Annotated in this window: 115 protein-coding genes, 1 tRNA gene and 1 riboswitch (2 of these 117 only partly in view); of the genes, 60 read left to right on the top strand and 56 right to left on the bottom strand. The window is 71.1% G+C overall.

What is annotated here, in order from left to right; all coding sequences use genetic code 11:
• On the bottom strand, positions 1–550 hold the 5' portion of the coding sequence (gene mshD / locus AC07FK_RS17935) for a mycothiol synthase (protein WP_479105821.1). Its footprint begins 377 nt before the window's first position; the window shows 550 of its 927 coding nt (coding positions 1–550); the start codon lies at positions 548–550; its stop codon lies beyond the left edge, outside the window.
• Between the two features lie 117 nt (positions 551–667).
• Here mshD and AC07FK_RS17930 point away from each other — a divergent pair, with 117 nt between their 5' ends.
• Complete coding sequence (locus AC07FK_RS17930) at positions 668–2,509, top strand: bifunctional metallophosphatase/5'-nucleotidase (protein ID WP_479105820.1); 1,842 nt, start codon at positions 668–670, stop codon at positions 2,507–2,509.
• Positions 2,510–2,561: 52 nt separating this feature from the next.
• On the opposite strand, the gene AC07FK_RS17925 is transcribed toward AC07FK_RS17930, so the two are convergent.
• From AC07FK_RS17925 to AC07FK_RS17905, 5 genes are all read right to left on the bottom strand, one after another.
• Positions 2,562–3,989, bottom strand: a complete 1,428-nt coding sequence (locus AC07FK_RS17925) for a sensor histidine kinase (protein WP_479105819.1) — start codon at positions 3,987–3,989, stop codon at positions 2,562–2,564.
• Positions 3,986–4,705, bottom strand: a complete 720-nt coding sequence (locus AC07FK_RS17920; RefSeq protein ID WP_479105818.1) for a response regulator transcription factor — start codon at positions 4,703–4,705, stop codon at positions 3,986–3,988. Before AC07FK_RS17920 ends, AC07FK_RS17925 begins: the two co-directional genes overlap by 4 nt.
• 83 nt (positions 4,706–4,788) lie before the next feature.
• Positions 4,789–5,790 carry a S1C family serine protease gene (locus AC07FK_RS17915; RefSeq protein ID WP_479105817.1) on the bottom strand — a complete coding sequence of 334 codons (1,002 nt, stop codon included), beginning with the start codon at positions 5,788–5,790 and terminating at the stop codon, positions 4,789–4,791.
• A 108-nt stretch (positions 5,791–5,898) separates the two neighbouring features.
• Positions 5,899–6,927, bottom strand: a complete 1,029-nt coding sequence (locus AC07FK_RS17910; protein WP_453407446.1) for a LacI family DNA-binding transcriptional regulator — start codon at positions 6,925–6,927, stop codon at positions 5,899–5,901.
• A 24-nt stretch (positions 6,928–6,951) separates the two neighbouring features.
• The gene (locus tag AC07FK_RS17905; protein ID WP_479105816.1) at positions 6,952–7,749 is read right to left on the bottom strand and encodes a response regulator transcription factor; all 798 of its coding nucleotides are present in this window, start codon (positions 7,747–7,749) and stop codon (positions 6,952–6,954) included.
• 220 nt (positions 7,750–7,969) lie between these two features.
• Here AC07FK_RS17905 and AC07FK_RS17900 point away from each other — a divergent pair, with 220 nt between their 5' ends.
• The 8 genes from AC07FK_RS17900 (at position 7,970) to AC07FK_RS17865 (ending at position 13,274) form a co-directional block, all read left to right on the top strand.
• Positions 7,970–8,971, top strand: a complete 1,002-nt coding sequence (locus AC07FK_RS17900; RefSeq protein ID WP_479105815.1) for an alpha/beta hydrolase family protein — start codon at positions 7,970–7,972, stop codon at positions 8,969–8,971.
• 33 nt (positions 8,972–9,004) lie between these two features.
• Complete coding sequence (locus AC07FK_RS17895) at positions 9,005–9,259, top strand: MoaD/ThiS family protein (RefSeq protein WP_069928149.1); 255 nt, start codon at positions 9,005–9,007, stop codon at positions 9,257–9,259.
• Positions 9,260–9,269: 10 nt separating this feature from the next.
• Complete coding sequence (locus AC07FK_RS17890; RefSeq protein ID WP_479105814.1) at positions 9,270–10,532, top strand: hypothetical protein; 1,263 nt, start codon at positions 9,270–9,272, stop codon at positions 10,530–10,532.
• 101 nt (positions 10,533–10,633) lie between these two features.
• Positions 10,634–11,332: an LmeA family phospholipid-binding protein gene (locus AC07FK_RS17885; RefSeq protein WP_479105813.1), complete on the top strand. Its 699-nt coding sequence runs from the start codon at positions 10,634–10,636 to the stop codon at positions 11,330–11,332.
• Positions 11,333–11,496: 164 nt separating this feature from the next.
• Complete coding sequence (locus AC07FK_RS17880) at positions 11,497–11,580, top strand: putative leader peptide (protein WP_355254274.1); 84 nt, start codon at positions 11,497–11,499, stop codon at positions 11,578–11,580.
• Between the two features lie 184 nt (positions 11,581–11,764).
• The gene (locus tag AC07FK_RS17875) at positions 11,765–12,604 is read left to right on the top strand and encodes a sulfurtransferase (protein ID WP_479105812.1); all 840 of its coding nucleotides are present in this window, start codon (positions 11,765–11,767) and stop codon (positions 12,602–12,604) included.
• A gap of 35 nt (positions 12,605–12,639) precedes the next feature.
• Positions 12,640–12,927 (top strand): DUF1416 domain-containing protein, encoded by a 288-nt coding sequence (locus AC07FK_RS17870; protein WP_018101653.1) that lies wholly within the window; start codon positions 12,640–12,642, stop codon positions 12,925–12,927.
• Between the two features lie 86 nt (positions 12,928–13,013).
• Entirely contained in the window at positions 13,014–13,274 is a 261-nt protein-coding gene (locus AC07FK_RS17865; RefSeq protein ID WP_479105811.1) for a DUF3099 domain-containing protein, read from the top strand.
• Positions 13,275–13,286: 12 nt separating this feature from the next.
• On the opposite strand, the gene AC07FK_RS17860 is transcribed toward AC07FK_RS17865, so the two are convergent.
• Positions 13,287–13,649, bottom strand: coding sequence for a DsrE family protein (locus AC07FK_RS17860; RefSeq protein WP_479105810.1), 363 nt, complete (start codon positions 13,647–13,649; stop codon positions 13,287–13,289).
• A gap of 103 nt (positions 13,650–13,752) precedes the next feature.
• Between AC07FK_RS17860 and AC07FK_RS17855 the strand changes: the two genes are divergently transcribed.
• The 6 genes from AC07FK_RS17855 (at position 13,753) to ygfZ (ending at position 18,424) form a co-directional block, all read left to right on the top strand.
• Positions 13,753–14,541 carry a hypothetical protein gene (locus AC07FK_RS17855; protein WP_479105809.1) on the top strand — a complete coding sequence of 263 codons (789 nt, stop codon included), beginning with the start codon at positions 13,753–13,755 and terminating at the stop codon, positions 14,539–14,541.
• The gene (locus AC07FK_RS17850) at positions 14,538–15,302 is read left to right on the top strand and encodes a hypothetical protein (protein WP_479105808.1); all 765 of its coding nucleotides are present in this window, start codon (positions 14,538–14,540) and stop codon (positions 15,300–15,302) included. The genes AC07FK_RS17855 and AC07FK_RS17850 overlap by 4 nt, the downstream gene beginning before the upstream one ends.
• The gene (locus tag AC07FK_RS17845) at positions 15,299–16,141 is read left to right on the top strand and encodes a hypothetical protein (protein ID WP_479105807.1); all 843 of its coding nucleotides are present in this window, start codon (positions 15,299–15,301) and stop codon (positions 16,139–16,141) included. Before AC07FK_RS17850 ends, AC07FK_RS17845 begins: the two co-directional genes overlap by 4 nt.
• A 223-nt stretch (positions 16,142–16,364) precedes the next feature.
• Positions 16,365–16,928 carry a heme-binding beta-barrel domain-containing protein gene (locus AC07FK_RS17840; protein WP_069928154.1) on the top strand — a complete coding sequence of 188 codons (564 nt, stop codon included), beginning with the start codon at positions 16,365–16,367 and terminating at the stop codon, positions 16,926–16,928.
• Between the two features lie 46 nt (positions 16,929–16,974).
• Positions 16,975–17,448: a Fur family transcriptional regulator gene (locus tag AC07FK_RS17835; protein ID WP_479105806.1), complete on the top strand. Its 474-nt coding sequence runs from the start codon at positions 16,975–16,977 to the stop codon at positions 17,446–17,448.
• A 10-nt stretch (positions 17,449–17,458) separates the two neighbouring features.
• The gene (ygfZ, locus tag AC07FK_RS17830) at positions 17,459–18,424 is read left to right on the top strand and encodes a CAF17-like 4Fe-4S cluster assembly/insertion protein YgfZ (RefSeq protein WP_479105805.1); all 966 of its coding nucleotides are present in this window, start codon (positions 17,459–17,461) and stop codon (positions 18,422–18,424) included.
• Between the two features lie 108 nt (positions 18,425–18,532).
• On the opposite strand, the gene dtd is transcribed toward ygfZ, so the two are convergent.
• Positions 18,533–18,958 carry a D-aminoacyl-tRNA deacylase gene (dtd, locus tag AC07FK_RS17825; RefSeq protein ID WP_479105804.1) on the bottom strand — a complete coding sequence of 142 codons (426 nt, stop codon included), beginning with the start codon at positions 18,956–18,958 and terminating at the stop codon, positions 18,533–18,535.
• 119 nt (positions 18,959–19,077) lie between these two features.
• Here dtd and AC07FK_RS17820 point away from each other — a divergent pair, with 119 nt between their 5' ends.
• The 3 genes from AC07FK_RS17820 to AC07FK_RS17810 all read left to right on the top strand — a co-directional run bounded on the left by AC07FK_RS17820 (position 19,078) and on the right by AC07FK_RS17810 (position 22,144).
• On the top strand, positions 19,078–19,701 hold the full coding sequence (locus tag AC07FK_RS17820) for an RsiG family protein (protein WP_479105803.1): 624 nt from the start codon (positions 19,078–19,080) through the stop codon (positions 19,699–19,701).
• A gap of 56 nt (positions 19,702–19,757) precedes the next feature.
• Positions 19,758–20,732 (top strand): asparaginase, encoded by a 975-nt coding sequence (locus AC07FK_RS17815; protein WP_479105802.1) that lies wholly within the window; start codon positions 19,758–19,760, stop codon positions 20,730–20,732.
• A gap of 167 nt (positions 20,733–20,899) precedes the next feature.
• Positions 20,900–22,144, top strand: coding sequence for a GNAT family N-acetyltransferase (locus tag AC07FK_RS17810; protein ID WP_479105801.1), 1,245 nt, complete (start codon positions 20,900–20,902; stop codon positions 22,142–22,144).
• A gap of 296 nt (positions 22,145–22,440) precedes the next feature.
• Here the strand turns inward: AC07FK_RS17810 and AC07FK_RS17805 are convergent, their stop codons facing one another.
• Together AC07FK_RS17805 and AC07FK_RS17800 are read right to left on the bottom strand one after the other, a co-directional pair.
• Positions 22,441–23,421, bottom strand: coding sequence for a zinc-binding dehydrogenase (locus tag AC07FK_RS17805; protein WP_479105800.1), 981 nt, complete (start codon positions 23,419–23,421; stop codon positions 22,441–22,443).
• 155 nt (positions 23,422–23,576) lie between these two features.
• Positions 23,577–24,038, bottom strand: coding sequence for a nitroreductase family deazaflavin-dependent oxidoreductase (locus AC07FK_RS17800; protein WP_479105880.1), 462 nt, complete (start codon positions 24,036–24,038; stop codon positions 23,577–23,579).
• 189 nt (positions 24,039–24,227) lie between these two features.
• Here AC07FK_RS17800 and AC07FK_RS17795 point away from each other — a divergent pair, with 189 nt between their 5' ends.
• From AC07FK_RS17795 to AC07FK_RS17775, 5 genes are all read left to right on the top strand, one after another.
• Positions 24,228–24,731, top strand: coding sequence for a DinB family protein (locus AC07FK_RS17795; protein WP_479105799.1), 504 nt, complete (start codon positions 24,228–24,230; stop codon positions 24,729–24,731).
• A gap of 149 nt (positions 24,732–24,880) precedes the next feature.
• Complete coding sequence (locus AC07FK_RS17790; RefSeq protein WP_479105798.1) at positions 24,881–25,528, top strand: hypothetical protein; 648 nt, start codon at positions 24,881–24,883, stop codon at positions 25,526–25,528.
• Between the two features lie 63 nt (positions 25,529–25,591).
• Positions 25,592–26,065, top strand: coding sequence for a helix-turn-helix domain-containing protein (locus AC07FK_RS17785; protein ID WP_479105797.1), 474 nt, complete (start codon positions 25,592–25,594; stop codon positions 26,063–26,065).
• A gap of 25 nt (positions 26,066–26,090) precedes the next feature.
• Positions 26,091–26,660: a hypothetical protein gene (locus AC07FK_RS17780; protein ID WP_479105796.1), complete on the top strand. Its 570-nt coding sequence runs from the start codon at positions 26,091–26,093 to the stop codon at positions 26,658–26,660.
• A 115-nt stretch (positions 26,661–26,775) separates the two neighbouring features.
• Positions 26,776–27,120, top strand: coding sequence for a DUF2516 family protein (locus tag AC07FK_RS17775; RefSeq protein WP_479105795.1), 345 nt, complete (start codon positions 26,776–26,778; stop codon positions 27,118–27,120).
• A gap of 68 nt (positions 27,121–27,188) precedes the next feature.
• Here AC07FK_RS17775 and AC07FK_RS17770 read toward each other — a convergent pair whose 3' ends face one another.
• The 3 genes from AC07FK_RS17770 to AC07FK_RS17760 all read right to left on the bottom strand — a co-directional run bounded on the left by AC07FK_RS17770 (position 27,189) and on the right by AC07FK_RS17760 (position 30,815).
• The gene (locus AC07FK_RS17770) at positions 27,189–28,535 is read right to left on the bottom strand and encodes a PP2C family protein-serine/threonine phosphatase (RefSeq protein ID WP_479105794.1); all 1,347 of its coding nucleotides are present in this window, start codon (positions 28,533–28,535) and stop codon (positions 27,189–27,191) included.
• Positions 28,536–28,783: 248 nt separating this feature from the next.
• On the bottom strand, positions 28,784–29,860 hold the full coding sequence (locus tag AC07FK_RS17765; protein ID WP_479105793.1) for a C40 family peptidase: 1,077 nt from the start codon (positions 29,858–29,860) through the stop codon (positions 28,784–28,786).
• 148 nt (positions 29,861–30,008) lie between these two features.
• On the bottom strand, positions 30,009–30,815 hold the full coding sequence (locus AC07FK_RS17760; RefSeq protein WP_479105792.1) for a class I SAM-dependent methyltransferase: 807 nt from the start codon (positions 30,813–30,815) through the stop codon (positions 30,009–30,011).
• 164 nt (positions 30,816–30,979) lie between these two features.
• Here AC07FK_RS17760 and mshA point away from each other — a divergent pair, with 164 nt between their 5' ends.
• The gene (gene mshA / locus AC07FK_RS17755) at positions 30,980–32,326 is read left to right on the top strand and encodes a D-inositol-3-phosphate glycosyltransferase (RefSeq protein WP_479105790.1); all 1,347 of its coding nucleotides are present in this window, start codon (positions 30,980–30,982) and stop codon (positions 32,324–32,326) included.
• Positions 32,319–32,804 (top strand): type III secretion system chaperone family protein, encoded by a 486-nt coding sequence (locus AC07FK_RS17750; RefSeq protein WP_479105789.1) that lies wholly within the window; start codon positions 32,319–32,321, stop codon positions 32,802–32,804. The genes mshA and AC07FK_RS17750 overlap by 8 nt, the downstream gene beginning before the upstream one ends.
• A gap of 51 nt (positions 32,805–32,855) precedes the next feature.
• On the opposite strand, the gene AC07FK_RS17745 is transcribed toward AC07FK_RS17750, so the two are convergent.
• Positions 32,856–33,200, bottom strand: a complete 345-nt coding sequence (locus tag AC07FK_RS17745; RefSeq protein WP_479105788.1) for a hypothetical protein — start codon at positions 33,198–33,200, stop codon at positions 32,856–32,858.
• Positions 33,201–33,490: 290 nt separating this feature from the next.
• On the bottom strand, positions 33,491–34,843 hold the full coding sequence (locus tag AC07FK_RS17740) for an MDR family MFS transporter (RefSeq protein ID WP_479105787.1): 1,353 nt from the start codon (positions 34,841–34,843) through the stop codon (positions 33,491–33,493).
• Between the two features lie 155 nt (positions 34,844–34,998).
• Here AC07FK_RS17740 and AC07FK_RS17735 point away from each other — a divergent pair, with 155 nt between their 5' ends.
• Both AC07FK_RS17735 and AC07FK_RS17730 read left to right on the top strand, forming a co-directional pair.
• Positions 34,999–35,760 (top strand): phosphoglyceromutase, encoded by a 762-nt coding sequence (locus AC07FK_RS17735; RefSeq protein ID WP_479105786.1) that lies wholly within the window; start codon positions 34,999–35,001, stop codon positions 35,758–35,760.
• Positions 35,761–35,910: 150 nt separating this feature from the next.
• Positions 35,911–36,762: a hypothetical protein gene (locus tag AC07FK_RS17730; protein ID WP_479105785.1), complete on the top strand. Its 852-nt coding sequence runs from the start codon at positions 35,911–35,913 to the stop codon at positions 36,760–36,762.
• 98 nt (positions 36,763–36,860) lie between these two features.
• Here the strand turns inward: AC07FK_RS17730 and AC07FK_RS17725 are convergent, their stop codons facing one another.
• The 3 genes from AC07FK_RS17725 to phoU all read right to left on the bottom strand — a co-directional run bounded on the left by AC07FK_RS17725 (position 36,861) and on the right by phoU (position 38,824).
• Positions 36,861–37,412, bottom strand: coding sequence for an HAD domain-containing protein (locus AC07FK_RS17725; RefSeq protein WP_479105784.1), 552 nt, complete (start codon positions 37,410–37,412; stop codon positions 36,861–36,863).
• A 310-nt stretch (positions 37,413–37,722) separates the two neighbouring features.
• Positions 37,723–37,884, bottom strand: a complete 162-nt coding sequence (locus AC07FK_RS17720) for a hypothetical protein (protein ID WP_479105783.1) — start codon at positions 37,882–37,884, stop codon at positions 37,723–37,725.
• A 247-nt stretch (positions 37,885–38,131) separates the two neighbouring features.
• A complete protein-coding gene (gene phoU / locus AC07FK_RS17715) occupies positions 38,132–38,824 on the bottom strand; it encodes a phosphate signaling complex protein PhoU (RefSeq protein ID WP_479105782.1) in 693 nt (230 codons plus the stop codon).
• 188 nt (positions 38,825–39,012) lie between these two features.
• On the opposite strand from phoU, the gene phoR reads away from it, so the two are divergent.
• Both phoR and phoP read left to right on the top strand, forming a co-directional pair.
• Positions 39,013–40,290, top strand: coding sequence for a two-component system sensor histidine kinase PhoR (gene phoR / locus AC07FK_RS17710; RefSeq protein WP_479105781.1), 1,278 nt, complete (start codon positions 39,013–39,015; stop codon positions 40,288–40,290).
• Positions 40,287–40,967 carry a two-component system response regulator PhoP gene (gene phoP / locus AC07FK_RS17705; protein ID WP_028814608.1) on the top strand — a complete coding sequence of 227 codons (681 nt, stop codon included), beginning with the start codon at positions 40,287–40,289 and terminating at the stop codon, positions 40,965–40,967. Before phoR ends, phoP begins: the two co-directional genes overlap by 4 nt.
• 88 nt (positions 40,968–41,055) lie before the next feature.
• On the opposite strand, the gene AC07FK_RS17700 is transcribed toward phoP, so the two are convergent.
• Complete coding sequence (locus AC07FK_RS17700) at positions 41,056–41,742, bottom strand: DUF461 domain-containing protein (RefSeq protein WP_479105780.1); 687 nt, start codon at positions 41,740–41,742, stop codon at positions 41,056–41,058.
• Between the two features lie 563 nt (positions 41,743–42,305).
• On the opposite strand from AC07FK_RS17700, the gene AC07FK_RS17695 reads away from it, so the two are divergent.
• The 6 genes from AC07FK_RS17695 to AC07FK_RS17670 all read left to right on the top strand — a co-directional run bounded on the left by AC07FK_RS17695 (position 42,306) and on the right by AC07FK_RS17670 (position 48,790).
• Positions 42,306–42,788 (top strand): CarD family transcriptional regulator, encoded by a 483-nt coding sequence (locus AC07FK_RS17695; protein WP_006380568.1) that lies wholly within the window; start codon positions 42,306–42,308, stop codon positions 42,786–42,788.
• A 346-nt stretch (positions 42,789–43,134) separates the two neighbouring features.
• Positions 43,135–43,890 (top strand): 2-C-methyl-D-erythritol 4-phosphate cytidylyltransferase, encoded by a 756-nt coding sequence (ispD, locus tag AC07FK_RS17690; protein ID WP_479105779.1) that lies wholly within the window; start codon positions 43,135–43,137, stop codon positions 43,888–43,890.
• Positions 43,880–44,395, top strand: a complete 516-nt coding sequence (gene ispF / locus AC07FK_RS17685) for a 2-C-methyl-D-erythritol 2,4-cyclodiphosphate synthase (protein WP_479105778.1) — start codon at positions 43,880–43,882, stop codon at positions 44,393–44,395. Before ispD ends, ispF begins: the two co-directional genes overlap by 11 nt.
• A gap of 141 nt (positions 44,396–44,536) precedes the next feature.
• Positions 44,537–45,940 carry a cysteine--tRNA ligase gene (gene cysS, locus AC07FK_RS17680; RefSeq protein WP_479105777.1) on the top strand — a complete coding sequence of 468 codons (1,404 nt, stop codon included), beginning with the start codon at positions 44,537–44,539 and terminating at the stop codon, positions 45,938–45,940.
• A 91-nt stretch (positions 45,941–46,031) separates the two neighbouring features.
• Positions 46,032–46,988: a 23S rRNA (guanosine(2251)-2'-O)-methyltransferase RlmB gene (gene rlmB, locus AC07FK_RS17675; RefSeq protein WP_138904892.1), complete on the top strand. Its 957-nt coding sequence runs from the start codon at positions 46,032–46,034 to the stop codon at positions 46,986–46,988.
• A 107-nt stretch (positions 46,989–47,095) separates the two neighbouring features.
• Positions 47,096–48,790, top strand: coding sequence for a DoxX family membrane protein (locus tag AC07FK_RS17670; RefSeq protein WP_479105776.1), 1,695 nt, complete (start codon positions 47,096–47,098; stop codon positions 48,788–48,790).
• Between the two features lie 119 nt (positions 48,791–48,909).
• Here the strand turns inward: AC07FK_RS17670 and AC07FK_RS17665 are convergent, their stop codons facing one another.
• From AC07FK_RS17665 to AC07FK_RS17655, 3 genes are all read right to left on the bottom strand, one after another.
• Positions 48,910–49,635: a nucleotidyltransferase family protein gene (locus tag AC07FK_RS17665; protein WP_479105775.1), complete on the bottom strand. Its 726-nt coding sequence runs from the start codon at positions 49,633–49,635 to the stop codon at positions 48,910–48,912.
• Positions 49,636–49,674: 39 nt separating this feature from the next.
• Positions 49,675–50,094 carry a hypothetical protein gene (locus AC07FK_RS17660; RefSeq protein WP_479105774.1) on the bottom strand — a complete coding sequence of 140 codons (420 nt, stop codon included), beginning with the start codon at positions 50,092–50,094 and terminating at the stop codon, positions 49,675–49,677.
• Positions 50,095–50,308: 214 nt separating this feature from the next.
• Positions 50,309–51,445, bottom strand: a complete 1,137-nt coding sequence (locus tag AC07FK_RS17655; protein ID WP_479105773.1) for an ABC transporter ATP-binding protein — start codon at positions 51,443–51,445, stop codon at positions 50,309–50,311.
• Positions 51,446–51,687: 242 nt separating this feature from the next.
• Between AC07FK_RS17655 and AC07FK_RS17650 the strand changes: the two genes are divergently transcribed.
• A tRNA-Thr gene (locus tag AC07FK_RS17650) sits at positions 51,688–51,765 on the top strand.
• Positions 51,766–51,810: 45 nt separating this feature from the next.
• On the opposite strand, the gene AC07FK_RS17645 is transcribed toward AC07FK_RS17650, so the two are convergent.
• The 11 genes from AC07FK_RS17645 to AC07FK_RS17595 form a co-directional block, all read right to left on the bottom strand.
• Positions 51,811–53,208: a tyrosine-type recombinase/integrase gene (locus AC07FK_RS17645; protein WP_479105772.1), complete on the bottom strand. Its 1,398-nt coding sequence runs from the start codon at positions 53,206–53,208 to the stop codon at positions 51,811–51,813.
• Positions 53,209–53,270: 62 nt separating this feature from the next.
• Positions 53,271–53,474 (bottom strand): helix-turn-helix domain-containing protein, encoded by a 204-nt coding sequence (locus AC07FK_RS17640; RefSeq protein ID WP_479105771.1) that lies wholly within the window; start codon positions 53,472–53,474, stop codon positions 53,271–53,273.
• Between the two features lie 464 nt (positions 53,475–53,938).
• On the bottom strand, positions 53,939–55,414 hold the full coding sequence (locus AC07FK_RS17635; RefSeq protein WP_479105879.1) for an ATP-binding protein: 1,476 nt from the start codon (positions 55,412–55,414) through the stop codon (positions 53,939–53,941).
• 2 nt (positions 55,415–55,416) lie between these two features.
• Positions 55,417–56,256, bottom strand: a complete 840-nt coding sequence (locus AC07FK_RS17630; RefSeq protein ID WP_479105770.1) for a bifunctional DNA primase/polymerase — start codon at positions 56,254–56,256, stop codon at positions 55,417–55,419.
• Entirely contained in the window at positions 56,253–56,948 is a 696-nt protein-coding gene (locus AC07FK_RS17625; protein ID WP_479105769.1) for a class I SAM-dependent methyltransferase, read from the bottom strand. The genes AC07FK_RS17630 and AC07FK_RS17625 overlap by 4 nt, the downstream gene beginning before the upstream one ends.
• A 94-nt stretch (positions 56,949–57,042) precedes the next feature.
• Complete coding sequence (locus AC07FK_RS17620; protein ID WP_479105768.1) at positions 57,043–58,887, bottom strand: P-loop NTPase family protein; 1,845 nt, start codon at positions 58,885–58,887, stop codon at positions 57,043–57,045.
• A gap of 375 nt (positions 58,888–59,262) precedes the next feature.
• Positions 59,263–59,571, bottom strand: a complete 309-nt coding sequence (locus AC07FK_RS17615; RefSeq protein WP_479105767.1) for a hypothetical protein — start codon at positions 59,569–59,571, stop codon at positions 59,263–59,265.
• 17 nt (positions 59,572–59,588) lie between these two features.
• The gene (locus AC07FK_RS17610; RefSeq protein ID WP_479105766.1) at positions 59,589–59,912 is read right to left on the bottom strand and encodes an RRQRL motif-containing zinc-binding protein; all 324 of its coding nucleotides are present in this window, start codon (positions 59,910–59,912) and stop codon (positions 59,589–59,591) included.
• Entirely contained in the window at positions 59,912–60,811 is a 900-nt protein-coding gene (locus AC07FK_RS17605; RefSeq protein ID WP_479105765.1) for a DUF2637 domain-containing protein, read from the bottom strand. The genes AC07FK_RS17610 and AC07FK_RS17605 overlap by 1 nt, the downstream gene beginning before the upstream one ends.
• On the bottom strand, positions 60,808–61,254 hold the full coding sequence (locus tag AC07FK_RS17600) for a Pycsar system effector family protein (RefSeq protein WP_479105764.1): 447 nt from the start codon (positions 61,252–61,254) through the stop codon (positions 60,808–60,810). The genes AC07FK_RS17605 and AC07FK_RS17600 overlap by 4 nt, the downstream gene beginning before the upstream one ends.
• Positions 61,251–61,520 carry a DUF6284 family protein gene (locus tag AC07FK_RS17595; RefSeq protein WP_479105763.1) on the bottom strand — a complete coding sequence of 90 codons (270 nt, stop codon included), beginning with the start codon at positions 61,518–61,520 and terminating at the stop codon, positions 61,251–61,253. Before AC07FK_RS17595 ends, AC07FK_RS17600 begins: the two co-directional genes overlap by 4 nt.
• Positions 61,521–61,976: 456 nt before the next feature.
• Between AC07FK_RS17595 and AC07FK_RS17590 the strand changes: the two genes are divergently transcribed.
• Both AC07FK_RS17590 and AC07FK_RS17585 read left to right on the top strand, forming a co-directional pair.
• Positions 61,977–62,771: a GntR family transcriptional regulator gene (locus AC07FK_RS17590; protein ID WP_479105762.1), complete on the top strand. Its 795-nt coding sequence runs from the start codon at positions 61,977–61,979 to the stop codon at positions 62,769–62,771.
• Positions 62,768–63,433, top strand: coding sequence for a YdcF family protein (locus AC07FK_RS17585; RefSeq protein WP_479105761.1), 666 nt, complete (start codon positions 62,768–62,770; stop codon positions 63,431–63,433). Before AC07FK_RS17590 ends, AC07FK_RS17585 begins: the two co-directional genes overlap by 4 nt.
• A 360-nt stretch (positions 63,434–63,793) precedes the next feature.
• On the opposite strand, the gene AC07FK_RS17580 is transcribed toward AC07FK_RS17585, so the two are convergent.
• Both AC07FK_RS17580 and AC07FK_RS17575 read right to left on the bottom strand, forming a co-directional pair.
• Positions 63,794–64,258: a hypothetical protein gene (locus AC07FK_RS17580; protein WP_479105760.1), complete on the bottom strand. Its 465-nt coding sequence runs from the start codon at positions 64,256–64,258 to the stop codon at positions 63,794–63,796.
• A gap of 129 nt (positions 64,259–64,387) precedes the next feature.
• A complete protein-coding gene (locus tag AC07FK_RS17575) occupies positions 64,388–65,596 on the bottom strand; it encodes a DNA cytosine methyltransferase (protein WP_479105759.1) in 1,209 nt (402 codons plus the stop codon).
• A 102-nt stretch (positions 65,597–65,698) separates the two neighbouring features.
• On the opposite strand from AC07FK_RS17575, the gene AC07FK_RS17570 reads away from it, so the two are divergent.
• Together AC07FK_RS17570 and AC07FK_RS17565 are read left to right on the top strand one after the other, a co-directional pair.
• Positions 65,699–66,904, top strand: coding sequence for a restriction endonuclease (locus AC07FK_RS17570; protein WP_479105758.1), 1,206 nt, complete (start codon positions 65,699–65,701; stop codon positions 66,902–66,904).
• Between the two features lie 193 nt (positions 66,905–67,097).
• Complete coding sequence (locus tag AC07FK_RS17565) at positions 67,098–67,328, top strand: hypothetical protein (protein ID WP_479105757.1); 231 nt, start codon at positions 67,098–67,100, stop codon at positions 67,326–67,328.
• 293 nt (positions 67,329–67,621) lie between these two features.
• On the opposite strand, the gene AC07FK_RS17560 is transcribed toward AC07FK_RS17565, so the two are convergent.
• The gene (locus AC07FK_RS17560) at positions 67,622–68,737 is read right to left on the bottom strand and encodes a hypothetical protein (protein ID WP_479105756.1); all 1,116 of its coding nucleotides are present in this window, start codon (positions 68,735–68,737) and stop codon (positions 67,622–67,624) included.
• A 918-nt stretch (positions 68,738–69,655) separates the two neighbouring features.
• Here AC07FK_RS17560 and AC07FK_RS17555 point away from each other — a divergent pair.
• Positions 69,656–71,098: an FG-GAP-like repeat-containing protein gene (locus AC07FK_RS17555; protein ID WP_479105755.1), complete on the top strand. Its 1,443-nt coding sequence runs from the start codon at positions 69,656–69,658 to the stop codon at positions 71,096–71,098.
• 78 nt (positions 71,099–71,176) lie between these two features.
• Here AC07FK_RS17555 and AC07FK_RS17550 read toward each other — a convergent pair whose 3' ends face one another.
• Positions 71,177–72,577: an NAD(P)/FAD-dependent oxidoreductase gene (locus AC07FK_RS17550; protein ID WP_479105753.1), complete on the bottom strand. Its 1,401-nt coding sequence runs from the start codon at positions 72,575–72,577 to the stop codon at positions 71,177–71,179.
• A gap of 155 nt (positions 72,578–72,732) precedes the next feature.
• On the opposite strand from AC07FK_RS17550, the gene AC07FK_RS17545 reads away from it, so the two are divergent.
• Positions 72,733–73,209, top strand: a complete 477-nt coding sequence (locus AC07FK_RS17545; protein WP_479105752.1) for an N-acetyltransferase family protein — start codon at positions 72,733–72,735, stop codon at positions 73,207–73,209.
• Between the two features lie 116 nt (positions 73,210–73,325).
• On the opposite strand, the gene AC07FK_RS17540 is transcribed toward AC07FK_RS17545, so the two are convergent.
• Both AC07FK_RS17540 and AC07FK_RS17535 read right to left on the bottom strand, forming a co-directional pair.
• Entirely contained in the window at positions 73,326–74,330 is a 1,005-nt protein-coding gene (locus tag AC07FK_RS17540) for a zinc-binding dehydrogenase (protein ID WP_479105751.1), read from the bottom strand.
• Between the two features lie 60 nt (positions 74,331–74,390).
• Complete coding sequence (locus AC07FK_RS17535; protein ID WP_479105750.1) at positions 74,391–75,671, bottom strand: NAD(P)-binding protein; 1,281 nt, start codon at positions 75,669–75,671, stop codon at positions 74,391–74,393.
• Between the two features lie 125 nt (positions 75,672–75,796).
• Between AC07FK_RS17535 and AC07FK_RS17530 the strand changes: the two genes are divergently transcribed.
• The gene (locus AC07FK_RS17530) at positions 75,797–76,510 is read left to right on the top strand and encodes a pentapeptide repeat-containing protein (protein WP_479105749.1); all 714 of its coding nucleotides are present in this window, start codon (positions 75,797–75,799) and stop codon (positions 76,508–76,510) included.
• 15 nt (positions 76,511–76,525) lie between these two features.
• On the opposite strand, the gene AC07FK_RS17525 is transcribed toward AC07FK_RS17530, so the two are convergent.
• The 3 genes from AC07FK_RS17525 to AC07FK_RS17515 form a co-directional block, all read right to left on the bottom strand.
• Positions 76,526–77,029 carry a hypothetical protein gene (locus AC07FK_RS17525; protein ID WP_479105747.1) on the bottom strand — a complete coding sequence of 168 codons (504 nt, stop codon included), beginning with the start codon at positions 77,027–77,029 and terminating at the stop codon, positions 76,526–76,528.
• A gap of 85 nt (positions 77,030–77,114) precedes the next feature.
• Positions 77,115–77,738 carry a response regulator gene (locus tag AC07FK_RS17520; protein WP_479105746.1) on the bottom strand — a complete coding sequence of 208 codons (624 nt, stop codon included), beginning with the start codon at positions 77,736–77,738 and terminating at the stop codon, positions 77,115–77,117.
• Complete coding sequence (locus tag AC07FK_RS17515) at positions 77,735–78,877, bottom strand: sensor histidine kinase (protein ID WP_479105878.1); 1,143 nt, start codon at positions 78,875–78,877, stop codon at positions 77,735–77,737. Before AC07FK_RS17515 ends, AC07FK_RS17520 begins: the two co-directional genes overlap by 4 nt.
• A gap of 342 nt (positions 78,878–79,219) precedes the next feature.
• Here AC07FK_RS17515 and AC07FK_RS17510 point away from each other — a divergent pair, with 342 nt between their 5' ends.
• Both AC07FK_RS17510 and AC07FK_RS17505 read left to right on the top strand, forming a co-directional pair.
• Entirely contained in the window at positions 79,220–79,777 is a 558-nt protein-coding gene (locus AC07FK_RS17510) for a GlcG/HbpS family heme-binding protein (RefSeq protein WP_479105745.1), read from the top strand.
• A gap of 107 nt (positions 79,778–79,884) precedes the next feature.
• The gene (locus AC07FK_RS17505) at positions 79,885–81,366 is read left to right on the top strand and encodes a M1 family metallopeptidase (protein WP_479105744.1); all 1,482 of its coding nucleotides are present in this window, start codon (positions 79,885–79,887) and stop codon (positions 81,364–81,366) included.
• Positions 81,367–81,682: 316 nt separating this feature from the next.
• On the opposite strand, the gene AC07FK_RS17500 is transcribed toward AC07FK_RS17505, so the two are convergent.
• The gene (locus tag AC07FK_RS17500) at positions 81,683–82,258 is read right to left on the bottom strand and encodes a TerD family protein (protein WP_479105743.1); all 576 of its coding nucleotides are present in this window, start codon (positions 82,256–82,258) and stop codon (positions 81,683–81,685) included.
• Between the two features lie 154 nt (positions 82,259–82,412).
• On the opposite strand from AC07FK_RS17500, the gene arfB reads away from it, so the two are divergent.
• A complete protein-coding gene (gene arfB / locus AC07FK_RS17495; RefSeq protein ID WP_479105742.1) occupies positions 82,413–82,841 on the top strand; it encodes an alternative ribosome rescue aminoacyl-tRNA hydrolase ArfB in 429 nt (142 codons plus the stop codon).
• 123 nt (positions 82,842–82,964) lie between these two features.
• Here the strand turns inward: arfB and AC07FK_RS17490 are convergent, their stop codons facing one another.
• Positions 82,965–83,465: a flavin reductase family protein gene (locus tag AC07FK_RS17490; RefSeq protein WP_479105741.1), complete on the bottom strand. Its 501-nt coding sequence runs from the start codon at positions 83,463–83,465 to the stop codon at positions 82,965–82,967.
• Positions 83,466–83,818: 353 nt separating this feature from the next.
• On the opposite strand from AC07FK_RS17490, the gene cdgB reads away from it, so the two are divergent.
• Entirely contained in the window at positions 83,819–85,486 is a 1,668-nt protein-coding gene (gene cdgB / locus AC07FK_RS17485) for a diguanylate cyclase CdgB (protein ID WP_479105740.1), read from the top strand.
• 110 nt (positions 85,487–85,596) lie between these two features.
• Positions 85,597–86,586 (top strand): carbohydrate-binding protein, encoded by a 990-nt coding sequence (locus AC07FK_RS17480; RefSeq protein ID WP_479105739.1) that lies wholly within the window; start codon positions 85,597–85,599, stop codon positions 86,584–86,586.
• A gap of 18 nt (positions 86,587–86,604) precedes the next feature.
• On the opposite strand, the gene AC07FK_RS17475 is transcribed toward AC07FK_RS17480, so the two are convergent.
• The 4 genes from AC07FK_RS17475 to AC07FK_RS17460 form a co-directional block, all read right to left on the bottom strand.
• A complete protein-coding gene (locus AC07FK_RS17475; RefSeq protein WP_479105738.1) occupies positions 86,605–87,456 on the bottom strand; it encodes a class II fructose-bisphosphate aldolase in 852 nt (283 codons plus the stop codon).
• Between the two features lie 34 nt (positions 87,457–87,490).
• Complete coding sequence (locus AC07FK_RS17470) at positions 87,491–88,417, bottom strand: 1-phosphofructokinase family hexose kinase (RefSeq protein ID WP_479105876.1); 927 nt, start codon at positions 88,415–88,417, stop codon at positions 87,491–87,493.
• Between the two features lie 157 nt (positions 88,418–88,574).
• A complete protein-coding gene (gene nagA, locus AC07FK_RS17465; protein WP_479105737.1) occupies positions 88,575–89,720 on the bottom strand; it encodes an N-acetylglucosamine-6-phosphate deacetylase in 1,146 nt (381 codons plus the stop codon).
• Entirely contained in the window at positions 89,720–90,688 is a 969-nt protein-coding gene (locus tag AC07FK_RS17460; RefSeq protein ID WP_479105736.1) for an ROK family protein, read from the bottom strand. Before AC07FK_RS17460 ends, nagA begins: the two co-directional genes overlap by 1 nt.
• A gap of 239 nt (positions 90,689–90,927) precedes the next feature.
• Here AC07FK_RS17460 and AC07FK_RS17455 point away from each other — a divergent pair, with 239 nt between their 5' ends.
• The 3 genes from AC07FK_RS17455 (at position 90,928) to otsB (ending at position 93,399) form a co-directional block, all read left to right on the top strand.
• Positions 90,928–92,142, top strand: a complete 1,215-nt coding sequence (locus AC07FK_RS17455) for an ABC transporter substrate-binding protein (RefSeq protein ID WP_479105875.1) — start codon at positions 90,928–90,930, stop codon at positions 92,140–92,142.
• 47 nt (positions 92,143–92,189) lie between these two features.
• Positions 92,190–92,465 carry a DUF3263 domain-containing protein gene (locus AC07FK_RS17450; RefSeq protein WP_479105735.1) on the top strand — a complete coding sequence of 92 codons (276 nt, stop codon included), beginning with the start codon at positions 92,190–92,192 and terminating at the stop codon, positions 92,463–92,465.
• Positions 92,466–92,529: 64 nt separating this feature from the next.
• Complete coding sequence (otsB, locus tag AC07FK_RS17445) at positions 92,530–93,399, top strand: trehalose-phosphatase (RefSeq protein WP_479105734.1); 870 nt, start codon at positions 92,530–92,532, stop codon at positions 93,397–93,399.
• 249 nt (positions 93,400–93,648) lie between these two features.
• Here the strand turns inward: otsB and AC07FK_RS17440 are convergent, their stop codons facing one another.
• Together AC07FK_RS17440 and AC07FK_RS17435 are read right to left on the bottom strand one after the other, a co-directional pair.
• Entirely contained in the window at positions 93,649–95,043 is a 1,395-nt protein-coding gene (locus tag AC07FK_RS17440; protein WP_479105733.1) for an alpha,alpha-trehalose-phosphate synthase (UDP-forming), read from the bottom strand.
• A 67-nt stretch (positions 95,044–95,110) separates the two neighbouring features.
• Positions 95,111–96,061, bottom strand: a complete 951-nt coding sequence (locus tag AC07FK_RS17435) for a glucosyl-3-phosphoglycerate synthase (protein WP_479105732.1) — start codon at positions 96,059–96,061, stop codon at positions 95,111–95,113.
• Between the two features lie 176 nt (positions 96,062–96,237).
• Positions 96,238–96,365, top strand: a riboswitch (SAM riboswitch).
• Here AC07FK_RS17435 and thrC point away from each other — a divergent pair.
• From thrC to AC07FK_RS17410, 5 genes are all read left to right on the top strand, one after another.
• The gene (gene thrC, locus AC07FK_RS17430) at positions 96,359–97,681 is read left to right on the top strand and encodes a threonine synthase (RefSeq protein ID WP_479105731.1); all 1,323 of its coding nucleotides are present in this window, start codon (positions 96,359–96,361) and stop codon (positions 97,679–97,681) included. Its footprint overlaps the riboswitch before it by 7 nt.
• Positions 97,678–97,953 (top strand): MoaD/ThiS family protein, encoded by a 276-nt coding sequence (locus AC07FK_RS17425; protein ID WP_453403211.1) that lies wholly within the window; start codon positions 97,678–97,680, stop codon positions 97,951–97,953. The genes thrC and AC07FK_RS17425 overlap by 4 nt, the downstream gene beginning before the upstream one ends.
• Before the next feature lie 448 nt (positions 97,954–98,401).
• On the top strand, positions 98,402–98,605 hold the full coding sequence (locus AC07FK_RS17420) for a cold-shock protein (protein WP_005315736.1): 204 nt from the start codon (positions 98,402–98,404) through the stop codon (positions 98,603–98,605).
• Between the two features lie 315 nt (positions 98,606–98,920).
• Positions 98,921–100,543, top strand: coding sequence for a chaperonin GroEL (groL, locus tag AC07FK_RS17415; protein WP_479105730.1), 1,623 nt, complete (start codon positions 98,921–98,923; stop codon positions 100,541–100,543).
• 194 nt (positions 100,544–100,737) lie between these two features.
• Positions 100,738–101,901 carry a S8 family peptidase gene (locus AC07FK_RS17410; RefSeq protein WP_479105874.1) on the top strand — a complete coding sequence of 388 codons (1,164 nt, stop codon included), beginning with the start codon at positions 100,738–100,740 and terminating at the stop codon, positions 101,899–101,901.
• Between the two features lie 71 nt (positions 101,902–101,972).
• On the opposite strand, the gene AC07FK_RS17405 is transcribed toward AC07FK_RS17410, so the two are convergent.
• Entirely contained in the window at positions 101,973–102,179 is a 207-nt protein-coding gene (locus AC07FK_RS17405; protein WP_479105729.1) for a DUF397 domain-containing protein, read from the bottom strand.
• A complete protein-coding gene (locus AC07FK_RS17400; protein WP_479105728.1) occupies positions 102,163–103,002 on the bottom strand; it encodes a helix-turn-helix domain-containing protein in 840 nt (279 codons plus the stop codon). Before AC07FK_RS17400 ends, AC07FK_RS17405 begins: the two co-directional genes overlap by 17 nt.
• A 115-nt stretch (positions 103,003–103,117) precedes the next feature.
• On the opposite strand from AC07FK_RS17400, the gene AC07FK_RS17395 reads away from it, so the two are divergent.
• Together AC07FK_RS17395 and AC07FK_RS17390 are read left to right on the top strand one after the other, a co-directional pair.
• On the top strand, positions 103,118–103,333 hold the full coding sequence (locus AC07FK_RS17395) for a hypothetical protein (RefSeq protein ID WP_479105727.1): 216 nt from the start codon (positions 103,118–103,120) through the stop codon (positions 103,331–103,333).
• On the top strand, positions 103,330–103,551 hold the full coding sequence (locus tag AC07FK_RS17390; RefSeq protein ID WP_453403206.1) for a hypothetical protein: 222 nt from the start codon (positions 103,330–103,332) through the stop codon (positions 103,549–103,551). Before AC07FK_RS17395 ends, AC07FK_RS17390 begins: the two co-directional genes overlap by 4 nt.
• A gap of 80 nt (positions 103,552–103,631) precedes the next feature.
• On the opposite strand, the gene AC07FK_RS17385 is transcribed toward AC07FK_RS17390, so the two are convergent.
• The 3 genes from AC07FK_RS17385 to AC07FK_RS17375 are packed head-to-tail and all read right to left on the bottom strand — an operon-like array spanning position 103,632 to position 107,115.
• On the bottom strand, positions 103,632–105,140 hold the full coding sequence (locus AC07FK_RS17385) for a PTS transporter subunit EIIC (RefSeq protein ID WP_479105726.1): 1,509 nt from the start codon (positions 105,138–105,140) through the stop codon (positions 103,632–103,634).
• Positions 105,141–105,180: 40 nt separating this feature from the next.
• Positions 105,181–106,128, bottom strand: coding sequence for an N-acetylmuramic acid 6-phosphate etherase (murQ, locus tag AC07FK_RS17380; RefSeq protein WP_479105725.1), 948 nt, complete (start codon positions 106,126–106,128; stop codon positions 105,181–105,183).
• Positions 106,129–106,188: 60 nt separating this feature from the next.
• Positions 106,189–107,115: a MurR/RpiR family transcriptional regulator gene (locus AC07FK_RS17375; protein ID WP_479105724.1), complete on the bottom strand. Its 927-nt coding sequence runs from the start codon at positions 107,113–107,115 to the stop codon at positions 106,189–106,191.
• A gap of 104 nt (positions 107,116–107,219) precedes the next feature.
• Between AC07FK_RS17375 and AC07FK_RS17370 the strand changes: the two genes are divergently transcribed.
• Both AC07FK_RS17370 and AC07FK_RS17365 read left to right on the top strand, forming a co-directional pair.
• The gene (locus AC07FK_RS17370) at positions 107,220–107,579 is read left to right on the top strand and encodes a hypothetical protein (RefSeq protein WP_479105723.1); all 360 of its coding nucleotides are present in this window, start codon (positions 107,220–107,222) and stop codon (positions 107,577–107,579) included.
• Positions 107,576–107,845, top strand: coding sequence for a DUF4031 domain-containing protein (locus AC07FK_RS17365; protein WP_479105722.1), 270 nt, complete (start codon positions 107,576–107,578; stop codon positions 107,843–107,845). Before AC07FK_RS17370 ends, AC07FK_RS17365 begins: the two co-directional genes overlap by 4 nt.
• Before the next feature lie 193 nt (positions 107,846–108,038).
• On the opposite strand, the gene AC07FK_RS17360 is transcribed toward AC07FK_RS17365, so the two are convergent.
• Positions 108,039–109,078, bottom strand: partial view of a Cmx/CmrA family chloramphenicol efflux MFS transporter gene (locus AC07FK_RS17360; RefSeq protein WP_479105873.1) — the 3' portion only. The gene runs 208 nt beyond the window's last position; 1,040 of the gene's 1,248 nt are visible here — the last part of the coding sequence; its start codon lies beyond the right edge, outside the window — the gene reads right to left on this strand; it ends in the stop codon at positions 108,039–108,041.

The raw sequence follows: 109,078 nt of genomic DNA, 5'->3' as shown, positions 1-109,078 counted from the left end.
CGTTCACCGCCAGCCAGGCCGCGTCGTCCTGCCCCGGCACGAAGGCGCGGACGCTCACGCCGGCCGGGTACACCGGCTCCGGGATGTCCAGCGGGCTCAACGGCCGGCGCATCTGCCGCAGTTCGCGGAAGAGCGTCAGCCCGAGGACCTGGGCGAGGTGCCGGGCCGCCGACTTCCCGCCGTGCGCCCACACCCGCAGCCGCTTGCCCGACGCGTCCAGCACGGTCGTGCCGAGCGTGCGCCCGTGCCCGTGACCGCGGTGCGAGGGATGTACGACCAGCTCGGCGGCCGGCGCCTCGACGGGGTCGGTGTCCTCCAGCTGCGCGTATCCGAGGAGCGGCCCGTCGCCGACGTACAGCAGGAAGTGCCGGATCCCTTCCCGGTGTCCGCCGCGCAGCTGGAGCCGGCCCTGCTCGGACACGGCCTGCATTCCGTCCACACGGGCTGCCTCGTCGAGGAGTGTCAGGACCTCCTGGGCCTGCCCGGCGTCGAGCGCGTCGAGGGTCTGGATCTTCCTGAGGAAGGCGGGGGTCGCGGGGTCAGTCGTCATGAGTACGAGCGTACGGCCGCCGTACGGCAACCAGCTTGTAACCCGTCACCCCCTGTTGCGCTACGCGCGTTGACTTTAGGCTGCGTTCGTCATCACGCTGCACTCACAAGGGGACAGATGTCAGCGAACCCTCGTACCAACCGCAAGCACCGTGCGGCCCGGCGCATACTCGCCTCCGCCGCCGGTCTCGCCACCCTCGGCGCCCTCGTCGCCGCGATGCCGGCCTCCGGTGCCGAGGACGCCGGCGGCGCCGACGCGCGGCACACGTCGAAGCCCTCGCGGACCGTGGACGTGCAGCTGCTCTCCTTCAACGACCTGCACGGAAACCTGGAGCCCCCGGCGGGCTCGGCCGGCACGGTCAACGAGACGCAGCCCGACGGCACGGTGAAGGCGATCCCGGCCGGTGGCGTCGAGCACCTGGCGACCTCGCTGCGCAAGGCGCGCCAGGGCGAGCGGTACTCCGTCACCGCCGCCGGCGGCGACATGATCGGGGCCAGCCCGCTCATGTCCGGCCTCTTCCACGACGAGCCGACGATCGAGGCGCTGAACAAGCTCGACCTCGACGTGTCGGCCGTGGGCAACCACGAGTTCGACGAGGGCGCCACCGAGCTGGCCCGCATGCAGAACGGCGGCTGCCACCCGGTCGAGGGCTGCTTCGAGAAGGGCAAGGAGTTCCCGGGCGCGGACTTCCCCTATCTCGCCGCGAACGTCACGAACGAGAAGACCGGCAAGCCGATCCTCAAGCCGTACACGGTGTGGAAGAAGAACGGCGTCAAGATCGGCTTCATCGGCGTGACCCTCGAAGGCACCCCGAACATCGTCACCGAGAACGGCATCAAGGGCCTCAAGTTCCACGACGAGATCGAGACGGTCAACAAGTACGCCAAGGAGCTCGACCGCCGGGGCGTCAAGTCGATCGTCGCGCTCATCCACGAGGGCGGCTCGCCGGCCTCCTCGTCGTACAACTACGACTGCGACTCGCCCGGCGCCGGCGACGGCATCTCCGGCCCGATCGTCGACATCGCCAAGGGCATCACGCCCAAGGTCGACGCGCTGGTCACCGGCCACACCCACCAGGCGTACGTGTGCACCGTCCCCGACCCGGCGGGCAAGCCGCGCATGGTCACCTCGGCGTCCTCGTACGGCAAGCTCTACACGGACACCACGCTCACCTACGACCGCCGCACCAAGGACATCGTGCGCACGGGCGTCAAGAGCGCGAACCACATCGTCGTCCGCGACCAGGAGCAGGCCAGGATCTGGGCGCCGGACATGACCTCGCTCATCGGCCGCTGGAACGCGCTGGCCGCCCCGATCGCGGGCAAGCCGCAGGGCTTCATCGCCGCCGACATCAACGGACGCGGCTCGACGGCCCCCGAGAAGCCGCTCGGCGACCTGATCGCGGACGCGCAGCTGGAGGGTCTCGCCCCGGCCGACAAGGGCGGCGCGCAGATCGCCTTCATGAACCCGGGCGGCATCCGCTCCGACCTCGTCTTCAAGGCGAGCGGCAGTGAGGGCGACGGCGTGGTGACGTACGGCGAGGCGTTCACCGTCCAGCCGTTCACCAACATGATGAACGTCGTCGACCTGACCGGCGCTCAGCTGATCACCGCGCTCCAGCAGCAGGTCAGCGGCGGCAACGAGGCATCGCCGAAGATCCTCCAGGTCTCGAAGGGCTTCACCTACACCCTGGACATGACGAAGACGGGCGCCGCCCGCGTCGACGTGGCCTCGGTGAAGCTCAACGGCACCCCGCTCGACCCGGCGAAGACGTACCGCGTCGCGATGAACGAGTTCCTCGCGGGCGGCGGCGACGGCTTCCCGGTCTTCAAGGAGCACAAGAACAAGCTGGTCGGCGCCTCCGACCTGGACGTCTTCAACGCCTACCTGGCGAAGAACTCCAGCGCGGCCGCCCCGATCACGCCCCCGGCGGCCGACCGCATCACGGTCGTGAAGTAACGGGCAGGCAGCAGGGCAGCGGGGCGGCGTCCGGTCCGGGCGCCGCCCCGCTTCATGCCGTCGCCGGCGGTGGCGTCGCAGCGCCCGGCAGCCTGATCACGGCCTCCGTGCCGGCGGTGCCGTCCTGCGGGCGGCGCAGGGTCACGGTGCCGCCCGCCTGCTGGACCGTGCGGGCCACGATCGACAGGCCGAGGCCCGACCCCGGCAGGGCGCGGGCGGACGGGGAGCGCCAGAAGCGTTCGAAGACGTGGGGGAGTTCGCTCTCCGGGATGCCGGGCCCGCGGTCGCGTACCGTCAGGGTCCCCTCCCGCAGGGTCACGTCGACCGTGCCGCCCGGCGGGCTGAACTTCACCGCGTTGTCGAGCACGTTGACCAGCGCCCGCTCCAGCGCGGCCGGCTCGGCCCGTACGTACCACGGCGAGAGGTCCGCGCCGATCGTCAGCTCCGGGCCGCGCAGCCGCGCGCGCTCCAGCGCCGTGGCGGCGATCTCGTGCAGCGCGACGACCCGCGGCGGGCCGCCCTGGTCGGCGGTGTCGGGCCGGGCGAGTTCCTGGAGGTCCCCGATGAGGGACGCCAGTTCGGTCATCTGGGCCTTGACGGAGGTCATGAGCGCGGCCCGGTCGGCGGGCGGGATCGCCCGGCCGGTCTCGTCGCTGCGGGCGAGCAGCTCCACATTCGTCCGCAGGGAGGTCAGCGGGGTGCGCAGTTCGTGGCCCGCGTCCGCGATCAGCTGGGCCTGGCGGTCCCGTGACGACGCGAGGGCGCCGGTCATCGCGTTGAAGGAGCGTGAGAGGCGGGCGATCTCGTCCTCGCCCTCGACGGGGATGCGTACGGTCAGGTCCTCCGTGCGCGCCACGTGCTCGACGGTGTCGGCGAGCCGGTCGACGGGGCGCAGCCCGGCCCGGGCGACCAGAAGCCCGGTGGCGCCGGCGCCGAGGACGCCGATGCCGGAGAGCGCCAGCAGCACCCAGGCGAGGGAGCCCAGCGGATCGTCGATCTCGCTCATGGGTCGGGCGATGGAGACCGCGAACGGGGGGCCGGGCGTGAGGTTCTGCCGCGACTCGCGGAACGGGTAGGTGTAGACCCGCATGTCCTTGCCGTCGACGTCCTGCGTGGTGTGCAGCGCGCTGTCCAGCTGACCGGCGGCCACGGCGACGTCGCCGTCCTGCACGGGGATGCGTGAGGCGCCGGGGAGGGTGCAGGGGTCGCCGGAGACCGGGACGAGCTGCACGACGTACGTGCCGATCGGCTGTACGGCGGCCGTGCCGCCCGCGCACCCCAGGCTCAGGTTCCGCACCACGTCCGCGTCGACCTTGACGCTCTCCAGCGACCCGTCCAGCTGGTTCTCCAACTGAACCCGCGTCACGAACCAGCAGGCCGCCGCCACTGCCGCCACCGCGACGGCCACGGCCGTGGCCGTCAGCAGCGCGAGACGCGACCGCAGCGGCAGCGCCCGGAACCTGCGCAGCGCACCGCTCACGCCTCGCCGCCCCGCAGCGCGTACCCCACACCCCGCACGGTGTGCACCAGGCGTGGCTCGCCGCCCGCCTCCGTCTTGCGGCGCAGGTACATCACGTACACGTCGAGGGAGTTGGAGCTCGGCTCGAAGTCGAAGCCCCAGACCGCCTTGAGGATCTGTTCGCGCGTCAGCACCTGGCGCGGGTGCGCGAGGAACATCTCCAGGAGCGTGAACTCCGTGCGGGTCAGCTCCACCGGCCGGCCGCCCCGTGTCACCTCGCGCGTCGCCAGGTCCATCCGCAGGTCGGCGAAGGACAGCAGGTGCCCCGGGCCCTCCTGGCCGGCCGCCGGCCCCGCGGCGTACGCACTGCGCCTGAGCAGCGCCCTGATGCGCGCGAAGAGCTCGTCGAGCTCGAACGGCTTCACCAGGTAGTCGTCGGCGCCTGCGTCGAGCCCGGTGACGCGGTCGCCGACGGTGTCGCGCGCGGTCAGCATCAGGATGGGGAGGGTGTCGCCGGACGAGCGGATGCGGCGGGCCGCCGTCAGGCCGTCCATGCGCGGCATCTGGATGTCGAGCACGATCAGGTCCGGTGCGTACGACGCGGCCTTGGCGAGCGCGTCGATGCCGTCGACGGCGACCTCCGTCCCGTACCCCTCGAAGGCGAGACTGCGCTGGAGGGCCTCGCGCACGGCGGGCTCGTCGTCGACGATCAGGATGCGCTCGGCGGGGGTGTTCATCGGGGCTTCCTCTGCCTGCCTCTGGTCGGTGCGGATGGCCGCGGTGGGTGCTCGGCCGCTTTCAGCCTCGCACGGCGGAAAGGTCAGCCGTCTCCCCCGGCGCGGAGCTTCGCCAGGTCCGCCTTGACCGTGTCGACCGGGATGGCGAAGCCGAGACCGACGCTGCCGGCCGTGGAGCCGCCGGCTCCGCTCGGGGCGTACATCGCGGAGTTGATGCCGATGATCTCGCCGTCCATGTTGATCAGGGCGCCGCCGGAGTTCCCCGGGTTGAGGGAGGCGTCGGTCTGGATCGCCTTGTACGTCGTCTTCGACGCACCGGTGTCGCCGTTGAACTGCTGTCCGCCGAACTCGAACGGCCACTCGCCGCTCTGCCCGCCCTGCTGCCCCTGTCCCGGGTCCTCGTCCTTCGAGACGGTGACGTCCCGGTCGAGCGCGGAGACGATGCCGCTGGTCACGGTCCCGGTCAGGCCCTCGGGCGAGCCGATCGCCACCACCTCGTCGCCGACCTCCACGCCGTCGGAGTCCCCGAGCGCCGCCGCCTTCAGGCCGTCGGTGCCCCGCACCTTGACGAGGGCGAGGTCCTTGTCGGGGTCCGTGCCGACGACGTCGGCGGTGTACGTCCTGCCGTCGTTCAGCCGGACCTTGACGGAGGAGGCGCCGGAGACGACGTGGTTGTTCGTGACGATCTCCCCGTCGGCGGTGACGATCACGCCGGAGCCGGTGGAGTCGCCGGACGCGGACGTGGCGCTGATCTCCACGATGCTCGGGCTCACGGCCCGCGCCACCCCGGAGACCGTGCCCCTGCTGCTCTGCGACACGTTCGTACCGGTGACGCCCCCGCCGCCCCCGGCGGTGTCCGGTCCGGTCAGGCGCTCCGCGAAGGCCGCCGTTCCGCCGCCGATCGCGGCGGCGACGATGGCGACCGCGGCGATGAGCGCGACCGGCCGCCGGGCCCGCCGGTGCCCCGGCGCCTGCGGCGAGGGCGCGTACGCGGGCGGCGGGGGATACGCGCCGCCGTACGAGAACGCGGTGGTCTGCTGCTCGGGCTCGGGATACTCGCCGCTGCGGCGGGGGCTCTCGGTCATGACTCGAGCCTGGGCGGCGGTCATGAGAACCGTCTGAGGAGCCGCTGAGAAGCCCGACAGAAGTGTGTATGCCCCATATAAGGGCGGGGGTGCTGCGCGGACCGGCCGTTATGTCGCCGGGCAGCCGCAGGACTGGCGTACCACCAGCGCCGACGGGAACTGCTTCAGCCGCTCGCGGCGCGAGCCCGCCACCCGCAGCGAGTCGTCCAGCACCAGGTCCACCGCCGCCCGCGCCATCGCGGGGCGGTCGGAGTACACCGTCGTCAGCGGCGGATCGGTGAGCGCCGCTTCCTTCACGTCGTCGAACGCCGCCACCGCAAGCTCGCCCGGCACGTCGATGCGCAGCTCGCGCGCGGCCCGCAGGACGCCGATCGCCTGGTCGTCCGTGGAGCAGAAGATCGCCGGCGGCCGGTCCGGCCCGGCCAGCAGCTCCAGGGCCACCTTGTAGGCGTCGTACCGGTTGTAGAGGGCGTGGAAGAGGCGGCCCTCGGTGGACCGGCCGGCCTCCTGCATCGCCCGGCGCCAGCCCACGACGTGGTCGGCCACGGGGTCGCCGATCAGCGGCGTCGACTCCATGCCGCCGAGGCAGGCGACGTACGGGTGGCCGTGCTCCAGGAGGTGGCGGGTCGCGAGCTGCGCCCCGCCGATGTTGTCCGTGACGACCGCCACGTCGTCGATCGTCTCCGGCCGCTCGTGCAGCAGGACCACCCGGGCGTCCCATGCCTCGATCTCGGCGGCCGCCCACTCGCTCGGGCCCTGGCTGACCAGGATCAGGCCGGAGACGCGCATGCCCAGAAAGGCCCGCAGGTAGTGGACCTCGCGCTCGTCGCGGTAGTCGGAGTTGCCGACGAGGACCATCTTCCCGCGGTCGGCGGCGGCCTGTTCGACCGCGTGCGCCATCTCGGCGAAGAAGGGCTGCCGCGCGTCGGGAACGATCATGCCTATGAGATCGGTACGGCGGGACGCCATGGCCTGCGCGACCCGGTCCGGCCGGTAGCCGAGTTCCTTGATCGCGGCGAGGACACGCTCGCGCGTGGCCGGGGCGACCGGCCGGGGTCCGTTGTTGATGACGTAACTGACGACCGCGGTCGAAGTCCCCGCCAGTCGCGCCACATCGTCCCGCGTCACCTTGGCCACGCGCGGCAGTCTACGCGGGGTGACCTACCGCTGGGCAGGCCGTACGGCCTCTTCCTCCCGGGAGGCCGTGTCCGCCGTCCGGGTGACGGCCGCCGGCTTCGCCTTCTGCGCCGCCTTGGCCCTGGCTTCCTCGGCCGCCGCCCGCTCGACCTTCTCCGGCGTCACGAAGCGGTAACCCACATTGCGCACGGTGCCGATGAGCGACTCGTGCTCGGGGCCGAGCTTCGCGCGCAGCCGCCGTACGTGCACGTCGACCGTCCGGGTGCCGCCGAAGTAGTCGTAGCCCCAGACCTCCTGGAGGAGCTGGGCGCGCGTGAAGACGCGGCCGGGGTGCTGCGCCAGGTACTTCAGCAGCTCGAACTCCTTGAAGGTCAGGTCCAGGACCCGCCCCTTCAGCTTCGCGCTGTACGTCGCCTCGTCGACCGACAGGTCGCCGTTGCGGATCTCCATCGGGCTGTCGTCCGAGGAGATCTGCCGGCGGCCGGTCGCCAGGCGCAGCCGCGCCTCGACCTCGGCCGGACCAGCCGTGTCCAGCAGTACGTCGTCGATGCCCCAGTCGGCGGTGACGGCCGCGAGACCGCCCTCCGTGACGACCAGGATCAGCGGGCAGCCGGGTCCGGTGGACCGCAGCAGCTGGCACAGCGACCTGACCTGCGGGAGGTCGCGGCGGCCGTCGATCAGGATGACGTCGGCACCAGGGGTGTCGACGAGGGCCGGGCCTTCGGCGGGAGCCACCCGCACGCTGTGCAGCAGCAGGCCGAGGGCGGGGAGCACCTCCGTCGACGGCTGAAGGGCATTGGTCAGGAGCAGCAGAGAACTCATCGTCGGCCACCTGCCCGGGTCGTCCGGTCGTGCACGGTTCGCTTGCCCATTACGTCGGTTCCTCCTCGGTCCCTGCGAGGACGTATGCGGCACTGCTCGTAACGGATCGGCCCCGCGCCCTGGGACCGCGCCGCGTCATCTGTCCGTAACAACGGTCAGAAAACACAAAAGGACCCGGGGGCAACGTTGCCCAGGTCCTATGCCCAGCAGAATAGCCCACATGAGTCCCGTACCGGAGGGTCACGTCCGCAGAACGCGTGTTCCGTCGATCACGCACGGCTCCGGGCGCACGGCGCCGGGGCAGGCCGCGGGGGCGGCCCGGCGGACGGTCCTGCGGGCGGAGGACGGAGTCCGGATCGAGGCGCTGTACGAGCCGGCGGACGGCGGCGGGGACGGCCCGGCGATCGTCGTGGCGCACGGGTTCACGGGGTCGGTGGACCGCCCGGCGGTGCGGCGGGCGGCCCGGGTCTTCCGGCGGTACGCCGCCGTCATCACCTTCTCCTTCCGGGGGCACGGCGGCTCCGGCGGCCGTTCCACGGTCGGCGACCGGGAGGTCCTCGACGTGGCGGCGGCGGTCCGCTGGGCCCGCTCGATCGGGCACGAACGGGTGCTGACGGTCGGCTTCTCGATGGGCGGCTCGGTCGTCGTCCGCCACGCCGCGCTGTACCGGGACCCGGCCGGCGACGGCGCCCCGGGCGGCGGCGTACCGCGCCGGGGGCGCACCGATGCGCGCCCGGCGGACGGCGCACCGCAGAGCGCCGGCCGCGACCCCGTGCGCGCCGCCGGAGCATCGGCGCACCCCCGACACGACCCCGCGCGCTCCGCCGGTCAGGTGTCGGCCCGCGCCGACGCCGTCGTCGCGGTCAGTGCTCCCGCCCGCTGGTACTACCGGGGCACGGCGCCGATGCGGCGGCTGCACTGGGTGGTCACCCGGCCCGCCGGGCGGCTCGTCGGGCGCTTCGGGCTGCGGACCCGGATCCACGACCGGGACTGGGACCCCGTGCCGCTCTCGCCCGTCGAGGCGGCGGCCCGGCTCGGCGAGATCCCGTTTCTCGTGGTGCACGGCGACCGTGACCCGTACTTCCCCCTGGACCACCCGCGGATGCTCGCCGCGGCGGCCGGCCGGAGCGAACTGTGGATCGTCCCCGGCATGGGCCACGCCGAGAACGCGGCCGAGGAGACACTGCTCACCCGCATCGGCGCCTGGCTCACGGCGGCATAGCCCATCATGGAAGCCGACGAAAGGAGCGCCGCTATGGCAGTGGGCACCATCCGCTTCTGGGCGGCGGCCAAGGCCGCCGCCGGCACCGCAGAGGAGCCGTACACGGCCGGGACGCTCGCCGAGGCGCTCGACGCGGTGCGCGAACGGCACCCCGGGGAGCTGACCCGCGTACTCCAGCGGTGTTCGTTCCTCATCGACGGCGACCCCGTCGGGACCCGCGGTCATGAGACCGTACGGCTGGCCGAGGGCGGCACGGTCGAGGTGCTCCCGCCGTTCGCAGGAGGATGACCACCACACCATGAGCAACCAGCAGCCCTACCCGTCGTACGACGGACACGACCCGCACGAGGGCCTTCGCCCGCCGGCCGCGCAGGAGCCCCCCACCCAGACCTGGGAGGGAGAGACCTGGGACACCCAGTTCCAGCCGGTGCAGCAGCCGTACCGGCCGCAGGAGCCCGCGCCGGGCGCCGCCGGCCCGCCGCACCCGCCGGCCGGCAACGGCGGGTACCCGCCGTTGCCCGAGGCGCAGGGGACGCCGTACGCCCCGTACCAGGCCGGCTCCGCGCCGTACCAGCCCCACGCGGCGGCCTACGAAGGCGCCGCCCACCAGCCGGCCCCGGCCGGCTACGAACCGACGTACGAACCCGCCCCCGAGGCGTACGGGGCCGCGCCGGGCCGGGCGTCCGCCCACGCGTCCGCGCCGGGCCCCCACACGCCCGCCCCCGCGGCGTACGAGCCCGCGCCCGCCGCGGCGGCCCCCGGCTCCGCGGCGTACGGCGCGCCCACGACCGGCGGCAACGTCCGGCTCACCGACGCCCAGCGCGCCCGCGCCGAGGGCCGGTCGCCGATCATCGCGCCCGGGATGCAGCCTGCCGCGCTGACCGCCGTGCTCGCGCTGCTGCTCGCCGGCGCCGCGGCCGTCGGCCCGTACGCGCTGCTCGTGCCGCTCGTGCTGCTCCAGGCGGTCACCGCCGCCGGCTGGTTCCGGCTCAACGGCATGTGGCCCGCCCGCCAGGGCATCGCGCTCGCCTTCCTCGGCGGCGTCACCGCCGACGTCGCGCTGCTCGCCGTCGACGCCGCGCACGCGCCCGCCGCGATCATCGGCACGCTCGGCGTCTGGGTGCTGCTGACGCTCGTGCTCCAGCTGCGCAACCGCGCCTCCGCCGACGAGCGGATGTACGGCCTGACCGCCACCGTCACCTCGGCCGCACTGGCCGTCGTGGCCGCCGGCCACCTGGCGGCGGCCTCCGAGGCGGTGACCGTCGGCGGCGTGGCCGTCGCCGTCGCCGTACTGGCCCGCGCCCTGCCGCTGTCCGGCATCCCCTCCGTGGTCGTCGCGCTGCTCGCCGCCGCCGGCGCCGGGATCGCCGCCGGCGGTGTGACGGACGTGGGCTCCGAGGGCGCGGTGCTGGGTCTCGCGGCCGGGGTGTGCGCGCTGGTGGGCCTGCGCGTGGCCAGCTACGACTACCCCTCCCGGTTCGTCCACATGACGGCCGGGGTGGCGCTGCCGCTGACCGCCGCCGCGCCCGCCGTGTATCTGATCGGCCGGGCCGTCGCCTGACGCCCCTGCCTACCTGGCAGTAGGCTCGTGATCACCGGGGGGCTCGGGCGAGGCTCGGGCGAGTGCGACGGAACCGATCAGTTGTGGGGGACCTTCAAGCCATGCGTGCACTGCGAATACTGCTGGTCGTCGCCGTGATCCTCGGCGGCGTGTTCGTCGTCCTGGACCGCCTCGCGCTCAACTACGCCGAGTCCGAGGTCGCGAAGCGGGTCCAGAGCCGGCAGGGACTGACCGGCGCCGTCGACGTCTCGATCAAGGGGTTCCCCTTCCTGACGCAGGTCGCCTCCAAGCACCTCGACCAGGTCGACGTCACCGTCGAGGGCGTCGAGGCGAGCGCGGAGGGCCGTACGGTCCGGATCAGCGAGCTGACCGCCGCGCTGCACGACGTGCGCGTGCGCGGCAGCTTCAGCGGTTTCTCCGACGCGACGGCGGACCGCGCCGCGGGCACGGCGCGCATCTCGTACGAGGACCTGTCCGCGGCCTCGGAGAACGGCTTCCCGGTCTCCTACGGGGGCGACGGCAAGGTGAAGGTCACCGGCTCGGTGCAGCTTCTCGGGCGCGAGATCACCCGCAGTGTGCTGTCCAGCGTGAGCGTCGTCGACGGCAGCACGATCCGGGTGCGGGCGGACGAGGTACCGGGCGAGGGGCTGCCCGGCATCGAGGAGAAGGTCCGCGAGAAGACCGACTTCGACCGGCGCATCAGCGGGTTGCCCGAGGGCCTGAAGCTGGAGAAGGCCGAGCCGACGAAGGACGGGCTGGAGATCTCCGTGACCGGCACGGACGTCGGCCTCGCCGGATAGTGAGACAGCGGCGTCCGCCCCTCAGGAAGAGGGCGGGCGCCGACCGCGCACGGGCCGGTTCCCGGGGCCCGGCTCCGGCACCGCGTCCCGTATCGCGGACGATCGCGTCTCAGTATCCGACACGCCGGTGACATGCCGGTCGTGACCTCCCTACGATCGGTCCCATGCAGCAGCGACAGGCGGACCTCACGAAGCGGCGGGCAGTAGACCTGTGCCGCGTCGCCGCCATGCTCTGTCGTACTGCCTGAGCGGGCTCTGACCGGCACAGTCCGGCGCCCGCCTTCCCCGGCCCTCCGACCGACCGACCGAACTGGTGCAGTCGACGTCAGGGCCACCCCCCGTGCGGTCGTCCACCGTCGCGCCTTCGCGCGTCGGCGTACCCGCACAGCCCCTCGCGCATAACCGCCGCACACTGCCCCGGAGGAGAACAGCATGAGCCGCAGCGACGTCCTGGTCGACGCAGACTGGGTCGAGGCCCACATCGAGGACCCGAAGGTCGCCATCGTCGAGGTCGACGAGGACACCTCGGCGTACGAGAAGAACCACATCCGCAACGCGATCCGGATCGACTGGACCAAGGACCTCCAGGACCCCGTCCGCCGCGACTTCGTCGACCAGGCCGGCTTCGAGAAGCTCCTGTCCGAGAAGGGCATCGCGAACGACACCACGGTCGTCCTCTACGGCGGCAACAACAACTGGTTCGCCTCGTACGCCTTCTGGTACTTCAAGCTCTACGGCCACCAGGACGTCCGCCTCCTCGACGGCGGCCGCAAGAAGTGGGAGCTCGACTCCCGCGACCTGGTCGCCGAGGTCCCCGAGCGCCCGGCCACCCAGTACAAGGCCCAGCCGCAGGACACCTCGATCCGCGCCTTCCGCGACGACGTCGTGGCCGCGATCAACAGCCAGAACCTCGTCGACGTGCGGTCCCCCGACGAGTTCAGCGGCAAGCTGCTCGCCCCGGCCCACCTCCCGCAGGAGCAGTCGCAGCGTCCGGGCCACGTCCCGTCCGCCCGCAACATCCCGTGGTCGAAGAACGCCAACGACGACGGCACCTTCAAGTCGGACGAAGAGCTCAAGGCGCTGTACGAGGCCGAGCAGGTCGACCTGGCGAAGGACACCATCGCGTACTGCCGCATCGGTGAGCGCTCGGCCCTGACGTGGTTCGTCCTGCACGAGCTGCTCGGTGTCGACAACGTCAAGAACTACGACGGCTCGTGGACCGAGTACGGCTCGCTGGTCGGCGTGCCGATCGAGCTCGGCGCCAACAAGTAACCCCTCTCGCCTGCGACTTGAAGGACGGAAACACCATGTGTGGAGCAAAGGCCGGCGGCCCCGACGCCTCGACGATCAAGCCCGGTGAGACCACCATCCAGGGCAGCGTGACCCGCGACGGCGAGCCCGTCACCGGTTACGTCCGCCTCCTGGACTCGACCGGCGAGTTCACCGCCGAGGTCCCGACCTCGGCCACGGGCCAGTTCCGCTTCTACGCGGCCGAGGGCACGTGGACCGTGCGCGCGCTCGTACCCGGCGGCACGGCGGACCGTACGGTCGTCGCGCAGACCGGTGGCCTCGCGGAGGTCGCGATCGCCGTCTGACGACGCTCTCTACTGGCCGGAGGGCCGCACCCCAGGGGTTGGACGCCACTGGACGGGGTGCGGCCCTCCGGTCGTACGGTGGAGGTATGTACGCGCGGCGGCGGCACGCCTACTTCCTGCTGATGGGCGGATGCGTCTTCCTCTTCGTCTCGGCCTGGGCCGTGGTGCGCCTGTGGTCCGTGCCGGCGGCGGTGGGCATGTGCTTCGTCGCGATGGTCATCCCGCCCGTCGCCGCGATGGTCGCGAACCGGCGGGGGCCGGACGACCGCTGGTGGGACGACCCGTCCGGCGACCCGAAGTCCGACGACTGGTGGGACGAGCTGGACGGCAAGAAGCGTCCCCAGTAGGCCCCGGGCAGGTCAGTAGACGAGGGCCTGCACGCCGTCCGCCATGATCTCGCTGACGAAGACCTGGGCGCCCGCGATCCGTACGCCCTCGATCACGTCCTTCTCGGTGATCTCGCGCCGCGCCGCGCACTGGGTGCACAGGGTGATCTGCCCCGCCGCCGTGATCGACTCGATCAGGTCCGGCAGCGGCGCCGCGTGCGGCAGCTCGAACTCGGCCGCGCGGCCGGGCAGCGCGAACCACGAGGACTCGCCGGTCAGCCAGAGCGAGACCTCCACCCCACTGGCCGCGGCCACGGCCGCCACCGTGAACGCCTGCGAACACCGCTCGGGAGCGTCGGCCCCGGCAGTCACCTTGATCACGAGCTTCTTCGCCATGACCGAACTGTAATCCGCCGCCGTACAACCGCCTCCGCCCCTCACTGGTCTGTAGTGCGCCGCAGGTAACGGAACCTGCGCCTCAGGTCTCGTGGGGGCCCCTTTGGAAGCTCAGGAAGACGTTCCTGATCGGCAGGAACGTGAACGAGAAGAAGCACCGGCCGTCCGGTCGCGCGCCCGTACGCCCCTGATCATCGCTGCCGCCGCGGCACTGGGCGTCGTCGGCGGGCTGGCCGCGGGTTACACCGTCCAGGCGGACCGCCCGCCCACGCCCCTGCCCGCCCTCGCGCAGCCCGGACTGGTGCACCCCGCGAAGGCCCTGTCCGAGGGCAAGGGGCCGGAGCCGTTGTCCGCCAAGGTCGACCACCGCGTCAGGACGGACGGTGACCTGCGCAAGCTGCTCGTGCCCAAGCCCGGCGGGGCGCGTGACGCGGCCATGGCCGGTCTGGACGACGGCTGGAAGGACATCGGGTCCTACGCCCTGGAGTTCGACAGTCCGGACTACATGTTCGGCGAGCTCGCGGACGGCGACTTCCGCCGGATGGCGGTGGCCGCCTGGGAGCTTTCCGCGCACCGGGAGGCGTACGTCCGGCTCGTCCAGTACCAGCCTGGACCCGTGCACGGGGCCGCCGAGCATGCCGAGGGCCAGCAGGGTTACATGGGCGGGTACGAGGACGGGGCCGGCAACTCCGGCGACGCCCTCAAGGGCAGTGGTAACGGCCGCTACTGGCTCTTCCCGGTGAAGAACAAGGCCGGATACCTGCCGCAGTACCGTGCCCGCGCGGTGTTTCATCGCGGCGACGTCATGGTCGACATCAACATCCTCGACACCAAGCGGATCAGCAAGCGCGACATCCGCGTGCTGGCCGAGCGGCAGCTGGAGCGCTTGTGAACAAGAACCTGACGCGTCGGCTGTTCGGCACGGCGCTGCCCGCCGTGCTGGTGGCGGGCGCCCTCGTCGGCGGAGCGGCGTACACCGTGAACACGGCCGGCTCCGCCGACGTGACCGCTCCCACCACGGTGTGGAAGGAGCCCGAGGGCAGGCCCGCCAAGGACCCGGCGGGCGACGTCGCCAGGGGCAGGGACTCGACCGAGCTCAGCGCACTCCTGCTGCCCGTCCCCGAGACGTATCGCCTCGGCCCCGACATCGGCGCGTACGGCAATGACGATGAGCTCAGCAGCGCGCAGGCGGTCGCTCTCCTCAAGGAGCAGGGGCGCGGGGTCTACGGGAAGAAGCGCCGGGAGTACGAGCGGGAAGTCGACAAGCTGGGCGTGCGGGGGGTCGCCGTGCGGTCGTACGCGTCGAACGCCGGCGATCTCGTCGTCCAGACCCAGATCGTCCGGATAGAGGACAGGAAGCAGGTGCACGACCTGTACCAGTTCCGGATGGAGCTGCTCCGCCTCCTGGGCGTCCCCAAGGGCCCGAAAGTCGAGGGACACAAGAAGGCGTCCTGCGTCATGGTCGCGCCCGCAGGGCTCTGGTCCGGCACCGGCAAGAAGCCGGGGCTCGACGGAATGTTCTGCATGGCGTACGACGGCGAGCTGATGGTCAACATCACGGCCTCCGGCACCGAACCGTTCTCGAAGTCCGAGGTCACCAGGCTGGTCAAGGACCAACTCGACCACATCGTGTCCCCGGGGGAGTACATATGACCGAGCAGCTCACATCGTCGACGGAGGCGCCCGCCGAAGCCGCGCCCGCCCGGCATGCCGTCGAAGTCCCCGCCGCGCCCAAGCCGCGGCGCAAGGCGCTGCGGGCCGTCGCCCGGTGGACCGCAGCCCTGGTCGTATGCGGCGGGATCGGGACCGGCACCGCCTTCGGGGTCGCGTCGATGGAGCGTACCGACGTGCCCGGTCTGACCACGCGCAGCGATGGTCGCTGGGACTACCCGGCGCTCTCCCTGCCCGCCCTGCCGGCCGACTCCCCGCGCCCCTTCAACGACGGCAACCGGGGAGAGATCCACCATGCCGACCTGCGCGAGCTGTTGCTGCCTCTCCCGGCCGGCGCCACGCGGGACAAGGAGCTCGACGGCGGCTGGGTGGCCCCCGAGCGGTTCACGGAGGTGTACGAGGAGGACAGGCGGAGGGAGCTGCGGCTCGCGCTGTCCGACTACGCCGTACGCCATGTCGCCGCTCGCGGCTGGACCATGCCGGACGGCACCGCTTCCCGGGTGTACCTGCTCCGGTTCAACTCGGTCGGCATCGCCGAGCGCTTCAAGGACCACGTGCTCGTCGTCGGCGCCGACAGCGGCGCACCGCTCGCCGGGTCGCCCACCCTGGAGCTCGACCCGGACTGGTCGAGCTCGGGCCTGGTCGAGAACACCATGGCGTACCTCTTCGCCGAGGAGAAGCCGTACGACGGCGATCAGTCCCGGCTGGCCTACGTGCAGGCCGGCGACACGATCGCGCTGCTCACGCACTCCAGGAAGGGCGGCGCCCCCCGCGTGCCCTTCCACCAGTCGGTGATTCTCCAGAACCAGCTGCTCGGCTGAAGCCCCGGGACGGCCGTGCCGGGCCCCGCCGACTAAGCTGGGGCCCGGCCCCCGTACTGCCCACCGCTCATGCAAGGAGCAACCCCGTGCTGACGATTTTCTTCGAGGCCCTGCTGGTTCTGGTCTGCGTCGGTGTTCTCGCCTTCGCCGGTCTGACCGTGAAGAAGCTCTACCAGGGTCAGCGCTAACCCACCCCTCCCCTCACAGATCGCCTGAGCAGCTCATGATCGAGATTCCGTCCGACCTGCACCCGGACCTTGTCCCCCTCGTCTTCCTCCTCGGTAACTGGGAGGGCGCGGGCGTCTTCGACTTCCCCGGTGACGAGAAGGCCAACTTCGGCCAGGAAGTCACCTTCACCCACGACGGCCGGGACTTCCTCGAGTACGTCTCGCACACGTGGGTGCTCGACAACGAGGGCAAGAAGGTCCGGCCGCTGGAGAGCGAGTCCGGCTACTGGCGCGTCGACAAGGACCGCAAGGTCGAGGTCGTCATGATCCGCGACCAGGGCGTCGTCGAGGTCTGGTACGGCGAGCTGGCCGACCAGAAGCCGCAGATCGACCTGGTGACGGACGCGGTGGCGCGGACCGCGGCCTCGGGCCCGTACACCGGTGGCAAGCGTCTGTACGGCTACGTCAAGAGCGACCTGATGTGGGTCGGCGAGAAGGCCACACCGGACGTCGAGCTCCGTCCGTACATGTCGGCGCACCTCAAGAAGGTCGTCGACCCGAGCGAGTGGGCCAAGGACCTCAAGGACCTGCCCGACGACGGCATCGCGTTCTTCAAGTAGGCCGTACGCACCGTCGGTCGCTCGCCGCGCTGCCTACACTGGGCACGTGGTGAGCACCGACTGGAAAAGCGACCTGCGGCAGCGCGGCTACCGGCTGACCCCCCAGCGCCAGCTCGTCCTGGAGGCCGTGGACGCCCTGGAGCACGCGACGCCCGACGACATCCTCGTCGAGGTGCGCAAGACGGCGTCCGGCGTGAACATCTCCACCGTGTACCGGACCCTGGAGCTCCTGGAGGAGCTGGGGCTGGTCAGCCACGCGCACCTCGGGCACGGGGCCCCGACGTACCACCTGGCGGACCGCCACCACCACATCCACCTGGTCTGCCGCGACTGCACGAACGTGATCGAGGCCGACATCGCGATCGCCTCCGACTTCACGGCCACGCTGCGCGAGACGTTCGGCTTCGAGACGGACATGAAGCACTTCGCGATCTTCGGGCGCTGCGAGAAGTGCGCCGCTCAGGCCGCGGCAGAGGCCCCCGCCGGTACTTCGGCGGAAGCTTCAACTACCGAGTCGTAGGCTTGCCGCTATGAAGAGTCCCCTGCTGTCCCTGCCCGGCGCCGTCCCCGCCGAAGGGCGCGACGAAGGCGTCGCCGCGCACTACGGAGACCTGTTCCGCGAGCAGCGCGTGCTCGCCGGCGGCGCCGGATTCGTCGACCTCTCGCACCGCGGCGTCGTCACCGTCACCGGCGACGACCGGCTGAGCTGGCTGCACCTCCTGCTCACGCAGCACGTCAGCGATCTGCCGGCGGGGCAGGCCGCCGAGGCGCTGATCCTCACCGCGAACGGACACGTCGAGCACGCGATGTACCTCGTCGACGACGGCGAGACGGTGTGGATGCACGTGGAACCCGGGACGCAGGGCGATCTCCTCGCGTACCTGGAGTCGATGAAGTTCTTCTACCGGGTCGAGACCGCCGACCGGACCGAGGACTTCGCGGTCGTCCACCTCCCGGCCGGCTCCATCGCCGAGGTGCCGCAGGGCGTGGCCGTACGGGAGACCCCGCACGGCCGTGACCTCTTCCTGCCGCGCGCCGGGCTGGAGGCGTACGCCTCCACGCACGGCCCGGCGGTCGGCATCCTGGCGTACGAGGCGCTGCGCGTCGAGGCGCACCGGCCGCGCCTCGGATTCGAGACCGACCACCGCACCATCCCGCACGAGCTGGGGTGGATCGGCAGCGCCGTTCACCTCCAGAAGGGCTGCTACCGGGGCCAGGAGACCGTCGCCCGCGTCCAGAACCTGGGCAAGCCGCCGCGGCGGCTCGTCTTCCTGCACCTGGACGGCAGCGACGTGCTGCTGCCCGCGCCGGGTACGCCGGTGCGGCTGGCGGCGGACGGCGAGGAGGGCCGCCAGCTCGGCTTCGTCACGACGTCGGCCCGCCACCACGAGCTGGGTCCGATCGCCCTCGCGCTGGTCAAGCGCAATGTGCCGGTGGACGCGGAGCTGCTGGCGGGGAACACGGCGGCGGCGCAGGAAGTCGTCGTCGAGCCGTAAGGGCCGGCGGTGCGGGAGCGGGTCGGCCGGGGGTTCGGGCCGGGGTGACGGCCGCGGTTTCGTGCCGGACGGTGGCGCGGTCCGGACCGCGTACGACCGCGGCCGGACTCACACCTCGATCAGGACCGTGAACGGGCCGTCGTTCGTGAGGGAGACCCTCATCTGCGCCCCGAAGCGGCCCGTCTCCACCTGCGCGCCCAGTGCGCGCAGCTGCGCGACGACCTCGTCGACCAGGGGCTCGGCGACCTCGCCGGGGGCCGCGGCGTTCCAGGTCGGGCGGCGGCCCTTGCGGGCGTCCCCGTAGAGAGTGAACTGTGAAATGACCAGAAGTGGCGCATTCACATCGGAGCAGGACTTCTCTCCCGGGAGGATCCGAACCGACCACAGCTTGCGGGCGAGCTGTGCGGCCTTGTCCGTTGTGTCCTCGTGGGTCACTCCCACCAGCACACACAGTCCCTCGCCCACGATTTCGCCGACCGTTTGTCCGGCCACGACGACGCTCGCGCCGTCGACCCTCTGCACCACTGCTCGCATGCGGCCCAATCTATCCGGGGCTGAACGGGCGTAGAGCGCCTGCGTAGCCGCCGTCAGGAGTGGCACGATGCACGAAGGCGGTGCGCGCCCCGCACCGGTCGAGGGGACGGAACACACCCATGAGCACACCTGGCGCCGGGCAGTCGCCCGGGCCCGTACCGATGCCGATGATCCGGACGACGTCTTCCGCCTCCGCCGCGCAGCCACCCGCGCAGCGGTCCGGCGACAGCATGGGCGGCGGTTCGCCGGCGCCCGAGCGCGGGAGGAGAAGCGATCTCGGTGCGCTGCGGCTGCCCGAGCTGCGCGGCCTGCGCCGTGACTCGCAGCGGGACGAGGCGGACCTCAGCTATGTGCGGCGGCTGCTGCACGGGCGGATCGACATTCTGCGGGCCGAGCTGGCGCGGCGTACGGGGCCGGAGTCCCCTGTCGTCGAACGCCTCTCGGAGATCCTCGCGGACGCGCCGTCGCGCCACCGCTCCTCGGCCCGGCACGTGACGATGTCCACGCCGCAGAGCGAGGAGTTCCGGCTGCTGGCGGCCGAGATGCTGGCCGACGTGGAGCTGTCGGACCTCGCCGCCCGTACCGACGAGGAGCTGCACGCGGCGATGGGCCGGCTGGTCCGGTACGAACAGCAGGTCTCGCGGCGCCGGCAACAGCTTCAGCGGACGGCTGACGATTGCAGCGCGGAGATTGCCCGCAGGTACCGTGATGGGGAAGCACAAGTAGACGACCTGCTGACCTGAGGCCGCGATCCGGCCTTGCGGGAGCCTGGTCCTGTACCCGTTCCCGGAAGGTCGAGATGTCCTCCAGCACCGCCGCCGCGCCGTCCCCGGTCATATCCCCGGTCCTCGCGGAAGTCGTTCGTTCCGGTTTCGTCGAGGGCCACCACCGGGGTTCGCTGGTCGTGCTGGCGGCGGACGGCAGCGTGGAGCTGGAGATGGGCGACCCGTACGCCCCGGTCTTCCCGCGGTCCAGCAACAAGCCGATGCAGGCGGCGGCGATCCTGCGGGCCGGGCTCGACCTGTCGGGTGAGCGGCTGGCGCTGGCGGCCGCGAGCCACTCCGGCGAACGGTTCCACCTCGATCTCGTACGGAAGATGCTGGCCGGTGCCGGGCTCACGGAAGCCGACCTCCAGACCCCGCCCGACCTGCCGCTGGACCCGGTGGAGGCCGAGTCGTACCTCGCGGCGGGCGGGGTGCGCGAGCGGCTCACCATGAACTGCTCGGGCAAGCACGCCGCGATGCTGGCGGTGTGCGGGCTGAACGGCTGGGACGCGGCCTCCTACCTGGACCCCGGGCATCCGCTCCAGCAGCTGGTGCTGCGGGTGGTCGAGGAGGCCAGTGGCGAGCGCGTGACGGCGGTCGGCACGGACGGCTGCGGGGCGCCGCTCATGGGGATCAGCCTGGTGGGGCTGGCGACGGCCTTCCGCAGCTTCGTGCTGGCCGAGCCGGGCACGGCCGAGCGCCGCGTCGCGGACGCGATGCGCGCGCACCCGGAGTACGTCGCCGGCACGCGCCGCCCCGACACCTGGCTGATGCGCGAGGTGCCGGGCACGCTGTCCAAGATGGGCGCCGAGGCGGTCCAGGCGGTGGCGCTGCCGGACGGCCGCGCCCTGGCCTTCAAGGTCGACGACGGCGCCACGCGGGCGCTGGGACCGGTGCTGGCGCGGGCGCTGCGGCGGCTCGGGGTGGACGCTCCCGTGGTGGAGCGGATCGGCCGGTCGCCGCTGATGGGCGGGGCGGCCGAGGTCGGGGAGATACGCGCGGCGTTCTGAGGTTGGGGATGCGCGGGGCGTTCTGCGGCCGGGGGATGCGCGCGGCGTTCCGAGGCCCCCCGTCGTGCGCGGCGCCTGCGGAACGGTGTGGGGGCGCACCGCAGTTGGCGGGCCCCGGGCGGTGAATGGTGGCGACAGGCGGCGGCCCGTGTGCCTAGCGTGGGCGCATGAGTGTCGACGTCCGTCCCATCACCGAGTCCGAGTTCCCCGACTGGCTGCGCGCCCTCGCCACCGGCTTCCTCCGCCCGCCCGCCCTGCCGCCCGAGGAGACCGCGGAGCGGCTGCCGCACATGTACTCGCCGCGCGTGCGGGGCGCGTTCGACGCCGGGCGCTGTGTCGCGACGTACCGCTCCTTCGCCCAGCGGATCACGGTGCCCGGCGGCGCGGCGGTCCCGGCGAGCGCCGTGTCGAACGTGACCGTGACGCCGACGCACCGCCGCCGCGGGCTGCTCGGCCGGATGACGAACGCGGACCTGGCGGAGGCGAAGGAGCGCGGCGACGTGCTGTCGACGCTGATCGCCGCCGAGTACCCGATCTACGGGCGGTACGGGTTCGGGCCCGCCGCCTCGGTGGCCGAGTGGGAGGTCGACGTACCGCGGGCCGGGCTCGACCCGCGCTGGGCGGGGCCCGGCGACGGGGGCCGGGTCGATCTGGTCGACGGGGCAGACGTGCGCAAGCTCGGGCCCGAGCTGCACGAGCGCTTCCGGGCGCGGCAGCACGGCGCGGTCGACCGGAACGAGCGGTGGTGGCAGCTCGCCACGGGGCAGGTGGTGATGTCGTTCGAGCCCTGGACCGAGCCGTTCTACGCCGTCTACCGGTCGCCCGGCGGCGAGGTGGAGGGGCTGCTGGTCTACCGGGCCGACGAGAAGTGGGGCGACGCCAAGCAGCCGCTCAATACGGCGACCGTCAGCGACATGATCGCGGTGTCCCCGGCGGCCGAGCGCGCGCTGTGGCACTTCCTCTGCGCGATCGACTGGATCACGACGGTACGGTCCGGACACCGCGCCGGCGACGACCTGCTGCCCCTGCTGCTCCCGGACCCCCGGGCCGCGCGGATCGTGACGCAGTCGGACTACCTGTGGGTGCGGCTGCTGGACGTCGTACGCGCCCTGGAGGCTCGCACGTACGCCGTGCCGGCCTCGCTCGTGCTGGAGGTGCACGACGGGTCGGGGTTGTCCGGCGGACGGTTCCGGCTGGACGCCTCGGCGGACGGGGCGGTGTGCGCGCCTTCGGCGCAGTCGCCCGATCTGGCGCTGGACGTGCGGGAGTTGGGAGCACTGTACCTGGGCGAGGAGTCGGCGGTACGGCTGGCGGCCCTCGGCCGGATCGCGGAGGAGTCGACGGGAGCGGCGGCCGTCGCGGACGCCCTCTTCCGCACGCCGAGGCGGCCGTGGTGCCCGGACATCTTCTGAGCGGCGAGCGCGGCCGGGCGGTGGGCCACGGGCTCGAAGGTACGCGGCAGGTGTGCGGGGCCGGGTGGTGGAGGCGGGCTCGGGGGTAGCCCGGTGCTCGTGCGGGGCGGGTGGTGGAGGCGGGCTCGGGGGTGCCCCCGTGCTCGTGCGAGAACATCGGGCCCGACATGCGCCGCAAGGATCGCGGGTCGCGACGAGGTCGCGGGTCTGTCGGCCATGACGTGCGGACGAGGAGGCGGCCGGCGCCCGTGCGGGGGCGCCGGCGGACGTCCGCGTGAGCCGGTACTGGCGGTGGCTCAGCCGCGTCCCGCCACCGTCAGCAGCGCCTTGCCCGGTACCTCGCGTGCCTCGATCGCGGCGTGCGCCTCCGTTGCCCGGGCCAGCGGGAACGTCGCCGCGATCACCGGGCGCAGACGGCCGGCCGCCGCCTCCGCCAGGGCCCTGGTCAGCAGCCGCGTGACGTCCCGTGTCCCGTACTGGACCTCGGCGATCCCCCGCAGCGTGATCCCGCGCCGCCGCGCCTCCTCGGCGTCGATCGGGGCGAAGCCGCCGCTGGGCGCGCCGTGCGCGGAGACACGGCCTCCGTCGGACACCAACGCGAAGGCGGAGAGGCCGAGTTCGCCGCCCGCTCCGTCCAGCAGTACGTCCGCTCCCGTGCCGCCCAGCGCCTTGCGGGCCCGCTCGGTCCAGCCCTCCTCGGAGTAGTCGACGACCGCGTCGGCGCCCAGTTCCCGTACGAGATCGAGCTTCCGCTTGCCCCGCGCCGCCCCGACGACGTGCGCGCCCGCCGCGTGCGCCATCTGCACCAGCAGCGTCCCCATGCCGCCCGACGCGCCGAGGATCAGTACCCGCTCGCCCGCCCGGATGCCGATCGCCTCCGCTATGCCGGTGCCGGTGACGCCGTCGTGCGCCAGCGCGGCGGCCTCGCGCAGGCCGAGGCCGTCCGGAACCGGAACCAGGCGGTCGACCGGGACGGCCAGCTGTTCGGCGTACGTCCCGGCCGTACTCGGACCCACCACCACCCGGCGGCCCTTCCACGCCGGGTCCACGCCCTCACCGAGCGCCAGCACCGTCCCGGCCGCCGCGCCGCCGGGAACGTACGGCGGCTCGATGCCGAAGCGCGGTCCCCAGCCGGCCCGGATCTGCGTCTCGACGTAGATCGTGTCGATCACGGAGACCTCCACGACCACCTCGCCCGGACCGGCCACCGGATCCGGCAGTCCCGTCTCCACCAGTACCTCGGGGCCGCCGAACCGTGTCACCTGAATCGCGCGCATGCCGTGCACTCCCCACTTCGTCGGTGTGCCCGTGAGTCTGTGACCTCAAGTGCTGTTGAGGTCAAGCGCGTCGGGCCGCACCGCCGGCGCGGCGGTCGGGGCGTTCGTCGACGAGGTATGGGAAAGAGCACCGGGCGCGGGGGTGGCTTCGGCCGTCAGCTGTCCGCGCGGCGCAGCCGTACCACCGGAATGTCGCGGCTGGTCTTCTTCTGGTAGCCCTCGTACGGTGCGAAGACGTCCACCAGCAGCGGCCACACCCGGGCCTTCTCCTCGGCGGAGAGCGTCTCGGCGCGGGCGGGGAACCGCTCGGTGCCGACCCGCAGGTGAACGTCCGGGTTGTCCTTGATGTTCAGGTACCACAGGGGGTGCTCGTCGGAGCCGCCCTTCGACGCCACCACCAGGTGGTCGTCGCCGTCGCGGCCGTAGATCAGCACGGTGCGGCGGATCGCGCCGCTGCGCCGCCCGACGTAGTCCAGCAGCAGGCAGGGGGCGCCCTGCACGGTGGTGCCCCTGGTGCCGCCGGACTCCTCGTACAGCTCGGCCTGCTCGGCCACCCAGCCGGTGGGGCTGAGCTTCACCGCGCCGCTGCCGTCGCCACCGCCGTTTTCGTCTGTCACCTGCGCCGCACCGCTGGTGTCGTGTGTCACCTGTGCCGCACCGCCGTTGTCGTGTGTCACGTGTGCCGCTCCTTCTCGCCGTATCGCTGTCCCGTCGTGGTGCCGGACACCTTCCAGGGTCACCCCTGGCGGCCGCGGTGGCGTAAAACCGCTCGACAACGGGCTTACGGAGCAAGAACATTCACCCCGATGACACGAACCGACATCCCGCCCACGCCCGACGAGCGCGCTTCGCTCGCCACCTTCCTCGACTACGTCCGCGCCACCGCGCGCGCCAAGTGCGACGACGTGTCGCCACAGGACGCCCGCAAGGCCCCGCTGCCCGGATCGCCGCTGATGACGCTGTGCGGGCTCATCAGTCACCTGCACTGGGTCGAGTACTACTGGTTCCAGGTGGTGTTCCTCGGTGAGGAGGACGAGGGGCCCTGGACGGACGACGACCCCGACCGCGAGATGCGCGTCGCCGTCGACGTCCCGCTGGCCGACCTGCTCTCGGCGTACGAGGCCCAGAGCGCCCGCTACCGCGAGCTGGTCGAGGACAACGACCTGGACGCCGAGGCGAAGCGCCCCCGGAGCAACGGAAGCCGCGTGAACCTGCGGTGGATCCTGCTGCACCTCATCGAGGAGACCGCCCGCCACAACGGTCACCTCGACATCCTGCGGGAACTCGCGGACGGCCGTACCGGCGCCTAGGCGCGCTACCGCACGCCGGGCGGCGGCCCTTGGTCCTGGGGTTCCGGGACGGCGTGAGCTGGATTGCTGTCACCGGTGGTGCATCGTTCTCGTCACCTTGAGATCGTTTGTGGTCTGGCCTTCGACACAGACAGCCCCAAGGGGACGAGTTGATCACGGAGTACCGGCAGAAACTGCGCGAGCGCTACATCGCCGCCACAGTCATGCCGGCCCCGGAGCCGTGGCAGCCGGTGCTGGACCACAGGACCCCCATCGGGGGTCTGCTCGGCATTGGCTTCGCCGTCCATCCCGACAACGGGCACGACCTCGTCATGGTCGTGTCCAGCGCCGGTCATGGACTCTTCGACGCGGTCGCGGGCGAGAAGATCGCCCGCGACCGGGACCCGGACCCCGACACCAGCACTCCGGACGCGTCGCCGGAGCTCACCTGCCCCGGGCTCGGCCCGATCGAGGGCACGCCGGTGCGTATCGCCGGGCTCTTCGGCGGCGGCCTCCACGGCACCACACCGGACGGCTGGACCCTGGACGTCGTCAGCCCCGAGTGGCCCCACGACCGCGTCGTCCTCTCCGCCGACGGCGGGTCCCACAAAGGCCCGGCGGGAGGGACGTGGTGGCACATCTTCCACTCCGAGCACTCAGCACTCCGCGCAGCCGGATTCTCTCCCTCCGGCCTGACCCTGGCGGTCGCCACCAGCAGCGACCTCACCCTCTGGACCCGACCAAGGGGCGACGGACGGGCCGGGCAGGACCGCCGGGATTCCTCGCCCACGACGCCGGCACCGAGCCCGTCGGAGTGACGTGGGAACACTTTTGCAAGCAGGCGCTTGCAAAAGTTAGCGCTCATGCCGCACTATCGGGACATGGCATCACTCAACGTCGGCAATCTCGGCGGGTATCTGCGCGAGCAGCGGCGCAACGCGCAGCTGTCGTTGCGGCAGCTCGCCGACGCCGCCGGGGTGTCCAATCCGTACCTCAGCCAGATCGAGCGCGGCCTGCGCAAGCCGAGCGCGGACATCCTGCAGCAGCTCGCGAAGGCGCTGCGCATCTCCGCCGAGACGCTGTACGTCCAGGCCGGGATCCTCGACGAGCAGGAGCGCGAGGAGCTGGAGACGCGCGCCGTCATCCTCGCCGACCCGTCGATCAACGAGCGGCAGAAGCAGGTGCTGCTGCAGATCTACGAGTCGTTCCGCAAGGAGAACGCGGCCGACGCGATACCGGACACCGCACCGCACCCGCGGACGGACGCCGAAGCGCACGCGGAAACGGACGCCGTCGCTGACGGCTCCCGCGCGGCCGACGGCAGTGATGCAGACACACCACCACCCTCACAGTGAACTGAGCTCCGGGAGGACCACAGTCATGGCCATCACCGATGACCTGCGTAAGACCCTCACCGACCCGACTCCCCTCTACTTCGCCGCCGGCACCGCGGACCTCGCCGTGCAGAAGGCGAAGAAGGTACCCGCGCTGATCGAGCAGCTGCGTGCCGAGGCTCCGGCGCGCATCGACGCCGTACGCAACACCGACCCCAAGGCCGTCCAGGAGAAGGTGACCACGCAGGCCAAGGAGGCCCAGGCCACGGTCCAGGCGAAGGTGACCGAGGTGCTCGGCACGCTCGACACCGACTTCAAGAAGCTGACCGAGCAGGCGCAGGACCTGGCGCTGCGGAGCGTGGGCGTGGCCGCCGAGTACGCGGTCAAGGCGCGTGAGGCGTACGAGAAGGTCGCCGAGCACGGCGAGCAGAGCGTGAAGGCGTGGCGCGGCGAGGCGGCCGAGGAGATCAACGAGATCGCCGTCGCCGTCGAGCCCGACCCGGAGCCCCGCGCGGAGGAGCCGAAGGCCGCCGAGGCCAAGGCCGCCGGGGCCAAGAAGACCCCGGCCGCGCGCAAGGCGCCGGCGAAGAAGGCCACGCCGGCCGCCGAGAAGTAGGGCGAGCGGGCAGGCATCACGACCGCGGCGAGCCGGGCACCTTTGTGGGTGTCCGGCTCGTTGTGCGGGTACCTTGGCCGCGAGGCGCACAATCACTCTCTAGGCGGTGTCCAGCATGCTGCTCTCGACATTCGGCACTCTGCTGTCGTTGCTCAACCTCGCCATGCTCGTCCTCGCCGTGGTGGCGCTGTTCTTCGCCGCGACGGCCCGTGAGGACGCGTACCGCGCCACCGACAAGCAGTCCAAGGTCTTCTGGCTGGTCCTGCTGGGCGTGACGGTCGCGGTGAACCTGTTCGTCCCGATGCTGTTCCTGCAGATCGCCGGGCTGGTGGCGACCATCGTCTTCATGGTGGACGTACGGCCCGCGATCAAGCAGGTGTCGGGTGGCGGCGGCGGTGGCCGCAGGGGCGGCGGCAGCAGCAGCGACGGTCCGTACGGGCCGTACAACGGCGGACGCTAGCCCGCCACGGCGGACGGCCCGCGGCCGTCCGCCGCCGGGGCGCCCCGGACAGGACCCCGCGCCGGCGCTCAGCCCCGGTCGAGGAGCAGCAGCGCCACGTCGTCGGTCAGTTCGCCGCCGTTGAGGTCCCGGGCCTCGGTGACCGCGGCCTCCAGCAGGGCCTCGCCGCGCAGTCCGGCGTCCAGCCTGCGGTTGATCATCTCGACCATCCCGTCCTGACCGAGCCGCTGCTTCGACCCCGGCGGGCCGACACGGCCCTCGATCAGGCCGTCCGTGTACATCATCAGGCTCCACGAGCCGCCCAGCTCGACCTGCCGACGGGACCAGCGGGCGCGCGGCAGCAGGCCGAGCGCGGGACCGCCGTCCTCGTACGGAAGCAGCTGCGCCGCCCTGCCCTGGCGGGCGATCAGCGGCGACGGGTGCCCGGCCAGGCACATCCCGGCCCGCCGCCCGTCCGGGGCGATGTCGACCGTGCAGAGCGTCGCGAAGATCTCCTCGCTCTCCCGCTCGTGCTCGAGAACCTGCTGGAGTGTGGACAGCAGCTCGTCGCCGCACAGCCCTGCGAACGTCAGGGCGCGCCAGGCGATGCGCAGCTCCACGCCGAGCGCGGCCTCGTCGGGGCCGTGGCCGCACACGTCGCCGATCATCGCGTGGACCGTGCCGTCGGAGGTGCGGACCACGTCGTAGAAGTCGCCGCCGAGGAGGGCGCGCGAGCGCCCGGGCCGGTAGCGGGAGGCGAACCGCAGGTTCGACCCCTCCAGCAGCGGCGTCGGCAGCAGACCGCGCTCCAGACGGGCGTTCTCCTGGGCGCGCAGCCGCGACTCCGCCAGCTTGTGCTGGGCCCTGTCGGCGCGCTTGCGCTCGACGGCGTACCGGATGGCGCGGCTGAGCTGGCGCCCGTCGAGCTCGTCGCGGAAGAGGTAGTCCTGCGCGCCGACGCGCACCGCCTCGGCGGCCCGCTCCGCGTCCGTCTCGGCGGTCAGCGCGAGCACGGCGTGCCGGGGCGCGAGGCGCAGCACGTGCCGCAGCGCGGCCAGCCGGTCCCCGTCCTCGCCGTCGCCGGACGAGGGGGCGGGCAGGGCCAGGTCGAGCAGGATGCAGTGCACGTCGTCCGTGAGGAGCCGCTCCGCCTCCGTGAGGTTGCGGGCGGTGCGGATACGGACACGGGTGCCGGCGGCGTCGAGCAGCGACGGAACGGTGAACGTCCCCGCCGGATCGTCCTCGATCACCAGCAGGGTGAGGTCGGTGCTGTTCGCGGACACGCCGGGGGAGGCAGGAGCGCCCTGGGCCGCGGTCGCCACAGACGCTGCGGCTGATGCGGTCTCCATGCTGCTCCCAACCTGTTGTTTCGGCAGGAGAACCTGACCGTGTTCCACGGCCGTGCTCTCACGCTGCCGCGGTACGGGTACGGGCATCGGTTTCGGTTTCCTTCCCTCCCCCCGAGGGTGCGGCGGCACGACGATCGACGTTCCGCCAAACGGGGACCATAGCGTTACCCGGCGCCCGAGCGGAATGCCGAGCGAAAAGCCGACGGGGTCATATGCCGCCTCCCACAACGCATCCGGCCGTATCGGCGGGGTGCCGGGTCATGACGAACATCACGCCCCGGGCCACCCGTACGGCCGCGCCCGGCCGGCTTCGCCCCGCGCCCGCCGGCCCGGACCTACTTGTCCGGACGTACGACGCCCAGGATCGGCATCGAACCGGCCCCCGCGATCGTCACGTCCCGGCCGGGACGGGGCGCGTGCACCATCGCGCCGTCGCCCACGTACATCCCGATGTGACTGGCGTCGTCGAAGTAGACGATCAGGTCGCCGGGCCGCATGTCCTTCACGTCGACCCGGGGCAGCCGCTTCCACTGCTCCTGCGACGTCCGCGGTATGGCCCGCCCGCCCGCGAGCCACGCCTGCGACGTCAGCCCCGAGCAGTCGAAGGAGCCCGGACCCTCGGCTCCCCACACGTACGGCTTGCCGATCTGCGCCGTCGCGAAGGCGACAGCGGCCTCGCCGCCCTTCGTCGCCCTGCCGGCGGCGTTCGCGAGCGCTCCGGAGTCGAGCCAGGCGGTCTGCGCCCTGTACTGCGCCTCCTGCTCCATCTTGAGGAGCCGCTCGCGCTCCTCCTTCTCCAGCGTCGACTCGAGCTTCTCGGCGGCGGTGATCTGCTTCTTGATCTCCTTCTTCGCCGCTTCCTTCTTCTTGCGGCTGGACTCCAGCCGCTTCCACTGGGCGGTCGCGTCCTCGGTGTACGCCTCCAGGTCGGTCTGCGTCCGGGACAGTTCGCCGAGGAGTCCCCTGGCCGCCTGCTGTCCTTCCCGCAGCCGCCCGGCCCCGTCGAGGAAGTGCTGGGGGTCGCGGCTGAGCATGAGCTTCGCCTCGGGCGGCAGTCCGCCGCTGCGGTACTGGGCGCGGGCCTCGGCCCCGATCCGGCGCTTCAGGTCCGTGATCCGTTTCTGGCCCTCGACGATCTCCTTGGCCAGCTTCACGATCTCGGACGACTGCTTGTCGGCACGCTCCTCGGCGAGGTTGTACGCGTCCGTGGCCGCCCCCGCCTTGCGGTAGAGCGCGTCGATCTCGGCCCGTACCTCCTGGAGCCGCTGCTCACTGCGCGGCGGGTTGGGATCGGCGTACGCCTGCCCGGGCGCGGCCAGCACGGTCAGGGCGCAGACCAGCGCGATCGCGGTCGCGGCGCTGCGACATCGGTTCACAAGCTCCCCCGGATCCCCCATCACATGCGCACGCATGTGATTTACCGTCAGTAACTTAGGCCCAATGGATGCTGCCATGCCGTCAGTGAAAACGACAGAGGCCCCTGCCCACTGGTTTCTGACGAACAGGCAGGTCGCCGCGTTCCCCTGCACGGCCACTCGTTCGAGAAAATCCGGGACGGTTTCAGCCGGTGCGCGGCTGGAGAGCGGCCCAGTCCACGGTGACCTCGCCCTGACGCCACCGCCGCTCCCCGTCCGCCAGCGGCCAGTCGGCCGAGAGGTCGCGCACGGACTTGATCCAGCGCTGCCGGGCGCCGAGCGGGGCGTACGGAGCCGCCGCCGCCCACGCCCGGTCGAAGTCCCGTAGGAACGCGTGCACCGGCTCGCCCGGGACATTGCGGTGGATGAGCGCCTTCGGCAGCCGCTCCGCGAGGTCGGAGGGCCGCTCCAGCGACCCCAGCCGGGTCGCGAACGTCACGGTCCGCGGCCCTTCCGTCCCCAGCGCCACCCACACGTGCCGCCGCCCTATCTCGTCGCACGTCCCCTCGACCAGCAGCCCGTCCGGCGCCAGCCGCCCGCACAGCCGGGCCCAGACCGCCGCGACCTCCCCCTCGTCGTACTGGCGCAGTACGTTCGCCGCCCGGATCAGGGCGGGCCGGCGGCCGGCGGGCAGCGGTACCTCGAAGCCGCCGTGCCGGAAAGCCAGCCCGTCGCGCTCGTACGGCTTCGCGGCCGCGACCCGCGCCGGTTCGATCTCGATGCCGACGACCTCGGCGGCGGGCGCGGCGGTGCGCAGCCGGCCGAGCAGTTCGACGGCGGTCCAGGGCGCGGCTCCGTACCCCAGGTCGACCGCGACGGGGTCGGCGCTCCGCCGCAGCTCGGGGCCGTGCGCGGCGGCGATCCAGCGGTCCATGCGGCGCAGGCGGTTCGGGTTGGTGGTCCCGCGGGTGACGGCGCCGACGGGGCGCGAAGGAGAGGTGCGGGAAGCCATGAAGCGAGGGTAAGGGCCCGCACCGGCTCGCAAAGGTTGAGGCAGCTGAAGTAATGATTTGGCAAAACGGAAATTGGAGGGGGTCATTCCGCTGTTTGGGCCCTACGGAGGGCCGCATCCGCGCGCCTCCCGAGGCATGCCCAGAGCGAGGAGGAACCGTCGACGTGAGCCAGTACGTCTCCCGACTCGCCGGCACACTGGCGACGCCGCCCCGCCTCCGGCTGCCCGGCGGTCACCACCGCAAGCCGCGCCGGATCGCCATGCTGAGCGTCCACACCTCCCCGCTGCACCAGCCGGGCACGGGCGACGCGGGCGGCATGAACGTCTACATCGTCGAGCTCGCCAAGCGCCTGGCCGCCATCAACATCGAGGTCGAGATCTTCACCCGCGCGACCACCGGCGGCCTGCCGCCCCGCGTCGAGCTGGCGCCCGGCGTACTGGTCCGCCACGTCGACGCGGGCCCGTACGAGGGCCTGGCCAAGGAGGAGCTGCCCGCCCAGCTCTGCGCCTTCACCCACGGCGTGATGCAGGCGTGGGCCGGCCAGCGCCCCGGCTACTACGACCTCGTCCACTCCCACTACTGGCTCTCGGGGCACGTCGGCTGGCTCGCCGCCGACCGCTGGGGCGCCCCCCTCGTCCACGCCATGCACACCATGGCCAAGGTCAAGAACGCCGCGCTGGCGGAGGGCGACACCCCCGAACCGGCCGCGCGCGTCATCGGCGAGACGCAGATCGTCCGGGCGGCCGACCGGCTCATCGCCAACACGGCGGAGGAGGCGGACGAACTGGCGCGCTTCTACGAGGCCGACCCCGCCAAGATCGCCGTCGTGCACCCGGGTGTGAACCTGGACCGCTTCCGCCCGGCCGACGGCCGCGCCGCCGCCCGCGAGCGCCTCGGCCTCCCGCAGGACGCGTTCATTCCGCTCTTCGCGGGCCGCATCCAGCCGCTCAAGGCCCCGGACATCCTGCTGCGCGCGGTCGCCGTGCTCCTCGACGAGGACCCGTCGCTGCGCTCGAAGATCGTGGTGCCGGTCGTCGGCGGACCGAGCGGCAGCGGCCTCGCCAAGCCGGAGGGCCTGCAGAAGCTGGCGGCCCGCCTGGGCATCGCCGACGTCGTACGCTTCCGCCCGCCCGTCGGCCAGGACCACCTGGCGGACTGGTTCCGGGCGGCGTCGGCGCTGGTCATGCCCTCCTACAGCGAATCGTTCGGCCTGGTCGCGATAGAGGCCGAGGCGTCCGGCACGCCGGTCGTCGCGGCGGCGGTCGGCGGCCTTCCCGTCGCCGTACGGAACGGACGGACCGGCATCCTCGTCGACGGTCACGACCCGGCCGGATACGCCCGCGCGCTGCGGCGCTTCATCGACGAGCCGGGCCTGGTGGACGGCATGGGCGCGGCGGCCGCCCGCCACGCGCAGAACTTCGGCTGGGACACGGCCGCGTCCGCCACCGCTGACGTGTACACGGCCGCGATGCACGAACACCGCCGTCGCGTACGCTCGCACCATGGCTGACGCGCAGCAGGTCGTCGAGAAGACGCTGAACGAAGCGGAGCTCGAATGGGAGAGCCCCGAGCCCGGCTCGTACGTGGTGAAACTCCCCGGCACCCGCAAGCTGTCCACGACGTGCTCACTGAGAGTCGGCCGGCACTCCCTGTCCGTCAACGCCTTCGTCATCCGCCATCCCGACGAGAACGACGCGGCGGTGCACCGCTGGCTGCTGGAGCGCAACCTGCGCCTGTACGGCGTGAGTTACGCGATCGACAGCCTCGGCGACATCTACCTGGCCGGCAAGCTGCCGCTGGCGGCGGTGACCCCCGAGGAGCTGGACCGCCTGCTGGGCAGCGTCCTGGAGGCGGCGGACGGCAGCTTCAACACCCTGCTGGAGCTGGGCTTCGCGAGCGCGATCCGCAAGGAGTACGCGTGGCGCGTGTCGCGGGGCGAGTCGACCAGGAACCTGGAAGCGTTCACGCACCTGACCCGGCCCCGCTGACGAAACGGCCCCGCCTCCGAACCGGAGACGGGGCCGCACGCAACGACGGGCTCAGTCCTTGTCGTAGCCGTCGTGCCCGTTGAAGCCGTTGTCGCCGTTGTGCCCGTTGCCGCCGTTGTGGCCGTTGTGGCCGTTGTGGCCGTTGTGGCCACAGGCGTGGGAGCCGTGGATCTCGGTGATGCCGTAGGGGCCGCCGACGTTGCTGAGGTAGAACTCGCTGGCGCTGTTCTTGCACCCGTGGCGGTCGTTGTCGAAGGGGCCGTCGCTGTAGTGGCCACCGCCGAAGGGGCCGCCGTCGTGCGGGCCGCCGTCGAAGTCCATGGCGGCAGCGGGGGCGGCGGCCATGAACCCGGCGGCGGTGAAGCCGGCGAGGGTGATCGCGACGCGACGAAGCATGTTTCGCTCTCCTGTACGTACGTGACGGGTGGGGCCTGACGGGGACTGACTTCACCTCACCCCCCGCGCACTTGACGGCGGCACACGCCAGGGGGTCATCCGGACGGGGGAGAACCCTGCATCCGATCGCACTACCGCCACCCCCGCTCCCACCCCACGAACCGAGCACCCCCAAACCCCCACCCGGCCCCCGTCGGTCCCACCCTTCCCGCCCCCACCTGACGCAGTGGCAGGAGGAGCTGCCCCGGCACCGACCACCCCCGAGTCACAGTGCGCCCAGCGGGCCCGCCTCACCCGCCGGCCTTCGGCTCCACAGACGCAGAAGCAACCACCACGTCCGCACCCCCGCCCGCACCGACGGCAGGCCCCGCACCCGCACCGACGCCAGGACCCGCATCCGCACCAGGACCCGCCCCCACCTCCGCATCCGACTCGGCCAGCACCCGCCGCAGCAACGTCCCGTACCCCACCGCCGCGACCATGCCGACGACCCCGCACGCCATCCACAGCACATCCGGCCCCGGCCCGTCCACGATCCACCCGGCCAGGATCGGCGCGAGGAAGCCGGACAGGGCCCAGGACATGCCCATCACGCCCTGATACCGCCCCCGCGCATGCTCCGGCGCCAGCCGCGCGGTGGCGGCGGCGTTCGTCGGCACGTGCACCATCTCGCCGATCGTCCACACGATCACCGTCGCCGCGAACACGAGCGGCGTCCCCGCCAGCGCGGTCGCCCCGGTCCCGGCGGCGAACAGCAGCGAGGAGACGGTGAGGAGCGCGGCCGGCGACCGCCGATCGGTGATCTTGTTGACGAGCAGCTGGAAGCCGACTATCACGACACCGTTGACCGCGATGACCATGCCGTACGCACCGGGTTCGAGCCCTTCGCCGGCCATGGTCAGCGGCAGGCCGACCCACGGCGCGGTGAAGATGAGGCAGACGAGCAGGTTGAGCAGCACCAGCGTCCTGAAGGGCCCGTCGCGCAGCACCTCGACCACACTGACCTTCGGCCGCGGGGCAAGCACTTCCTCCCCCTTGACCGCCGCGGGGGCGGCCGGCCGCGTCTCCGGCAGGCGCAGGAAGACGATCAGCGCGCACAGTACGGTCGCCGCCGCCTCCACGAGGAACAGCGTCCGGTAGCCGAAGACGATCGCCGCACCGCCGCCGAGCGCGGCGATCGCGAAGCCGAGGTTGAGCGCCCAGTAGTTCAGGGCGTACGCGCGCCGCCGCTCGTGCTCCGGCACCAGGTCGGCGATGGTGGCGCCGATCGCGGGCCGCACCGACTGCATGGTGACGCCCATGAGCAGCACCACCACGGCGACGCCCACCGCACTCGTCACCACGGCGAGCGCGGCCGCGCCCGTCGCCGTGCCCAGGTGGCCGGCGATCATCGTGGGCCGCCGCCCCCACCGGTCGGTCAGCATCCCGCCGAGCGGCGCGCCGGCCACGCCGCCGAGCCCGTGCAGCGCTATGACGAGCCCCGCGTACCAGGCGGAGTACCCCAGCTCCTGCGTCAGGTACAGCGACAGGAAGGTGAGGACGAACGCTCCGGTGCGGTTCACCAGCGTCGACGTCCACAGCCACCAGAACCCGTCGGGGAGCCCCGAGACCGAATCCTTCGCGGCACGTCTGAGCGCGGCCATGGACATGTGTCATCCCCCCAGGGACCTTCGGCGGCGGCGGTGGACGCCTGTAAGCGGCTGATGCGGTCTCCGCAAATTACAAGCGCGGCCGGGGTCGCAGCCACTGAATTGACGCGAGCCGTCAACCGTCCGGGGCGTCCATTAGTCTCGTACGCATGGCCGACGCACCGTACAAGCTGATCCTGCTCCGCCACGGCGAGAGTGAATGGAACGCGAAGAACCTGTTCACCGGATGGGTGGACGTCAACCTCACCGAGAAGGGCGAGAAGGAGGCGGTGCGCGGCGGTGAGCTGCTCGTCGAAGCCGGCCTGCTGCCCGACGTCCTCCACACCTCGCTCCAGAAGCGCGCCATCCGCACGGCCCAGCTCTCGCTGGAGGCCGCGGACCGCCACTGGATCCCCGTGCACCGCTCCTGGCGCCTGAACGAGCGCCACTACGGCGCCCTCCAGGGCAAGGACAAGGCGCAGACCCTCGCCGAGTTCGGCGAGGAGCAGTTCATGCTCTGGCGCCGCTCGTACGACACCCCGCCGCCGGTCCTCGAGGACGGCGCGGAGTTCTCCCAGTCCGACGACCCGCGTTATGCGACGATCCCCAGCGAGCTGCGCCCCCGCACGGAGTGCCTCAAGGACGTCGTCGAGCGCATGCTGCCGTACTGGTACGACGGCATCGTCCCGGACCTGCTCGCGGGCCGCACCGTCCTGGTCGCCGCCCACGGCAACTCCCTGCGCGGCCTGGTGAAGCACCTCGACGGCATCTCCGACGAGGAGATCACCGGCCTGAACATCCCCACCGGCATCCCGCTCTACTACGAGCTGGACGCCGGCTTCCGCCCGGTCACCAAGGGCGGCACGTACCTCGACCCGGAGGCCGCGAAGGCCGCCATCGAGGCCGTGAAGAACCAGGGCAAGAAGAAGTAGGACCCTTGAGCCCCTGATCTGCGCCTGTGGGCGCGGGTCGGGGGCTCTCGTCTGCCTTGGACCGACCTCGGGTGCCCAGAGCGGCATGATCTAGAGTTCCGGCGGCGGGCGGTCGACCCGCCGTGCAGACACTGGACTCAGGGGTGGGGATTGATCACTTCCATAGCGGCTGCCGTCCGGCAGCGGCACAGACGCCCGGCGGTGCGGCGCGCGGCCGCGGCGGTCGTGGCCGGGGGCATGGCACTGGCGGGCGTGGGGCTGACGGCGCCGGCCGCGCACGCGGCCGAGGGCGACATCTCGTTCTCGAACGTCGTGTTCAACAACGGCAAGCCCATCGTCGTCGGCATCAGCGCCGAGGTCGAGGCGCCGCTGACGTACACGGTGAAGAGCAACACGACGCTCGACAGCTGGTGGGTCAGCGCGTACCGGGGCACCTACGGGTCCACCCAGTACAACCTCGCGGGTATCACCACCCGGTGGGGCTGCGGTCAGTCCTCCGCGGGCGGCTACACCTTCCACGACTGCGACGAGACGATGACCATCGACCCGGACAACATGCCGGGCGGCAATGGCAACAAGCTCGTCAACAGCGACGCCGCCGAGTGGAAGTCCTTCGGCACGGCCATCAAGAAGGGCGGCGGGTACGACACCGACCTGCTCTCCGCGACGGTCCGCCTCCAGCGCGCCTCCCGCATCCAGAACGCGAACGCCTCCCCGGAGCCCGTCGTCAAGGGCGAGCCGATCACCGTCACCGGCACCGTGCAGCGCGCCAACTGGAGTCTGCACCGCTACGACAACTACGGCGGCCGACTGGTGAAGCTGCAGTTCAAGCCCGCCGGTTCCAGCACCTACACCACCGTCAAGTCGGTGACCGCGGGCAGCACCGGCTACCTCAAGACGACGGTGACCGCCTCCGAGGACGGCACCTGGCGCTGGCGCTACAGCGGCAACACCACCACTGGCGCCAGCAACTCCACCGGTGACTACGTCGACGTGAACTGAGTACGCCGGGCCCCGAGCCCAGCGTCCGCGCGTCCGACCGCGCAACGAAGGCCCCGCTCCGGCGGGGCCTTCCGCGCGCCGTGTGCCGGCGACCCCGGTCAACGAGGGTGGACGGCGGGGCCGTTCGGCACGGTGGTGCGGAGCCAGTCGGTGAGCGCGGCGAAGTCCTCGTCGGTGAGGCCCTCGTGCGGGGCGACGCGGTGCAGCAGGGACGGGCCCCGATGCTGTGCGGCGACCCAGAGACGGTCCATGGCGCTGATCTCGTCGTCGACCCAGACGAACGGGCGCCGGCCGGCCCACTCGACGATGTGGCGGGTCTTCCAGTGCAGGCCGCGCGGGCTCTCTTCAGCGACCGGCTCCGGCCACCTCACCACGGGCAGCGTCGGCAGTCCGATCCGCGGGGCGACCGCTTCGTTCGCGTCGTCCATCCACGTCGAGGCCCAGACCAGGTCGCACCCCAGAGCCGTCAGACGCCGCCCCACCGTGGGATCGAGGCGACCCAGCAGCGGGTTCCCCGGCTCGGGCGCATCGGGCGATCCCTCGGAGCGGACAGCGGAGTCCGCCCGACGGCGGCCGGCCGGCCCTCCGAACGGGATGAGCGGACCGTCGACGTCGAGAAAGAGAAGGGGGTACTCCGATGAGCCGGTCACGGCGGCACGATAACTCTCCGCGGAGCTGCCCGACAGACGTAACCGGTACGCCCTCACCGCGCACGTACGCGCCACCCGGCACGTACGCCCTCACCATGCACGTAGGCGTCACCGGGCACCTACGCCCTCACCAAGCACGTGCACACCGGCTCGCGCACTCCTGCGCACTCGTACAGGGGCATGCGCGCCCCAACCCGCCCCCGCGCATGCCGAAAAGGCCCCGTCCTCCTCGGGGCGGGCGGGAGCCCTTCCGGCACCGCTCTCGGGGCGCCCCGCGCGCGAACGGACGCGCCGGGCTCCGTCGGCGGGGTCAGCCGCAGCAGCCGCCGCACTGGCACGGTGCGCCGGACTGGCAGCCGCAGCCGCAGCCGGACCCGCAGCCGCAGGCACCGAGGACGGGCAGCGCGGGGCGGTGGCGGGCCGCCTCGGCCGGCACTTCCTGCCGGGCGTCGGACGTGGGGGAATCGGCCATGGGGTTCCTCCTCGAAGGGGCACGTGGCGTACTCCTGCCTCCCATTGCATGCCCACTCGGGCGGGCGCATCAACGGCGCACACGCGCAATGCCCCGATGCACCGGGCGAGGGGCAGCGCGAAGAGCCGCCCGGCGGACCGCACGACAGGCCGGGTGATGGACCGCGTGACGGACCGGGCGGGTGCGGACGCCGGGAAGGGCGAGGTGCGGGGCGACGCGCGGGTGAGGCGGACCGGCGTACCGGCCCCTACTCGCCCTGTGCGGGCGGCGCCGTCGTACCGGCCGCCGCCTGGAGTTCGTCGGCGTGCTCGCCCGTCACCAGGTACACCACGCGCTTCGCCACCGACACCGCGTGGTCGGCGAACCGCTCGTAGTACCGGCCGAGCAGCGTCACGTCGACCGCCGTCTCGATGCCGTGCTTCCAGCGGTCGTCCATCAGGTGCTGGAACAGCGTGCGGTGCAGCAGGTCCATCTCGTCGTCGTCGTGCTCCAGCTGGAGGGCGAGGTCGACGTCCTTCGTGGTGATGACCTCCGCCGCCTTCGCCATCAGGCGCTGCGCGAGCTGCCCCATCTCCAGCATGGTGGCGTGCAGGTCGTGCGGCACGGCCGAGGCGGGGAAGCGCAGCCGGGCGAGCTTGGCCACGTGCTGGGCGAGGTCGCCCGAACGCTCCAGGTCGGCGCTCATCCGCAGGGACGTGACGACGATCCGCAGGTCGGTCGCGACGGGCTGCTGGCGGGCCAGCAGGGCTATGGCGCGGGCCTCCAGGTCGTGCTGGAGATCGTCCACCTTCTGGTCGGCGGCGATCACGGTCTCGGCGAGCTTGAGGTCCGCGTCGAGCATGGCCGTGGTGGCCCGCCCGATGGCGGACCCGACCAGCCGGGCCATCTCGACCAGGGCTTCACCGATCGAGTCCAGTTCCTCGTGGTACGCGTCGCGCATGAAAGTCCCTCTCTAGTCCTTCTGAGGCCTCTTGAAACCCCACGCTCCCACGTTCTGTCCGGTACGCGTCCGCTTCCGGCACCCCAAGTGAACCAACCCCATCCCCTCGGTGAACTCTGAGCGACGAGTGTTCGAGGTGCCACCCTTTTGACTGGGGCCGGGTCGCGCACCCCGCTTAACCTGGGTGCATGGACGTGAACGCGGCAGTAGCCGCAGCCGCAGCGATAGCCGGTCTGCTGACCGGCGTGATCGCCGTGCTGACGTTCCGCTGGAGCGAACGCGAGCAGGCCCGGCCCACCCGGTCCTCCATGCGGCCCGACGTCAACGCGGTGCTGCCGCCCGGCGTCGACACCGTCCTGTCCGTCCTGCGCTCCTCCGCCGTCGTACTGGACGAGAGCGACAGCGTCGTCAAGGCCAGCTCGGCGGCGTACGCGCTCGGGCTCGTCCGGGGCGGCAAGCTGGCCGTCGAACCCATGCTGCACATGGCCCGCGACACCCGCCGCGACGGTGAGATACGCCAGGTCGAGCTCGACCTCCCGCGGCGCGGCACCGGACGCGGCGAGGCCCTCGCGGTCTCCGCCCGTGTCGCCCCGCTGGGCTCGCGTCTCGTCCTGCTCCTGGTGGAGGACCTCACCGAGGCCCGCCGCATCGAAGCGGTACGGCGCGACTTCGTCGCGAACGTCAGCCATGAGCTCAAGACTCCTACGGGCGCGCTCTCCCTGCTCTCCGAGGCGGTCATGGACGCCTCGGACGACCCCGAGGCGGTCACCCGTTTCGCGGGCCGCATGCAGATCGAGGCGACCCGCCTCACCAATCTGGTCCAGGAGCTCATCGATCTCTCCCGCGTCCAGAACGACGACCCGCTGGAGGACGCCGAACCGGTCCGCGTCGGCGAACTGGTCGACGAGGCCGTGGACCGCAGCCGCCACGCCGCGTCCACGAAGAACATCACCATGGCGGCCGGCGGCACCGAGGGCCTGTACGTGTGGGGCAACCGGGGGCAGCTCGCCGCCGCCCTCGGCAACCTCGTCGAGAACGCCGTCAACTACAGCCCGGCTCGCACCCGCGTGGGGATAGCCGGCCGCCGGATCTCCGCCCCCGGCGGGGACCTGATCGAGATAGCCGTCACCGACCAGGGCATCGGCATCTCCGAGAAGGACCGCGAGCGGATCTTCGAACGCTTCTACCGCGTGGACCCGGCCCGCTCCCGGGCCACCGGCGGCACGGGCCTCGGCCTCGCCATCGTCAAGCACGTGGCCGCCTCGCACGGCGGGGAAGTCACGGTGTGGAGCACCGAGGGACAGGGCTCCACCTTCACCCTGCGGCTGCCCGAGGCAGCCGCGTCACGCGACCGGTCCCCGGTCGCCGCCCCCGACGACGACGTCGACGACTCCGCAGACGACGCCGCCGGTCCTTACGAGACCACTGATCGCGAACCCATTCCCCACCCGGAGGTCCTTCCGTGACCCGAGTGCTCGTCGTCGAGGATGAGGAATCCTTCAGCGACGCCCTGTCCTACATGCTCCGCAAGGAGGGCTTCGAGGTCGCCATCGCGGCCACCGGGCCCGACGGGCTCGACGAGTTCGAGCGCAACGGCGCCGACCTCGTCCTGCTGGACCTCATGCTCCCCGGCCTGCCCGGTACCGAGGTCTGCCGTCAGCTGCGCAGCCATTCGAACGTTCCGGTCATCATGGTGACCGCCAAGGACAGTGAGATCGACAAGGTCGTGGGGCTGGAGATAGGGGCCGACGACTACGTCACGAAGCCCTTCTCCTCGCGCGAGCTGGTCGCCCGCATCCGCGCGGTCCTGCGCCGCCGCGGCGAGCCCGAGGAAGTCACGCCGGCGGCCCTGGAGGCCGGGCCGGTGCGCATGGACGTGGACCGCCACGTGGTCACGGTCGGCGGCGGCAAGGTCGACCTGCCGCTGAAGGAGTTCGACCTCCTGGAGATGCTGCTGCGCAACGCGGGGCGCGTGCTCACCCGTATGCAGCTGATCGACCGCGTCTGGGGCGCGGACTACGTGGGCGACACGAAGACCCTCGACGTCCACGTGAAGCGCCTGCGGGCCAAGATCGAACCGGACCCGGGCGCACCGAGATACCTGGTGACGGTGCGGGGACTCGGCTACAAGTTCGAGCCGTAGGCCCACCGCGGAGAGCGGACGTGACATGACACGGGGAGGCCCCGCCGGCACCTGCCGGCGGGGCCTCCCCGTGTGCGCTGTACGTGCCTCAGTGACCGGCGCCGTGCTCCGCCGCGTCGTCCGGGGACTGGGCGCCCTCCGGCGCGTCCGCCGACTCGGTCGACGCCGGGGCGCCCGCCTCGCCGGTGGCCGAGCCCGTCGGGGTGCCCGAGGGGTCGGCGCTCGCCGAGCCGGACGGCGACTGCGCCGGCGGCTTCGGGAGCTGGGTCGGGCCGACGCCCTTGAAGTACTGGGTGGCCGGGACGACGAACGCCCGCAGGTCAACGGAGCCGGTCGCGCTCAGCTCGAACCGCACGGGCTGCGCGTCGCCGTCCTTCGCCGCCTCGCGGCCGTCCTCGATCACGGCGGAGGCGTTGCCCGCGCCGCCGAGCTGGAGCGAGCCGCCGGCGGGCACGGTCAGCGGGCCGGAGCCCTTGGCCGGCTTGAGCTTCACCTTGGCGTCGCTGCCGGGCAGCGTGATGGCTTCCAGCTTCTCCGCCTCGCGGCCGTTGTTGAAGATCATGCCGGTGACGACCGCCGGGCCCTCGGCGTCGATCTCGGGCTGGGTGACGATCGCCGCGTTCTGGATCTTGATGTCGTCGACGGTGGCAGCGGCGTTGTCCGGCCTGACCCCCAGCGTCTGCGCGTCGTTGCCCGCCCCGCAGGCGGCAAGCGACGCGATCGAGAACACGATGGCGGTGGCGGCGAGGGCACCGCGTCGAAGGCTGCGGCTCACGGCGGAGGCATCTCCTGTTAGACGGGTTCGAGCGGCGTACAGCCGCCCCGGGGTGTGTCGGCGCGCTTAGGTTACCGAGCCGTCGTCCGCCCCTCGCACCCGACCCGCCCCGCCCCGCCCGCCCATACCGGCCTCGGGAGGCGCGGCGGCCTGTTCCGTAGGCCCTTCACATATCCGGGGGAGGCCCCCGGGCTGTCGGCGCGCGGATTATCCGTAAGGAATGCGCGACACTCCGGGAATTGATCATCGCGGTACGTGATCAATTCCTGATTCCGGCGAACGAGTGACCGATCGCCGAACGGAGTACGCCGACTGCGCCGCCCCGAACCCGGCAAAACGGGACGTTCGGCGTCTTCGGAGGGCTCTGCGATGGATGTAACGTACGCGTTTCTCTGCGCCCGTACAGCCGCTCCGACCTGCGAATACCCGCTTCCGGAAGGCTCGCGCAGCACGTTCATGTTGCTGTTGTCAAGCCCCGAGATATGCCCTGACCTGCGGAAACGCCATTCAGAAGAAGCAGTTTCCGTGTTACTCTGGATAGCCACGGAAGGGGTACCTGTCACATGACGTTCAAGGTTGGCGACACCGTGGTCTATCCCCATCACGGGGCCGCGCTGATCGAGGCTATCGAAACTCGCCAGATCAAAGGCGTGGACAAGACCTACTTGGTGCTCAAGGTTGCCCAGGGTGACTTGACTGTTCGTGTGCCTGCGGACAATGCGGAGTTCGTCGGTGTACGCGATGTAGTCGGTCAGGAAGGGCTCGACCGGGTCTTCGAGGTGCTGCGCGCACCGTATGCCGAAGAGCCGACGAACTGGTCCCGGCGCTACAAGGCAAATCTCGAGAAGCTCGCCTCCGGTGATGTCATCAAGGTCGCCGAGGTAGTGCGTGACCTGTGGCGCCGTGAGCGTGAGCGCGGTCTCTCCGCAGGTGAGAAGCGCATGCTCGCGAAGGCGCGTCAGATCCTGGTGAGCGAGCTCGCGCTCGCGGAGAACACCAATGAAGACAAGGCCGAGGCTCTGCTCGACGAGGTCCTCGCGTCCTGACTCCGGGTCCCAGGGGCTTCTTCCCTGATGCCCAGTAATGATGCCGCGGTGCCCGCCGGCAAGGTTCCAGCCCTTGTTGCCGGGCGCTGCGGCATGTTGCGTTCACTCCGCTTGCGTTCACTCCGCCCGAGCCTCACCGCTCACGTGCTGCCGCGCGGCCTGCATCCCCTTGTGATCCCCGGTGTTCCGGCGTGCCGGGCCCGGGCGGTCGGCTCGACCGGTCGTCACGGAAGGGGCCGGTCAAGGCGTCGCGCCCAGCACGCTGTGGCCATACCCACCGAGGCCGCGGACACAAACCTGGCGGAGCCAAACCCGTTCCCGAAGCTTGTCGGCCCCGGAGCTACCGATGACAGACGAATCGCGCCCCACACCCACTCCGCGCACCGCCGCCGTGATCCCCGCGGCCGGCCGCGGGGTGCGGCTGGGACCCGGCGCGCCCAAGGCGCTCCGCGCGCTGAGCGGCACCCCCATGCTGATCCACGCGGTACGGGCCATGGCCAACTCCAGGGCCGTCTCCCTCGTCGTCGTGGTGGCGCCCAAGGACGGCGCCGCCGACGTCAAGAACCTCCTCGGCGAGCACGCGCTGCCCGAGCGCACCGACTTCCTCGTCGTACCCGGCGGTGAGACCCGCCAGGAGTCGGTGCGGCTCGGACTCGACGCGCTGCCCGCCGACGTCACCGCGGTCCTGGTGCACGACGCGGCCCGCCCCCTCGTGCCCGTGGACACCGTCGACGCGGTCGTCGAGGCCGTACGCGACGGAGCGCCCGCCGTGGTGCCCGCGCTGCCGCTCGCCGACACCGTCAAGGAGGTCGAGCCCGGCGGGAAGGGCGAACCCGAGCCGGTCGTCGCCACGCCCGCGCGGGCCCGGCTGCGCGCCGTGCAGACCCCGCAGGGCTTCGACCGCGCCACGCTGGTGCGCGCGCACGAGACGTTCGCCGCGAGCGGGGAGGGCGCGACGGACTGCGCCGGCATGGTCGAGCAGCTCGGCGTGCAGGTCGTGGTCGTCCCCGGCCACGAAGAGGCGTTCAAGGTGACCCGGCCGCTGGACCTCGTCCTGGCCGAGGCCGTACTCGCCCGCAGGAGGGCCCACGATGGCTTCTGAGCTTCCCCGCGACCTCTCCGTCCCCCCGCTGCCGCTCGTCGGTGTCGGCACGGACATCCACGCCTTCGAGGAGGGCCGCGAGCTGTGGTGCGGCGGCCTGCTCTGGGAGGGCGAGGGCCCCGGCCTGGCCGGCCACTCGGACGCCGACGTGGTCGCGCACGCCGCCTGCAACGCGCTGTTCTCCGCCGCCGGCCTCGGTGACCTCGGCGCGCACTTCGGCACCGGGCGCCCCGAGTGGTCCGGCGCGTCGGGGATCACGCTGCTGACCGAGGCGGCGCGGATCGTACGGGCCGAGGGGTTCGGCATCGGGAACGTCGCCGTCCAGGTGGTCGGCGTACGGCCGAAGATCGGCAAGCGGCGCGAAGAAGCGCAGAAGGTGCTCTCCGCGGCGGTCGGCGCACCGGTCTCGCTGTCGGCCGCGACGTCCGACGGCCTCGGCTTCACCGGCCGCGGCGAGGGCCTCGCGGCGATCGCCACCGCGCTGGTGGTCCGCACGACGGCGTGAACGGACGCGCCCCGGCCGCCCCGGCCGCCCGCCGCGCGGGACCGGGGCGGCGCCCCGTTCCGGGCGGCGGTTCCCGCGCCGCGCCGCCCCCGTAGGGCAAAGGGTCGCTGGGCACTGCCGTCCGCCCACTACCCTGGTGTGGTGACTATTCGGCTGTACGACACCAGCGCCCGGCAGACTCGCGACTTCTCCCCGCTCACGCCGGGCTGCGTCTCGATCTACCTGTGTGGCGCTACCGTGCAGGCCGCCCCGCACATCGGGCACATCAGGTCGGGCCTCAACTTCGACATCATGCGCCGCTGGTTCGCCTACCGGGGCTACGACGTGACGTTCATCCGCAACGTCACGGACATCGACGACAAGATCATCAAGAAGTCGGCCGAGCAGGGCCGCCCCTGGTGGTCCATCGGGTACGAGAACGAGCGCGCCTTCAACGACGGCTACGCCGCCCTCGGCTGCCTCCCGCCCACCTACGAGCCCCGCGCCACCGGGCACGTCACCGAGATGGTCGAGATGATGCGCGGGCTCATCGAGCGCGGGCACGCGTACGAGGCCGACGGGAACGTCTACTTCGACGTGCGCTCCCACCGCGGGTACCTGGAGCTGTCCAACCAGGAGCTGGACAACCTCCTCCAGCCGTCCGGCGAGGGCGAGACCGGCAAGCGCGACCCGCGCGACTTCGCCATGTGGAAGGCAGCCAAGCCCGGTGAGCCGAGCTGGGAGACCCCGTGGGGACGCGGGCGCCCCGGCTGGCACCTGGAGTGCTCCGCGATGGCCCACAAGTACCTGGGCTCCGCCTTCGACATCCACGGCGGCGGCATCGACCTGATCTTCCCGCACCACGAGAACGAGATCGCCCAGGCCAAGGCGTTCGGCGACGACTTCGCCGCGTACTGGGTGCACAACCACTGGGTCACCATGGCCGGCGAGAAGATGTCCAAGTCGCTGGGCAACTCGGTGCTCGTCAGCGAGATGGTCAAGGCGTGGCGCCCGATCGTGCTGCGCTACTACCTCGGTACGCCGCACTACCGCTCCACCATCGAGTACAGCGAGGACGCCCTGCGCGAGGCGGAGTCCGCGTTCGCCCGCATCGAGGGCTTCGTCCAGCGCGTCGTGGAGAAGGCGGGCGGCGTCGTCGAGCCCGCCGCCGAGGTCCCGCCCGCGTTCGCCGAGGCGATGGACGACGACCTGGGCGTCCCGCAGGCGCTGGCGATCGTCCACACCACCGTCCGCCAGGGCAATTCGGCGCTGGCCGCCGACGACAAGGACGAGGCTGTCGCGCGGCTCGCGGAGGTACGGGCGATGCTCGGCGTCCTCGGCCTCGACCCGCTCTCCGAGCAGTGGTCGGGCGGCGGCACCGAGCGCGGCGAGGACCTCCACGGGGTCGTCGACACGCTCGTACGCCTCGTACTCGACCAGCGGCAGTCGGCCCGCGACCGCAAGGACTGGGGCGCCGCCGACGCGATCCGCGACCAGCTCCAGCAGTCCGGCCTCGTCATCGAGGACAGCCCGTCGGGCCCGCGATGGACCCTCGGCTCACGCTGACCGGCACGCGCGACGTGCCGCCCGGCGTCCCGGGCGGCACACTTTCCCCTATACGTACGCACGTCTGAAGCAACGGAACAGGTAACAGGTCATGGCCGGGAACAGCCAGCGCAGGAACCGCCGCACGTCCAACAAGAAGGGCGCTACGGTCGGCAGCGGTGGCCAGCGGCGCAAGGGCCTCGAGGGCAGGGGCCCGACGCCGCCCGCCGAGGCCCGCAAGAAGCACAAGAAGAACCGCATCGCCACGGCCAAGGCCAAGCAGGCCGCGGTCCGCCGCCCGGCTCCGCGCCGCGGCGGCGTCAAGGGCACGTCCGAGATGGTCGTCGGCCGCAACCCGGTCTTCGAGGCGCTGCGCGACGGCGTCCCCGCCACCACGCTGTACGTGCAGCAGTTCATCGACAACGACGAGCGGGTGCGCGAGGCCCTCCAGCTCGCGGCCGCGCGCGGCAACATCAACCTGATGGAGGCCCCGCGTCCGGAGCTCGACCGGATGACGAACGGCCTGAACCACCAGGGCCTCGTCCTCCAGGTCCCGCCGTACGAGTACGCGCACCCCGAGGACCTCACGGCGGCGGCGTACGACAAGCACGAGGACCCGCTGATCGTCGCCCTCGACGGCGTGACCGACCCGCGCAACCTCGGCGCGATCGTCCGCTCCGTCTCCGCGTTCGGCGGCCACGGCGTGGTCGTGCCGGAGCGCCGCGCCGCGGGCATGACGGCCGGCGCCTGGAAGTCGTCCGCCGGTACGGCGGCCCGTACGCCGGTCTCCCGCGTCACCAACCTCACCCGTGCCCTGGAGGGCTACCAGAAGGCCGGGATCACGGTCGTCGGCCTCGCGGCGGACGGCGAGCACACGGTCCAGGACCTGGAGCAGCTCGGCGGTCCCGTCGTCATCGTCATCGGCAGTGAGGGCAAGGGCCTCGGCCGTCTCGTCGGCGAGACCTGCGACTACCTCGTCCGCATCCCGATGCCGGGCGGCGCCGAGTCGCTGAACGCCGGTGTGGCGGCGGGCATCGTGCTCTGGGAGGCGGCGCAGCGCCGGCGCTGAACCGGCCCACGGGCAGGGCCGGTTATGTCCCGGTAAGGGTGTCTTGACGGGTCTCGGACAGATCGAGGGCGTCAAGGCAGTGTCCTAACGACACGTCACTCGGTTAGATGAGTGTGGACACCAGAACACCCGGGTTCGACGATCAGCCCGCCCTGAGCATGGTCAAGGTGCCCTGCGATCCAGCGCAGGTCATCGTCAACCACGCCAGCTTCCGCGTGCAGCTCGCCCCGGCCCAGAGCCGGCGGCCCGTCCCGCCGTACGCGGGGGCGGGCGGTGTGGGCAGCGGGCTGGGGGACACGGCGCGCATTCCGGCGATGGCCGGTGCGACCGCGACCCGACGGCGGGCGCCCGTCGTCTGGAGCGGGAAGTCCGAGCCGGGCGACCCCGGCGCGACGGGCCTCCTCCAGGCCGTACGGAACTCCTCGTCCGGCGAGCGCCTCGACAGCGGCGCCACGCAGGTCATCCCCCGGCTCTCCACGGGCGAGAGCACAGAGGACACGGCGGCGATCCCCACCGTCATCGGGCCGCGCGGCTCCGAGCCGCCCATGACGCAGATGCTGCCCCGGATGAAGCAGGCCGTCGGCGCGTACGACCTGCCCGACCGGACCGCCGAGGACGCCCGCGCCGACCGGGAGTTCGACGACGACGCCTACGACGACGAGTACGAGATCGGCGATCAGCGCGGCCGGCGCAACGCCGACGCCGTCCGGCACGCGTACTACCCCGGGCGGCGGATGAACCTCGGCGTGGTGCTGCTGCCGCTCCGCGTGTTCCTCGGCTTCATCTCCATCTACGCCGGCATGGGCAAGCTCTGCGACCCCGTCTACTTCGACGGCGGCGAACGCGGCTCGATGGTCAAGTGGCTGACGTCGCTGCACCCGTGGGCCCTCGCCGAGCCGCTTCGCGACTTCGCGCTCAGCCACCCGGTGGGCGCCGGCCTGACCGTGGCGTTCCTCCAGGTCGTCGTCGGCGTGCTGACGGTCCTGGGCCTGTGGCAGCGCGTCGCCGCCTGTTTCGGGACGCTGCTCTCCGCCGCGCTGATCATGACGGTGAGCTGGAAGACCGTGCCGGCGTACGACGCGCCCGACATCATCTACCTCGCCGCCTGGTCGCCGCTGATCATCGCGGGCGCGCCCGTCTACTCCGTCGACGGACGTCTCGCCGGCGAGGCGTGGCGCAAGCTCGGGCCGCGCTCGGAACTGTGGGAACTGCGGCGGCGCGTACTGCGGCGCGGCACGGTCGTCGCGTCCCTCGTCGTCGGAGTGACGCTGCTCATCGGCTCGATGCTGGGCGGGGCCGTGCGTTCCTCGGACATGGTCACCGTGCCCGGCCCGAACGACGACCCGACCAACCACCTCCCCGGTGCCCCGCTGCCCCAGGAGACCGGCAGCAGCACCGGCCGGGCCTCGCAGGGGCCGACGGGCCGCGCCCCGGCCCCCTCCGCGAGCAGCTCCGCCGGCCCCTCGGCCCGGGCCACCACCCCCGGCACGGTCCGCGAGAGCGCCACCGTCGGCACGGACGCCCAGCGGCCGAGCCAGACACAGGGCGCCACGGCCGGCCAGGCCCCGTCCCAGCAGCAGCCCCCGCCTCCGCAGGCGCCCACGACCAGCGCCGGGCCGACGTCCGGCGGCGGCGCGGGCAGCGGCGGCACCACGGGCGGCACCGGCACCACCGGCGGCGGCACGACGGGCGGCGCCACCAGCGGCACGACGGGTGGCAGCACCACCGGCGGCAGTGGCGGCGGCAGCGGCAATGGCGGCGGCAGCGGCGGCGGAAAGGTGATCGGCGGCCTGCTCGGGTAGCGGCCTCGAGAGTACGGAGGGGCCCGGCGCACGGGATGTGCGCCGGGCCCTTCGGCGTGCGGGGGCGTGCGGGTCCTTCGGCGTGCGGGCCCGGGGCGGGTTCGAGGGCCCCCGGGGGCTCAGCCGCGTGCTGCGGCGAGTTCCTTGGCGGCCTCGCTCAGGTCCTTGGCGGTGTCGATGGCCCGCCAGTACGCCCCCTGAGGCAGCGGGAAGCCCGCCAGACGGCGCTCTCGCGCCAGCCGGGGGAAGGTGGTGCGTTCGTGGTCGCCCAGGTCCGGGAGAAGCCCTGTGAAGGCCGCTGAGAAGACGTACACGCCCGCGTTGATCAGATAGGGCGAGGGGGGCGACTCGATGAAGTCCGTGATGTGGCCGAAGGTGTCCGTCTCGACGGCGCCCCACGGGATCCGGGGGCGGGCCAGGGCCAGGGTCGCGGTCGCGTCGCGCTCGGCGTGGAAGGCGGCCATCTCCTGGAGCGAGAAGCGCGTCCAGATGTCACCGTTGGTCGCGTACCAGGGGCTCCCGGGGTCCGGGAGGTGCGCGGCGGCGTACTTGAGGCCGCCGCCGCGGCCCAGCGGCTCGCTCTCCACCACCGTGGTGACGCGCAGCGGCAGATCGGCGTGCTCCAGCCACTCCTGGAGCACGCCGGCGAGATGGCCGCAGGAGATGACGGCGTCGGTCACGCCCTCGGCCGCGAGCCAGGAAAGCTGATGGCCGATGATCGGGGTCCCGGTTCCCGGGATCTCGACCATCGGCTTGGGGCGGTCGTCGGTGTACGGGCGCAGTCGCGAGCCCTGGCCGCCTGCCAGGACCACGGCCTGCGTCGGATACGTCGTCGTACGGGTCATACGGGGCACGATATGCGGCAGGACGCCGTCGGCCCCCGATCAGCCGGTCTGCTGGGCGACGCCCGAGGCGAAGGAGGTGTCGCAGACGGGCCGGGAGAACGACTGCGCGCGCGTCGGACCGTACTGCTTGACCGCGGCGCGGCCGAGCGAGCGGGCGATCGACATGCAGTGCTGGGCCAGCGAGGGGCGGCGCTCGACCTCGCGCTGGAGGTGCGTGAGCGCGACGCCCGGGTCCTTCTCCTGGAGCTCCAGAAGGAGCTTGTCGCGCAGAATGTCCTGCGGAGCGCGGGACTTGGCGCGTACGTTTACCTTCTCGGATGACGCGGTCAGGACCTGCGCCTCGGGTCCGCTGGTGGTGGACCACGGGACGTTGGCCACCGCCAGGGTCCCGGAGAGCACCAGGACGACGGGCAGGACGAGAGCGAGACTTCGGCCGATTCGGCGGGCTGTGTGGGTCACGCGAGTGAGCGTAGCGGCCAGTAATGATTTGGCGACATTTAGTCACTCTCTCGGGGGATGGTTCGATGTCACTTTTCGAATGGGGCGTTGACGAACGCAGTTCGAAATGCCCGTTCTGCCGGGGTATTAGTCGACAACCCGCGCCTGAGCCGAAACACGCGAAGGGCCCCGCACCGAGGTGCGGGGCCCTTCGTTCGTACCGCGTGTGCCGGCGTCAGTCGCTGAGGCGCTCGCCGGTCGAGGTGGAGAAGACGTGCGTCTCGCCGGCGCGCGGCACGACGTGCAGCGTGGCGCCCTTGTCCGGCACGGCGCGGCCGTTGACGCGGACCACCAGCTCCTGGTGCTCGCCGCCGACCTTGGCGCTGCCGTACACGTAACCGTCCGCGCCGAGCTCCTCGACGACGTTCACGGTGACGGCCAGGCCGGCCGGCGCGTCGTCGGTGGTCTTGGTGAGCGAGGCCGCGACGGCGGCGTTCTGCTCGACGATGTCGAAGTGCTCGGGGCGGACGCCGACGGTGACCGTCGTGTCGCCGCGGTCGGCGGCGGCGGAGAGCGCCTCGCGGGAGACCGGGACGACGCTGTTGCCGAACTTCACGCCGCCGTCGGTGATCGGGACCTCGACGAGGTTCATGGCCGGCGAGCCGATGAAGCCGGCGACGAAGAGGTTCGCGGGGCGGTCGTACATGTTGCGGGGCGAGTCGACCTGCTGGAGCAGGCCGTCCTTCAGTACGGCGACGCGGTCGCCCATCGTCATGGCCTCGACCTGGTCGTGCGTGACGTACACGGTGGTGATGCCGAGGCGGCGCTGGAGCGACGCGATCTGCGTACGGGTCGAGACGCGGAGCTTGGCGTCGAGGTTCGACAGCGGCTCGTCCATGAGGAAGACCTGCGGCTCGCGCACGATGGCGCGGCCCATGGCGACACGCTGGCGCTGGCCGCCGGACAGGGCCTTGGGTTTGCGGTCCAGGTACTCGGTGAGGTCGAGGATCTTCGCGGCCTCTTCGACCTTCTTGCGGATCTCGCTCTTGTTCACGCCGGCGATCTTGAGGGCGAAGCCCATGTTGTCGGCGACGGACATGTGCGGGTACAGCGCGTAGTTCTGGAACACCATGGCGATGTCCCGGTCCTTCGGCGGCAGGTGCGTGACGTCGCGCTCACCGATGCGGATGGCGCCGCCGTTGACGTCCTCGAGACCCGCGAGCATGCGCAGGGAGGTCGACTTGCCGCAGCCGGAGGGTCCGACGAGGACGAGGAACTCGCCGTCCTCGATCTCGATGTCGAGCTGGTCGACGGCGGGCTTGGTGGAGCCCGGGTAGATCCGGGTCGCCTTGTCGAACGTGACAGTGGCCATGGTGGTGTTCTCCTTCACCGGCAGGAACGTGCCGGACGATCCGAGTAAGGGAGTGGTGTAGTCCACAGCTGTGGACCTGCCGTGACGGTACCTGCCGGAGGCCGTTCTGTCAGTAGCCGGAAAGTGATGCACCGCGGTGAACGGACGACGGGTGGTCGCGGGGTGGACAACATGATGGCCTGTCGATCTGGGGCCTGTGTAGAGTGGAGCAGCTTTCGCGCGCGCCGCCGCCGCGGCGCGATGCCTCCTTAGCTCAGTCCGGCCAGAGCAACGCACTTGTAATGCGTAGGTCGTCGGTTCGAATCCGACAGGGGGCCCCATAGAAGCCCCAGGTCGGATGCTTGTCCGACCTGGGGTTCTGTCGTTCAGCGGACGCGGCGACGGCGGCGGGAGCGGGCTGCGCGGGCGTCGGGGGTCTCAGTTCTGGTCTCAGTGGGGCCCTGAGAAGGGCTCTGCGGACCAGGTACGAAGAACTCGCCCATGCGCCGCATGGCGTCCTTGGACAGGTGAGACCTGCCCTTCACGTAGCGCCGGGTCTGGCTGATCTGGGTGTGTCGCAGGATCTCCATGATCGTGGGCATGTCGACGCCCAGCTCGTTCAGAATCGTGCCGGCCGTGTGACGGCTCCCGTCGTAGAGGCGGCGGTCGTCGATCCCTGCTTCGGCCAGCAGCTCCTTGAATTCCTCGTAATCCTGTCGAGGGTCGAGGGGACGACCGTCCAGGCGCGAGAACACCACGTGATGCTCCTCCCACAGCTCGCCAGCCGCCGTCCGCATCGCTTCCTGGCGGGCCTTGTGGTCGTGCAGGAACGGGATGAAGACGGGCGGGATGGGGACGGCGTTCCGGCTCTTCTTGGTCTTGGGCCGGGTGAAGACGAGACCGCCCTCCTTGCGCTCGGGGCAGGTGCTCGCGTGCTTCGCGCATGTCTTGGTGCAGGGCTTCGGACAGCCGCGCTTGTAGCCCTCGTGCCTGGTGCAGGCCGGCGGGCACAGCTCGAAACGATGGAGGCGCACTCCGCAGGCGTGCGGGTCTTCGCATCCGTGCCGCCACGTGAGGCGCTGAAGTTGCCATTCGGGGCTGAACAGCTCGGCTTCCAGGTCAACGTATGGCCACCGCAGGCCGAGCGTCTCGCCCTGCCGGAACCCCATGCCCACGCCGACGATCCACCGCATGGAGGTGGGCCGCTTGGAGGCCGCTTCGAGGAACGCTTTCGCCTCTTCCTTCGTGAAGGGGTTCGCCTCGGTGTCGTCGACGCTGGGCGGGTCCACGAACGTGGCGACGTTTTCGCTGATCATGCGGCGGCGGTGGGCAATCTTCAGGGCGCGGGACAGGATGCGGTGCACCTTCAGGACATGCGAGGGAGCGTGGCCAGCGTCGAGCATGGCTCGGTACATGCGCTCCAGGTGCTCAGGCTGGAGCTTGTCGATCCGGTGCTGGCCGACGCCCGGAACGATGTCGTTGCGCGTCTTCGACCAGTAGTCATCCAGGGACCGGGGCTTGAGCTTCAGGCTGGCGATGTCGGTCAGGTAGGTCTCCATCCACTTCGCGACGGTGGGCCTGCGGCCTGCGGCGGGTGCGTTGCCCTGGTCGCGCTGTCGCTCCAGCTCCCGAACCTTGCGCTTGATTTCGGGCTCGGTCTTGGCACGACGGTGGCGGCGGTCAGGACTGCCGTCGTTCTTCGCACCCATCGTGACGCGTCCGTGCCACCAGCCGTCCGTACCGAAGTAGATGGACGATTCCATGTTGGGCCTGCGCGGGCTCATGTGTTCCTCCACGAGGGAGGCGCCCCGAGCGGGATGCTCAGGGCGCCTCGGGTGTACTCAGGTCAGTTGGACAGCGGGGTGAGGTTCTCCACGTACGCTTCGAGGTCCGCACGCCGAATCCGGCGAGTGCGGCCCAACTTGATGTAAGTCAGGGCTCCTTCGGCCATCAGCTCGTAGACAGTCGACCGGCCGATAGCGAGGGCTTCGGCAGCCTCCTCCGGCCTGTACAGGAGTCGGTCGACGGGGGCGGCAATCGCGGTGCTCATTCGGGGTGCCTCCTGGGCAGTCGTCTTCGCCTTCGGGGAGTTGAGCTCGGAACCTCGGCCCGCGTGTGTCCGAGGTGCGAATTTCTGCGTCACAGCGTCACCAGCGTCACTCGGGCTTCTGACCTGGGGCTTTGCGTGACGCGGCGGTGAGGGGGTGCGTCATCGGTGCGTCACGTGCTGCGTCACGGCGTGACGCAGGTGACGCAGGATGACGCAGAGCCTGCCGTCTGCGTCACGCCTGTAACCGCAGGCCAGGTGCTATTTTTCGGTTCGCGTGACGCTGTGACGCAGAGCTTCCCTACTTAGGAAAAAGAAGGGGTGTCTGTAGTAGTCCGGTGGCCTCTCAGAGCGTGAATGAGGGGCCGCTTCGCGGCGCGACCACCAGGGCGGCGTTCCGCCGAACAGCAAGAAGAGCACGCCTCGGCGGGTGCTCTTCTTGCTTGTCCCGGTGAGCGGGCTGCGGGTCAGAACGCTTCTGTCTGCTCGTGTGGGGGTGGGGTGGCTCGGCGGGTCATTTCGAGGTAGCGGCCCTCGCGGGTGCGGCCAGAGTCGATGAGGACCCCCCGGGCGGCCAGGGTCGGTTGGAGGCGCTTGAGCCGGTCGGAGAGGACTTTGCCGGTGGTCGGCCATCCCTTGGGCAGGGGCCGCAGATCGTCGCCGCTGTAGACGCGGCTGAGGCAGTGCAGCCACTCGGTGGACGTCATCCGCTGGCCGCCGCCCGGTTCGATGCTGTCGGCGTGCAGAAGGACGGTCTGCGCGAGGAGGTCGCCTTCGATCACGTCGTCGTTCAGGTCGTCGAGGCTGGCCCGGTAGGCGTTGAGAGCTCCGAGGCTGGTCGCCGCGTCGAACTGCGCGCACAGGTGGGCGAAGTCGGCCATCCGCAGGTCGGTGGGAGTCTCAGCTTCAGCGGCGCGAACCTTGACGGTGAGGTCCAGGAGCGAGCCGAGGATGACGGGCAAAGCGTCCTCGAACTCCGCCCACAGTTCGGCTTCGGTGCGCCTCACGCGGGGGCGCTCCAGGCGCAGGGGCAGGAGCCGTTCCGCGAGGTCGGGCCGGATGACTCCCACGTCGATGCCGGTCAGGAGCAGGGGGCGGCGGTAGCGGGCCCGGTGCACGTCCCCGTCGGTGAACAGGGCCCTTTTGACGCTCTCGGCCCCGGTGACGATGCAGCACATGGCGTCGGACAGGTCCGGCGTCATGTGGGAGAGATTGTCCAGGGCGGTTACCCACCCCGCCGCCACGGCCGCGATCAGGTTCTCCTCATCCTTCGGCGCCCGGCGCAGGTCGCCACTCATGCCCTCGATGATCCGCACGAGCATCCGGCCGGCCGTGGACTTCCCCGCCCCCTGCGGGCCGGTGAGGAACGGCGCGGGGACAGGCACCGACGGCCCCACACAGCCGATCAGCCACGCCATGGCCAGGCACTCGGTCTCCGCGTTGATGAAGTTCGTCAGCCTGAACAGAAGGTCGATGCCCTTGCCGTCGGTGTCCTTGACCGGCAACGGGAGTTCTCCCGTGAGCTGGGTACGCCGCCAGCACACCTCCTGTGGGTCCGGCACGGTGATCTCCCAGCCGGTGGGGTGAATACGGACGGACTGCCCGTCGCTGCGGCCCAGGTCCAGCCACGTCGCCCCGTCGAATCCGGGGGCCACGCGGATCTGTACGGCCTGGGTGGCCTCGGTCAGCGCCAGAGCCTCAATCAAGTCCAGCGCCTCTTTGAGCGCGGTCCCGTTGAACACGCCGCGCCCGTCCCTGAACAGGCCCACCATGAGTTCCTGGCGGTGGCTGCCCGTCGTGCCCTGGGAGCGGATGGGGCGGGCGACGGGGTGGCCGTTCTTCTGCGCGTACACGGTGCCGTCGGCCGTGCGGAAGTACCGGAAGTGCGCCTGTGCGTAGTCGGTGATGATCTCGCGGGCGGGGTTCTTCTCGTCGTCTGCCATGGTCACAGTCCCAACGTGGTGCGGGCGTTGGTCCACGCTTCGGTGCAGTGCCGGGGTGATTCGCCCTTGGCTTGTGCGGCGGTGAACAGCCGGGCGGTGTGCCCTTCGGTGAGGCAGCCGCAGCGGCCGTGCGTGGAGAGCACGGCCAGGAAGGTGCGGTACACGGTGGCGTGGATGGTCTCGCGGGCCTCGGTGATGCGTTGTTCCGCCATGGCGATGCCACGGTCCAAGTACGTAGGCGTGCGGTGAGGGCACTCCTCGCCGCCGGCCGGTGCGGGCACGGTGATGACCTGCGGTGCGGGCTGAACCGTGGCGGGCATGCTCACAGCCAACGCGCGCACGGCGTCCGGCAGGTAGGCCATGGTGCCGGTGCCAAACCCGAGCCAGCGGGCGTAGGCCATGGTGGACTTGATGTCCACTCCGGGCCGGACCGCGTTCGCGGATTGCATCCGACCGAGGTAGAGCCAGTGCTCGCCCCGGGTGGTGAGGACGGTCTGCGTGGCGGGCAGGTTCTCGTGGGCCCACGCGATGGCGTCGGCGTTGTCGAGGTCCACGACCGTCAGTCCCGCCCCGCCCGGGTGGTAGGCGACCGCGTTCGCGCGCAGCCATGCGCGGCGCCAGGGTCCGGAGTTGATGACGTCCGGGTCCGTCGTCGCGGCTGCCCAGGCGTGGCAGGGCCCGGGGCAGGCGCACGGTCCCGGCGTCTTCATATTCGGCCGGCCGCCACAGGCGTTGTCCGTGCAGCGGCGGCAGTTGCCGAACGGAACCTTGCCCGCCCGCAGCGGCAGGACCGGGATCCGCGAGGCCGCAAGTGCAAGCGCGGTGCGCAGGTGCTCGCTCATGCCGCCGCCTCCCAGCCGGTCGCGGCCAGCAGGGCGAGTGCGGCGTGCCCGATGTGCTGAGCGTAGGCCGGAGGGATGCACTCGCGGATGCCGTCGCGGTTCATCCACGGCACTCCCAGCACCTTGCGGGCGAGGGGGACACCGGAGAAGTTGCCGACGAACTGCCCGTAGTGACCGTGCGGGACCGGGCGCCCCATCTTGGCCTGCGGCACCAGGTGCGGCGCGTGCGCCGGCTGCGCGAGGGTGAAGCCGGCGCCGGTCTCGAAGAACCGGTGCCGGTAGTTGGCGAGGCGGAACATCTGCCCGCACAGCATCACCGGCTCGCGCAGCTTGGGCACCGCGCCGCGCACGTTCTCCAGCACCCACGGCCGGCCGGTCTCCTCCAGCGCCGCACGGGTCGGGGCGATCAGATCCGGGTGTTCGTTGCCCTGGAGGCGCTGGCATTCGGTGTCGTGCTGGCACGGCGGCGAGGCATGGATGAAGTCGAACGCGGCGCCGTGTTCGAGGACGAACGCGATCGCGTCCGCCTGCACGAACCGGAACGGGTAGCGGGGCTGCGGTTCCTTGTCGACGCCGGTCACCTCGAACCCGGCGTCGTCATAGCCTTTGCCAGCGCCGCCCTGGCAGCAGAACAGGTCCAGTAAGCGGGGGCGTCGTCCGGACACTCGCTGGATGGTGGTGGGTTGCGTCATGCTGGAGGTCTCCAGTTCTCTGTGAAGGTGCTGGATTGGCGGCGGCCCCGGTTCTTGGTCGGATGGGGGCCGCCGTTGTCGTTCGCTTGAGTGGTCAGGCTGCTTGCTGGCCGGGCAGAAGCCTGCCGTCGGCGGTCCTGTGCAGGGCTCCGCTGGCGGTGAGCGTCTTGATCTCACGCGAGACGGTGCCCTTGTTCAGACCGGTCGCGTCAGCCACGGCCTTGGCGGTACGCGCCCCGGACTGCACAGCGGCGAGCACCTTGTCCCGGTTGGTCGCTGCCCCGGACGATGCGGCCGTCTCCTTGACCAGGTGCAGCGGCGTTCGCGCCGACGAGCCCCCCGAGGTCTGCGTGGGGGTCCAGATCGACTTGGGCAGCGCGCGTACGCCCGCGTCGTCCAGGGTCCAGGTGCGCAGCATGCGCGGCCCGTAGCCCTTGAGGTAGCCGTGCCCTCGGTACTCGCGGCCGTCCGGGATCTGATGCGGGGCGTAGTGCGCGCAGTCGTCCAGAGCCACCTGGGCTTGGGTCGTGCCGGCCACCCGCAGCGAGAACCGGGTCAGGAGGTTGGGTGCGATGAGCTTGTGCACGCCCGGGGCGCCGCCGTCGGTGAGCGGGTACTGGGTGGCCCACCACAGGACCACGCCGCGCGAGCGACCGAGCGAGGACAACTCGATCAGCCGTTGGAGCCGGTCTTTGTCCTTGGTGATCAGGGCCAGGATCACCTGTCCTTCGTCCACGACGACGGTGAGCTGTCGGCCGTCCCACACGCTGATCCCGCGCTTCTTCATGTCGACCTTGCGGCGGGTCATCTCACCGTGCGTCTCGTCCACGGCGTCCGTGATCTCGTCGCGTTCCACGGCGACGCGGCACGCGGACTCCCAGATGTTGGCCTCTTCGCCTTTGCCGTCGATGAGCAGCAGGTCACCGCGCAGGTGGGCGGTCGCCATGAGCGGACGGAAGGACCAGGACTTGCCGGTGCCGGATGCGCCGGACACCAGCAGCCGCTCGTCGAACGGGATCAGGACCTCATCCCCGGTCTCGGTGTCCAGACCGAGGCTCATGGTGAGCGGGTCGGACGGGATGCGGTCCGGGGTCCACAGCGAGGAGACGCCCGCGGCTGCGGAGCGGGTGGCCAGGGTCAGGACGGCCCACCCGCCGCGCGAGGCGGACGTGATCCGTATGCGCAGCGCGGTGCGGGCACCGAGCAGCGCACGGACCGAGTCAGCCTTGTCCGCGAGCGTCTTGACCGTCCACGTGCCATCCAGCCGGATCTCGCACCGGATGCCGCCCGGCTCGATGGCCGGGGGCGTGGTGACCGTGCCGGACAGACCACGATCAGGGGCGTGCTCGACCCAGTGCGACGGGTCAAGCCGTTCCATGAGCTGACGCTCTTCCAGCGACAGCGACTCATCCACCGGCACCCGCAGCTTGCGCCGCCCGAGCGCGAGGGTTGCCACGTTCACGCCGATGAGCACGGCCGACGTGGCTGCCGGCCACACGGTCAGGTGCGAGGTGGACATGAGCGCAGACGCAATCGCGCTGGGCACGGCGTGCACCGAGTGCACCTGAATCGCGCGCGCCTTGAGCGTGCTCGGGTAGTTCACCTGCGCGGCCTTGAGCTTGGCGCGGGTGTCACGCTCGTGCCGCGCGGCGGCCTTGCTCGCCACGCGTGCGGCGCGGCGACCGGCCGCCAGCGGATTGCGGGACGCGGCGCGCGCCGTGAGTTGCTGCGACTTGGCGGTGGCGTGCGTGGAACGCGCAGAGTTGTGCTCCTTCTGCGCGGCCATGAGCGCCTTGAGGTGTTCCGGGGTGCGCAGCTTGTTACGCCGGTCCGCCTCAAGGTCCCAGCGGGCCGCGAACGGCACGCACACCGGGGCGAGTGAATCCAGCGCGCTGTTGGTGGTGTTGGTGGTGGTCGACCATGCTTGCTTCCAGTCCACGAAAGAGTCCTCCAAGACCGTGGATGAGGGCCGGTGCGCCGTTGCGTGGCGTCACCGGCCCGCCCGAGTTGCAAGGGCCGGTGCTGTCGGTTGCGTCGACAGCACCGGTTGAACCCCTGCAACCACGCCTGACCTGCGGTGTTGCAGAGTTGAGCGGTGGGGAGGGGTGGGGCCCTACGCGCACGCGCGCGTAAGGCGGCAAAAAATGAGGCCGTGCAACCCCCTCGCGAGGCCCTCAGCGGCCGTTCGCGGGCCGGGGGTTCTCGGCCCACACGGAAGGGGGTCCGGGCGCCCTGCGAGCCGTCTGCGGCTTCCGTCCGTTCCCGGGCGGGTGGACGGAAGGCCGTGAGCGGCCCGCCCGGGGCTCCGGTTGGTTCAGCTCTTGGGGCGGGTGAGGCGCAGAGTGATGCCGCCGATGCCGAGCGGTCCGGCCACGCTGCCGATGGCGACGGCGGTGTGGACGGCGAAGTCGAGCAGCGCGAGGAACGCGGCCACGAGACCTAAGAGCCCCACGGCCCCCGCGCCCGCGATAACGATGGGGAACAGGTAGTGCCTCAGCGGGCGCCCCTCCTGGTCAGTGGTGTGCACGACGATGACGACCGGTTGCCCGGTGGCTTCGGCGCGGCGGTAGGCGTCGGCGGGTATGTGCGGGGCGATGATCCCCGGCGGGTCACGGTGGGCCATCAGGGCTCTCCTCCGAATCAGTTGAGCTCGGCGCAGGGGACACAGGCACCGAGCGAGGTGGGGATGACGTATCCGGCATCACGCCGGCAGGCGGGGCAGGTGCGGCGGGCGGTGTTTGCCTCGGCCAGCGCCGCCCACCGGCCCGGCGTCATCGGCCGCACAAGCTTGGCCAGGTCAACGCGGTAGAGGTAGGCGACCAACGGTTCCCGGCGGCGGCGCGGCCGTTCAAGCTGCGCGGCCACCTCCTGACCGCCGGGCCGCAGACCGCGCGCCCTCAGTTGGCGGCGGGTGGCGTAGCCGTCCGGGGCCAGGCGCCACCGGAACACCGGCAGCGACCCCATCACGCGGCCTCAGTCGCCGTAGCGGCCCGTTCGGCGAGAAGGGTGTCCCGCAGCGTCCGCGCGTTGACCGGCGACGTGCGCACCTCGCGGCGGATGCCCTCGGCAGTCACCTTCACGTCCGGCCAATCGGCCGTCGCCGTGCGCGCTTCGGTGAGCAACTGTTCCGGCGTGCGCTTCGGACGGGTCGACTTCGCCACCGCCGGGACACGGCCGGTGGCGCGGCGCGGGCGGGCCGACTCAGCGGCCACCGCGTGCCGCTCGATCCGCTTGACGGGGGCCGGTGCGATCGAGTGGAGGGGCTTGGCGGGGAGCGTCGACTTCAGGAAGCCGACGGCCACCGGCCGGGGCAGCGCCGTGACGTTCGGGGTGATCGGCGCAGGGGTCGATACCGCGAGGTCAGCCGTAGACCGTTTCATGTTAGTCTCGGTCGATTTCTTCGCATTCGTGGTCACGGTCGGAATCGGGGCGGGCCGGTGGTGCAGCACCTTGGCGACCAGATCGGAGCCGAAGTAGATCGACCCGACCGGAAGCGACGTGGCGAGCAGGACCAGGGCCCAGTTCGCCGGGTCCCAGTCGGCCAGGCGCCCCCAGTCGACCGTACGGTCGTGCAACTCCGGGACCAGACCGTGCACGTAGTTCAGGACCAGCGAGGCGACGGTGTAGGCACCCAGCACCCGCAGCGCGAAACGGCGGGCGTCGCCGGCGAGTACGAGGGTGGCGATCAGGGCGAGCGCCATCAGACCGTCGACCACGAACGGGTACAGCATCGCGGCCGTGTCGTCCGCGCCGACGGCGCCGGCGATGTCCCGCAGCGCGTTCCACGAGACGCGGAACGCCATACCGACGACGGTGACCAGGGCGAGAACCAGGGCGGCACGGCCCTTGCGGTGAAGGCTCATGCCGCACCCCCCACCGCGAGCAGGGCGGCGAGGATGAGCAGTGCCCCGCCGGCCATGGTGAGGTCGACCGCGCGGCGCAGGCACGTGAACTTGGCGACCGCCAGCCGGGACAGTCCTGCGATATCGGCGGCCAGATCCGAAGAGACGGCCGTACCGATCTCCTCGGCTGTGAGCGTGGCCCACAGCGGGAATCCGTGCCGGCCGCCAAGGTTGGGGCGCACCGACCGCAGCAGCAGAACCGCCGCCGCGACCAGCAGCGCCAAACCGACACCGCCCGCGACGGTGGCGGGCACGGTAAGCGGCAGGTCACGCGCGACCGTCCACGTACCGGCGAGCACCGCGCCGACGAACGCCAGCAGCAGCGCCGTCTTCGTGTCCGTCCGCGCGATCTCCGCCTTCACCTCAGCGTGCGCGGCGGTCAGGTTCCGGTCGGTGCTGCTCACGCGGCACCCCCGGACAGGCTCGTGCCGACCGCGCGGTTAAGGAGCGCGACGCGGGCGGCGAGCGCCCGGCGGCGGGCCCGGCGAATGCGCCGGGTGTCCAGCTCGGTGGGGGTGCGGTCGAGGGTGACGATGTGCGCGTCCAGCAGGTCGACATCCGCCAGGATCACGGGCATCTCCTGCTCGATCGCGTCCAACTCCGCATCCGTCGGCTCCATGAAGTCGGCGAACGCGGTAACAGCGTCCTGAACAGTGACGATGTGGCTCATTGGGTCGTGTTCTCCCTTGCAGGTGGAACGGCCCGAACGCGGCTCCCGGGTGGCACCCCGGGAGCCGCTCGCCGTTGAAGTCGGAACATCCGGCTCCCCTCGGCGCTGCTCGTACGAGACGAGCAGCGGAGGCAACCGGCCGCAGCCACTGAGCTGCGGAAGGTCAGTCGCGCTGTACCGCACACGGGGACAGGACCCGCGCACGCCGCCCTCTTGCTCACAGAGGTGGAGCGGCTACCTCAGGCACGCTGTTGAGTTCTCAAAGAACGACCAGCAGGGGGCTCCAATTGCCCGAGCTATCCCGAACCGGCACGGCCTTGAAGCAGCCCAAAGAAGACCCTTCCGGCCCGCTGTCCTAGGACTGCGAGCGGCCTGAGATGACTATGCACCGCAGTCCCAGGACTGTCAACAGTCCTGGGACTGTGCTTCACTGGGACGCGTCGAGAGGATTGCTACGTGGCACCGAAGTGGCGGGAACTGGCGGACAGATTCGCCGAGCAGATCAGGAACGGTGAGTACGCGCCGGGCGCTCAGTTGCCCCAGATCAGGGACTTGGTGACGGCGGGCGAGGGCTCAAAGGACACCGTCCACAAGGCGTACAAGGCACTGGAAGCGCAAGGCCTCGTGACCTCGTCGCGCGGCCACGGCACCGTGGTCCGTCAGCAGACGCCGCTCAAGCGGCTTGGTATCGCGCGATACGACAAGGCGAAGTGGCGCGACGGTGACGAGGTGGCGTTCATCGCCGACCGTGTGGCGTCCGGGCGCGCGTATCGCCGGAACGAGCAGACCCAGAAGGTCAGCCGAGTGGTGGCGCCGCCTCTGGTGGCCGCAGCTCATGGGCTGCCGGAAGGCGCGGAGGTGTACGCGAGGGCGCGCCTCGTGAAGGAGGGCCCGCAGCCCACGCACACGTTGACCAGCTACTACAGGCCCGAGCACGTTGAGCGCACGCGCATCGTGGACCCGACGCCGGGACCCGCCGGCCGTGGTGGTGGCTTCCGCGTCCTGTACGACGCCGGATACGAGATCGACCACATGAAAGAGGAGCTTTTCGCGCGCGTCCCCAGCGAGGAGGAAACCCAGCTCTTGCAGCTCTCACCCGGGGAGTGGGTGGTGGAGCTGCACCGCACCACGTACACCGCCGACGGGACTGTGGTGGAGTTCGCTATCGGGGTTCACGCGGCCACGCGCTTCTCCTGGTCCTACGACTTCAAGGTGCCCGACTCGGCGAACACGGAAGGTGAGAGCAAGTGATTTCCACGCAGGCGTGGGCGGACGCACAACGGCTCTGGGACTTCCAGCAAATGGGCCATGAGCCGCGCCCTTGTTCCGTGGCGATCGGTCTTGGCAGCCATGACTTGGGGGTGGCTGACACCACTATCGACCTGTACGAGCGCGGGATGATGCCGCTCATCGTTTTCACGGGGGCGACCAGCCGTACGACGCGCGAGCGCATGCCTCGTGGTGAAGCCGAGCACTACCGAGAGCGGGCGATCGAACTCGGGGTTCCTGCGGGCGCCATCCTTGTCGAGCCGCAGGCACGGAACACGGGCGAGAACATCCGCTTGTCGCGCGCCCTGCTCGAAGACCGAGGCGTTCCCGTGTCCTCGGTCCTGCTGGTCAGCAAGCCGTACGAGGAGCGACGGGCATACGCGACGGCGCGGAAGCTCTGGCCGGATGTTGAGTGGGTGAGCGCGTCCACGCCCATGACGCTCGCCGAATACGTCGATTCGATCCAAGACGCGCGTCTCGTCATCGACATGTTGGTCGGAGCGCAACAGAGGCTCATGGTGTACCCCCGCCAGGGGTTCATGATCGAGCAGGCCATCCCCGAGGATGTGGCGGCGGCCTATGAGCGACTACGCACCGAAGGCTTTACCAGTCGGCTCTTGGCGGACAACGTAACCCGAGGCTGACTACCGGCGCCTTCACTCAGCGCGGCAGAACTTTCCCTGCTCAATCAAGAGGCCCGCTACCGCGGGCCCGGCCCCTTGGCTGCGGGCTCTGCGCCGTCGCCGCCCGCCCGCTGCCCTGGGCCGGTAAGCAACCGGCCCGATGTAGGAAACCCCGCTCGTGGCTGGGGCGGTCGGCTTCACGGCTTTACCCACCTCCCCAGTTCGGGTCCCGCGTCGAGCAAGACCAGGGGGCCACTCGTTCAAATTCCGGGCAGGTGCACAGCCTGCCCGAGTTGCCAGCCAGCGTACGGCCCCCTGATCATGCTCGACCCAAACCGGGCAGGACACCGGCCAAAGCCGCTCCGCCGACCTCGGTCTTCGTCACGAAGTCGTGTCATCTAGCGGCTCGTCTTCCGGAGGATTGAACGTCTGATAGGTGCCAATCGCGGCGAGGATTACGGTCATGATCAGAGTTAGAACGAACAAGCTCCATGACCACCATGCATTCGGAATAGTCAGGAGCCAAAGGACGGGAACCGCAATGGTCACCACCATAATGGCGGCGCCGAGGGAAGCCCAATTCCGGCGGTGATCGACATACCGCTTTTGCCGCCCAGCAGAGGCCGTGAGCTGAATTCGAATCAAGGCATCAAGTTGGCGGATTTCGTCAGCCCAGTCACCCGCGCCACTCTCCTTCAATTTTTCCAACAGTTCGAGGTTGCGGGCCAGATCTGCAGCCAGTCGCGAATCGCGACGATTTTGCATTGCTCCGGTCACAAGGGGGCCTGCCAGCGCGGCAACGACGACACCGGCGCCTCCAAGTAGAGGTGCTAGTAGAGAAGTCATGATTGGTCTCCCGGGAGCTAGGTTCGGAACGGGTCAGGGATGGCAGCCCCTCGGTAATTTCGGAGCGCTTCGCAGTTTTTTGCTACTGGTTACCGTGTCACGATCCGTGACGAGTGCCGCTGGGTAGTGTTAAGCGGAGCTTCCGACGTCCACCGCGAGCCGGTCGTGAATCACGTCGGCGATCGCCCGCGCCAACCCAATCGGTACTGCATTGCCGATCTGCTGAGCGATCTGGACTTTAGTCCCGCACCAGAGGTAGTCCTCAGGAAACCCCTGGATGAGTGCTGCCTCATAGTGGGTGATTGGACGGTCCTCCGAAGGGTGAAGGTAACGGCCCTTCTCAGGCTTGAAGAACTGGGTGCGGATCGTCACCGAGGGCTGGCCCAGCCGCAGCCGCCCCATGACGTCAGCTGACCCGCTGTGATGCCTGTCCCAGGAGACCGTGCTCAAGTACTTCTTATGGCCGTCGACTACGGCCCACTTACCGCCGAGGTCCCTGCGGTTTCCCCCTGCGGGGATTGCCTGGTATCGGGCAAGTGAAACCCCTGTGGGCGTACGCCCGATGTGGAGCTCGCCCGTATAGAACGGCCCAGGGATCCCGTCGGTCCCACGGCGCTGGGGGAGATCGGTTCCATTGATCTGGAGCCGTGCGGACTGATCGAAGACCGCGTCTACCGGCTGCCAGCTGAGGAGGAGCGGTTCTGAGTCGAACAGGACGAGATCAGCAACTTGCCGTGGCAGCTTGGAATGAGTTGGCGTCGGCAGGCTCACCGGGGCACCCACAGACCGGTGTGTTCCAATGGCAATGGCCCGTCGACGTGCCTGCGGTACGCCATAGTCAGCCGCATTGAGAATCTTTGTCTTCAAGACGTAGTCCTCAAGCATCCCGCCGGGAGTCACAGCGTCCAGGAGACGCCTGTACTCCGCAGACTTGAGGAAGCGGTCGACGTTCTCCAAAACGAACACAGCGGGCTGGACCTCGCGCACGATGCGGGTGTATTCCTCCCACAGCTCATTTCGAGGGTCGTTGGAGTCCTCTTTGCCGAGGCTGGAGAACCCCTGGCACGGGGGTCCACCAGTGATGACGTCCACCTCTCCCGCGAAGGGTCTCGCATCGAATCGGCCGATGTCGAGGAGGAAGGATGAAGCGGGCTGGTGGTTCGCCCCGAATGTCGCGAGCGCAGCGCGGTCTATATCGACCGCCACGACAGTTCGGAATCCTTGCGCCCCCTCTGTCCCGTAGGCGCGGAAGCCCTCGGCAAACCCGCCACAGCCGGCAAAAAGGTCCATCACACGCAGCGGCTCCATCAGCACTCCCCCAAGGTCGCTCGTCCCCACTCTGCGGATACTAAGGCGGACCACTGACACTCCCTGCCTGGTTCCAGTTGAACGCTCCCTCTGGCCCCCGGGTTGTCAGTGCAGGCTGGTAGACCTGTAAGCATGACCTCTCCTGCCGCCCCTGTACCGCACGTTGCGTTCTCGGACCTGGCGACCGCGGACCTCATCGTCGATGCGCTCTACGCAGGGGGGACGAAGGGCAACAAGTCAGACGAACCAATCTGCAAGTTAGTAAAGGGAGTTGGGAACCAGGGTGGTTTCCGGTACGCCGGGTCGCCCGCCAAGGGCACCGTGAGGTTGGCCGTGCTCTACACAAGCGGTGGCGAGGTCGACTGGCCCGACCATCTGGACCTGGAAACCGGCACGTTCACCTACTACGGCGACAACAGGAAGCCAGGTCAAGGTCTCCACAGCACTCCGCGGTCAGGAAATGTCCTTCTGCGCGACGTGTTCGCGGCCTCACACGGAACCGCAGCTGATCGGGCCAAGATCCCCCCGTTCCTCCTGTTCGAGAAAGCCGGATCGGGCTACTCCGTGCTCTTCCGCGGCCTGCTGGCGCCGGGTGGCCCCACCCTCACAACGGACGATGAGCTGGCTGCCATCTGGCGGGCAACCTCCGGACTGCGCTTCCAGAACTACAGGTCGCATTTCACCGTCCTTGACCACGACCGCATCCCTCGCAGCTGGATCCAGCACGTCCTGGCCGGCGGAAATCCCCTCGAAGGCCAATGTCCGGACGTCTGGCGGACGTGGGTGGAGGGGCGTGTATACCGCCCGCTACTTGCTCCGGTGACAACGACGATCCGGTCCACGGCCGACCAGCTGCCCCACGACGCTGCCGGGAAGGCCATGCTGGAGGAGATTCGTGAGTACTTCCGCGGCCGAGAGCACGACTTCGAGGCGTGCGCCGTAGCCATCTGGCGGCTGATCGCGCGGAACACCGGGCCCGTAGATGTCACGCGCCCGAGCCGCGACGGCGGACGGGATGCCGTTGGCACGTACGGTCTGGGACCGGCCTCCAGCCGTATCGCGATCGATTTCGCCCTCGAAGCCAAGTGCTACGGGGCAGGAAACTCGGTTGGTGTCCGGGAAGTCTCGCGGCTGATCTCCAGAATCAGGCATCGCAACTTCGGCGTCCTGGTGACCACGTCTTACTTCCACAAGCAGGTCCAGGAAGAGGTGCACGAAGACGGACATCCGATCGTGCTTGTCTCTGGACGGGACATCATCGACGCGCTACGCCAGGACGGGCGCACGACTGTCGAAGCTGTCCGCAAGTGGCTGGAGCAGAGCTTTCCCAAGCCGTAGACAGCCGTGCCCGTTGCGTTCCCCTTGGCGCGGTAAGCAGCGGTCATTAGCAGAGCCTGGCGCCGGGGCTACAAGGCTGGTTGGTCCCGGCGACCCCAGGTCAGAGCCGCTACGGGCATGGATCAACCGTGATTTCCAAGCTCATAGGCGTCCCAGCCTTGACCCAACTGCTCCACGCTGATCAGTTGGACACATGGACACCGATCCGAGCGAATACGACAAGTCCATGCCGACCGTTGCGGCGCACCTCGCCAAGGTCGAGCGGGCGGTTGATCGCACCCGTGCCTCGCACGGCGGGCGGCCGTATACCGAGGTGCACCAGGCCCTCGTTGAAGCTCTGCAAGCCGAGGACGTCCAACGCGTCGTGCCGCAGGTCGTCGAGAGGTTTGCGCGACAGATCTCTGAGTCACCAACGAGTCAGTGACGGGTGAGCGGTGAGTGTCTAACTGCGTGACAACCGCGACGCGCAACTGTGGACAACCGTGGACGTCAGCGGCCCCTCAGCGCAGGTGACAGGCCGAGCAGCCAAAGGACAGCGAGCGTCCCGAGTTGCTTCGGGACGAAGAGGCCGTGGTCTCAATCGGCGTCTCAATCACCGCTCATTCCGGGGTGGTCCGCTGATGTCCTGTGAAGGCCGGAAGCCCCTCTGGCCAGGTACGCGAGCCCCACGGTGGACGCCCGTGGACGCTCGCGGACCAACCTTGCGCTACCTGATTTTCAATCGACCTCCTCCACCCCCTCCATTTCGTCCAGTTCACCAAACAGCTCTCTTATGATCTCCAGGCGATGGTGGAACGTGAGACGCTCCTCCACCTCATTCATATTTACTGCTGCCGCAAGCCCCATGGAGTCCTCTCTCCAAAGATGGGCTAGTGTTTCGTAAAGATCACTTCCGTCGGTCTTACCGCGAATGAAGACAGGAGCCCCAGATCCTCTGACTTTATCCTCAATAACCGCCATAACATCAATACACTCGGGCCGAGATATGATCATGGTGGCTTCTTCTGCGTTGTGCACTGCCAGAATCATCCACCTCAAGCGCTCCCGATGTTCATCTCCATTCTCCATTGATCTCTGCAGCTGAATTTGAGCAAGTATCAACCTTTGTACTGCCGAAGCGAAGTAGAACACCGGGTGCTCATCTGCCCATGGTCGATAGTTTGGGCGCGCTCTCGCGCACTCCACTATTACGTCCGCGGCCTTCTTGGTGAGAAGTACCCTCATCACGAGTCGCACCGATTCAAGCGCTCGATACATGGTCGCTGCGGGATCTCCGGGATCCCCTAGCTGCACCATGAGCGCGCTTTGGATGTGAATCGATATGGAGGTCAGGTTCCTTAGTGCATACTGAACCGACACTAGAGGAGGCGCGACCTCCCAATCTTCTTCGTCAAACCCCAGGAGGTCATCGCTTATCGCACCATGCCAACCCTTCTCCAATAGCTCGCTAGCAACTCGCTCCTGCTTCGAGTACTCCTCTTCGAAGCCATCAGGTTCACGATTGAACCGTTTATGGGCGGCCGTTTTCCCCACTCCGAGACGCTCGCCAACCTGTCGCCAACTCGCACCTCTTCGTATTGCCTCTAGCGCAATTTCCTGCATGGACGCCTTTAAGGACTTCTCTAAGAGATGCGAAGCCTCTAAGCATCGCAACACGTCTTCGAGTCTCGGATTTTCGGGATCGGATATTCGCCGCATCCCGTGCGTCAGATTTCCGATTGCTCTGCGCGCTTCAGAAGTGACGTTGTCCTGCGTGAAGGGCCACAGCCATGAAGTGCAGCTGACGCCAGGCCAGCCGTCCGCCCCGCCCGTAGCAGAATCCCCTGATTCCATGCAAGCAACGTAGTTGCTGCGGCGTCCACTTGGGGTGGACTCGACGGAACGCGCCACGAGGGCCGATTGGCCTAGCCTCCAGCTGTCGGCAAGTTGCTGACTGAGAAGAGTGCCCACCGCCTGAGCCTCTGGCTGGTGACCCTGGGCCCTACGGCGGGCACCTTCTCCACTTCCCCTCATAGGAAGGGCGATTCGATGCTACGTGGTCATCGGATAGGGGCGCATCATGCGCAGGTTAGAAGAGTGGGGTCTCGGCGTGTGGTGCGCCGCCATTCGACAACACTTCGATACGCACGAACGCGACGCAGGACTACCGTCGAGGCCGGCTCGGGTTTGATCAGCCGTCTGCGGCCGGCAAGCCCCTTGCGAGCCATCACCATAGGTCTGAGCGCTGCAAGTGCGCTGGGCAACGCGTGGCGTCTCGCCACATGGCTGCACGAGCGAACGCCGCTGTGAGTGGCTCACGGTGGTCAGGCCGGAAGACGGCCAAGGTTGCATCGGCACGACGAGGTGGTCTCAAACCCGGTCTCAATCCCTGTCGACTCCAAGGCAGTTCGCTGACGTCCACCGCAGTACGGCAGGGCCTCTGACCAGGCGCGTGAACCTCGCCGTGGACACTTGCGGATACCTCCGGAATGGGATCCGACAACTTGTAATGCGTAGGTCGTCGGTTCGAATCCGACAGGGGGCTCCATCAAGGAAGACGCCCCGGACTTCAATGTTCGGGGCGTTCGCTTTTGCGAAGAGCGCCCCGGTCGTGCCGCTCAGGCGGCCGATTGGTCCGAGCTCCCGTACAACCCTCACGCGGCGGTGATCGTCTCCTGTGCGCAGCCCGTCGCTCCGGCCCCTTCGCAGCGACCGAGGCATCCTTCGGGCCCGCGCAGCCGTGTGGGCCGGAATTCCGAGCTTTGGAGCCCCATGCGCACGCGCGCCCTCTTCCTGACCGCCGCTCTCGCGGCCGGTCTTCTCGCCGCTGCTCCGGCCGCGACCGCCGCCCCCTCGGGCCTCAGCGGCGACTTCAACGGTGACGGTCACCGCGACCTGGCCTTCGCCGCGCCGTACGGCACCTTCTCCGGGCACGGGATGGCCGGCTACACGGCGGTGGTGTACGGCACTTCGACCGGCATCAGCACGGCCAAGTACACGGTCGTCCACCAGAACTCGGCCGGCGTGCCGGGGGGTGCCGAGGCCGAGGACACCTTCGGTGCGGCGCTCGCCGTCGCCGATTTCAACGGCGACGGATATGCCGACCTCGCCGTCGGAGCGCCTGGTGAGGATGTGGGTTCCGACGGCGACGCCGGCAGCGTCACCGTCCTGTGGGGCTCTGCCGCCGGCCTCAAGGGCGGCACCACCGTCAAGGACCCCGCCCCTACCGCGCACGACGAGTTCGGCCGCACCCTCACGGCCGGTGACTTCGACGGCGACGGGAGGGTGGATCTGGCGGTCGGGACGTCCGGCACGTACGCGTACGTGATCCGGGGCGGCTTCACCAAGGCCGGGGTCGCCGGAGGCGTCCAGAAGGTGGGCCTGCCCCACAAGGCCAAGTACGGCATCGACGCCATCAAGGCGGGCGAGATCAACGCCGACAAGCGGTCGGACCTCGTCATCACGTACCGCACCACCACCTCCGAGGGCAAGGACTGGTCGAAGGGTGTGGCCTTCCTCGGCTCGGCCACGGCGAAGGGTGTCGACACCGCGACCCCCCGCCCGCTGGACGGCGGCACGTCCATCGCGATCGGGGACGTCGACGGCGACGGTTACGGCGAGATCGCCCTCGGCAACACCTTCGAAAAGGGCGACACCCACGACGGCAGCCTCGGCGGCAAGGTCGTCGTCATACGGGGCTCCCAGAACGGACCGATCAACGGCGACGTTCCGATGGCCCGGCTGACCCAGGACAGCCCCGGCGTCCCCGGCGGCGACGAGCAGGGAGACGGCTTCGGCAGCTCCGTCTCCATCGCCGACACCAACGGCGACGGTTACGGCGAACTCGCCGTAGGGGTCGTCTTCGAGGACATCGGCGCGGCCGAGGACACCGGCTCCGTGGTCGTCATGCGCGGTTCCGCCGAGGGGGTCGCGACCACCGGTGCGCTCAGTCTCACTCAGTCGACCTCCGGCATCCCGGGCGCCTCCGAGGACATGGATTACTTCGGCTCCGACCTGCACCTCTCCGATGTGACCAAGGACGGTCGTGCGGAGCTCACCATCACCGCCGGCTTCGAGAACGAGGGCACCGGCGCCGTCTGGACCCTGCGCTCCACCAGCGCGGGTGCCTCGACGAGCGGGGCCAAGAGCTTCGGTCCCTCCGCTGTCGGGATGCCCACGACGTACGGCGCGTTCGGCACCCACCTCTCCAACTGAGCCGCCCCGCACCCGGTCAGGGAGCAAACGCCCCGGGCTCCTGCGAGTCCGGGGCGTCGCGTGTGCGCGGTGGTGGTGTCAGTGGCGGCCCGCGATGCGGTCGGCGTAGCGGGCTATGGGGTCCGTTTCGGCGGTGCGGCCGGTGGCTTCGCGGCGGTCCGCGGTGCGGTAGGCGGCGTACATGGCCTGGACTCCGAGCCAGCGGAACGGTTCCGGCTCCCACTTGCGGACCTTGTGGTTGACCCAGGGGAGCGTGGTGAGGTCGGTGGGGCCGCCCTGGCCGGAGTCCTGCTGGATCAGGTCGCGCAGGGTGCGGGCGGCGAGGTTGGTGGTGGCCACGCCGCTGCCGACGTAGCCGCCCGCCCAGCCGATGCCGGTGGAGCGGTCGAGAGCGACGGTGGAGCACCAGTCGCGGGGTACGCCCAGGACGCCGGACCAGGCGTGGGCGATGGGGACGCCGGCTGCCGTGGGGAAGAAGCGGACGAGGATCTCGCGCAGCGCCTCGATGGTGGCGGGCTGGGTGCGGCCCGCGTTGCCGGCGTTGTCGGTGCGCGAGCCGTAGCGGTACGGGACGCCCCGGCCGCCGAGCGCGATGCGGTCGTCGGCGGTGCGCTGGGCGTACATGTAGGCGTGGGCCATGTCGCCGAGGGTCTCGCGGCCCTCCCAGCCGATGCTCTCCCAGACGGAGGCCGGGAGGGGGTCGGTGACGATCATCGAGGAGTTCATGGGCAGCCAGGTGCGGCGCTGGCCCTTGAGTCCGGCGGTGAAGCCCTCGGTGCAGCGCAGGATGTACGGGGCGCGGACCGTGCCGTACGGCGTGACGGCGTGCTTGGGCTTGATCTCGGTGACGGGCGTCGACTCGTGGATGGTCACGCCGAGCCTCTCCACGGCGGCGGCGAGGCCCTTGAGGAGCTTGACGGGGTGCAGGCGGGCGCCGTGCGGGGTCCAGGTGGAGCCGACGGCGCCGGTCACGCGGACGCGTTCGGCGGTCTCGCGGGCGCCGTGGAGGGTGCGCTCCTTCTCGCCGAAGGCGATCTCGGCGGCGTGGAAGTGCCTCAGGCGGGCCAGCTGGGCGGGGGTGTGGGCGACTTCGAGTACGCCGCCGTGGTGGATGTCGGCGTCGATGTTCTCGGCGGCGGCCGTGCTGATGACCTCGGTGACGGTGTCGTTCATGGCCTGCTGGAGGCGGACGGCGGCTTCGTGGCCGTGCAGCTTGGCGTAGCGGTCGCGGCCGGCGATGCCGTTGTAGAGCCAGCCGCCGTTGCGGCCGGAGGCGCCGTAACCGCAGAACTTGGCCTCCAGGACGGTGATGTTGAGGAAGGGGACGGCCTTCTTGAGGTAGTACGCCGTCCACAGGCCGGTGTAGCCGCCGCCGACGATGCAGACGTCGGCCGTCGCGTCGCCGGGCAGGGGCTCGCGGGGATCGGGTATGCCTTCGTTCGCGTACCAGTAGGAGATGCCGCCGTTGACGGTGCTCATGATGCCCCTGCGTTCGTTTCGCTGCTGCTCGGTGGTGGTGGCGGGGACGGTAGCGGGCGGGGCGGGGTGCGGCAACGCCGGGGTGGGGGTGCGGTGGCGGGCCGGCCTGCCGGGGGGCCGTCGGAGGCCGCGGGGGCATTGCCTACGCTGCGGGGATGATTCGTACCGCCACACCTGCCGATGTCCCTGTCATCCACGAGATGGTCCGCGAACTCGCGGAGTACGAGAAGGCGTTGCACGAGGCGCGGGCCACCGAGGAGCAGCTGCGTGAGGCGCTGTTCGGGGAGCGGCCGGCGGCGTACGCGCACATCGCGGAGAACGAGGAGGGCGAGCCGGTCGGTTTCGCGCTGTGGTTCCTGAACTTCTCGACGTGGCGCGGGGTGCACGGTATCTACCTGGAGGACCTGTACGTGCGGCCGTCGCAGCGGGGTGGGGGGCACGGCAGGGCGCTGCTGACGGAGCTGGCGCGGATCTGCGTGCGGCGGGGCTACGAGCGCCTCGAGTGGGCCGTCCTGGACTGGAACACGCCTGCCGTCGAGTTCTACCGGTCGCTCGGAGCGGTGGCGATGTCGGAGTGGACGGTGAACCGGCTGACCGACGAGGCGCTGCTCCGGCTGGGGTCGGGGGAGTAGGCCGCGCGGACCGGCTGTCCGTCACGAGGTGACGAGACGCACGGCGGCGAGATCGCCGCGCTGGTACGGGAGTTCCTGCGCGGCGTGGGGTACTGAGCGCGGCGCCCGGGCGCGACCTACGGGACGAGGACGACCTTGCCCATCGTGCCGCGCGTCTCCAGCGCGCGGTGGGCCGCCGCCGCTTCGGCCAGGGGAAAGCGCTGGACCGCCGGGGTCAGGCGGCCGGCCGCCGCCTCGGCGAGGGCGCGGTCCTCCAGGGTGCGCACGGGGTTGTCGCCACCGGCCCTGGCGAGCATCGCCGGGCCGAGTACGCCCTCGGAGGTGATGCCGCGCTCGGCCAGTTCCTGGTCGGTGAACGTCAGCGGGGAGCCGTCGTGCAGGCCGTCCGAGGACCAGCCGAAGACGATGTGCCGGCCGCCCCTGCCGAGGAGGCCGACCGCCGCGCGGCCGGTGTCGCCGCCGACCGAGTCGAAGACGACGGTGGCCGCGCCGCCGCCCAGGAACGCGCGTACCTTCTCCGGCCAGTCCGGCAGCGTGTAGTCGACGGCCAGGTCCGCGCCGTTCTCCTGTACGCGGGCGACCTTGGCGGAGCCGCCGGCCAGGCCGATGACGGTGCCTCCGGCGTTCTTCACGTACTGCACGAGGAGCGTGCCGATGCCGCCGGCGGCGGCCGGGACGACGGCGACGGTGTCGGCCGTCACCTCGGTGAACTGGAGGATGCCCATGGTGGTGCGGCCCGTGCCGATCATGGCGACGGCCTGGGCCTCGTCGAGGTTGTCCGGGATCTCCTGGAGGCGGTCGGCGTCGGTGACGGCGAGTTCGGCGTAACCGCCCGGGTTCATGCCGAGGTGGACGACGACGCGCTTGCCCAGCCACGACGGGTCGGTGCCCTCGCCGAGCGACTCGACCGTGCCGGCGACCTCGCGGCCGGGGACGGTGGGCAGCTCGGCGGGGGCCGGGAAGGGGCCCGTCATGCCCTCGCGCAGGGCGGTGTCGAGGAGGTGCACGCCGGCCGCCGCCACGGCGATGCGGACCTGGCCGGGGCCGGGCACGGGGTCCTCGGTCCGCTCGTACGTGAGGTTCTCCGCGGGGCCGAAGGCGTGGAGGCGGATGGCGTGCATGGCGGGCTCCTGTGGCGTCGTCGGGGACTGCTGATCTGCGACCGGGCCCAGGCTCGTGCCTCAAGCGCGGTTGAGGTCAAGCCCCTCACGCCCTCCCAGCCGTCGCGTCTCCCCGCCCGGTCCGTCACGTCTTCCGCCCTGCCCGTCACGTCCCCCGAGCCCGTCACGTGCCCCATGTCCGGTGCCGGGGGTGGTCCTCCTGGTCCGCAGGGCCAGGGTCGCCGCCTCCAGCCCGCTGTTGAACGACACCTCGGCCAGCAGGCCGGGCGCCGCCACCTGGTCGCCCGCGAGGAACACCCCGCCGCCCCGGTTGACCGCGGGGCGGTCGCGCCAGGTGGTGCCCGGCCGGTCGAGTGCGCCCGTGCGGCCCGCGGCGACGGCCTGCCGCCGCCAGGTGGTGCGCTCGCGCCAACCGGGGAAGCCGAGGTCGAGCAGGCGCTCGGCGCGTGCCACGCCGTCCGCCGCGGACTCGCCGGGGGCAAGGGGGAACTGGCTCTGGATCAGCTGTTCTCCGGCGGGGGCGAGCGTGGGGTCCTGGGCGGTGAACCGTTCGATCCAGCCGGGCGACTCCAGGTCGGAGACGACGAAGGGGTCGCCCCGGCGCGTCCTGACGGCCAGGTCGAACAGCGCCGTACGCCCGCTGTCCCCCACCAGGGTGTCGTCGGCCAGGAGCCGCCGGGCCGCCGCCAGCGACGTGGCGACGATCACCGGGCCGCCGTTCTCGGGAAGGGCGGTGATCCGTTCGGCCGTCTCGATCCGTACGCCGAGGTTCCAGGCCCGCGCGGCCATGCGGTCGACGACGGACGCCCAGCCGCCGCGCGGGTAGTGCGCCTCGGGCGGGAGTGCGACGAGGCGGCGCAGCCGCTCCTGGACGAAGCGGGCGGAGAGGGAGCCGGGGTCGTGGTGGAAGAGGGCGACGCCGGTGAAGTGCGCCGCCGCGCGGGCTCCCGCCCCGCCCACCTCGCCGGTGGCCCAGGACAGGAAGTCGGCGTCCACGGGGGCCTTCGCGGGAGAACGGAGGGCGAGTCGCACCAGCGCGAGCGGCGGGGTGCGGCGCAGGGCGCCGCCCCGGTGGAAGCGGAAGCGGGCGGCTTCGAGCGGGGGCACGGCCGCGACGGGGCCGATCAGGTCGCGCTGCTTGAGCCACGACCAGAGCGGGCCGCCGCTGTAGAGCGCGTGCGGACCCTCGTTGGTCCTGTACGGGCCCTCGGCGGTGCGGGCCCGCCCGCCGAGGGTGTGGTGGGCCTCGTACAGGGTCACCGCGCTGCCGGACTCGGCCGCGGTGACGGCCGCGGTGAGGCCGGCGAAGCCGCCGCCGATGACAGTGATGTGGTGCCGCATCTTGCGGTCTCCTTGCCGTCGTGGATCGCTCTTCACAGGGGTGACGGACGGCGGGGCCCCGGATGTGACATCAAGGGCGCGGACGACGCCCGGGGATTGTCAGTGGCGTGGTCCAGCATGGGGGGATGGCACGGAACACGAACACCGCGAACACCGCGAGTACGAGGAAGACCCGGGCCGTCCGCCCCGTCCGGCGCCCGGAGGTGCGGCTGCCGCCGCTCGCGCCGTTCGGCCCCGGTGCGCTGCTGGAGTCCGAGGGGGACTACGACGGCCTGGAGTTCCGTGACCTGGACCTGAGCGCCCAGGAGGCGCGCGGCGCGCGCTTCCTGGACTGCGGGCTGTACGGCGTGGCGCTGGACGGGACACGGCTGGGCCGGGCGCGCTTCATCGACTCGGTCCTGGACGGGGTGCGGGGCGTGGGCACCGATCTGGCCGAGGCGGGGCTGCGCGACGTGGAGGTGGTCGACGCCCGCCTGGGCGGGGTGCAGCTGCACGCGTCGTCCTGGGAGCGGGTGCTGGTGCGGGGCGGGAAGATCGACTACCTGAATCTGCGCCGGGCCCGCCTGAAGGACGTGGTCTTCGAGGGGTGCGTACTGGTCGAGCCGGACTTCGGCGGGGCGCGCCTGGAGCGGGTGGAGTTCCGCGACTGTGTGCTGCGGCGGGCGGACTTCGACGCGGTCTCGATGACGGACGTGGACCTGCGCACGGTGGCGGAGCTGGACGTCGCGCGGGGCGTGGACCGTTTGGCGGGCTCGGTGATCAGCCCCTCCCAGCTGCTGGAACTGGCGCCGGCGTTCGCGGCGCAGATCGGGGTGCGGGTGGAGAACCCGGGGGAGTAGGGAGGAGCGGCCCGCTCAGGCGGGCATCCGGGGGAACCGGGCCTGGAGGTCCCAGACCGCCGGGTTGTCGGCGAGGCCGTCGTGCATGTCGGTGAGGTCCGCGATCAGGTCGTGCAGGAAGTCGCGGGCCTCGCGGCGCAGCAGCCGGTGGCTGAAGGTGATCGCCGGCTCCTCGACGGGCATCCAGTCGGCCGCGATGTCGACCCAGCCGAAGCGGCGCTCGAAGAGCATCCGGTCCGTCGACTCGGTGAAGTCCAGCTCGGCGAACTGCGGCTTCGCGGAGCGGCTGCCGCGCGGGTCCTGGTCGAGCTGCTCCACGATGTCGCACAGCGCCCACGCGAAGTCGAGCACCGGGACCCATCCCCAGGCTGTGGACACTTCCCGGTCCGCCTTGGTGTCCGCGAGATACACGTCCCCGCAGAACAGGTCGTGCCGCAGATCGTGGACGCCGGCGCGCCGGTAGTCGGTCTGCGGGGGGTCCGGGAAGCGGCGGGAGAGGGAGTAGCCGATGTCGAGCACGTAGTCGATGGTGTCACGGCCGGGCGGGGCGACCGTACGTTCGAGTGGATGGCGGCGGCTCGCGCGGCGGGCGGGGGCCTCCTCCTCACGGCAGCAGGCGCTGTTCCTTCGCCACCGCCACCGCGCCCGACCTCGTGTCCACGCCCAGTTTGGCGTAGATGCGGCCCAGGTGGGTCTTCACCGTCGCCTCGCTGATGAACAGCGCGCGGGCGATCTCCCGGTTGCCCAGGCCCTGCGCCAGCTGCCCGAGGATGTCCGTCTCCCGTTCCGTCAGCGCCGGGCGCGCCGCGCCGCGCATGCGGTCCATGACCCGGCCGGCGACCGGCGCGGACAGCGTCGTACGGCCCTGGGCGGCCGAGCGGATCGCGGTGAAGAGTTCCTCCGGGCGCTCGGCCTTGAGCAGGTAGCCCGTGGCGCCCGCCTCGATCGCCCGGGTGATGTCCGCGTCCGTGTCGTACGTCGTCAGGACCAGCACGTGCACCCCGGTCGGGGCGATGCGGCGGGTCGCCTCCACGCCGTCGATGCCCGCGCCCAGCTGTAGGTCCATCAGCACCACGTCCGGCCCGACCTTCGCGGCCAGCGCCACCGCCTCCTCGCCGCTGCCCGCCTCCCCGACGACCTCGATGTCCGGTTCGCTGCCCAGCAGGGCGAGCAATCCGGCGCGTACGACCGCGTGGTCGTCGCAGAGCAGGATCCGTACCGGACTCATGACGGGGGCTCCAGGGGGATGGCGGCGGAGAGCACGGTGCCCTCGCCGGGGGCGGACTCGATCGTCAGGGTCCCGCCGAGCTGGCGCACCCGGGCGCGGATCGCGGGCAAACCGTGGCCGCGCACGCCGGAAGGGGCGGACGGTACGTCGTCGGGACCGAAGCCCGTGCCGTCGTCGGCGATGTCCAGGACCACCTGGTCGCCCAGGTACGTCAGCGTCAGGGCCGCCGCCCGCGCGTGCGCGTGCTCGCGCACGTTCGCCAGCGCCCCCTGCGCGATCCGCAGCAGCGCCGACTGCACCCGGTCCGGCAGGCCGCCCGCCGGCGTCCCGTCCACCCGGAACGCCGCCGACTCGCGGGCGGCGAGCATCCGCAGCGCCTCCTCCAGGCTGCCGCCCTCGGCCAGGTCGGCGGGGGCCAGGTCGTGGACGAAGCGGCGCGCGTCGGCCAGGTTGCGTTCCGCGATGGACTCGGCCGTACGGACATGGCGGCGGGCCGTCCCGGGGTCCGCGTCCCACTGCCGCTCCGCGGCCTGGAGCAGCATCTGCTGGCTGGACAGGCCCTGGGCCAGCGTGTCGTGGATCTCCATGGAGAGCCGCTGGCGCTCGGCGAGCGTGCCTTCGCGCCGCTCGGTGGCGGCCAGTTCGCGGCGGGTACGGATCAGGTCGTCGATCAGCGCCCGCTGCCGCGCGGCCTGCCGCTGCATGTGGAGGAAGACGGCCGTCGCGACCGCCGCAACCGCCGGCGGGGCCAGCACCAGGTTGGGGTCGAAGCCGCCGTGGGAGAGCTGGAGCTGCGCGGCGACGACGAACGCGGTGAGCACGCCCACCAGGACGATCGCCGCGCGGGACGGGAGCGTGCGCAGCCCGGTGTAGAAGAGCGGCACCGCACACCACGCGAAACTCGGCGCCAGGACCACGAGCACCATCCAGACGGCCACGACCCCGCCCAGCCAGGCCAGCCCGCGGGGCGCCGGGCGGGCCGCTCCGGCGGCCGTGGGGCCCAGGACCGGGCCGAGGACGTACAGCAGGGCCAGCGTGACGCTCAGCGCGATGATCCACGGGGTGCGGGCCTCGCCCGGGTGCCGGAGCAGGAAACGGGTGAGCGAGGCGCCGAGCAGCAGGAAGAACGCCACGTGCATCACGGGGGCGAGCCAGCGGGCGTCCGGGTCGGGCTGCCGCGACCGCTCGCGCGCGCCGTGCTCGTCCTCCTGGACCTGCTGCTGCCGCACCGTTCGCTCCTCACCGGCCTGCGTCTTCGTCCCCATGGTGACCCGGTGGGACCAGGCCCGCATCAACCGATCGGCTGACGGGAAGGTCGGCCGACCCGCTCGCCGTACGGAGCCGGTACGCCGACGGTACGGGCCCGGAAACGGCCGGAGGATCGATGACAGAGCCGGTTGGGCGCAGCGCACCGCCGCCCGGCCCGCCACCCGCACCGCGCTCGACGACCCGTACGACCACCTCTCCCCAGGAGTACCGCCATGAAGAACCTCTCGTTCCGCACCCGTGTCCTGACCGGCGCCGTCGCGGCCGCCGCCCTCAGCGCCGGCACGTTCGGCGCGCTGTCGGCCAACGCCACCGAGCCCGCCGCCGCCCCGGCGGTCGCCGCCAAGGCCGACCCGGCGAACAAGGACCTCCAGCAGACCACCCACCTGACGGTCGCCGCCGCGACCGAGGCCGCGCAGGCCGCCCTGGACGCCGCCGCGAACGAGAACCAGCGCATCACCGTCGCCGTGGTCGACCGCAACGGCAACACGGTCGTCACGCTGCGCGGCGACGGCGCCGGTCCGCAGTCGTACGAGTCCGCCGAGCGCAAGGCGTTCACCGCCGTCTCCTGGAACGCGCCCACCTCCGAGCTGGCCAAGCGCCTGGCCCAGGCCCCGAACCTGAAGGACATCCCCGGCACGTTGTTCCTCGGCGGCGGCGCCCCGGTGCAGGTCAAGGGCGCGCCGATCGCGGGCATCGGGGTGGCCGGGGCGCCGAGCGGCGACCTGGACGAGAAGTTCGCGCAGGCGGGCGTCGCGGCGCTGGGCAAGTAAGGCCGGCGGGACCCCACCCCGGCACCCCGCCTGGCGCCCGCCCGCGCCCGCCCCGGCTCCGGGCGCGAACCGGGTGAGGGTCACATTCCGCGCATAGGATCATCTGTGTGGATCAAAGGACTCGCGTACGCCGCCGCACTGTTCCCGCCGTCGCCGTCGCCACCCTGCTCGCGCTCACGTCGGCGTCGTGCACGAGCCTCGGCGGCGTCGGCGGTGTGCGGGGGGCGCCGGGCGCCTCGGGCGTGCGCGACCCGTACTTCCCGAGGCTCGGCAACGGCGGGTACGACGTACAGCACTACTCCCTGACCCTCGACTACACGCCGCACCGCGCCGCCGGTGAGGGCCGCTCCGGCCGCGCGGACCACGGAGGCCCGGCCGGCCGGCTCACGGGCACCGCCGAGATCACCGCCCGCGCCACCCAGGACCTGAGCGCCTTCAACCTCGACCTGCACGGCCTGGAGGTCTCGTCCGCGACCGTGGACGGCGCCGAGGCGGCCGTGAGCCGGGCGGGCCACGAGCTGACGCTGCGCCCCGAGACCGAACTGACCGACGGGGACACCTTCACCGCAGTCGTCCGCTACTCCGGCACCCCCGCCACCATCACCGACGCCGACGACACGCGGGAGGGGTGGCTGACGACCCGGGACGGCGCGGTCGCGCTCGGCCAGCCGAGCGGTTCGATGGCGTGGTTCCCCGGGAACAACCACCCGAGCGACAAGGCGTCGTACGACATCGCGGTCACCGTGCCCGAGGGCCTTCGGGCCGTGTCCAACGGCGAGTTGAGGAGCGAACGCACCCGTGGCGGCCGCACCACGTTCACCTGGCACAACGGCGAGCCGATGGCCAGTTACCTCGCGACCGTCGCCATCGGCAGGTACGAGGTGAAGACCTCGCGCACGCCGTCGGGCGTGCCCGTACGCACGGCGGTGGACCCGACGGTCGCCCGGAGCAGCGCGAAGGTCCTGGCCACCGTCCCCGAGGTGATGGAGTGGAGCGCGAAGAAGTTCGGCCCGTACCCCTTCAGCTCCGTGGGCGCGATCGTCGAGCGCGGCAACGACTCCGAGTACGCCCTGGAGACGCAGACCAAGCCGGTCTTCCCCGGCGCGCCCGACCAGGGACTGCTCGTCCACGAGCTGGCGCACCAGTGGTTCGGCAACTCGGTCACGCCCAGGACGTGGCGGGACATGTGGCTCAACGAGGGGTTCGCGACGTACGCGGAATGGCTGTGGGCGGAGGACGCCGAGCGGATTCCGGTGGGCGCCAGCTTCCGCCGCGCCTTCGCCGAGCAGGCGAACTGGGCGTTCCCGCCCGCCCATCCGCCCACGGCAGCCGACATTTCGGACGAGCCCGTCTACGGGCGCGGCGCGATGGTGATCCACAAGGTGCGTGAAGCGGTGGGCGACGCCGTCTTCTTCGCCATCGTGCGGGGGTGGACCGCCGAACACCGCCACGGCAACGCGTCGACGGACGAGTTCACGGCGTACGTAGAGAAGCAGTCGGGCGCGGCCCTGAAGGACGACCTGCAGGACGTCTGGGACACCTGGCTGTACGGGAAGGACAAGCCCAAGTCGAGTGGTGGCGGGGGGTGACGTCCGGGGCTGCTGCTGCGGAGCGTGCGGGTGTGGTTGCACCAACCCCGCAGAAGGCGAGCACCCACGCCCGATATGTCGTCATGCGCACCATCGTGGTGGTCGCGCGTGTGTCATCTGTGCGATTGGTCCCACAACCGACGCCCCAGCCGACCCCGCAAGCGTCGCGTCCGACGCCCCGCCCAGGCCACCTCGCCGCACTCGCCGGCCGACGCGGCAGGGCCCCGGCCTGAGCCGGGGCCCTGCGCTCGGCCGCCGTGTCGGCAGCCGTCCATCAGCCGTCAGCCACCGGTCGTGGGCCGGTGGGCGCGACGTGTCAGACGTTGACGCCGAAGTCCGACGCGATGCCCGTGAGGCCCGACGCGTAACCCTGGCCGACCGCGCGGAACTTCCACTCCGCGCCGTTGCGGTAGAGCTCGCCGAAGATCATCGCGGTCTCGGTCGCGGCGTCCTCGCTGAGGTCGTAGCGGGCGATCTCGGCGCCGCCGGCCTGGTTGACGATGCGGATGTAGGCGTTGCGCACCTGGCCGAAGTTCTGGCTGCGGGTCACCGCGTCGTAGATCGAGACCGGGAAGACGATCTTGTCGACGTCGGCCGGCAGGGCCGCCAGGTTGACGTTGATCGCCTCGTCGTCGCCCGCGCCCTCGCCACTGCGGTTGTCACCGGTGTGGACGATGGTCTGGTCCGGCGTCGCCTTGTTGTTGAAGAAGACGAAGTGTCCGTCGGAGTAGACCTTGCCGGTCGGGTTGACCGCGATCGCGGACGCGTCGAGGTCGAAGTCGGTACCGGTGGTCGTGCGGACGTCCCAGCCGAGGCCCACGGTGACCGCGGTCAGGCCCGGGGCCTCCTTCGTAAGCGAGACGTTGCCGCCCTTGGACAGACTTACAGCCATCGGGATGTCCTCTTCCTTGAAGTCGTGCGGGCCGGTCGGACCGTGGGGTCCGAAGCTACCGTCACCCCTTTAACGCCGACAGGCCGCCGCCAGGTTCCACTCCCCCGGGAAAAGTGCGTGACGTGACGCCCGTCGGCACGGGATCATTGGACGCATGTCCGGGCCTCATGTCATTCGCGGTGCTGTCTCCCTGCCGGAGGCGGAGCTGACGTGGCGTTTTTCCAGGTCCTCCGGACCCGGCGGCCAGCACGTCAACACCACTGACTCCCAGGTGGAGCTGCGCTTCGACCTGGCGAGGACCGAGGCGCTGCCTCCGGTCTGGAAGGAGCGCGCCCTGGAGCGGCTCTCCTCGCGGCTCGTGGGCGGCGTCATCTCCGTACGGTCGTCCGAGCACCGCTCCCAGTGGCGCAACCGCGAGACGGCTCTCGTGCGCATGGCGGCCCTGCTCGCCGAGGCGACCGCCCCGCCGCCCAAGCCGCGCAGGGCGAAGAAGATCCCCCGGGGCATCAACGAGCGGCGCCTGCGCAACAAGAAGGCGCGCGGCGAGACGAAGCGCGGCCGTTCGGGCAGCGGCTGGGACTGAGGGGCCCGGCACCCGCATCGCGGGCGACGCCGTGGTGGGTCCGTCGCCCAGGCCGCGGATGGTGCACGCTCAGGCCGCGGATGGCGCAGGCTCAGGCCGGGTGGCGTGCAGGTCGGACGGCGCTCAGGACAGGTGGCGGTAGCGGCCCCGGAAGTACGCCAGCGGTCCGCCGTCCGGGTTCGGCAGGGACACCTCGAGCACCCTGCCGATCACCAGCGTGTGGTCCCCCGCCTCCACCCGCTGCTCGGTCGTGCACTCCACTACCGCCAGCGCGCCGCCGATCAGCGGCGCGCCCGACGCAGCGCCGCGCGTGTGGGGCACGTCCTCGAACAGCAGACGGTCGCTCAGCCGGCCCTTCATCGCGAAACGTCCGGCGATGTGCCGCTGACTGTCCGACAGGAGTGAGACGGCCCACAGCGGCTGCTCCGCCAGCAGGTCGTCCATGCGCGAGTCGTTCCGTACGCTCACCATCACCAGCGGCGGATCCAGGGACACCGACATGAAGGCCGTCGCCGTCATGCCGACGTCCTCGCCGCGCGCTCCACTGTCCGGATCGTGCGCGGTCACCAGGGTCACGCCCGCCGTGAAACGGGACATAGCGGCCCGGAACTCTTCGCTGCTCACCCCCTCAGGATGGGGGATCGGGGCATCGGACCGGGGAGAAGTCGTAGGGAACACACGGAGAACGCTATGCCCGGCCCTTCCGCCGCCACCATCGGGCACAAGGACCAGTACGCTCGCCTTCTGGTCCTAGGACCTTCCGCTTTGCGCTTTGCGTTCAAAAAACCGATGGAGCGCTCCCACCCACCTCACGCGGCCGTTCATCCTCTGACGTGACTTGAGTCACACAGGCGGGGAATTGCTGACCCTGTGTACCGGGTGGGCAGCTCGCTGTGATTCAGTGGCCGTGATACTGCAACAAGTGCGGCGATTGAGGATCCTGGAGTTGCTGTCGAGGTCTCGGGGAGAGCGAACACATGGAGGCCGAGTCCGAGCCCTACGTCCGCCTGGCGACGCTGCGGCAGCTGCACCAGGTGGTCGCCGACCTGAACCGGGCGACCAGCCTGGCCGACACCCTTCAGGCCGTGGCCGACGGAGTCGTCGCCGGTCTCGGATACGAGCTGGCCTGCGTGAACCTGGTCCAGCCCGACGGTGACCTGGTCATAGCGGCCTTCGCGGGCAATCCGGCGGCCGAGGCCCTGATCACCGGCCGCGTCGGCTCCCGCGCCTCCTGGGAGCGTCGCCTCTCCATGGGCGAGGCATGGGGTGACCTGCACTTCATCCCGCACACCGAGGGCTGGGTCCTGCTCGACGACGACGTGCCGCAGTGGCACACCGACGGCCCCGAGCCCCGGTTCGCCGACGAGTGGCACCCCCACGACCGCCTCTACGCCCCGATGTACGCGTCCGGCGGCGGCCAGGAGCTCCTCGGCGTCATCTCCGTCGACCGGCCCCGCAACGGCCGGCACCCCGGAGCCTGGGGCCAGGAGGCGCTGCAGATGTACGCCTCCCAGGCGGCCATTGCGATCAGCAACGCCCGGCTGCGCGCAAACATGCAGCGCGCCCTCGTCCGCCTGGAGCGCGAGCAGCAGGCGCTGCGCGCCAGTGAGGAATCCTTCCGCCAGGCTTTCGAGTACGCCCCCAGCGGCATGGCCATCGCCGAGATGGGCGGCGACCAGCACGGCCGGCTGCTGCGGACGAACGACGCGCTGTGCCGCCTGCTGGGCCGTCCCGCCTCCGCGATGCGCCGCTACTCCTTCGCCGACCTCGTCCACCCCGAGGACATCGGCACCCTGCTGCGCACGTCGGCCGAGGGCGGACGGGCCGAGCTGCGGCTGGCGCGCCGCGACGGCACGTACGTCTGGGTGTCGCTGCGCAACTCCGTCGTCGCGGACACCACCGACGGACCGCGTTTCCTGCTCACGCACGTCGAGGACATCGAGGAGCGCAAGCGCCACGAGCTGCACCTCGCCCACCGCGCCTCGCACGACTCGCTCACCGGCCTGCCCAACAGCGCCGAACTGCGCTCCCGCCTCGCCGCCCGGCTGTGCCGCCGCCCGCACTCCGTGCGCGCCACGGCGGTGGAGGCCCTGGACGCGGCGTACGGCGAACCGTCCGCGGCGGCGGTGCCCGAGCACGACTTCGACTACAACCCGCACACCGACGCGGGCTCCTTCGACCACCACGTCCACATGGTCGCGCCCACCTCGGAGGGCGTGGGCCAGGGCGCCGGCGTCGACGACGGCACGAAGGGGCTCGCCGTCCTCTTCTGCGACCTGGACGGCTTCAAGTCGATCAACGACCGCTTCGGGCACCACACCGGTGACGCCGTGCTGATCGAGGTGGCCCGCCGTCTGACGACGTGCGTGCGGGACGGTGACACGGTCGCGAGACTCGGGGGTGACGAATTCGTCGTTCTCGCCGACGGTCTCGGCAGCGCGGACGCCGCCGACCTGGCCGTACGCCTGCGAAACGCCATCATTCCGCCCATCCGGGTCGACGGCCGGGCGGTCCGCGTCGGAGCGAGCTTCGGCATCGGCTGGGCGAGCTGCGGGATGTCGGCGGACGAGGTGCTGCAGTCCGCTGACCAGCGGATGTACGTGGAGAAGCGCTCCCGCGCCAAGGTTCACAGGCGCGCGGGTTGAGAGACCTCTCACTACCGCACTGTGGTCTTCGCCAAACCTTCGGGTTGCCCGTTCGGGGTAGGCTCGCCGGGTCGGCGACGGCTGGCGAACATGGTGAGGAGTGACCAGGGATGACTGCCGCGAACAACGGCACGAGCACGCCTGAGGACGACGATCCGTTCGGCTACCTCTACGAGGACGGGCAGGCGGCGGGCGCCGTCCCGCCCGGCTCGGGCGGCTACGGCTACCCGGGTCCGGCCTCGCAGCCCGGGGTGCCCAGAACGTCGTACAACCAGGTGCGTACGGTCGGTGAGCGGCAGTACGGGCAGCAGCAGCACGGCCAGTACCAGCAGCAGTACGGGCAGCAGGTGCCGCCCCAGCAGGCGTACGGCCGGCCCAGCGCCCACTACGCGGCCCCCGAGACCCAGCCCGGCGGCGCGCCCACCCGCCCGGTGGCGACGCACTCGCACTCCGGCGGGGTCGGCGGGCGCGGTGGCGGACCCAACACCAAGGGCCTGCTGATCGGCGCGCTCGCGGTCGTCGCGGTCGTCGTCATAGGCATCGGCATCGCCCTGCTGACCAGCGACAACAAGGACAAGAACGCGCAGGCCGGCGACACGGGCGGCGGCGGCTCCAGCGTCGGCGAGTCGGTGAAGCCGAGCGACGAGCCGACCAAGAAGCCGAAGAAGCCGGCGGCTGCGCTGCCCAAGAAGGACGCGGCGCTGCTCCAGCTCTCGCCCGGTCTCTCCACGGACACGACGATCCCCGGCGCGCGGTCGTCGAGCGGCGCGTACGTCCCGCTGAACACGCCCGGTGCCTCCGCGACCTGGACGGTGAAGGTGCCGAAGGCCGGCGCGTACACGCTGTCGATCGACTACGGCGTGCCCGGCAAGGACGCGAAGACCTCGCTGACGGTCAACGGGAAGCCGCACGGCGGCGGGCTGAACATGAAGAACTTCGCCCACGCCGAGGAAGGCGCCTGGGAGAAGGGCTGGACGAACACCTTCGCCTTCGTCAACCTCACCCAGGGCGAGAACACCTTCGTGATCTCCTGCGGCGAGGGCGACCAGTGCGAGGCCAACCTCGACCGGCTGGAGCTCAAGGCGGGTCACGTCCAGTGACCCCCGCCGCCTGATGCGCTAGCGCCCCATCAGCCCCAGGAAGTGCGCCACCGTCCCGGTCATCGCCTCGCGAGCCGGGACGAGGTACTTCCTGGGGTCGACCGTCGCCGGGTTCGCGGTCAGGTACTCCCGTACCGCACCCGTGAAGGCCGTGTTCAGGGCCGTGCCGACGTTGACCTTGACCATGCCGGCCGCGAGGGCCCGCCGGATCTCCCCGTCCGGTACGCCCGACGAGCCGTGCAGGACCAGCGGCGCCGGTACGGCGTCCCGCAGGGCGGCGATCAGGCCGTGGTCCAGGGCCGCCGTCCGGTCCGTCATCGCGTGCGAGGAGCCGACGGCCACGGCCAGGGCGTCGACGCCCGTGTCGGCCACGTAGGCCGCTGCCTCGGCGGGGTCCGTCCGTACGCCGGGCGCGTGGGCGTCGAGCGGGGTCTCGCCCTCCTTGCCGCCGACCTGCCCCAGCTCCGCCTCGATCCAGATGCCGCGCTCGTGGCCCCAGCGGACCGCTTCGGCGGTGGCCTTCACGTTGTCGCCGTAACCCAGCTTCGAGGCGTCGAACATCGCCGAGCTGAAGCCCGCCGGGTGCGCCGCGCGCAGCAGCTCGACCGACTCGGCGTGGTCGAGGTGGAGGGAGAGCGGGGCGGACGAGGCGCGGGCGACGGCCGTGGCCGCCGCCGCGACGGCGGTGAGGTCGCCGCCGTGGAACTTCACCGCGTTCTCGGAGATCTGGAGGACGGCCGGCGCGCCCGCCCGCTCCGCGCCGGCCGCGATCGCCTCCGCGTGCTCCAGCGTGATGACGTTGAAGGCGGCGACGCCGTGGCCCGACTCCCGGGCGGCGGTGACGAGTTCACCGGTGCTGACGAGTGGCATGCGATCCCCTGGTGCTGGTGGTGGGAGTGCTCGGTCACGCCGCCGTGGCGTGTTCGGTGACGTCGACCCGCGGCAGCAGGTCCTCGTACGTCGTGACGTCGAACTCGCCCGCGGTCGGGGCCGCCACGGTCGCCGCGGACAACGCGACCGCCCGCGCCAGGCGCTGAGGCCAGGAGAGTCCTTCGACCAGCCCGGAGAGCAGCCCGGCCACCGCCGAGTCGCCCGCGCCCGTCGGGTTGCCCTTCACGCGCGCGGGCGGGGCCGCCTGCCAGAGGCCCTCGGGGCCGGCGGCGAGCAGGCCGTCCGGGCCGAGCGAGGCGACCACGGTGTGCGCGCCCCGGCGGCGGGCGTCGTGGGCGGCGCGCAGCGGGTCGCGGGAGCCGGTGAGCCGGGCGAGTTCGTCGGCGTTGGGCTTGACCAGGTCCGGGCGGGCGGCGAGGCCCCGCCGCAGGGGTTCGCCGCTGGTGTCGAGGAGCACGGGCACACCGGCGGTGCGGGCGCGGCGGATCAGGTCGGCGTACGCCCCGACGTGGATGCCGGGGGGCAGGCTGCCGCAGAGGGCCACCGCCCGCGCGGCGGGCAGGAGTTCGGCGTACGTGGTGAGGAAGGCGGCCCACTCCTCGGGCGTGACCGCCGGTCCCGGCTCGTTGAGCTGCGTGGTGTCGCCCGTGGCGGCGTCGACGACGGCGATGGTGCGGCGGGTGTGGCCGGCGATCCCGACGAGCCGGTCGGCGGGGCCGAGAGGGGCGAGCAGGTCCCGGAGCACAGCGCCGGAGGGGCCGCCCGCGAAGCCGGTGACGACCGTGTCGTGGCCGAGGGCCGCCAGTACGCGGGCCACGTTGAGGCCCTTGCCGCCAGGGCGTTCGGCGACGTCGGTCACCCGGTGGGAGGCGTGGGGGGTGAGGGCGGGGACGCGGTAGGTGAGGTCGAGCGCGGTGTTCAGCGTGACCGTCAGGATCACCCGCGTCACCCCCGTAGAAGACCGCTTCAAGCGCGCCATGCCTGGATCCGTCGGGGTGATCATGCCAAAAAGAAAGCGGTTGGCCCAGGGTCCCGGGCCAACCGCTCTGTGTCGCTTTGATATCAACTGATGGTGAAATCATCCCACTTGGGGTTACTTAGGGTTCAACCACCCAGGCGCCCCTGCGCATCACGCCCTTGAGCGTGAAGTCCGCGTCCAGCACCACCAGGTCCGCGTCCTTGCCCGGCTCCAGCGAGCCGACCCTGTCGTCGACGCCGAGCAGGCGGGCGGGGTTGGCGGAGATGGAGCGTACGACGTCCTCGACCGGGAGGCGGTCGACGGTCACCGCGCGCTTGAAGGCCGTGTCGAGCGTGAGCGTGGAGCCCGCGATGGACCCGCCGTCGACGAGGCGCGCGACCCCGTCCCTGACCTCGACGGCGAGCGGCCCGAGGTCGTACATGCCGTCGCCGAAGCCCGCCGCGTCCATCGCGTCCGTGATGAAGGCGACCCGGTCCGGGCCCGCCCGGTGGTACGCCAGCTCCAGCGCGGCCGGGTGCAGGTGCGTGCCGTCGTTGATCAGCTCGACGGTGATCCGCTCGTCCTCCAGGAGCGCGGCGATCGGGCCGGGCGTGCGGTGGCCGAGGGCGGGCATCGCGTTGAAGAGGTGCGTGGCGACGGTCGCACCCGCGTCGATCGCCTCGACGGTCTGCTCGTACGTCGCGTCCGTGTGGCCGATCGCGGCGATCACGCCGTGCTCGGCGAGCAGCCGTACGGAGTCGATGCCGCCGGGCAGCTCGGTGGCCAGGGTGACCATCTTCGCCGTGCCGTGCGCGGCGTCGATCAGCTTGCGCACCTCCGCCGGATCGGGGTCGCGCAGCAGGTCCTCGCTGTGCGCGCCCTTGCGGCACGGCGAGATGAAGGGGCCCTCGAAGTGGATGCCCGCCAGGTCGCCCTGCTGGACCAGCTCCGACAGGAGCGCGGCCTGCCGGGCGAGCACGTCCATCTCGCCGGTCACGGTGGAGGCGGCGATGGTGGTGGTGCCGTGCTCGCGGTGCGTCCGTACGCCCCGGAGCACGTCCTCGGCGGTGCCGGAGGTGAACGACGCCCCGCCTCCGCCGTGCACGTGCATGTCGACGAAGCCGGGCACGATCCAGTGGCCGGAGAGGTCCAGGACCGGAGCGTCCGCCGGGGCGGCGCCCGCGATGCGCTCGCCCGCGACGATGACCCGGCCGTTCTCCACCGTCCCGGTCGGCAGCACCACCCGGGCCCCGGAGAGAACCTTGCTTGCAGCGCGTCCGGCCATCAGGCGGATACCTCCGTGGCTTCTTCTGTGTGCGTGGGATCCGCAGCTTCGGTGGCGAGAAGGTCCCAGGCGAGGAGTCCCGCGCCCAGGCAACCGGCGGTGTCCCCGAGGGCCGCCGGAACGATGAGGGGCAGCTTCTGGAACGTGACGCGTTCCGCGACGGCCGCCCGAAGGGGTGTGAACAAGGTTTCCCCGGCCTCGGCCAGTCCGCCACCGATGATCAGGGTGCGCGGGTCCAGCAGGGTGAGCGCGGTGACCAGCCCGTCGGCGAGCGCGCCGATCGCGTCCAGCCAGACCTCGCGGGCCCGGGGGTCGCCCGACTCGACGGCCTTCGCGCAGTCGGCGGCGTCGGCGTCCGGGTCGCCGGAGGCGGCGGCCCAGGCGGCGGCCACGGCGGACGCGGACGCGAGCCGCTCCAGGCAGCCGCGCTGGCCGCAGCCGCACGGGGCGCCGCCGGGGCGTACGACGATGTGGCCGATCTCGCCCGCGTACCCGTGGGCGCCGGACTCGATGACGCCGTTGATGCCGATGGCGCCGGCGATCCCGGTGCCGAGCGGTACGAACAGGAACCGGTCCGCGCCCCTGCCCGCCCCGATCCGCCCCTCGGCCAGGCCACCGGTGCGTACGTCGTGGCCCAGGGCCACCGGCACGCCGTGCAGCCTCTCGCCGAGCAGCGCGCGCATCGGCACGTCGCGCCAGCCCAGGTTGGCGGCGTACACCGCGATCCCGTTCTCGGCGTCGACGATGCCGGGCACGGCCACGCCGGCGGCCGAGGCGCTCTCGCCGTACCGCTCCTCGCCGTACGCGCGCAGTTCGGCGGCGAAGCCGGTGATCGTCTCGACGACGGCCTCGGGCCCCCGCTCCCTGCCGGTCGCCCGGCGGGCCTCGTGCAACAGTGCGCCGTCCGCGCCGACCAGCGCGGCCTTCATCCCGGTGCCGCCCACATCGAGGGCGATGACGTGTTTCACGGGAACAGTCTCGCGCGTAGACCCAGGAAAGGTCTAGTCCACTCGCGCCCGTTCGTCACCCGGTTGTCGTGCTGTCGTTGACGGGTGTTGCACAAGTGAGACCGCACTGGTGTAGACCTCGTCGCGCGCATTGGGGGAAAATCGCAGCTCATACGGATGTGTAGGACAACGAATTCGGGTGGGAAAGAGCTGTGCACCGGCGTTTCTTGGGTTTGACCGCCACAGTGGTGGCACTGGGCATGACGGCGGCCCTGGCGGGTTGCTCAAGCTCCGACGGCGGTGACGTCACGCTCAAGCTGGTCGCGGCGGACTACGACCCCGAGGGCGGCGACAGCACCAAGCTGTACTGGGACGGGGTCGCCGACGCCTTCGAAGCCGAGAACAAGGGCATCAAGGTCGACGTCACGATCTACGACTGGAAGGACGTCGACCGCGAGGTCGCCGAGATGGTGGAGGCCGGCAAGGCCCCCGACATCGCCCAGATCGGCGCGTACGCCGACTACGCGGCCGACGACAAGCTGTACTCGGTCGACCAGCTGCTCTCCATCCCGGTCCAGGCCAACATGCTCGCCCCGCTGGCCGAGGCGGGCGAGGTCGGCCGGGTCTCGTACGGCCTGCCGTTCGTCGCGAGCACCCGCCTGCTCTTCTACAACCAGAAGCTCTTCACCCAGGCAGGCCTCGAACCCCCCAAGACGTGGGACGGCATCGAGAGCGCGGCGAAGACGCTCAAGGCGCGCGGCGTGAAGTACCCGTTCGCGCTGCCCCTCGGCAACGAGGAGGCGCAGGCCGAGACCATGATGTGGATGCTCAGCAACGGCGGCGGTTACACCGACTCGGTCGGTACGTACATGATCGACTCCGACCAGAACGTCGAAGCCTTCAGCTGGCTGAAGAACACCCTTGTCGGAGAAGGGCTGACCGGCCCCGTCGCCCCCGCCAAGCTCGACCGCAAGCCCGCCTTCACGGCGTTCGCGAACGGTGAGGTCGGCATGCTCAACGGCCACCCCTCGCTGCTCCAGCAGGCCAAGCGCAAGGGCGTCAAGGTCGGGATGGTGCCGCTGCCGGGACCCAAGGGCAAGGCGCCGTCGAGCATGGGCGTCGCCGACTGGATGATGGGCTTCAAGCAGAACGGGCACGCCCGTGAGATCGGCAAGTTCCTCGACTTCGCCTACAGCGACGAGAACGTGCTGAAGTTCGCCGACGAGTACGACCTGCTGCCGGTCACCGTCTCCGCCTCCGAGGAGATGGCCGAGGATCCGGCGCACAAGGACCTGTGGCCCTTCCTCGAAGCGCTGCCCGGCTCGACGCTCTACCCGGTCGGCAAGACCTCGTGGGCGAAGGTCAGCGAGAGCGTCAAGAAGCAGATCGGCTCGGTCGTCGGCCCCGACGGCGACCCCGCCGGGACGCTCGGGTCGATCGGCCGCGAGGCGTCGACGCTGGAGAACGCCGAGTAGGCGACGGGGGCGGGGCTGGGCTTTCCGCCCCGCTCTAGACTGCTGATATGCCTGACGCCCCGGACGAGCCCGACGCGGAGCGGCCCGTCGCCCCCGCCTCCGGGCTCTCCGAGCGGGACCGCGCCGTGCTCGCCGTCGAGCGGCGGTCGTGGCCGGGGCCGGGAGCCAAGGAGCGGGCCGTGCGCGAGCAGCTCGGCATCTCGCCGACCCGCTACTACCAGCTCCTCAACGCCCTGCTCGACGATCCCCGCGCCCTCGCCCACGACCCCGTCACGGTCAACCGCCTCCGCCGGGTCCGCGACGCCCGCCGCGAGCGCCGCTGAGGCACCGGGCGGTCAGCCGACCGCCCGGTGCCGAGCCGGGCGGCCGCCGGTAGGGTCAGGGGGCATGGGCAGCCAACCGCAACCGCAATCGCACCCCCTGCCGACCGGGTTCACGCCCGCGACCCCCGCCGGCCGTGACGGCCTCGCCGCGTTGCAGGCCGCGCCGGACCGGGCGCTGATCGCCATCGACTTCGACGGCACCCTCGCCGACATCGTCCCCGACCCGGAGCAGTCCCGTGCCCACCCCGGCGCGGTGGAGGCGCTCGCCGCGCTCGCGCCGAACGTCCGCTCCGTCGCCGTGATCACCGGCCGCCCGGCCGGGGTGGCGGTCCGCTACGGCGGCTTCGCCGGAGTCCCGGGGCTCGAACACCTCGTCGTACTGGGCCATTACGGCGCCGAGCGCTGGGACGCGGTCAGCGGCACCGTGCACGCCCCCGCCCCCCACCCCGGCGTACAGGCCGCCCGCGCCGAACTCCCCGGCTTCCTCGACGGCATCGGCGCGTGGCGAGGCTCGTGGATCGAGGAGAAGGGGCAGGCCGTCGCCGTGCACACGCGCCGCGCGGAGGACCCGGTGCGGGCGTTCGAGTCCCTGCGGGCGCCGCTCGGCGAACTGGCGGCCCGCCACGGCCTGATCGTCGAACCCGGCCGCATGGTCCTGGAGTTGCGCCCGCCCGGCGTCGACAAGGGTGTGGCGCTCGCGGAGTACGTGCGGGAGGTCGGGGCGGGGTCGGTGCTGTACGCCGGGGACGATCTGGGCGACGTCGCCGCGTTCTCGGCGGTGGAGAAGCTGCGGACGGAGGGTGTTCCGGGGCTGCTGGTGTGCAGCGGATCGGAGGTCCCCGCGCTCGCGGACCGCGCGGACCTGGTGGTGGACGGCCCGGCGGGAGTGGTCGCGCTCCTCTCCGCCCTCGCCACGACGGCAACCCGCGCCTGACCCCGGGGCGGCCCCCCTTGCGCGGGGCCTTCCCCACCCCGCTCCCCGACCGGGCACAAGCCCCCGCCCCCAAGGCCCTACGGCCACGTCCTCAACCGCCGGACGGGTTGGACATAGCCCCAAGGCGAGCCGGCCGTGCCCGGGTGGGTGTGTCCTCAAGCGCCGGACGGGCTGGATATGGCCCGGAGGTGAGCCGGACGACCCCGGCCGGGCCGAACTCCGCACCGGTGCCCAGGGGAACGCCCCCGCCTAAGACGACGTCAGCGCGTCGAGTTGGGCCAGGAACCACGCCGTCGGGGGCAGCGCGGTCGCCGCCGCCGCCAGGCGTTTCGTGCGTTCCGAGCGTTCGGCCGGCTCCATCGTCAGCGCCTCGTGCAGCGCATCCGCCGTGGCCGTCACGTCGTACGGGTTGACGACGATCGCGTCGGCGCCGAGCTCCTCGTACGCCCCCGCCTCCCGCGACAGCACCAGCGCGCACCCCCCGTCCGAGACGACCGGCATCTCCTTCGCCACGAGGTTCATGCCGTCCCGGATCGGGTTCACCAGCGCCACGTCGGCCATCCGGTACGCCGCCAGCGACCGCCCGAAGTCGTCGTCCAGCTCCATCAGGACCGGTTCCCAGCCGTCCGTCCCGTACTCCGCGTTGATCTCGTCCGCGAGCCGCCGCACCTGCGCGGTGTAGTCGCGGTACACCGCGAGGTCCTGCCGCGACGGGTAGGCGAACGCGATGTGGACGACCCGGCCGCGCCACTCGGGCCGGTCCGCGAGCAGCCGCCGGTACGCCAGCAGGCCGCGGACGATGTTCTTGGAGAGTTCCGTACGGTCCACCCGGACGATCGTCCGGCGCCCGTCCCCCACCCGCTCCCGCAGCCGCACCAGCCACTCGTCCACGTCCTCCTGGTGCGCCCGCTCCCGCAGGAAGTCCGCGTCCGCGCCCAGACCGTGCACGCCCACCGCGGTGCCGTCCAGCGCGTCCGGGCCCAGCACGTCCACCGCGCACTGGGCGAACGCGTCCGCCCAGCGCCGGGTCAGGAACGCCACCCGGTCCGCGCCGAGGAGCCCCCGCAGGAGCTGGCGCGCGATGTCGTCGGGGAGGAGGCGGAAGTAGTCGACCGGCGCCCACGGGGTGTGCGTGAAGTGGCCGATCCGCAGGTCGGGGCGGAGCTCGCGCAGCATGCCGGGCACCAGGCACAGGTGGTAGTCCTGCACCAGCACCGCCGCGCCCGGAGCGGCCTCCGCCGCCAGCGCGTCGGCGAAGGCGCGGTTGTACGTCTCGTACGCCGCCCACTGCCGCCGGAACTCCACGTCGAAGACCGGCTCCAGCGGCGTCTGGTACAGCAGGTGGTGGACGAACCACAGCACGGAGTTCGCGATGCCGTTGTACGCGTCCGCGTGCGTCCCGGCGTCGATGTCGAGCATCCGTACGCCCGCCGTGCCCGTGCCGCGCCGCACCGCCTCCCGGTCGCCGTCCCCGAGCGCCGCGCAGACCCACAGCGAGTCGGCGTCCGACCCGATGGCCGAGAGGCCCGAGACGAGGCCGCCGCCGCCGCGCCGGGCGGCGAGCGTGCCGTCCTCACGGAGCGTGTACGAAACCGGGCCGCGATTGGATGCGACGAGAACCTGTGCAGCGCGCTCGGAGACCATGTGGCGAACCTAGCCCGTCCGGGAACCCCTCAAACGTGCGTACGGCTCACACCGGCCACAGTGGCCGTCACGCGACCCGCCGCGTCGCGTACTCGGCGATCTCGCACACCGGCGGCCGCTCCTCCGTGTCGACCGGGTGCGTCCGCGGGACGAAACCGACCCCGTCCGCGCCCCGCTCGAACTGCGTCAGCGCCGGCCGCACGATGTTGCCGCGCGACAGCCGCAGCTGGGCCGTCCGGTAGATCGTGGCGGCCATCCGCCCGAGCGCCTGCCCGTCCTGGTGGCGGTGCTTGCGCACACCGACGTCGACCTGGGCCAGCGCGTCGAGGCCCACCGTGTGGAGGGAGTCGACGAGGAGCCCCAGTTCCACTCCGTAACCGACCGGGAAGGGCAGGCGTTCGAGCAGCGAGCGGCGCACGGCGTACTCGCCGCCCAGCGGCTGCACGAAGCCGGCCAGCTGCGGCCAGTGCAGGTTGAGGATCGGGCGCGCGACCAGCTCGGTCACCCGGCCGCCCTGACCTGTGGCTTCGCCCAGGGGGCGGTCGTACATCGCCTTGACGAAGTGCACGTCCGGGTCGGTCAGCAGCGGCCCGACGATGCCGGAGACGAAGGAGGCGGAGAAGTCCTTCAAGTCCGAGTCGATGAAACACACGATGTCACCGTCCGTGACGAACAGTGACCGCCACAGCACCTCCCCCTTGCCGGGCAGCGCCGGTATTCGGGTGAGCACTGCGTCACGGTGGACGACCCGCGCGCCCGCCGCCGTCGCCACCTGGGCCGTCCGGTCCTTCGAGCCGGAGTCCAGTACGACGAGTTCGTCGACCAGGGGCACGGTCTCCATCAGTTCGTGGCGTATCGCCGCGACGATGTCACCGACCGTCTCCTCCTCGTCGAGGGCGGGCAGCACCACGCTCACGGTGAGACCGCGACGCGTTTTGGCCGCCATCAGCAGGTCCAGCGGCCGGTCGGCGGTCGACCAGGACCGCAGGTCAAGCCAGCGCTCCACCTCTTCCAGCACGGCCTTCTCCCTCGTCCGGCGAGCCTTGGGGCGGCTCGTCCTGTGATCCATCTCGCGGTGCGGACGACTGTCTCAACCGTCCGGGGGTTCGGTTACAGTCTTGAACAACGCGGAGGACCCTCGCATCTCGGGGGGCCCGCGGGACAAACGCGCCGGGTCCAGATCCGGCGCCACAGCGCTCATCCAGAGGGACTGAGGGAACGGCCCGTTGAAGTCCCGGCAACCATTCCGCCGACCGCGAGGTAACGGTGGGGACGGTGCCAATTCCGTCTCACGGCGAAACGCGCCGTGGGGAAGATGAGGAGAAAGGGCCTCGCCACCATGGCTGTGCAGTCTGCTGAAGCCGATGCAAACACCACGAATCCCCTGCCCGTAGACCTGGGCCCCGCCACCGCGCTGTCCTGCCGCGAGTGCGGAGAACGATTCGAACTCGGTCCCATCTTCGCGTGTTCTTCCTGTTTCGGCCCGCTCGAAGTCGCCTACGAGCTGCCGCTCGGTGACACGGAGCGCCTGCGCAAGCAGATCGAGGCCGGACCGGACAACATCTGGCGGTACGCGCCCCTGCTGCCCGTGCCCGCCGACGTGGCCGGCAAGCCGAGTCTGAACCCGGGCTTCACCAAGCTCGTCAAGGCCGACAACCTGGCCCGCGAGCTGGGCGTCACCGGTGCTCTGTACGTCAAGGACGACTCCGGCAACCCGACGCACTCCTTCAAGGACCGTGTCGTCGCGATCGCCGTCGAGGCCGCCCGAGCGTTCGGCTTCACGACGCTCTCCTGCTCCTCCACCGGCAACCTCGCCGGCGCGGTCGGCGCCGCCGCCGCGCGGGCAGGTTTCCGCTCGTGCGTGTTCATCCCGCACGACCTGGAGCAGGGCAAGGTCGTCATGGCCTCGGTCTACGGCGGCGAGCTGGTCGGCATCGAGGGCAACTACGACGACGTCAACCGCTTCTGCTCGGAGCTCATCGGCGACCCGCTGGGCGAGGGCTGGGGATTCGTCAACGTCAACCTGCGCCCGTACTACGGCGAGGGCTCCAAGACCCTGGCGTACGAGATCTGCGAGCAGCTCGGCTGGCAGCTGCCGGACCAGCTCGTCATCCCGATCGCCTCGGGCTCCCAGCTCACGAAGATCGACAAGGGGCTGAAGGAGCTCATCGCCCTGGGTCTGGTCGAGGACAAGCCGTACAAGATCTTCGGCGCCCAGGCCGAGGGCTGCTCGCCGGTGTCGACGGCCTTCAAGGCCGGGCACGACGTCGTACGGCCGCAGAAGCCGAACACGATCGCCAAGTCGCTCGCGATCGGCAACCCGGCGGACGGCCCGTACGTTCTGGACATCGCCCGGCGCACGGGCGGCGCGGTCGAGGACGTCAACGACGAGCAGGTCGTGGAGTCGATCAAGCTGCTGGCCGAGACGGAGGGCATCTTCGCGGAGACCGCGGGCGGCGTGACCGTCGGCGTGACGAAGAAGCTCATCGAGGCCGGGCTGCTGGACCCCACCCTCACCACCGTCGTGCTCAACACGGGCGACGGCCTGAAGACCCTCGAGGCGGTGGCCCCGACCACGGGCCAGTCCGCCGTCATCCGCCCCAACCTGGACTCTTTCCGAGAGGCTGGCCTCGCATGAGTGTCAACGTCCGCATCCCGACGATTCTCCGTACGTACACGGACGGCAAGGCCGAGGTCGCGGCCGAGGGGGCGACCCTCGCCGACGTCATCGCCGACCTGGAGAAGAACCACGCGGGCATCGCGGCCCGTGTGCTGGACGACCAGGGCAAGCTGCGGCGCTTCGTGAACGTGTACGTCAACGACGACGACGTGCGCTTCGAGCAGGGCCTGGAGACCGCCACGCCCGACGGCGCCGGCGTCTCGATCATTCCGGCCGTCGCCGGAGGCTGATTTCCAGCCGAGCGAGTGGCTGATTCCGCTTCACGCACTCCTCCGCACGTCGATTGCCCCCTCCGCCACAGAAAGCGGAGGGGGCAATTCTGCATGGTTGAGCGCGGTACAGTTGGGGAAACCCCCTCCACCGCCTGTGCCGGACGCATATGAGAATGCGGCCCCGCGCGGTGAGAAGCAGTCAAAGTACCGGACCGAATTGCCCGCCCGTGTGCGGCTTGTCCGGACCGACTTGCCCGGGAAACCTGAGGATTATTCGCTTTCGCGCGTTCATCCATGCCCAGATTTCTCGTCGGATTGACCTGTTGCAGAGGGCAGTTGGGCAGATACATTCAGCGGCGGTCGACGCGTTCCGGCGCACGCCCTCTCCTGTCGGAGGGCGGAGGAGTCTGACCCAGGGCCCGCGAAGTGCGGTCCTGTGCAAGGGCCAGTAATAGGGGAGTTAGGCATGGCTCAGGGCACCGTCAAGTGGTTCAACGCGGAGAAGGGGTACGGCTTCATCGCGGTCGACGGTGGTGCGGATGTTTTCGTCCACTACAGCGCGATCCAGATGGACGGGTACCGCACCCTTGAAGAAGGTCAGCGAGTCGAATTCGAGATCTCGCAGGGCCAGAAGGGTCCGCAGGCGGACATGGTCAAGCTCGCCGTCTGATCTCGGCGCGATCGGCCACCGACGCACTCACGCATGAAGGGTCTGTACCCCGCACCGGGTACAGGCCCTTCCTGCGTGCCGGGCCGCCTCCGGACGTCTGTCCACATCCGAGGGGGACGCTTGCACTCGAAGGGGTCGAGTGCTAATCATTGGCGTTAGCACTGTTAGCACTCTCCCAGCGAGAGTGACAGAAGGACCGGGCCGGTGAGGCCCGCAGGCCGGGTGGGACAAGGAAAACCACCAGGCAGGCTGGCCGTCCGTCGCGGGCGCCACTCGGTCCGGAGAATCCACCCCAGTCCGGGAGGACCACTTCACATGGCCAAGATCATCGCGTTCGACGAGGAGGCACGGCGCGGTCTCGAGCGCGGGATGAACCAGCTCGCCGACGCCGTCAAGGTCACCCTCGGCCCCAAGGGCCGTAACGTCGTCCTCGAGAAGAAGTGGGGCGCCCCCACGATCACCAACGATGGTGTTTCCATCGCCAAGGAGATCGAGCTCGAGGACCCGTACGAGAAGATCGGCGCCGAGCTGGTCAAGGAAGTCGCGAAGAAGACCGACGACGTCGCCGGTGACGGTACGACGACCGCGACTGTCCTCGCCCAGGCTCTGGTCCGCGAGGGCCTGCGCAACGTCGCCGCCGGCGCCAACCCGATGGCCCTCAAGCGCGGCATCGAGAAGGCCGTCGAGGCCGTCTCCGCCGCTCTCCTTGAGCAGGCCAAGGACGTGGAGACCAAGGAGCAGATCGCTTCTACGGCCTCCATCTCCGCCGCCGACACCCAGATCGGCGAGCTCATCGCCGAGGCGATGGACAAGGTCGGCAAGGAAGGCGTCATCACCGTCGAGGAGTCGCAGACCTTCGGGCTCGAGCTCGAGCTCACCGAGGGCATGCGCTTCGACAAGGGCTACATCTCGGCGTACTTCGCCACCGACATGGAGCGCATGGAGTCGTCGCTCGACGACCCGTACATCCTGATCGTCAACTCCAAGATCTCCAACGTGAAGGACCTCCTTCCGCTGCTGGAGAAGGTCATGCAGTCGGGCAAGCCGCTGCTGATCATCGCGGAGGACGTCGAGGGCGAGGCGCTGTCCACGCTCGTCGTCAACAAGATCCGTGGCACCTTCAAGTCCGTCGCCGTCAAGGCTCCGGGCTTCGGTGACCGCCGCAAGGCCATGCTCGGCGACATCGCCATCCTCACCGGTGGCACCGTCATCTCCGAGGAGGTCGGCCTCAAGCTGGAGAACGCCGGTCTCGACCTGCTCGGCCGCGCCCGCAAGGTCGTCATCACCAAGGACGAGACCACGATCGTCGACGGCGCCGGTGACAGCGACCAGGTCCAGGGTCGCGTCAACCAGATCCGTGCCGAGATCGAGAACTCCGACTCGGACTACGACCGCGAGAAGCTCCAGGAGCGTCTGGCGAAGCTTGCCGGCGGCGTTGCCGTCATCAAGGCCGGCGCCGCCACCGAGGTCGAGCTCAAGGAGCGCAAGCACCGCATCGAGGACGCGGTGCGCAACGCCAAGGCCGCCGTCGAGGAGGGCATCGTCGCCGGTGGTGGCGTGGCGCTGCTCCAGGCCACGGCCGTCTTCGAGAAGCTCGAGCTCCAGGGCGACGAGGCGACCGGCGCCAACGCCGTGAAGCTCGCGCTGGAGGCTCCGCTGAAGCAGATCGCCGTCAACGGTGGTCTCGAGGGCGGCGTCATCGTCGAGAAGGTGCGCAACCTGCCGCTCGGCCACGGCCTGAACGCCGCGACCGGCGAGTACGTCGACATGATCGCCGAGGGCATCATCGACCCGGCGAAGGTCACGCGTTCCGCGCTGCAGAACGCCGCGTCCATCGCCGCGCTGTTCCTCACCACGGAGGCGGTCATCGCCGACAAGCCCGAGAAGGCCGGTGCCCCCGCAGGCGGCGGCATGCCGGGCGGTGACATGGACTTCTGATCCGTCAGGATCAGCGACTCCATTCGCGTACTGCCGTACGCGACCGAGGGCGGCACTCCCACTGCGGGGGTGCCGCCCTCGGGCGTTCTGCGTTCACCCACTTCGGTGCACTTACTGAATGTATTCAAACCACCACGGCGAGTGATTGCGCTTGATCGTTTCTGCATGGTGCCATCGTGACCATGCCGAATTCCATGAGGATCGCCCTCGCGGCCGCCGCCACGGCTGTCCTGGCGACCGTAGGACCGTTGTCCGCCTCCGCGGCGGAGCCCGACCGCTCGACGCCCGCGCCGCTCAGACTCGTGGACCAGGCCGTCCCGGGTCAGTACCTCGTCGAAACGAAACCCGCGTCCGACGTCGCCAAAGTGGCGAGCCAGGCGGGCGTGACGCCGCTGTTCAGTTTCACCAAGGTCATGCACGGGTTCGCCGCCAAGCTGACCGACGCCCAACTGAAGCTCGTGCGGGCCGATCCGCACGTGGCCGCCGTGGAGCAGGACGCCAAGGTCACCGTGAAGGGGCCCGCCGCCTCCTGGGGCCTGGACCGGATCGACCAGCGCGCACTGCCGCTCGACAACCAGTTCACCGCCACCGCCACCGGCGCCGGAGGGGTCGCGTACATCCTCGACACCGGCATCGACTACCACCACGCCGAGTTCGGCGGCCGCGCGCGGTTCGGCTTCGACGCGTTCCAGGGCGAGGGGCGCTTCGGGCGGGACTGCCAGGGGCACGGCACCCATGTCGCGGGCACGGTGGGAGGCGCGACCTACGGTGTGGCACGCCGTGCGCAGCTCTACAGCGTCCGCGTCATCGACTGCGAGGGCAACGGCAGCAACGCCACGGTCGTCGCCGGGCTCGAATGGGCGGCCTCCCACGCGGCACGGGATCCCGAGAAGCCGGCCGTGCTCAACGCGTCGCTCGGCGGCCCCAAGTCGGACCTGGTGAACAACGCCGCCGACGCCCTCGCGAACAGCGGTGTCCTGCCGATCATGGCGGCGGGCAACGACTCGAAGGACGCCTGCACCGTCTCCCCGGCCTCTGCCGAACGGGTGGTCACCGTAGCCGCGTCCGACCGCGCCGACGCGGAGGCACCCTTCTCCAACCACGGCACCTGCGTGGAGCTCTACGCGCCGGGCACCGAGATCGTCTCCGCCAAACTCGGCGGCGGCAGCGTCGCCCTGAACGGTACGTCCATGGCCTCACCCCACGTGGCCGGCACCGCTCTGCTCTACAACAGCACCAACCCCACGGCCACCACGGAGGAGATCGCGGCGTGGCTGGACACCACGTCCACCAAGAACGTCCTGTCGGGCGTCACCCCGGGCACTCCCGACAAACTCCTGTTCACAGGCGGTCTCTGACCTCCTGCGGTGGCAGCCTGCCCTCCACCCCCGGCTCGGCGTGGAGGGCAGGCGTCGTCGCGCGGTTTCGTCTACCGCCGCTTGAGACCGCTGACGAAGGCGGACCAGACTTCGGCCGGGAAGACGAGGACCGGGCCGGTGGGGTTCTTGGAGTCCCGGACGGGGACGATGCGGGGGTCGTTGTCGGAGACCTCCAGGCAGTTGCCGCCGCTGCCGTCGCTGTAGCTGGACTTGTGCCAGGTTGCCGCGCTCAGGTCGTACTCAGGGCTGCTCTTCATGCGCGTAATCCTCCGCCACTGATGTGATCAGAGCCAGGGATTCCTTGGGTGACAGTGCCATGGCCCCAATCAGATCGTAGGCCAGTTGGTGGCGGGCGACTGTAGCCGGATCGTCTTCCAATCGGCCCGTACCCGGGCCTTCCAGATATGCCAGCGGCGGCGCGTCTTCGAAGCTCATCAGCTTGATGGCCCCACCCATCGCCGCATGGGCGCCCGCCTTGAACGGCAGCACCTGCACGATGACCCGGTGGTGTCGGCCCATCTCTGCCAGGTGGCGCAGCGCTCCGGCCATGCCTGCCCGGTCGCCCACCGTCCGCCGCAGTACCGCCTCGTCCAGAACCACCCACAACAGCGGCTTTGTTGGGTCGTCCAGGAGGTGAGCGCGTTCCAGCCGCGCTGCCACGAGTCCGTCGATCACCTCTTCCGTCGCCGTCGGCTGGTACGCGCGGAAGACCGCCCGTGCGTACGGCTCCGTCTGCAGCAGGCCCGGGATCAGCAGTGGCGCGTACTCCTTGATCGCCGTCGCGATCGCCTCCGCCTCGGCGGCTTCCGCGAAGTGGTCGGGGTACTTCGATTTCGTGGCCGCCCTGCAGTTCCGTGCGAAGAATCCGCCCGTCTCCAGGATCTCGTCCATCTTCACGGCGTACTCCGGCATCATGCGCCGCGTGCCCGCCTCCAGCTGGCCGATGAACGAGCCGCTCACGAAGAGCGGCTGGCCGAGTTCCTCCTGAGTGAGTCCCACTTTCTCGCGCGCGTGGCGCAGTTCCGCGCCCAGCAGGGCACGTGGAGAGGACGACGGGTCGAGGTCCTTTGGGCCGGGCATGGCAACTCCCTGTCGTACATATGGGGTTGTTGGGCCGCCTTCGGCCCCACGGTAGTGCTCGATCGGCCACTCTGTGTGAGGAAAGCGAACACTCAGCGTGTGGAGGTGCCTGGACATGGTGGTGCGATCGCCGGAGCGGCTGCGGGCCGCGGAAGAAGTGGTGGCCCAGTTGCGGAATGGGCTCGGGGTGGTGGAGGTGACGCTGCCGTCGCTGCGGGTGGACGTGGTGTCGCTGGCGAGCGAGGCCCCGTATCCGCTGGTGGACCTGGGGCGCTGCAATCTGGACACCGCGCTGCGGCTCGCCGCCGTACTCCAGGGGCTGAAGGCGTGACGGAGGGGGAGCCGCCGGAGGCGGGGGCGTACGCCGTGGACGTCCGGGACGGGCGGGTGGGCCGGGTCATGGGCCGGGTGGGCACTTACGTACAGCTACGACCGCCCGGTGGCGGCAAGGAGTGGGACTGTCCGCCACAGGACGTGCGGCCGGTCGCGCTCGGGGAGGTGCTGAGAGCGCGGGTGAGAGAGATCAACGCGGAGGGCCGGCTGCCGTGAGGCGTGGCGCACGACGGCAGCACCCCGTGCGGGGTGCCGCCATCGGGCGCTCGCGCTCGCGGTCGCGGTGAGGTGGTGGGTCAGAGTGCGGCGGGCGCCTTCTCGGAGGCGCCCGGAGAGGGCGGGGCCGGGGTGCCGGAGGCGGCGATCAGGCCGCTGCCGGCGTCGTCGTCCGCGTTCAGGTCGGTGAGCATCTGCCGGCTGAAGCCGAAGAAGTACGTGGCCAGGAACCCGGCGGCGTAACCGACGGCCAGTCCGCCGGCGTACACCGCGACCATCACGCCCATGCCCTGGTTTCCGGCCAGGAGGGGGAACAGGGCCCAGCCGGACGGGCCGATGGCGGTGGAGCCGAAGGAGTCGCCGAGCTGGTTGAACAGGCCGACGACGCCGCCGCCGAACGCGCCGCCGACGCAGGCGGTGACGAACGGGCGGCCGAGGGGCAGCGAGACGCCGTAGATGAGGGGCTCGCCCACGCCCAGGAAACCGGCGGGGAGTGCCGACTTGATGGTGCGTCGGACGGACCCGTTGCGGGGGAGGCGGACGTACACCGCGACGGCCGCGCCGACCTGGCCCGCGCCGGCCATGGCGAGGATCGGGAGGAGGACGGTGAAGCCCTGCTGCTCGATGAGGGTGGTGTGGATCGGGATGAGGGCCTGGTGCAGGCCGAGCATGACCAGGGGCAGGAACAGCCCGCCGAGCACGAACCCGGCCGCCGCGCCGCCGGTGGACAGCAGCCAGTCGGCGAAGTGGCCGATGGCGGTGGCGACCTCACCGGCCAGGAACATCAGGCCGAAAACGGTGACGAGACCGGAGATCAGGACCGTGAGGGTCGGTGTGACCAGGACGTCCAGGGCTTCGGGGACCCACCGGCGGCACCACTTCTCGACGTACACCGCCAGCACCGCCGCGCCGAGCGCGCCGAGCACTCCGCCCTGGCCGGGCGAGAGCGACTGGCCGAACGCGTCGGCCTTCGCGACGCCCGGGAAGACGATGATCGCGGCAACCGCTCCGCCCAGGATCGGCGTACCGCCGAACTCCTTCGCGGTGTTGAGGCCGACGAAGACGGCGATCAGGGCCATGAAGCCGGTGGCGATCGCGGCGAGGGCGGGGGTGACGGCGGGAAGCAGCCCGAGGTTGACCAGGAGGCCGTTGAAGCCGGCGATGACGCCGCAGCCGATGAGGGCGGGGATCAGCGGGACGAAGATGTTCGCGATCCTGCGCAGGAAGAGCTTGAAGGGGGTGGCGTTGCGCGCCTTGCGTTCGGCCCGGATGGCTTCGCCCTGGGCGGCGAGGTCGCCGGCGGTGAGGGGGGCGGCCGGGGCGGCCGCGCGTTCCTCCTGGACCAGGGCCTCGAACTCCGGGGTGACCCGGGCGACCGTGCCGGGGCCGAGGACGATCTGGTAGGTGCTGTCCTCGACCACGCCGAGGACGGCGGGGAGGGCCGCCAGCCGTTCGTCCTGGACGAGGGAGCGGTCGCGCAGACCCAGCCGGAGGCGGGTCATGCAGTGGGCGATGGAGGTGATGTTCCCCGCGCCTCCGACGAGCGGAAGGATCGCGGCGGCGGTGGCGCGGTTCTTGTTCTCTGTCATGGTGCGTGGTGCCTTGCTGTGCGGGGGTGGTGCTACCAGTTCAGGCGGTACTGGCGGCGGCGGCCCGCAGCGCCACGCGCAAGTGCCCCCGCGCTTCGTCGAGCAGGGCGGCGGCGGTGGGGCCGTCGACCGACCCGAGGAGCACCAGGATGGCGTTCTTCACCTCTCCGTCGGTGGCGGTGAGGGCGGCCTCGATCTCCTCGTCCGGCGCGCCGGTGGCGAGCGCGACGATGCGGCGGGAGCGGGCGCGCAGCTTCTCGTTGGAGGCGCGTACGTCGACCATGAGGTTTCCGTACGTCTTGCCGAGCCGGATCATCGTGATCGTCGAGATCATGTTGAGGACGAGCTTCTGTGCGGTGCCCGCCTTGAGGCGGGTGGAGCCGGTGAGGAGCTCGGGTCCGACGACGATCTCCAGGCCGTGCTCGGCGGCGGCCCCCAGGGCGCTGTCCGCGTTGCAGGAGAGGCCGACGGTGAGGGCGCCGGTGCGGCGGGCGTGCTCGACGGCGCCGATCGCGTACGGGGTGCGGCCGGAGGCGGAGATGCCGACGACGGTGTCGTCCGGGGTCAGGCCCAGCGCGTCCAGGTCGGCCGCCGCCAGTTCCTTCGAGTCCTCGGCGCCCTCGACCGCCTTGATCATCGCGGTGGGGCCGCCGGCGATCAGGCCGACGACCTGGGACGGGTCGGTGTTGAAGGTCGGCGGGCACTCACTGGCGTCCAGCACGCCGAGCCGCCCCGCCGTGCCGGCGCCCGCGTAGACGAGACGGCCGCCGCGGGCCATACGCGCGGCGGTGGCGTCGATGGCGGCGGCGATCTCGGGGAGCCGGGCGGCGACGGCCTCGGGGACGGAACGGTCCTCGCCGTTCATGATCCGGGCGATCTCGGCCGTCGGGAGCCGGTCGATGTCGGCGAGCTCGGGGCGGAACGCCTCGGTGGTGAGGGTGGCGAGCTGGGCGCGCAGTTCGCCGTACGGGTGGGAGGTGGAGGTCATCGGGAGTGCGGCTCTTTCTCGTCGTACTGCGGATCCGTGCCGTGCTGGTCCTCGCCGCCGCTAGCGGCTGCCGCCGCGGGGTGCGTGGCGGTGGGCGAGGGCCTCGTAGGAGGCGGCGAGGGCGGGCGCCGCCGTGTCGTACGTGCGCTGGGCGACGCCTATGAACAGGCAGTCCACGACGAGGAGCTGGCTCGTACGGCTGGACATGGCCGCCGGGCGCAGTTCGCTCTCGCGGGCCGTCGACGTGGTGAGGACGTGGTCGGCGTACTGCGACACGGGCCCGTCCGGGCGTCCCGTGATCGCGACCGTGGTGGCTCCCCGGTCGAAGGCGACGCGCAGCGGCTCGATGGCGTCGCCGGTCGAGCCGGAGTGCGTGATGGCTATCGCCACGTCGCCGGCGCGGAGCTGGACGGCGTTGGTGACGGCGAGGTGCGGGTCGGTGTGGGCGTGCGCGATGAGGCCGATGCGCAGCAGCTTCTGGGCGAGGTCCATGCCGACGAGGGAGGAGGCTCCGACGCCGTAGATGTCGATGCGGCGGGCGGTGGCGAGGGCGGTGACGGCCGCGCCGAGCTGGACGGTGTCGAGGCCGGCGGCGGTGTCGGCGAGGGTCTGCTGCTCGTCGTACGCCAGCTTGGCGACGACGTCGGCGATCGGGTCGTCGACGGCGATGTCGGCGGTCACGGCGGGCGCGCGGCCGGACTGCTGCTGGGCGGCGAGCCCGGCGAGCGCGAGGCGCAGGTCGCGGTAGCCCGGGTAGCCCAGGAGGCGGGCGGTGCGGACGACGGTGGCCTCGCTGGTGCCGGTGAGCTCCGCGAGGCCGGTGACCGTGAGGGCGGCGCAACCGGCCGGGTCGGCGGCGACGGCTTCCGCGACGCGCTGCATGGAGCGGGTCATGGAGGGGGCGAGGGTGCGGACCTTGGCCGCAAGGGCGGCGGGGGCCGGCGGGGCGGCGGCGTTGGTGAAACTTTCCTTCACGGGGTTGGTCACGAATGAAAGATATTTTCGGGCGGGTGGGTCGTCAACCCCACGTTCCGCGGGGGCCGTCGACGGGGCTTCGCGGGGGCGTGGGCCCGGCGCGCGACAATGGCTGCATGGACCCGATTCCCTCCCCGCTGGAACAGGCGTTGCACGCCGCCCGCGCGCTGGTCATGGCGGACCTCGCGGCCCGGGAGGTGGCCCGGGCCGATGTCGTGTCGATGGTCGAGGACGCGGTGGTGCACCGCCGGTGGTGGGTGGAGCAGTGGCCCGAGGGCGCGGAGTACGTCACGGGGCTGATCGCCCAGGACGTGCAGGACGCGCTGCTCGAGAAGTACGGCCGCTGGCCCGTCTGCCCGGTGTGCACGGACGTGGAGCCGCACGCGCTGGACGTCGCACCCGAGCTGGGGCCCGACCCGCACTGGGTGTGCGCGAAGTCGTCCGTGATCGTGGCGCCGGTCGGCAGCCTGCGGTGACGGTCTACATCGACCCGCCGACGTGGCCGGGGCACGGGCGGATGTGGTCGCACCTGGTGAGCGACGTCTCGTTCGAGGAGCTGCACGCGTTCGCGGCGTCGATCGGCTGCCCGCCGAAGGCGTTCGAGCGGGACCACTACGACGTACCGGACGTGCGGTACGCGGACGCCGTGGCGGCCGGGGCGGTGGAGGTGGGCTCGAAGGAGCTCGTACGCCGGATCACGGCGGCGGGGCTGCGGCGGCCGAAGGGACGGCCGGAGGCGTAGGGGCCGGCCTAGGGGCGGCCGCCCGATCAGACCGGGAAGGCGCCGGTGTCCAGCAGCCCGCCGAAGGGCTCGGGGAGGCGTACCTGCTCGCCGAAGGCGGCCCGCTCACTGTGCTTGTACGCGCCGTTCTGAGGCTCGGTGAACGGGGACCGAGTGGCCGACGCACCAACCCGGTGAAGGGGCAGGGCCGGTGTCAGGCCCGCTCGGTGGGTACGGCTTCCGGTGCCGGTGCCGGTGCCGGTGCCGGTGCCGGTGCCGGTGTCGGTGCCGTGGCCGAGGACGCCACCAGGCGGGAGCGCGACCGCTGGAGCCGCAGCGAGAAGACCACCGCCACCAGCGCGAGCACGGTCATCGCCGCGCCCGCCCACGCCGTGGACGAGAAGCCGAAGCCCGCGTCGATCACGGTGCCGCCCAGCCACGGGCCGCCCGTGTTGCCCAGGTTGAACGCCGCCGTCGTCGTCGCCCCGGCCAGCGTCGGGGCCGCGCCCGCGACGTTGAACATGCGGGCGTTGAGCGCGGGCGCCGTGTAGAACGCCGAGAGGCCGAGCAGGAACGACAGCGCCACGGCCACCGCCGCGCCGGACGCGAAGAGGGCCAGTACGACGAGGAAAACCGTCGACGCCGCGATGCCGCTGATCAGTACGCCGAAGAGGTGCGCGTCCGCGACCCGCCCGCCCACCGTCGTACCCACCAGTGCGCCGATGCCGAACAGCGCCAGGACCGTGGGCACCCAGCCCGCTTCGAGGCCCGCCACGTCCGTGAGCAGCGGCGCGAGGTAGCTGAAGGCGCAGAAGACGCCGCCCGCCGCGAGCGCCGTGATCGTGATGGCGAGCCAGACCTGGCCGTCGCGGTAGATCGCCAGTTCCCGCCCGAGCCGCGGCTTCTCCACCGGGAGCGGGATGCGGGGGATCGACGTCACGACGCCCACCAGTGCGAGCGCGGAGGCCGCGCCCACCGCCCAGAACGCCGAGCGCCAACCGAGGTGCTCGCCGAGGAACGCCCCGGCCGGGACGCCCAGGACGTTCGCGATGCTGAGCCCGCCGATCATCACGGCCATCGCCCGCGCCCGCGCGTTCACCGGCACCATCGCGATGGCGACCGCCGCGCCCACCGCCCAGAACCCGGCGCACGCGAACGCGCTCACGACGCGTGAGGCGAACAGCAGCTCGTACGAGGGGGCGAGCGCGCCGGCGACCTGCCCGAGGCCGAAGACCGTGATCAGGGTGATCAGGG

The sequence above is a fragment of the Streptomyces sp. NPDC046122 genome, assembly GCF_056429965.1.
The sequence above is the reverse complement of the archived record's forward strand: the minus strand, read 5'-3'. Positions and strand labels throughout refer to the sequence as shown.

Coding starts and splice junctions, on each gene's coding strand:
- AC07FK_RS17655 (WP_479105773.1), bottom strand. CDS start 51,445: ATGGCCACTGTCACGTTCGACAAGGCGACCCGGATCTACCCGGGCTCC.
- AC07FK_RS17865 (WP_479105811.1), top strand. CDS start 13,014: ATGTACGCGCGGCGGCGGCACGCCTACTTCCTGCTGATGGGCGGATGC.
- AC07FK_RS17610 (WP_479105766.1), bottom strand. CDS start 59,912: ATGGGGTCGCTGCCGGTGTTCCGGTGGCGCCTGGCCCCGGACGGCTAC.
- AC07FK_RS17840 (WP_069928154.1), top strand. CDS start 16,365: ATGATCGAGATTCCGTCCGACCTGCACCCGGACCTTGTCCCCCTCGTC.
- AC07FK_RS17895 (WP_069928149.1), top strand. CDS start 9,005: ATGGCAGTGGGCACCATCCGCTTCTGGGCGGCGGCCAAGGCCGCCGCC.
- AC07FK_RS17740 (WP_479105787.1), bottom strand. CDS start 34,843: ATGGCCGCGCTCAGACGTGCCGCGAAGGATTCGGTCTCGGGGCTCCCC.
- AC07FK_RS17565 (WP_479105757.1), top strand. CDS start 67,098: ATGGACACCGATCCGAGCGAATACGACAAGTCCATGCCGACCGTTGCG.
- AC07FK_RS17400 (WP_479105728.1), bottom strand. CDS start 103,002: ATGCCCGGCCCAAAGGACCTCGACCCGTCGTCCTCTCCACGTGCCCTG.
- cdgB (WP_479105740.1), top strand. CDS start 83,819: ATGGAGGCCGAGTCCGAGCCCTACGTCCGCCTGGCGACGCTGCGGCAG.
- AC07FK_RS17560 (WP_479105756.1), bottom strand. CDS start 68,737: ATGGAATCAGGGGATTCTGCTACGGGCGGGGCGGACGGCTGGCCTGGC.
- AC07FK_RS17915 (WP_479105817.1), bottom strand. CDS start 5,790: ATGACCGAGAGCCCCCGCCGCAGCGGCGAGTATCCCGAGCCCGAGCAG.
- murQ (WP_479105725.1), bottom strand. CDS start 106,128: ATGACCTCCACCTCCCACCCGTACGGCGAACTGCGCGCCCAGCTCGCC.
- AC07FK_RS17450 (WP_479105735.1), top strand. CDS start 92,190: ATGCCTGACGCCCCGGACGAGCCCGACGCGGAGCGGCCCGTCGCCCCC.
- nagA (WP_479105737.1), bottom strand. CDS start 89,720: ATGGCCGGACGCGCTGCAAGCAAGGTTCTCTCCGGGGCCCGGGTGGTG.
- AC07FK_RS17900 (WP_479105815.1), top strand. CDS start 7,970: ATGAGTCCCGTACCGGAGGGTCACGTCCGCAGAACGCGTGTTCCGTCG.
- ispF (WP_479105778.1), top strand. CDS start 43,880: ATGGCTTCTGAGCTTCCCCGCGACCTCTCCGTCCCCCCGCTGCCGCTC.
- AC07FK_RS17695 (WP_006380568.1), top strand. CDS start 42,306: ATGACGTTCAAGGTTGGCGACACCGTGGTCTATCCCCATCACGGGGCC.
- AC07FK_RS17885 (WP_479105813.1), top strand. CDS start 10,634: ATGCGTGCACTGCGAATACTGCTGGTCGTCGCCGTGATCCTCGGCGGC.
- groL (WP_479105730.1), top strand. CDS start 98,921: ATGGCCAAGATCATCGCGTTCGACGAGGAGGCACGGCGCGGTCTCGAG.
- AC07FK_RS17805 (WP_479105800.1), bottom strand. CDS start 23,421: ATGCGCGCGATTCAGGTGACACGGTTCGGCGGCCCCGAGGTACTGGTG.
- dtd (WP_479105804.1), bottom strand. CDS start 18,958: ATGCGAGCAGTGGTGCAGAGGGTCGACGGCGCGAGCGTCGTCGTGGCC.
- AC07FK_RS17780 (WP_479105796.1), top strand. CDS start 26,091: ATGGCCATCACCGATGACCTGCGTAAGACCCTCACCGACCCGACTCCC.
- AC07FK_RS17595 (WP_479105763.1), bottom strand. CDS start 61,520: ATGAGCCACATCGTCACTGTTCAGGACGCTGTTACCGCGTTCGCCGAC.
- AC07FK_RS17540 (WP_479105751.1), bottom strand. CDS start 74,330: ATGCACGCCATCCGCCTCCACGCCTTCGGCCCCGCGGAGAACCTCACG.
- AC07FK_RS17820 (WP_479105803.1), top strand. CDS start 19,078: ATGAGCACACCTGGCGCCGGGCAGTCGCCCGGGCCCGTACCGATGCCG.
- AC07FK_RS17845 (WP_479105807.1), top strand. CDS start 15,299: ATGACCGAGCAGCTCACATCGTCGACGGAGGCGCCCGCCGAAGCCGCG.
- thrC (WP_479105731.1), top strand. CDS start 96,359: ATGAGGAGAAAGGGCCTCGCCACCATGGCTGTGCAGTCTGCTGAAGCC.
- AC07FK_RS17765 (WP_479105793.1), bottom strand. CDS start 29,860: ATGCGTGCGCATGTGATGGGGGATCCGGGGGAGCTTGTGAACCGATGT.
- AC07FK_RS17875 (WP_479105812.1), top strand. CDS start 11,765: ATGAGCCGCAGCGACGTCCTGGTCGACGCAGACTGGGTCGAGGCCCAC.
- phoR (WP_479105781.1), top strand. CDS start 39,013: ATGGACGTGAACGCGGCAGTAGCCGCAGCCGCAGCGATAGCCGGTCTG.
- AC07FK_RS17920 (WP_479105818.1), bottom strand. CDS start 4,705: ATGAACACCCCCGCCGAGCGCATCCTGATCGTCGACGACGAGCCCGCC.
- AC07FK_RS17520 (WP_479105746.1), bottom strand. CDS start 77,738: ATGAGTCCGGTACGGATCCTGCTCTGCGACGACCACGCGGTCGTACGC.
- AC07FK_RS17500 (WP_479105743.1), bottom strand. CDS start 82,258: ATGGCTGTAAGTCTGTCCAAGGGCGGCAACGTCTCGCTTACGAAGGAG.
- AC07FK_RS17475 (WP_479105738.1), bottom strand. CDS start 87,456: ATGCCACTCGTCAGCACCGGTGAACTCGTCACCGCCGCCCGGGAGTCG.
- phoU (WP_479105782.1), bottom strand. CDS start 38,824: ATGCGCGACGCGTACCACGAGGAACTGGACTCGATCGGTGAAGCCCTG.
- AC07FK_RS17440 (WP_479105733.1), bottom strand. CDS start 95,043: ATGGTCTCCGAGCGCGCTGCACAGGTTCTCGTCGCATCCAATCGCGGC.
- AC07FK_RS17870 (WP_018101653.1), top strand. CDS start 12,640: ATGTGTGGAGCAAAGGCCGGCGGCCCCGACGCCTCGACGATCAAGCCC.
- AC07FK_RS17815 (WP_479105802.1), top strand. CDS start 19,758: ATGTCCTCCAGCACCGCCGCCGCGCCGTCCCCGGTCATATCCCCGGTC.
- AC07FK_RS17750 (WP_479105789.1), top strand. CDS start 32,319: ATGGCTGACGCGCAGCAGGTCGTCGAGAAGACGCTGAACGAAGCGGAG.
- AC07FK_RS17555 (WP_479105755.1), top strand. CDS start 69,656: ATGCGCACGCGCGCCCTCTTCCTGACCGCCGCTCTCGCGGCCGGTCTT.
- AC07FK_RS17930 (WP_479105820.1), top strand. CDS start 668: ATGTCAGCGAACCCTCGTACCAACCGCAAGCACCGTGCGGCCCGGCGC.
- AC07FK_RS17770 (WP_479105794.1), bottom strand. CDS start 28,535: ATGCCCGTACCCGTACCGCGGCAGCGTGAGAGCACGGCCGTGGAACAC.
- AC07FK_RS17625 (WP_479105769.1), bottom strand. CDS start 56,948: ATGACGCAACCCACCACCATCCAGCGAGTGTCCGGACGACGCCCCCGC.
- AC07FK_RS17880 (WP_355254274.1), top strand. CDS start 11,497: ATGCAGCAGCGACAGGCGGACCTCACGAAGCGGCGGGCAGTAGACCTG.
- AC07FK_RS17385 (WP_479105726.1), bottom strand. CDS start 105,140: ATGACAGAGAACAAGAACCGCGCCACCGCCGCCGCGATCCTTCCGCTC.
- AC07FK_RS17545 (WP_479105752.1), top strand. CDS start 72,733: ATGATTCGTACCGCCACACCTGCCGATGTCCCTGTCATCCACGAGATG.
- AC07FK_RS17810 (WP_479105801.1), top strand. CDS start 20,900: ATGAGTGTCGACGTCCGTCCCATCACCGAGTCCGAGTTCCCCGACTGG.
- AC07FK_RS17720 (WP_479105783.1), bottom strand. CDS start 37,884: ATGGCCGATTCCCCCACGTCCGACGCCCGGCAGGAAGTGCCGGCCGAG.
- AC07FK_RS17370 (WP_479105723.1), top strand. CDS start 107,220: ATGGACCCGATTCCCTCCCCGCTGGAACAGGCGTTGCACGCCGCCCGC.
- arfB (WP_479105742.1), top strand. CDS start 82,413: ATGTCCGGGCCTCATGTCATTCGCGGTGCTGTCTCCCTGCCGGAGGCG.
- AC07FK_RS17640 (WP_479105771.1), bottom strand. CDS start 53,474: ATGAGCACCGCGATTGCCGCCCCCGTCGACCGACTCCTGTACAGGCCG.
- AC07FK_RS17615 (WP_479105767.1), bottom strand. CDS start 59,571: ATGGCCCACCGTGACCCGCCGGGGATCATCGCCCCGCACATACCCGCC.
- AC07FK_RS17510 (WP_479105745.1), top strand. CDS start 79,220: ATGAAGAACCTCTCGTTCCGCACCCGTGTCCTGACCGGCGCCGTCGCG.
- AC07FK_RS17515 (WP_479105878.1), bottom strand. CDS start 78,877: ATGCACGTGGCGTTCTTCCTGCTGCTCGGCGCCTCGCTCACCCGTTTC.
- otsB (WP_479105734.1), top strand. CDS start 92,530: ATGGGCAGCCAACCGCAACCGCAATCGCACCCCCTGCCGACCGGGTTC.
- AC07FK_RS17665 (WP_479105775.1), bottom strand. CDS start 49,635: ATGACCCGTACGACGACGTATCCGACGCAGGCCGTGGTCCTGGCAGGC.
- ispD (WP_479105779.1), top strand. CDS start 43,135: ATGACAGACGAATCGCGCCCCACACCCACTCCGCGCACCGCCGCCGTG.
- AC07FK_RS17795 (WP_479105799.1), top strand. CDS start 24,228: ATGACACGAACCGACATCCCGCCCACGCCCGACGAGCGCGCTTCGCTC.
- AC07FK_RS17420 (WP_005315736.1), top strand. CDS start 98,402: ATGGCTCAGGGCACCGTCAAGTGGTTCAACGCGGAGAAGGGGTACGGC.
- AC07FK_RS17570 (WP_479105758.1), top strand. CDS start 65,699: ATGACCTCTCCTGCCGCCCCTGTACCGCACGTTGCGTTCTCGGACCTG.
- AC07FK_RS17645 (WP_479105772.1), bottom strand. CDS start 53,208: ATGAGCCCGCGCAGGCCCAACATGGAATCGTCCATCTACTTCGGTACG.
- AC07FK_RS17405 (WP_479105729.1), bottom strand. CDS start 102,179: ATGAAGAGCAGCCCTGAGTACGACCTGAGCGCGGCAACCTGGCACAAG.
- AC07FK_RS17890 (WP_479105814.1), top strand. CDS start 9,270: ATGAGCAACCAGCAGCCCTACCCGTCGTACGACGGACACGACCCGCAC.
- AC07FK_RS17860 (WP_479105810.1), bottom strand. CDS start 13,649: ATGGCGAAGAAGCTCGTGATCAAGGTGACTGCCGGGGCCGACGCTCCC.
- AC07FK_RS17480 (WP_479105739.1), top strand. CDS start 85,597: ATGACTGCCGCGAACAACGGCACGAGCACGCCTGAGGACGACGATCCG.
- AC07FK_RS17670 (WP_479105776.1), top strand. CDS start 47,096: ATGAGTGTGGACACCAGAACACCCGGGTTCGACGATCAGCCCGCCCTG.
- AC07FK_RS17630 (WP_479105770.1), bottom strand. CDS start 56,256: ATGAGCGAGCACCTGCGCACCGCGCTTGCACTTGCGGCCTCGCGGATC.
- AC07FK_RS17745 (WP_479105788.1), bottom strand. CDS start 33,200: ATGCTTCGTCGCGTCGCGATCACCCTCGCCGGCTTCACCGCCGCCGGG.
- AC07FK_RS17535 (WP_479105750.1), bottom strand. CDS start 75,671: ATGCGGCACCACATCACTGTCATCGGCGGCGGCTTCGCCGGCCTCACC.
- rlmB (WP_138904892.1), top strand. CDS start 46,032: ATGGCCGGGAACAGCCAGCGCAGGAACCGCCGCACGTCCAACAAGAAG.
- AC07FK_RS17775 (WP_479105795.1), top strand. CDS start 26,776: ATGCTGCTCTCGACATTCGGCACTCTGCTGTCGTTGCTCAACCTCGCC.
- AC07FK_RS17785 (WP_479105797.1), top strand. CDS start 25,592: ATGGCATCACTCAACGTCGGCAATCTCGGCGGGTATCTGCGCGAGCAG.
- ygfZ (WP_479105805.1), top strand. CDS start 17,459: ATGAAGAGTCCCCTGCTGTCCCTGCCCGGCGCCGTCCCCGCCGAAGGG.
- AC07FK_RS17605 (WP_479105765.1), bottom strand. CDS start 60,811: ATGAGCCTTCACCGCAAGGGCCGTGCCGCCCTGGTTCTCGCCCTGGTC.
- AC07FK_RS17455 (WP_479105875.1), top strand. CDS start 90,928: ATGACGGCGGCCCTGGCGGGTTGCTCAAGCTCCGACGGCGGTGACGTC.
- AC07FK_RS17580 (WP_479105760.1), bottom strand. CDS start 64,258: ATGACTTCTCTACTAGCACCTCTACTTGGAGGCGCCGGTGTCGTCGTT.
- AC07FK_RS17905 (WP_479105816.1), bottom strand. CDS start 7,749: ATGAGTTCTCTGCTGCTCCTGACCAATGCCCTTCAGCCGTCGACGGAG.
- AC07FK_RS17735 (WP_479105786.1), top strand. CDS start 34,999: ATGGCCGACGCACCGTACAAGCTGATCCTGCTCCGCCACGGCGAGAGT.
- AC07FK_RS17760 (WP_479105792.1), bottom strand. CDS start 30,815: ATGGCTTCCCGCACCTCTCCTTCGCGCCCCGTCGGCGCCGTCACCCGC.
- AC07FK_RS17395 (WP_479105727.1), top strand. CDS start 103,118: ATGGTGGTGCGATCGCCGGAGCGGCTGCGGGCCGCGGAAGAAGTGGTG.
- AC07FK_RS17530 (WP_479105749.1), top strand. CDS start 75,797: ATGGCACGGAACACGAACACCGCGAACACCGCGAGTACGAGGAAGACC.
- AC07FK_RS17635 (WP_479105879.1), bottom strand. CDS start 55,414: ATGGCAGACGACGAGAAGAACCCCGCCCGCGAGATCATCACCGACTAC.
- AC07FK_RS17550 (WP_479105753.1), bottom strand. CDS start 72,577: ATGAGCACCGTCAACGGCGGCATCTCCTACTGGTACGCGAACGAAGGC.
- AC07FK_RS17410 (WP_479105874.1), top strand. CDS start 100,738: ATGAGGATCGCCCTCGCGGCCGCCGCCACGGCTGTCCTGGCGACCGTA.
- AC07FK_RS17425 (WP_453403211.1), top strand. CDS start 97,678: ATGAGTGTCAACGTCCGCATCCCGACGATTCTCCGTACGTACACGGAC.